This is a genomic window from Duganella alba, from assembly GCF_009674495.1.
Classification (GTDB): domain Bacteria; phylum Pseudomonadota; class Gammaproteobacteria; order Burkholderiales; family Burkholderiaceae_D; genus Rugamonas; species Rugamonas alba.
The window spans coordinates 230,687-343,016 of sequence record NZ_WKJN01000002.1 but is presented as its reverse complement, the minus strand read 5'-3'; the positions used below and the strand labels follow the sequence as shown (position 1 = coordinate 343,016).

The 112,330-nt window shown below is 63.7% G+C and carries 102 protein-coding genes and 1 tRNA gene (1 of these 103 only partly in view); 48 read left to right on the top strand and 55 right to left on the bottom strand.

All coding sequences use genetic code 11. The annotated features are described in order from the left end of the window. The 5 genes from fliO to GJ695_RS03335 all read left to right on the top strand — a co-directional run. The coding region (gene fliO, locus GJ695_RS03355) for a flagellar biosynthetic protein FliO (RefSeq protein ID WP_154362189.1) at positions 1 to 454 on the top strand (454 nt) is incomplete at its 5' end. Then, entirely contained in the window at positions 444 to 1,229 is a 786-nt protein-coding gene (fliP, locus tag GJ695_RS03350) for a flagellar type III secretion system pore protein FliP (protein ID WP_371866475.1), read from the top strand. The genes fliO and fliP, both read left to right, overlap by 11 nt. Positions 1,230 to 1,237: 8 nt before the next feature. Beyond that, entirely contained in the window at positions 1,238 to 1,507 is a 270-nt protein-coding gene (fliQ, locus tag GJ695_RS03345) for a flagellar biosynthesis protein FliQ (RefSeq protein ID WP_154362188.1), read from the top strand. An 89-nt stretch (positions 1,508 to 1,596) separates the two neighbouring features. Beyond that, positions 1,597 to 2,448, top strand: a complete 852-nt coding sequence (gene fliR, locus GJ695_RS03340) for a flagellar biosynthetic protein FliR (protein WP_154362187.1) — start codon at positions 1,597 to 1,599, stop codon at positions 2,446 to 2,448. A gap of 73 nt (positions 2,449 to 2,521) precedes the next feature. Further along, positions 2,522 to 12,073, top strand: coding sequence for an SPM autocatalytic domain-containing protein (locus GJ695_RS03335; RefSeq protein ID WP_229260307.1), 9,552 nt, complete (start codon positions 2,522 to 2,524; stop codon positions 12,071 to 12,073). Between the two features lie 93 nt (positions 12,074 to 12,166). On the opposite strand, the gene flgL is transcribed toward GJ695_RS03335, so the two are convergent. From flgL to flgB, 11 genes are all read right to left on the bottom strand, one after another. Further along, complete coding sequence (gene flgL / locus GJ695_RS03330; RefSeq protein ID WP_154362186.1) at positions 12,167 to 13,429, bottom strand: flagellar hook-associated protein FlgL; 1,263 nt, start codon at positions 13,427 to 13,429, stop codon at positions 12,167 to 12,169. A 15-nt stretch (positions 13,430 to 13,444) separates the two neighbouring features. Then, a complete protein-coding gene (gene flgK, locus GJ695_RS03325) occupies positions 13,445 to 15,403 on the bottom strand; it encodes a flagellar hook-associated protein FlgK (RefSeq protein ID WP_154362185.1) in 1,959 nt (652 codons plus the stop codon). Positions 15,404 to 15,455: 52 nt separating this feature from the next. Further along, positions 15,456 to 16,418, bottom strand: coding sequence for a flagellar assembly peptidoglycan hydrolase FlgJ (gene flgJ / locus GJ695_RS03320; RefSeq protein WP_154362184.1), 963 nt, complete (start codon positions 16,416 to 16,418; stop codon positions 15,456 to 15,458). A 12-nt stretch (positions 16,419 to 16,430) separates the two neighbouring features. Further along, a complete protein-coding gene (locus GJ695_RS03315; protein WP_154362183.1) occupies positions 16,431 to 17,549 on the bottom strand; it encodes a flagellar basal body P-ring protein FlgI in 1,119 nt (372 codons plus the stop codon). A gap of 5 nt (positions 17,550 to 17,554) precedes the next feature. After that, a complete protein-coding gene (locus tag GJ695_RS03310; protein WP_154362182.1) occupies positions 17,555 to 18,211 on the bottom strand; it encodes a flagellar basal body L-ring protein FlgH in 657 nt (218 codons plus the stop codon). Between the two features lie 10 nt (positions 18,212 to 18,221). Further along, positions 18,222 to 19,013, bottom strand: coding sequence for a flagellar basal-body rod protein FlgG (flgG, locus tag GJ695_RS03305; RefSeq protein WP_154362181.1), 792 nt, complete (start codon positions 19,011 to 19,013; stop codon positions 18,222 to 18,224). 70 nt (positions 19,014 to 19,083) lie between these two features. Then, a complete protein-coding gene (gene flgF, locus GJ695_RS03300) occupies positions 19,084 to 19,824 on the bottom strand; it encodes a flagellar basal-body rod protein FlgF (RefSeq protein WP_154362180.1) in 741 nt (246 codons plus the stop codon). 11 nt (positions 19,825 to 19,835) lie between these two features. Further along, positions 19,836 to 21,392, bottom strand: coding sequence for a flagellar hook protein FlgE (locus tag GJ695_RS03295; RefSeq protein ID WP_154362179.1), 1,557 nt, complete (start codon positions 21,390 to 21,392; stop codon positions 19,836 to 19,838). Between the two features lie 25 nt (positions 21,393 to 21,417). Next, positions 21,418 to 22,119, bottom strand: a complete 702-nt coding sequence (locus GJ695_RS03290) for a flagellar hook assembly protein FlgD (RefSeq protein ID WP_154362178.1) — start codon at positions 22,117 to 22,119, stop codon at positions 21,418 to 21,420. Between the two features lie 13 nt (positions 22,120 to 22,132). Then, positions 22,133 to 22,543: a flagellar basal body rod protein FlgC gene (flgC, locus tag GJ695_RS03285; RefSeq protein ID WP_154356314.1), complete on the bottom strand. Its 411-nt coding sequence runs from the start codon at positions 22,541 to 22,543 to the stop codon at positions 22,133 to 22,135. A 2-nt stretch (positions 22,544 to 22,545) separates the two neighbouring features. Next, positions 22,546 to 22,974, bottom strand: a complete 429-nt coding sequence (gene flgB, locus GJ695_RS03280; RefSeq protein WP_154362177.1) for a flagellar basal body rod protein FlgB — start codon at positions 22,972 to 22,974, stop codon at positions 22,546 to 22,548. Positions 22,975 to 23,128: 154 nt separating this feature from the next. Here flgB and flgA point away from each other — a divergent pair, with 154 nt between their 5' ends. From flgA to GJ695_RS03265, 3 genes are all read left to right on the top strand, one after another. Beyond that, the gene (flgA, locus tag GJ695_RS03275; RefSeq protein WP_154362176.1) at positions 23,129 to 23,833 is read left to right on the top strand and encodes a flagellar basal body P-ring formation chaperone FlgA; all 705 of its coding nucleotides are present in this window, start codon (positions 23,129 to 23,131) and stop codon (positions 23,831 to 23,833) included. A gap of 108 nt (positions 23,834 to 23,941) precedes the next feature. After that, entirely contained in the window at positions 23,942 to 24,259 is a 318-nt protein-coding gene (gene flgM / locus GJ695_RS03270; RefSeq protein ID WP_166455034.1) for a flagellar biosynthesis anti-sigma factor FlgM, read from the top strand. A gap of 7 nt (positions 24,260 to 24,266) precedes the next feature. Further along, on the top strand, positions 24,267 to 24,743 hold the full coding sequence (locus tag GJ695_RS03265) for a flagella synthesis protein FlgN (RefSeq protein ID WP_154362175.1): 477 nt from the start codon (positions 24,267 to 24,269) through the stop codon (positions 24,741 to 24,743). A 16-nt stretch (positions 24,744 to 24,759) separates the two neighbouring features. On the opposite strand, the gene motD is transcribed toward GJ695_RS03265, so the two are convergent. The 10 genes from motD to GJ695_RS03215 form a co-directional block, all read right to left on the bottom strand. Continuing rightward, complete coding sequence (gene motD / locus GJ695_RS03260; protein WP_154362174.1) at positions 24,760 to 25,533, bottom strand: flagellar motor protein MotD; 774 nt, start codon at positions 25,531 to 25,533, stop codon at positions 24,760 to 24,762. Position 25,534: 1 nt separating this feature from the next. Next, on the bottom strand, positions 25,535 to 26,281 hold the full coding sequence (locus tag GJ695_RS03255) for a flagellar motor protein (protein ID WP_154362173.1): 747 nt from the start codon (positions 26,279 to 26,281) through the stop codon (positions 25,535 to 25,537). Further along, positions 26,263 to 26,994, bottom strand: coding sequence for an RNA polymerase sigma factor FliA (locus GJ695_RS03250; protein WP_154362172.1), 732 nt, complete (start codon positions 26,992 to 26,994; stop codon positions 26,263 to 26,265). The genes GJ695_RS03255 and GJ695_RS03250 overlap by 19 nt, the downstream gene beginning before the upstream one ends. Positions 26,995 to 27,015: 21 nt before the next feature. Beyond that, positions 27,016 to 27,840, bottom strand: coding sequence for a MinD/ParA family ATP-binding protein (locus tag GJ695_RS03245; RefSeq protein ID WP_154362171.1), 825 nt, complete (start codon positions 27,838 to 27,840; stop codon positions 27,016 to 27,018). Further along, positions 27,833 to 29,293, bottom strand: coding sequence for a flagellar biosynthesis GTPase FlhF (gene flhF, locus GJ695_RS03240; RefSeq protein WP_154362170.1), 1,461 nt, complete (start codon positions 29,291 to 29,293; stop codon positions 27,833 to 27,835). Before flhF ends, GJ695_RS03245 begins: the two co-directional genes overlap by 8 nt. Before the next feature lie 129 nt (positions 29,294 to 29,422). Beyond that, positions 29,423 to 30,352, bottom strand: coding sequence for an RpnC/YadD family protein (locus tag GJ695_RS03235; protein ID WP_154362169.1), 930 nt, complete (start codon positions 30,350 to 30,352; stop codon positions 29,423 to 29,425). Positions 30,353 to 30,401: 49 nt separating this feature from the next. Then, complete coding sequence (gene flhA, locus GJ695_RS03230; protein ID WP_154362168.1) at positions 30,402 to 32,525, bottom strand: flagellar biosynthesis protein FlhA; 2,124 nt, start codon at positions 32,523 to 32,525, stop codon at positions 30,402 to 30,404. Further along, positions 32,522 to 33,712, bottom strand: coding sequence for a flagellar biosynthesis protein FlhB (flhB, locus tag GJ695_RS03225; protein ID WP_154362167.1), 1,191 nt, complete (start codon positions 33,710 to 33,712; stop codon positions 32,522 to 32,524). The genes flhA and flhB overlap by 4 nt, the downstream gene beginning before the upstream one ends. Positions 33,713 to 33,829: 117 nt before the next feature. Next, positions 33,830 to 34,807 carry a fumarylacetoacetate hydrolase family protein gene (locus GJ695_RS03220; protein ID WP_154362166.1) on the bottom strand — a complete coding sequence of 326 codons (978 nt, stop codon included), beginning with the start codon at positions 34,805 to 34,807 and terminating at the stop codon, positions 33,830 to 33,832. Next, positions 34,804 to 35,520 carry a pseudouridine synthase gene (locus tag GJ695_RS03215; protein WP_154362165.1) on the bottom strand — a complete coding sequence of 239 codons (717 nt, stop codon included), beginning with the start codon at positions 35,518 to 35,520 and terminating at the stop codon, positions 34,804 to 34,806. Before GJ695_RS03215 ends, GJ695_RS03220 begins: the two co-directional genes overlap by 4 nt. 123 nt (positions 35,521 to 35,643) lie before the next feature. Between GJ695_RS03215 and GJ695_RS03210 the strand changes: the two genes are divergently transcribed. Further along, positions 35,644 to 35,931, top strand: a complete 288-nt coding sequence (locus GJ695_RS03210) for a hypothetical protein (RefSeq protein ID WP_229260308.1) — start codon at positions 35,644 to 35,646, stop codon at positions 35,929 to 35,931. Positions 35,932 to 36,103: 172 nt separating this feature from the next. Here GJ695_RS03210 and GJ695_RS03205 read toward each other — a convergent pair whose 3' ends face one another. The 4 genes from GJ695_RS03205 to GJ695_RS03190 are packed head-to-tail and all read right to left on the bottom strand — an operon-like array spanning position 36,104 to position 39,167. Next, on the bottom strand, positions 36,104 to 37,126 hold the full coding sequence (locus tag GJ695_RS03205) for a S49 family peptidase (RefSeq protein WP_154362164.1): 1,023 nt from the start codon (positions 37,124 to 37,126) through the stop codon (positions 36,104 to 36,106). Between the two features lie 21 nt (positions 37,127 to 37,147). Beyond that, a complete protein-coding gene (locus GJ695_RS03200; RefSeq protein WP_154356299.1) occupies positions 37,148 to 37,513 on the bottom strand; it encodes a Rieske (2Fe-2S) protein in 366 nt (121 codons plus the stop codon). Between the two features lie 2 nt (positions 37,514 to 37,515). After that, positions 37,516 to 38,175, bottom strand: coding sequence for an HAD-IIIA family hydrolase (locus GJ695_RS03195; protein WP_154362163.1), 660 nt, complete (start codon positions 38,173 to 38,175; stop codon positions 37,516 to 37,518). An 11-nt stretch (positions 38,176 to 38,186) separates the two neighbouring features. Next, complete coding sequence (locus tag GJ695_RS03190; protein WP_154362162.1) at positions 38,187 to 39,167, bottom strand: RluA family pseudouridine synthase; 981 nt, start codon at positions 39,165 to 39,167, stop codon at positions 38,187 to 38,189. A 667-nt stretch (positions 39,168 to 39,834) separates the two neighbouring features. On the opposite strand from GJ695_RS03190, the gene GJ695_RS03185 reads away from it, so the two are divergent. The 5 genes from GJ695_RS03185 to GJ695_RS03165 all read left to right on the top strand — a co-directional run bounded on the left by GJ695_RS03185 (position 39,835) and on the right by GJ695_RS03165 (position 47,482). After that, positions 39,835 to 42,852, top strand: a complete 3,018-nt coding sequence (locus tag GJ695_RS03185; RefSeq protein ID WP_154362161.1) for an Rne/Rng family ribonuclease — start codon at positions 39,835 to 39,837, stop codon at positions 42,850 to 42,852. A 169-nt stretch (positions 42,853 to 43,021) separates the two neighbouring features. Next, positions 43,022 to 44,131: a GTP 3',8-cyclase MoaA gene (gene moaA / locus GJ695_RS03180; RefSeq protein ID WP_154362160.1), complete on the top strand. Its 1,110-nt coding sequence runs from the start codon at positions 43,022 to 43,024 to the stop codon at positions 44,129 to 44,131. Between the two features lie 2 nt (positions 44,132 to 44,133). Next, complete coding sequence (gene moeA, locus GJ695_RS03175) at positions 44,134 to 46,053, top strand: molybdopterin molybdotransferase MoeA (protein WP_154362159.1); 1,920 nt, start codon at positions 44,134 to 44,136, stop codon at positions 46,051 to 46,053. A 5-nt stretch (positions 46,054 to 46,058) separates the two neighbouring features. Next, entirely contained in the window at positions 46,059 to 46,679 is a 621-nt protein-coding gene (locus GJ695_RS03170; protein ID WP_154362158.1) for an ABC transporter ATP-binding protein, read from the top strand. A 5-nt stretch (positions 46,680 to 46,684) separates the two neighbouring features. Continuing rightward, entirely contained in the window at positions 46,685 to 47,482 is a 798-nt protein-coding gene (locus GJ695_RS03165) for an ABC transporter permease (RefSeq protein ID WP_154362201.1), read from the top strand. On the opposite strand, the gene GJ695_RS03160 is transcribed toward GJ695_RS03165, so the two are convergent. From GJ695_RS03160 to cqsA, 6 genes are all read right to left on the bottom strand, one after another. Next, positions 47,433 to 48,587, bottom strand: coding sequence for an MFS transporter (locus GJ695_RS03160; protein ID WP_154362157.1), 1,155 nt, complete (start codon positions 48,585 to 48,587; stop codon positions 47,433 to 47,435). The genes GJ695_RS03165 and GJ695_RS03160 overlap by 50 nt on opposite strands. A 5-nt stretch (positions 48,588 to 48,592) precedes the next feature. Further along, positions 48,593 to 49,372, bottom strand: a complete 780-nt coding sequence (locus tag GJ695_RS03155; protein WP_154362156.1) for a DeoR/GlpR family DNA-binding transcription regulator — start codon at positions 49,370 to 49,372, stop codon at positions 48,593 to 48,595. 66 nt (positions 49,373 to 49,438) lie between these two features. Next, a complete protein-coding gene (locus GJ695_RS03150; RefSeq protein ID WP_154362155.1) occupies positions 49,439 to 51,388 on the bottom strand; it encodes an acyl CoA:acetate/3-ketoacid CoA transferase in 1,950 nt (649 codons plus the stop codon). A 13-nt stretch (positions 51,389 to 51,401) separates the two neighbouring features. Continuing rightward, positions 51,402 to 52,679, bottom strand: a complete 1,278-nt coding sequence (locus GJ695_RS03145) for a DNA recombination protein RmuC (RefSeq protein ID WP_154362154.1) — start codon at positions 52,677 to 52,679, stop codon at positions 51,402 to 51,404. A gap of 4 nt (positions 52,680 to 52,683) precedes the next feature. Next, positions 52,684 to 53,076, bottom strand: coding sequence for a group II truncated hemoglobin (locus GJ695_RS03140; protein ID WP_154356288.1), 393 nt, complete (start codon positions 53,074 to 53,076; stop codon positions 52,684 to 52,686). Between the two features lie 14 nt (positions 53,077 to 53,090). Then, on the bottom strand, positions 53,091 to 54,323 hold the full coding sequence (gene cqsA, locus GJ695_RS03135; protein WP_154362153.1) for an alpha-hydroxyketone-type quorum-sensing autoinducer synthase: 1,233 nt from the start codon (positions 54,321 to 54,323) through the stop codon (positions 53,091 to 53,093). A 172-nt stretch (positions 54,324 to 54,495) separates the two neighbouring features. Here cqsA and GJ695_RS03130 point away from each other — a divergent pair, with 172 nt between their 5' ends. Further along, on the top strand, positions 54,496 to 55,782 hold the full coding sequence (locus GJ695_RS03130; RefSeq protein WP_154362152.1) for a sensor histidine kinase: 1,287 nt from the start codon (positions 54,496 to 54,498) through the stop codon (positions 55,780 to 55,782). A 3-nt stretch (positions 55,783 to 55,785) separates the two neighbouring features. Further along, complete coding sequence (locus tag GJ695_RS03125; protein ID WP_154362151.1) at positions 55,786 to 56,793, top strand: response regulator; 1,008 nt, start codon at positions 55,786 to 55,788, stop codon at positions 56,791 to 56,793. Positions 56,794 to 56,823: 30 nt separating this feature from the next. Here GJ695_RS03125 and GJ695_RS03120 read toward each other — a convergent pair whose 3' ends face one another. Together GJ695_RS03120 and GJ695_RS03115 are read right to left on the bottom strand one after the other, a co-directional pair. Beyond that, a complete protein-coding gene (locus GJ695_RS03120) occupies positions 56,824 to 59,361 on the bottom strand; it encodes an ABC transporter permease (protein WP_154362150.1) in 2,538 nt (845 codons plus the stop codon). A gap of 138 nt (positions 59,362 to 59,499) precedes the next feature. Next, positions 59,500 to 60,507, bottom strand: coding sequence for an adenosine deaminase (locus GJ695_RS03115; protein ID WP_154362149.1), 1,008 nt, complete (start codon positions 60,505 to 60,507; stop codon positions 59,500 to 59,502). Between the two features lie 440 nt (positions 60,508 to 60,947). Here GJ695_RS03115 and GJ695_RS03110 point away from each other — a divergent pair, with 440 nt between their 5' ends. From GJ695_RS03110 to GJ695_RS03040, 15 genes are all read left to right on the top strand, one after another. Then, positions 60,948 to 62,870, top strand: a complete 1,923-nt coding sequence (locus GJ695_RS03110) for a PrkA family serine protein kinase (protein WP_154356283.1) — start codon at positions 60,948 to 60,950, stop codon at positions 62,868 to 62,870. A gap of 66 nt (positions 62,871 to 62,936) precedes the next feature. Beyond that, positions 62,937 to 64,205 carry a YeaH/YhbH family protein gene (locus GJ695_RS03105; RefSeq protein WP_154356282.1) on the top strand — a complete coding sequence of 423 codons (1,269 nt, stop codon included), beginning with the start codon at positions 62,937 to 62,939 and terminating at the stop codon, positions 64,203 to 64,205. Further along, positions 64,202 to 65,743 carry a SpoVR family protein gene (locus GJ695_RS03100; RefSeq protein ID WP_154356281.1) on the top strand — a complete coding sequence of 514 codons (1,542 nt, stop codon included), beginning with the start codon at positions 64,202 to 64,204 and terminating at the stop codon, positions 65,741 to 65,743. Before GJ695_RS03105 ends, GJ695_RS03100 begins: the two co-directional genes overlap by 4 nt. Positions 65,744 to 66,262: 519 nt before the next feature. Next, entirely contained in the window at positions 66,263 to 66,925 is a 663-nt protein-coding gene (locus GJ695_RS03095; protein ID WP_154362148.1) for an energy transducer TonB, read from the top strand. Between the two features lie 84 nt (positions 66,926 to 67,009). Continuing rightward, entirely contained in the window at positions 67,010 to 67,906 is an 897-nt protein-coding gene (locus tag GJ695_RS03090; protein WP_154362147.1) for a MotA/TolQ/ExbB proton channel family protein, read from the top strand. 6 nt (positions 67,907 to 67,912) lie between these two features. After that, a complete protein-coding gene (locus GJ695_RS03085; RefSeq protein ID WP_110844780.1) occupies positions 67,913 to 68,341 on the top strand; it encodes an ExbD/TolR family protein in 429 nt (142 codons plus the stop codon). Positions 68,342 to 68,401: 60 nt separating this feature from the next. Next, positions 68,402 to 68,830, top strand: a complete 429-nt coding sequence (locus GJ695_RS03080; protein WP_208023362.1) for an ExbD/TolR family protein — start codon at positions 68,402 to 68,404, stop codon at positions 68,828 to 68,830. Between the two features lie 71 nt (positions 68,831 to 68,901). Further along, on the top strand, positions 68,902 to 70,125 hold the full coding sequence (locus GJ695_RS03075) for a tetratricopeptide repeat protein (protein WP_229260309.1): 1,224 nt from the start codon (positions 68,902 to 68,904) through the stop codon (positions 70,123 to 70,125). Between the two features lie 221 nt (positions 70,126 to 70,346). Then, positions 70,347 to 71,303: a bifunctional riboflavin kinase/FAD synthetase gene (locus GJ695_RS03070; protein WP_154362145.1), complete on the top strand. Its 957-nt coding sequence runs from the start codon at positions 70,347 to 70,349 to the stop codon at positions 71,301 to 71,303. A 63-nt stretch (positions 71,304 to 71,366) separates the two neighbouring features. Continuing rightward, positions 71,367 to 74,234 carry an isoleucine--tRNA ligase gene (gene ileS / locus GJ695_RS03065; RefSeq protein WP_154362144.1) on the top strand — a complete coding sequence of 956 codons (2,868 nt, stop codon included), beginning with the start codon at positions 71,367 to 71,369 and terminating at the stop codon, positions 74,232 to 74,234. Positions 74,235 to 74,300: 66 nt separating this feature from the next. Then, on the top strand, positions 74,301 to 74,804 hold the full coding sequence (gene lspA / locus GJ695_RS03060) for a signal peptidase II (protein ID WP_154362143.1): 504 nt from the start codon (positions 74,301 to 74,303) through the stop codon (positions 74,802 to 74,804). 20 nt (positions 74,805 to 74,824) lie between these two features. Further along, positions 74,825 to 76,048, top strand: coding sequence for a bifunctional phosphopantothenoylcysteine decarboxylase/phosphopantothenate--cysteine ligase CoaBC (gene coaBC, locus GJ695_RS03055; RefSeq protein WP_208023367.1), 1,224 nt, complete (start codon positions 74,825 to 74,827; stop codon positions 76,046 to 76,048). Then, a complete protein-coding gene (dut, locus tag GJ695_RS03050) occupies positions 76,049 to 76,498 on the top strand; it encodes a dUTP diphosphatase (RefSeq protein ID WP_154356273.1) in 450 nt (149 codons plus the stop codon). A gap of 26 nt (positions 76,499 to 76,524) precedes the next feature. After that, entirely contained in the window at positions 76,525 to 77,616 is a 1,092-nt protein-coding gene (locus GJ695_RS03045; RefSeq protein WP_229260310.1) for a M48 family metallopeptidase, read from the top strand. A 16-nt stretch (positions 77,617 to 77,632) separates the two neighbouring features. Further along, positions 77,633 to 78,028: a surface-adhesin E family protein gene (locus GJ695_RS03040; protein WP_154362140.1), complete on the top strand. Its 396-nt coding sequence runs from the start codon at positions 77,633 to 77,635 to the stop codon at positions 78,026 to 78,028. Here the strand turns inward: GJ695_RS03040 and GJ695_RS30345 are convergent. After that, positions 78,025 to 78,153 (bottom strand): hypothetical protein, encoded by a 129-nt coding sequence (locus tag GJ695_RS30345; protein WP_267874237.1) that lies wholly within the window; start codon positions 78,151 to 78,153, stop codon positions 78,025 to 78,027. The two genes, GJ695_RS03040 and GJ695_RS30345, sit on opposite strands and share 4 nt — an antisense overlap. 44 nt (positions 78,154 to 78,197) lie before the next feature. On the opposite strand from GJ695_RS30345, the gene GJ695_RS03035 reads away from it, so the two are divergent. The 8 genes from GJ695_RS03035 to GJ695_RS03000 all read left to right on the top strand — a co-directional run bounded on the left by GJ695_RS03035 (position 78,198) and on the right by GJ695_RS03000 (position 84,509). Next, positions 78,198 to 79,220 (top strand): XdhC family protein, encoded by a 1,023-nt coding sequence (locus GJ695_RS03035; protein ID WP_154362139.1) that lies wholly within the window; start codon positions 78,198 to 78,200, stop codon positions 79,218 to 79,220. Positions 79,221 to 79,404: 184 nt separating this feature from the next. Beyond that, a complete protein-coding gene (locus GJ695_RS03030) occupies positions 79,405 to 80,289 on the top strand; it encodes a DMT family transporter (RefSeq protein ID WP_154362138.1) in 885 nt (294 codons plus the stop codon). Continuing rightward, the gene (locus GJ695_RS03025) at positions 80,286 to 81,188 is read left to right on the top strand and encodes a DNA-3-methyladenine glycosylase 2 (RefSeq protein ID WP_154362137.1); all 903 of its coding nucleotides are present in this window, start codon (positions 80,286 to 80,288) and stop codon (positions 81,186 to 81,188) included. The genes GJ695_RS03030 and GJ695_RS03025 overlap by 4 nt, the downstream gene beginning before the upstream one ends. Before the next feature lie 66 nt (positions 81,189 to 81,254). Then, entirely contained in the window at positions 81,255 to 82,088 is an 834-nt protein-coding gene (locus GJ695_RS03020) for a class I SAM-dependent methyltransferase (RefSeq protein ID WP_154362136.1), read from the top strand. 10 nt (positions 82,089 to 82,098) lie between these two features. Then, positions 82,099 to 83,133, top strand: coding sequence for a MerR family transcriptional regulator (locus GJ695_RS03015; protein ID WP_154362135.1), 1,035 nt, complete (start codon positions 82,099 to 82,101; stop codon positions 83,131 to 83,133). A gap of 46 nt (positions 83,134 to 83,179) precedes the next feature. Next, entirely contained in the window at positions 83,180 to 83,620 is a 441-nt protein-coding gene (locus GJ695_RS03010; RefSeq protein ID WP_154362134.1) for a DUF29 domain-containing protein, read from the top strand. Then, positions 83,617 to 84,084 carry a DUF29 domain-containing protein gene (locus GJ695_RS03005; RefSeq protein WP_154362133.1) on the top strand — a complete coding sequence of 156 codons (468 nt, stop codon included), beginning with the start codon at positions 83,617 to 83,619 and terminating at the stop codon, positions 84,082 to 84,084. The genes GJ695_RS03010 and GJ695_RS03005 overlap by 4 nt, the downstream gene beginning before the upstream one ends. Beyond that, positions 84,042 to 84,509 carry a DUF29 domain-containing protein gene (locus GJ695_RS03000; RefSeq protein ID WP_154362132.1) on the top strand — a complete coding sequence of 156 codons (468 nt, stop codon included), beginning with the start codon at positions 84,042 to 84,044 and terminating at the stop codon, positions 84,507 to 84,509. The genes GJ695_RS03005 and GJ695_RS03000 overlap by 43 nt, the downstream gene beginning before the upstream one ends. A 22-nt stretch (positions 84,510 to 84,531) precedes the next feature. Here GJ695_RS03000 and GJ695_RS02995 read toward each other — a convergent pair. After that, a tRNA-Met gene (locus tag GJ695_RS02995) sits at positions 84,532 to 84,608 on the bottom strand. A gap of 159 nt (positions 84,609 to 84,767) precedes the next feature. Between GJ695_RS02995 and GJ695_RS02990 the strand changes: the two genes are divergently transcribed. The 6 genes from GJ695_RS02990 (at position 84,768) to GJ695_RS02965 (ending at position 91,650) form a co-directional block, all read left to right on the top strand. Further along, positions 84,768 to 85,349 (top strand): NUDIX hydrolase, encoded by a 582-nt coding sequence (locus GJ695_RS02990; RefSeq protein ID WP_154362131.1) that lies wholly within the window; start codon positions 84,768 to 84,770, stop codon positions 85,347 to 85,349. A 9-nt stretch (positions 85,350 to 85,358) separates the two neighbouring features. Continuing rightward, the gene (gene aat, locus GJ695_RS02985; protein WP_154362130.1) at positions 85,359 to 86,099 is read left to right on the top strand and encodes a leucyl/phenylalanyl-tRNA--protein transferase; all 741 of its coding nucleotides are present in this window, start codon (positions 85,359 to 85,361) and stop codon (positions 86,097 to 86,099) included. A gap of 29 nt (positions 86,100 to 86,128) precedes the next feature. Next, on the top strand, positions 86,129 to 86,857 hold the full coding sequence (locus GJ695_RS02980; RefSeq protein WP_154362129.1) for an arginyltransferase: 729 nt from the start codon (positions 86,129 to 86,131) through the stop codon (positions 86,855 to 86,857). Between the two features lie 33 nt (positions 86,858 to 86,890). After that, entirely contained in the window at positions 86,891 to 87,931 is a 1,041-nt protein-coding gene (locus GJ695_RS02975; RefSeq protein WP_154362128.1) for a quinone-dependent dihydroorotate dehydrogenase, read from the top strand. Positions 87,932 to 87,943: 12 nt separating this feature from the next. After that, entirely contained in the window at positions 87,944 to 88,993 is a 1,050-nt protein-coding gene (locus tag GJ695_RS02970) for an aldo/keto reductase (protein WP_154362127.1), read from the top strand. A gap of 335 nt (positions 88,994 to 89,328) precedes the next feature. Then, the gene (locus tag GJ695_RS02965) at positions 89,329 to 91,650 is read left to right on the top strand and encodes a TonB-dependent receptor plug domain-containing protein (protein ID WP_229260311.1); all 2,322 of its coding nucleotides are present in this window, start codon (positions 89,329 to 89,331) and stop codon (positions 91,648 to 91,650) included. A gap of 74 nt (positions 91,651 to 91,724) precedes the next feature. On the opposite strand, the gene GJ695_RS02960 is transcribed toward GJ695_RS02965, so the two are convergent. The 10 genes from GJ695_RS02960 to GJ695_RS02915 form a co-directional block, all read right to left on the bottom strand. Beyond that, positions 91,725 to 93,329, bottom strand: a complete 1,605-nt coding sequence (locus tag GJ695_RS02960; RefSeq protein ID WP_154362125.1) for a methyl-accepting chemotaxis protein — start codon at positions 93,327 to 93,329, stop codon at positions 91,725 to 91,727. Between the two features lie 115 nt (positions 93,330 to 93,444). Then, complete coding sequence (locus GJ695_RS02955) at positions 93,445 to 94,377, bottom strand: CysB family HTH-type transcriptional regulator (RefSeq protein ID WP_154362124.1); 933 nt, start codon at positions 94,375 to 94,377, stop codon at positions 93,445 to 93,447. Next, a complete protein-coding gene (locus tag GJ695_RS02950) occupies positions 94,374 to 95,444 on the bottom strand; it encodes a sulfate/molybdate ABC transporter ATP-binding protein (protein ID WP_154362123.1) in 1,071 nt (356 codons plus the stop codon). Before GJ695_RS02950 ends, GJ695_RS02955 begins: the two co-directional genes overlap by 4 nt. Before the next feature lie 4 nt (positions 95,445 to 95,448). Then, positions 95,449 to 96,339, bottom strand: a complete 891-nt coding sequence (gene cysW / locus GJ695_RS02945) for a sulfate ABC transporter permease subunit CysW (protein WP_154362122.1) — start codon at positions 96,337 to 96,339, stop codon at positions 95,449 to 95,451. After that, a complete protein-coding gene (gene cysT, locus GJ695_RS02940; RefSeq protein WP_154362121.1) occupies positions 96,336 to 97,214 on the bottom strand; it encodes a sulfate ABC transporter permease subunit CysT in 879 nt (292 codons plus the stop codon). Before cysT ends, cysW begins: the two co-directional genes overlap by 4 nt. 95 nt (positions 97,215 to 97,309) lie before the next feature. Then, positions 97,310 to 98,086 carry a sulfite exporter TauE/SafE family protein gene (locus GJ695_RS02935; RefSeq protein ID WP_154362120.1) on the bottom strand — a complete coding sequence of 259 codons (777 nt, stop codon included), beginning with the start codon at positions 98,084 to 98,086 and terminating at the stop codon, positions 97,310 to 97,312. A 149-nt stretch (positions 98,087 to 98,235) separates the two neighbouring features. Continuing rightward, positions 98,236 to 98,874 (bottom strand): peroxiredoxin, encoded by a 639-nt coding sequence (locus tag GJ695_RS02930; RefSeq protein WP_154362119.1) that lies wholly within the window; start codon positions 98,872 to 98,874, stop codon positions 98,236 to 98,238. Positions 98,875 to 98,901: 27 nt separating this feature from the next. Further along, entirely contained in the window at positions 98,902 to 99,456 is a 555-nt protein-coding gene (locus GJ695_RS02925) for an RBBP9/YdeN family alpha/beta hydrolase (protein WP_154362118.1), read from the bottom strand. Positions 99,457 to 99,458: 2 nt separating this feature from the next. Beyond that, on the bottom strand, positions 99,459 to 100,463 hold the full coding sequence (locus GJ695_RS02920) for a sulfate ABC transporter substrate-binding protein (RefSeq protein WP_154362117.1): 1,005 nt from the start codon (positions 100,461 to 100,463) through the stop codon (positions 99,459 to 99,461). Between the two features lie 88 nt (positions 100,464 to 100,551). Then, the gene (locus GJ695_RS02915; protein WP_154362116.1) at positions 100,552 to 100,935 is read right to left on the bottom strand and encodes a diacylglycerol kinase; all 384 of its coding nucleotides are present in this window, start codon (positions 100,933 to 100,935) and stop codon (positions 100,552 to 100,554) included. 102 nt (positions 100,936 to 101,037) lie between these two features. Here GJ695_RS02915 and GJ695_RS02910 point away from each other — a divergent pair, with 102 nt between their 5' ends. Further along, positions 101,038 to 101,817 (top strand): IclR family transcriptional regulator, encoded by a 780-nt coding sequence (locus tag GJ695_RS02910; protein WP_154362115.1) that lies wholly within the window; start codon positions 101,038 to 101,040, stop codon positions 101,815 to 101,817. On the opposite strand, the gene pbpG is transcribed toward GJ695_RS02910, so the two are convergent. The 3 genes from pbpG to GJ695_RS02895 form a co-directional block, all read right to left on the bottom strand. Then, positions 101,799 to 102,869: a D-alanyl-D-alanine endopeptidase gene (pbpG, locus tag GJ695_RS02905; protein WP_154362114.1), complete on the bottom strand. Its 1,071-nt coding sequence runs from the start codon at positions 102,867 to 102,869 to the stop codon at positions 101,799 to 101,801. The two genes, GJ695_RS02910 and pbpG, sit on opposite strands and share 19 nt — an antisense overlap. A 131-nt stretch (positions 102,870 to 103,000) precedes the next feature. After that, positions 103,001 to 103,693 (bottom strand): nitroreductase, encoded by a 693-nt coding sequence (locus tag GJ695_RS02900; RefSeq protein WP_154362113.1) that lies wholly within the window; start codon positions 103,691 to 103,693, stop codon positions 103,001 to 103,003. 10 nt (positions 103,694 to 103,703) lie between these two features. Further along, positions 103,704 to 104,612 carry a DMT family transporter gene (locus tag GJ695_RS02895; protein ID WP_154362112.1) on the bottom strand — a complete coding sequence of 303 codons (909 nt, stop codon included), beginning with the start codon at positions 104,610 to 104,612 and terminating at the stop codon, positions 103,704 to 103,706. A gap of 339 nt (positions 104,613 to 104,951) precedes the next feature. Between GJ695_RS02895 and phaP the strand changes: the two genes are divergently transcribed. After that, positions 104,952 to 105,509, top strand: a complete 558-nt coding sequence (phaP, locus tag GJ695_RS02890) for a TIGR01841 family phasin (protein WP_154362111.1) — start codon at positions 104,952 to 104,954, stop codon at positions 105,507 to 105,509. Between the two features lie 241 nt (positions 105,510 to 105,750). On the opposite strand, the gene GJ695_RS02885 is transcribed toward phaP, so the two are convergent. The 6 genes from GJ695_RS02885 to GJ695_RS02860 form a co-directional block, all read right to left on the bottom strand. Continuing rightward, positions 105,751 to 106,473: an ABC transporter ATP-binding protein gene (locus GJ695_RS02885; protein WP_154362110.1), complete on the bottom strand. Its 723-nt coding sequence runs from the start codon at positions 106,471 to 106,473 to the stop codon at positions 105,751 to 105,753. Further along, entirely contained in the window at positions 106,473 to 107,243 is a 771-nt protein-coding gene (locus GJ695_RS02880; RefSeq protein ID WP_154362109.1) for an ABC transporter ATP-binding protein, read from the bottom strand. The genes GJ695_RS02885 and GJ695_RS02880 overlap by 1 nt, the downstream gene beginning before the upstream one ends. Positions 107,244 to 107,256: 13 nt before the next feature. After that, the gene (locus GJ695_RS02875; RefSeq protein ID WP_154362108.1) at positions 107,257 to 108,474 is read right to left on the bottom strand and encodes an ABC transporter permease subunit; all 1,218 of its coding nucleotides are present in this window, start codon (positions 108,472 to 108,474) and stop codon (positions 107,257 to 107,259) included. Between the two features lie 9 nt (positions 108,475 to 108,483). After that, positions 108,484 to 109,413, bottom strand: a complete 930-nt coding sequence (locus tag GJ695_RS02870) for a branched-chain amino acid ABC transporter permease (RefSeq protein ID WP_154356238.1) — start codon at positions 109,411 to 109,413, stop codon at positions 108,484 to 108,486. A 245-nt stretch (positions 109,414 to 109,658) separates the two neighbouring features. After that, entirely contained in the window at positions 109,659 to 110,624 is a 966-nt protein-coding gene (ispH, locus tag GJ695_RS02865; protein WP_154362107.1) for a 4-hydroxy-3-methylbut-2-enyl diphosphate reductase, read from the bottom strand. Positions 110,625 to 110,631: 7 nt separating this feature from the next. Further along, positions 110,632 to 111,084, bottom strand: a complete 453-nt coding sequence (locus GJ695_RS02860; protein ID WP_154356236.1) for an FKBP-type peptidyl-prolyl cis-trans isomerase — start codon at positions 111,082 to 111,084, stop codon at positions 110,632 to 110,634. Positions 111,085 to 111,196: 112 nt separating this feature from the next. On the opposite strand from GJ695_RS02860, the gene GJ695_RS02855 reads away from it, so the two are divergent. Then, on the top strand, positions 111,197 to 111,760 hold the full coding sequence (locus GJ695_RS02855; RefSeq protein ID WP_154362106.1) for a UPF0758 domain-containing protein: 564 nt from the start codon (positions 111,197 to 111,199) through the stop codon (positions 111,758 to 111,760). A gap of 307 nt (positions 111,761 to 112,067) precedes the next feature. On the opposite strand, the gene GJ695_RS02850 is transcribed toward GJ695_RS02855, so the two are convergent. Next, positions 112,068 to 112,330, bottom strand: partial view of a ubiquitination-like system serine protease family protein gene (locus GJ695_RS02850; RefSeq protein ID WP_154362105.1) — the 3' portion only. It continues 208 nt past the right edge of the window; only the last 263 of its 471 coding nucleotides appear in the window; its start codon lies off the right edge, out of view; the stop codon is at positions 112,068 to 112,070.

Here is a 112,330-nt window from a genome sequence, read left to right as displayed (position 1 = left end):
GGCGCCGGCCAGCGCCACGCCCGCTGCCGCCGTGACGCCCACCACACCGGCGCCAGCGCCGGTCGGCGCCATGGCCATGACCATTCCCACGCCGCAGCCGACCACGCCATCGACCGGCGGCGGCCTGCTGCAAACCTCGCTGGCCCTGGTGTTTGTCATCGGCCTGATGCTGGGCCTGGCCTGGCTGACCAAGCGTTTCGCGCCGAACAAATTCGGCGGCGGCAACAGCAACGTCAAGCTGGTCGGCTCGCTCAGCGTCGGCACGCGCGAGCGCATCCTGGTGGTGGAAGTGGGCGAGCAATGGATCGTGGTGGGCGCCTCGCCCGGCCGCATGAACGCGCTGGCCACCATGCCGCGCCAGGAAAGCAGCGAACCGTTGCCGACGGCCGCGCTGCCGACCGCCAACTTCGCCGACTGGTTCAAACAGACGATCGACAAACGCAATGGCAAATAAGCTGTCCCCGCGCATGGCGGAAGCGGTCCCGGCGGCCGCAAAAGCCCTGCTGACCCTGGCCGTGCTGGCGCTGCCGCTGGCGGCCGGCGCCGAATCGAGCATCGGCATTCCCGCACTGACCAGCACCCCTGCGGCAGGCGGCGGCACCAATTACACGCTGCCGATCCAGACCATGCTGTTGATGACGGCGCTGACCTTCATCCCGGCCGCGCTGCTGTTGATGACCAGCTTCACCCGCATCATCATCGTGCTGTCGCTGCTGCGCCAGGCGCTGGGCACGCAGTCGGCGCCGCCGAACCAGGTGATGGTCGGCCTGGCGCTGTTCCTGACCCTGTTCGTCATGGGCCCGACCTTCGACAAGATCTACAACGAAGCCTATCTGCCGTTGCAGGAAAACAAGCTGAACATGAGTCAGGCGCTCGACAAGGGCGCCGCGCCATTAAAAACTTTCATGCTCAAGCAGACCCGCGAGGCCGACCTGGCGCTGTTCGTCAAACTGTCGCGCGGCCCCGCCCTGCAGGGGCCGGAAGACGTGCCGCTGCGCATCCTGGTGCCGGCCTTCGTCACCAGCGAGCTGAAAACCGCGTTCCAGATCGGCTTTGCCATCTTCATTCCATTTCTGATCATCGACATGGTGGTCGCCTCTGTACTGATGTCGATGGGCATGATGATGATGTCGCCGGCGGTGATCTCGCTGCCATTCAAGCTGATGCTGTTTGTGCTGGTGGACGGCTGGCAGTTGCTGCTCGGCTCGCTGGCCCAGAGTTTTTACTAGGAGCCGCCATGACGCCCGAAAGCGTAATGACCATGGGCAAACATGCCATGGAAATCACCCTGATGATCGCCGCCCCGCTGCTGCTGGTGGCGCTGGCCATCGGCCTGGTGGTCAGCATCTTCCAGGCCGCCACCCAGATCAACGAGCAGACGCTGTCCTTCATCCCCAAGCTGGTCGGCGTGTTTGTGGCGCTGGTGGTGGCCGGACCGTGGATGCTGTCGGTCATGCTCGACTACATGCGCGAAGTCTTCGGCGGCATCCCCATGATGGTCGGCTAGCATGTTTACCAATTTGTAACAGTTTTCTTTTTACCAAAAAGTTCGTCTACAATATAAAAAGATGCCGGACGGAAATGTAACAGACCCTTATGCTGACCGTCTCTTCTGCCGATATCAATATGTGGATCGCCGGCCTGCTGTGGCCATTGACCCGCATCCTGGCCCTGATCGCCGCCTCGCCGCTGTTTGGCAATAGCGCGGTGCCGGCCAGCGTCAAGATCAGCCTGGGGGTGATGCTGGCCGCCATCGTGGCGCCGGCCGTGCCGGCCTGGCCGGCCACCGATCCGATGTCGTGGGCCGGCCTGCTGATTGTCATGCAGGAAATGTTGATCGGTCTGGCGATGGGTTTCAGCATCCGCGTGATTTTCGCGGCGGTGGAAATGGCGGGGGAAATTTCCAGTTCGACCATGGGCCTGGGCTTCGCGTCCTTTTTCGACCCGAACACCCAGGGCCGCTCGTCGGCCATCAGCCAGTTCCTGTCGCTGCTGGCGACCATGGCCTTCCTGGCGGTGAACGCCCACCTGGTGCTGCTGTCGGCGCTGGTGGAGAGTTTTTCCACCTTGCCGGTGTCGGCGCTGCCGGTGTACGGCGGCGGCTTCAAGCAGCTGGCCGACTGGGGCGGCAAGATTTTCAGCGTCGGGGTGCAGCTGTCGCTGCCCATCGTCGCGGCTTTACTGATTACCAACGTGGCGCTGGGGATACTGACCCGCGCCGCGCCGCAACTGAATTTATTTGGCATCGGGTTCCCGATTACGCTGGGCGTCGGCTTGCTGGTCATCGCCATGACGCTGCCGTACCTGGGAATGCCGATGCAGAACCTGTTTTTGGATGGCATAGAGCGCGTGCGCCTGATGCCTCGGACCTGGTCCCAGCGACCGGAAGTAGCCAAACCGGCAAAGTTGCCGGTTCGGCCTCCCGAGCTTCAACGCCTGACGGAATAACGCCATCCAGTTGATTATTGGTTTCCATGAGGCAATTTAGCGCGTATCATGGAGGCTCTCCGGGAGACCTGCAATGACGATTATCGCCAACCTGAATTCTGACCAAATCGCGGCCATTGGGACCGCGCAGATCGCCGCCTTGGTCAGTGAAGACATGCAGGCCCTGACCTCGGACCAATTAAGCTGGTTCAGCACCGACCAGGTGCGGGCGCTGACCACCCTCAGCATGACCCAGCTCACCGCAAGCAGCCTGGGCGGCATGACCACCGACGGCATCCAGGCGCTGCGCACCAGCCAGCTGGCCGCGATCCCGACCGCCGTGCTGGCGGGCCTGAACGGCGACCAGCTGGTGGCGCTGACCACCCAGGACATGCTGGCGCTGACCACCGGCCAGGTCGGCGCGCTGTCGGCCAGCCAGTTCGCCGCGCTGGAAACCGACGACCTGCGCGTGCTGCGCACCCAGCAGATCGCCGCCGTCAATTCCAACCAGCTGCCCAACCTGACCGTCGAGCAGTTCTCCGCGCTGACCACGGCGCAGCTGCGCGCCTTCAGCACCAGCGCCGTCACCGCGCTGACCGCCGACCAGCTGCTGTCGCTCAGTTCGCAGGCGCTGCAGGCCTTGCGCACCGACCAGATCAACACCCTCAGCGCCGTCCAGTTGAGCGCCTTGAGCACCGACCAGATCGCCCAGTTGAGCACGCTGCAGGTCAGCACCCTGGCCACCGCCTCGCTGGCGGCGCTGTCGGCCGACCAGATCGCCGCCATCGAAACGCGCGACTTGGTCTGGCTGTCCAGCCAGCAGATCCGCACGCTGGCCGACTGGCAGCTGATCGCCCTCAGCACCGACCAGGCGCATGCGCTGCGCAGCAATGAAGTCGCCGCCCTGCTGGCCGAACAGATCAGCGTCCTCAGCACCGACCAGCTCAATGCGCTGGCCTCGCTGGCGCCGCTCAATTCGGCCCAGATCGGCGGCCTGACGCTGGACCAGATCGCCGCGCTGACCACCAAGACCATCGCCGCCCTCAGCAGCAACCAGCTGGCCGCGCTGAGCCCGGACCAGATCGTCACCCTCGGCACCGACCAGATCGTGGCGCTGAGCAGCACCCAGGTGGGCACGCTGAGCACCGCCATGCTGAGCCAGTTGACGGTCGAGCAGCTGGCGGCGCTGGAAACGCGCGACGTGCCGGCCCTGACCAGCAGCCAGCTGCGCACCCTGAGCTACGAGCAGTTGCAGGGCATGAGCACCGACCAGTTCGCGGCGCTGCCAAGCAACATGCTGTCGAGCCTGCGCCCCGACCAGATCAGCGTCCTCAGCAGCGAGCAGATCGCCGCGCTGAAAAACCTGCTGCTGCTGACCACCGCGCAATTCGCCGCCCTTACCACCGATCAGCTGACCACGCTGGAAAGCCGCGACCTGGTGGCGCTCAACAGCGACCAGCTCGGCGCGCTGACGCCGGACCAGATCGCCGCCCTGACCACCGACCAGGTGGTGATGCTGACCTCGACCCAGGTCGGCACCCTGAGCACCGCCGTCATCGGCCAGCTCAGCGCCAGCCAGATCGCCGCCATCGAAACGCGCGACATCCGCGCGCTCAACACGGCGCAGGTCCGCGCGCTCACCAACGACCAGCTGGTGGCGCTGACCACCGACCAGATCTACGCCATGACCACCGACGACGCCCAGGCCCTGCGCCCGGACCAGCTGGCGGCCATGACCACCGAGCAGATCGTCGCCATCAAGACCCTGCTGCCGCTGACCACCGCGCAGATCGCCGCCCTCACCACCGAACAGGTCGCCGCGCTGGAGACCAAGACCATCGCCACCCTCAGCAGCGCCCAGTTGGCCGCGCTGGGCCTGGAACAGGTGCAGGCGCTGACCTCGGACCAGCTGGTGGCGCTGTCGACCACGCAGATGACGACGCTGGGCACCGCCCTGCTGAGCGAACTGACCGGGACCCAGCTGCAGGCGCTGGAAACCCGCGACGTCGCCATGCTCGGCTCGGGCCAGGTGCGCGTGCTGTCGGCCGAGCAGCTGCTGGCGCTCGCCACCGACCAGATCGCCGCGCTCAACAGCGACGCCGAACGGGCCCTGACGCCGGACCAGATCGCCGCGCTGACCACCGAGCAGATCATGGCGCTGAAATCGCTGGTGCCGCTGACCACCACGCAAATCCAGGCGCTCACCACCGACCAGGTGATGTCGCTGGAAAGCCGCGACGTGGTGGCGCTGACCAGCGTCCAGCTGGCCGCGCTGACCGCCGACCAGATCCACGCGCTGACCAGCGACCAGATCATCGAACTGACCGCCGGCCAGTATGCGGACATGAGCACCGCCATGCTCAACCAGCTGACCGTCGACCAGCTGGTGCTGATTGAAACGCGCGACATCGCCGCGCTGCGCACCGGCCAGGTGGCGCGCCTGTCGACCGACCAGTTGTCGGCGCTGACCACCGACCAGTTTACCGCGCTCAGCAGTGCAGCCGTGGGCGCCCTCGGCACCGACCAGATCCAGGTGCTGACCAACGACCAGCTGAACGCCATGAGCACCCTGGCCGGCATGTCGAGCCGCCAGCTGGCGGCCTTCACCACCGATCAGATCAGCGCGCTGTCGACGCGCAACCTGGCCTCGCTGGCCAGCAACCAGCTTGGCGTGCTGACCTCCGACCAGGTGCAGTCGCTGACGCTGGAGCAGATCGTGGCCCTGAGCGGCGGCCAGTTCCGCGGCCTGAGCGCGGCCGGCATCGCCGCCCTCACCACCGACCAGATCCAGGCCATCGAGACGCGCGACATCGCCGTGCTCAACACGCAGCAGATCAACAAGCTGACCACCGCCCAGATCGCCGCGCTGCTGACCGAGCAGATGGCCGCGCTGAGCACCGCCGAAACCGTCGCCCTCACCAGCGACCAGATCGCCGTGCTGAGCAACGAGCAGCTCGACGCCCTGCGCAACCTCAGCGTGCTGACCACGCTGCAGATCCACGCGCTCACCAGCGACCAGCTGGCCGCCCTCAACGACGCCGACCTGGTCACGCTGAACAGCCGTCAGATCGCCAGCCTCGGCAGCGACCAGCTGGCCGCGCTGACGCCGGCCCAGATCACCGCGCTGACCGGCGACCAGATCGCCGCGCTCAACACCGCCGCCATCAGCGTGCTCAGCACCGACGCCATCGTCGCCATCGAAACGCGCGACATCGGCGCCCTGCGCACCGCGCAGATCGTCCGTCTGAGCACCGACCAGATCATGGCCATGACCGCCGACCAGCTGGCCGCCTTCACCACCGCCGACGTGCGGGCGCTGACGACGCAGCAGATCAGCGTGCTCACCAGCGAGCAGCTGACCGCGCTGCAACTGCTGCCGCTGGCCACCAAACAGATCATCGCGCTGACCAGCGACCAGATCGCCCAGATGAGCAGCAGCGACTTCGCCAAATTGCAGACGGTCCAGCTGGCCGCGCTGTCGGCCGTGCAGGCCGGCGCCATCACCAGCGACCAGATGGTGGCGCTCAACACCAGCCAGCTGCGCGCGCTGAGCACCAGCACCCTGGCGGCGCTGGCGGCCGACCGCATCGCCGCCCTCAGCAACGGCGACCTGGCGGCGCTGAGCACGCGCCAGATCGCCGTGCTCACCACCGACCAGCTGCTGGGCATCAGCGGCAAGCTGAACGCCCTGACCACCCAGGAAATCGCCGCCCTGACCACGCTGCAGCTGGGCGCGCTGAACGACGCCCAGCTCGACGCGCTGCAAACCCTGAGCGCGCTGAGCACGCGCCAGCTGCAGGCGCTGCACAGCGACCAGGTGGCGCACCTGAACCTGACCGACCTGCGTTCGCTGAAAACCAGCCAGGTGGCCGCGCTCAGCGCCGACCAGGTGGCCGCGCTCGGCACCAACCAGCTGGTCGGCATGTACAGCGAGCAGCTGCGCGCGCTCAACACCGTGGCCATCCAGGCCATCGGCACCGAACAGCTCAATGCGCTGACGGCCAGCGCCATCATGAGCCTGAGCACGCGCCAGGTGGCCTCGCTGACCACCGACCAGGTGGCGTCGCTGAGCACGCGCCTGATCGCCGCCCTGACCACGCAGGAAGTGGCGGCGCTGACGCCGTTGCAGAAATCCGTGCTGAGCAGCGAACAGATCGCCGCCCTGCCGTCGCTGGCCAGCTTCTCGACGGCGGCCATCGCCGCCCTCACCACCGACCAGATCGTCGCGCTGCCGCTGGCGACGCTGGCCAGCCTGACCACCAAACAGATCGCCGCGCTCACCACCGAGCAGGCCAGCGCGCTGACCAGCGACGAAATCGCCATCCTCAGCACGGCCCAGATCCGCGCGCTGAGCACGCTCCAGCTGGCCGCCTTGAGCACCGACCAGCTGCAGGCGATGGAAATCGTCGACCTGCAGGCGCTGTCGACCAAGCAGATCGCCGGCCTCACCACCGACCAGGTCAGCCACCTGCTGCTGAACCAGATCGCCGGCCTGCGCACGCAGACCATCGCCGCGCTGAGCACGGCGCAAATCCACGCGCTGAGCAGCGCCCAGATGGCGGCGCTGAGCACGCTGGCGGCGCTGACCAGCAAGCAGATCGGCGCCCTGACCACCGAACAGATCGCCAGCCTGAGCAGCATCGCCACGCTCAAGACCAGCCAGATCGCCGGCCTCACCAGCGCCCAGATCGGCGCCCTGACCGACAGCCAGATCGTCGCCCTGACCACCGCCCAGGTGCGCAGCCTGACCGCCGGCGCGCTGGCCGCGCTGTCCACCGAGCAGGTGGCGGCGATTGAAGTGGTCGACATCGGCGCCCTGTCGAGCAGGCAGATCACCGCCTTCAGCAGCGACCAGCTGGGCGCGCTGACCGCGCCGCAGTTCGCGGCGCTGCGCACCGCCATCCTGGCCAGCCTGACCACCCGCCAGGTGGCCGGCCTGTCGCTGGCCCAGCTCGACAGCCTGACCTCGCTGGCGCCGCTGACCACCAACCAGGTGCGCGCGCTGACCACGGCGCAGATCGAAAGCCTGCTGCTGCCGCAGATCGCCACCCTGAGCACGCGCCAGCTGCAAGCCCTCAACAGCGACCAGATGCATACCCTCAGCGCCGACCAGATCGTGGCGCTGACCACCGCCCAGATCCGCGGCCTGGGCGTCACGCTGGCCCTGCTGACGCCGGACCAGATCGCCGCGATCGACCTGGGCGACATCGCCGCGCTGTCCACCGCGCAGGTGGCGGCGCTCGGCACCGACCAGGTGGCGGCGCTGACGCTGGACCAGCTGTCGGCCTTCACCTCGCAGGAAATCGGCGCCATGACGGCGGCCCAGCTGGGCGCGCTGGACACCCTGCAGTTTGCCGCGCTCGGCAGCCTGGGCGGCCTCGGCACCAAGCAGATCGCCGGCATGTCGTCCGACCAGATCATCGCCCTGACGCCGGACCAGGTGGCGCACCTGAGCACCGCCCAGCTGTCCGCCTTCAGCAGCGCCCAGATCCAGTTCCTGACCGCCGACCAGATCCCGGCGCTGACCACGGCCCAGATCCGCGCGCTGTCCAACCTGGCCGTCGCCGCGCTGTCGGCCGACCAGCTGGCCGCGCTGGAGGACGCCGACCTGCGCGCCCTCAGCTCGCGCCAGATCGCCGCCCTCAGCAGCACCCAGCTGGCGGCGCTGTCGCTGGCCCAGTATGGCGTGCTGACCACCCAGGAAATCGCCAGCCTGAGCACGCGCCAGATCAGCGGGCTGGACAGCACGCAGCTGGCCGCGCTCAGCACCCTGACCGCGCTCACCTCCAACCAGGTGCGCGCCCTCGGCGTCGACCAGCTCGACGGCCTGTCGGTCGACGCCGTGGCCTCCCTCAAGACCAGCCAGCTGGCGGCGCTGACCAGCGCCCAGGTGGATGGCCTGAACGAGGCCAAGCTGATCGCCCTGAGCACCGCCCAGGTGCGCTCGCTGTCGACCGGCCTGATCTCGCACCTCAGCGAGGCCCAGCTCAACGCCATCGAGACCGAGGACTTCGCCGCCCTCAGCTCGGCCCAGCTGCGCGCGCTGACGCTGGACCAGATGGCGCTGTTGCTGACCGAACAGCTGCATGCGCTGAGCAGCGCCAGCATCAACGCCTTCACCCAGGCCCAGATCGGCGCCCTCAGCGCCGAGCAGCTGGCCGCGCTGGGCAACCTGGCCGACTACACCACGACCCAGATCGCCGGCCTGTCCACCGACCGCATCCTGACGCTGACGGCCGACGATATCGCCTTGTTGAGTACGCGCCAGATCGGCGCCCTGACCGCGCTCCAGACCGCAGTGCTGGACTCGACCCAGCTGGCCGCCCTGAGTGGCGCCCAAGTGGGCGCGCTGAGCATCAAGGCGCTGGCCGGCCTGACGGCCGATCAATTGCCGGGCATCGACGCCGAGGACTTCGCCTTCTTCAAGTCGGCCCAGATCGCCGCGCTGAACACCGATCAGCTGGGGGCGATCGACGCCGCCCACATGGCCGCGCTGAGCACCCAGGGCCTCACCGGCCTGAAGGCCAACCTGCTGGCGGCGCTCAGCTCCGAGCAGCTCAATGCGCTGACGATCGCCGGCCTGACCACGGCGCAGATCCGCGCGCTGACCAGCGTGCAGATCGGCGAGCTGTCGGTCGACCAGATCGCCGCGCTGAAAGTCACCCAGATCGCCGCCCTGAGCAACGCCCAGGTGGGCGGCCTGACGACCGACCAGATCATTGCGCTGGAAACCGGCGACCTGCTGGCCATGAGCACCCGCACGCTGCAGTCGCTGAGCACCGACCAGATCGCCGCCATCGAAGGCGCCGACCTGGCCGTGCTGAAATCGACCCAGATCGGCGCGCTCACCTCGGCCCAGTTCGGCGCGCTGACCACCGACCAGATGGGCTTCCTGAGCACCGCCGCCATGGCCGGCCTGACCGTGGCCCAGGTCCACAACCTGAGCTCCGACCAGATGGTGGCCCTGACCGGCGGCCAGCTGCGCGCGCTCAGCACCAAGGCCATCGCCGCCCTCAACAGCGACCAGTTCGGCGCCATCGAGGCGGCCGACATCGGCTCGCTGAGCACCGCGCAAATCGTCGCGCTGGGCACGGCCGATATCAAGATCATCCACAACGACCAGCTGCTGGGCCTGAACTCGGTCCAGGTGCGCGCGCTGACCACCAGCCAGGTGGCCGCGCTCAGTTCGGAACAGCTGGCGATACTGCCGGTCGGCTGGCTCAGCACGCGCCAGCTGCCGGCGCTGAGCACCGAAAACCTCAGCCAGTTCGACGATAGCCAGTTGAGCCTGTTGAGCACCGCCCAGATCGCCTCGCTGTCGAGCAAGCAGATCGCCACCCTGACGCTGCACCAGATCCAGGCGCTGTCGGTGCCGCAGTGGCGCGCCATGAACACGGCCGCCATCCGCGCCCTCAGCAGCGAACAGCTGGCCGCGATGGAGCAGGAAGACCTGGCCGGCCTCAAGACCAACCAGTTCGCCGCCCTCACCACGGTGCAGATCGGCCAGCTGAGCGTGGACCAGATGAGTCAACTCAGCACCGCCGAGATCGCCGCCATGACGGCGCCGCAGATCAAGGTGCTGAGCACCGACCAGCTAGCCGCGCTGAGTTCGCTCAATCCGCTGACCACGACGCAGTTCAGCGGCCTGACCAGCGAGCAGCTGCTGTCGCTCGACGCCACCCACATCGCGGCGCTGAAAACCAGCCAGATCGCCTCGCTGACCAAGGCCCAGCTGCAGATCCTCGGCACCGACCAGATCATCGCGCTGACCACCGCGCAGGCGCGCGCGCTGGCGCTGACCTCGCTGGGCGGCCTGACCACCGACCAGATGCTGGCCATGGAGGGCGAAGACCTGGCGGCGCTCAGCAGCGCCCAGCTGGCCGCGCTGAACACCGCGCAAGTGAGCGCGCTGACCGCCGACCAGCTGTCCAACCTGAAATCGGCGCAGCTGGGCGGCCTGACCGCGGCCGACATCAAGGTGCTTGGCACCGACCAGCTCAACGCGCTGGTGACGCTGGGCACGCTGAACGACGGCCAGGTCGGCGCGCTGACCACCGACCAGCTCGGTGCGCTCGACGACGACAGCTTCCTGTCGCTGCGCTCGGCGCAGATGGCGGCGCTGAAGGCGGCCCAGGTGGCGGCGCTGGCGACCGACCAGCTGGTCAACCTGACCACCGCGCAGATCAGCGGCCTGACGCTGACCGCGCTGACCACCGACCAGTTCCCGCTGCTGAGCCTGACGGCGATCGGCGGCCTGACCTCGACCCAGGTCGGCACGCTGAAAACCACGCAGCTCAGCGTGCTGACGGCGGCCCAGCTCAGCGCGCTGTCGACGCGCGCCCTGGCGGCGCTGTCGGCCACCCAGATCAAGGGCCTGACCACCGATCAGCTCAGCGGCATGAGCACGCTGGCCGGCTTCACCACCACCCAGATTCCGGGCCTGACCTCGGACCAGGTGGCGGCGCTGTCCGACACCCTGTTCGACACGCTGACCACGCGCCAGCTGGCGGCCCTGGCCACGGCGCAGATCGCCGGCCTGACCACCGAGCAGATCGCCACCCTCAACACCACCGACATCGGCGCGCTGTCGGCGCTGGCGCTCAACGCCCTCAACTCCGACCAGGTCACGGCGCTGGACGCCACCGACGTGGCGGCGCTGAAGACCTCGCAGCTGGTGGGCCTGAAAGCCACCACGGTGCAGCTGTTCAGCGCCGACCAGTTCAAGGCGCTCACCACCGGCCAGCTGAAGTCGCTGATCGCCACCCAGCTGAAAGCCATCAGCACCGAGCAGCTGGCGGCGCTGAGCATGGCGCAGGCGACGGCGCTGCTGGCCAATCCGCAGAAGGGTTCGCTGTCGACCGAGCAGCTGGCGGCGCTGACCGCCAGCCCGCTGGTGCTCGACCTCGACGGCCTGGGCATCAGCACGCTGAACATCAACGCCGGCGTCACCTTCGACATCCGCGCCGACGGCAGCAAGGTCAACACCGGCTGGGTCGGTTCCGGCGACGGCTTGCTGGCCCTGGACCGCAACGGCGACGGCGTCATCAACGACGGCGGCGAACTGTTCGGCACCGCCACCAGCAGCGCCGGCGGCGGCAAGTCGGCCAACGGCTTTGCCGCGCTGGCCGACATCGACAGCAACCACGACGGCGTGATCGACCGCCAGGACGCGCTGTTCGGCGACCTGCGCGTGTGGGTCGACGCCAATGCGGACGGCGTCAGCCAGGCCGACGAGCTGAAGACGCTGGCCTCGCTGCACATCGCCAGCCTGACCGTGGCGGCGCAGGGCGTGAAGGACTTCGACAACGGCAACTGGATCGGCCTGCAATCGAGCTACACCAGCACCGACGGCAGCACGCACGCGATGTCGGACGTCTGGTTCCAGGCCGGCCACGCCAGCGATGTCGGCGCGCTGACCTCGGCCATCGGCAGCTACGGCCAGCAGGCCGCCGCCCCGGCCGCCGCCACCACCACCAGGCTCGACACCACGCCGGCCAGCGGCTTGAACACCAGTGTGGCCGCGCTGGCCGCGCAGTTGCAGCACTACCAGGCGACAAGCGCCCTCAGCGGCACGGCCACGGCGCAGCACGACGACTGGCTGCGCCGGCAGGCCAGCGCCAGCCACGCCATCCTGGCGGCGAAGTAAGACCGCTGCGCCGCCCCGGCGGCGCGGCAGGTGCACCCATGCAAAACGGCCAGCTGAACAGCTGGCCGTTTTTTTATGCCGCGACGCAGGGAACTAGCTGATGTAATTGAACAGCGACAGGCCGGACATGGTGGTGAACGATTTCTGCGCCGCCGTCAGCGTGGTCTGCTGCTGGGTGAACAGCGAGATGGCGGCGGTGTAGTCGACCTCGGTCAGGTTGGACAGCGTGGTCGCATATTGCAGGCCGGCGTCGTCGCCCGAGCTGTCGAGGTAATCGAGCTCCTTCAGGCGCGAGCCGACCGCCGAGTTGACCGCCGACACATTGGCGGCGGCGTTGTCGATATTCACCTGCAACTGGTTCAGCATATTGTTCAGGCTGGCCTGGCCGGCGGCGCCCGAACCCGGCTGGCGCAGCTGGTCGATGAAGCTCTGCACCGTGGTAAACACCGACTGGTTGGTCGATGGCGCCACGCCGAAGCTGTCGCCGTCGGCCGGCTCGCCCTGGATGTCGAACTGCACGCCGTCGAAGCTGATGTTCTGGCCGCTGACATAGGCTTGCGGCTCGGCCGGAATCGGCGCCGGCGGCACCGGATTGCCGGTGGTCATGTCGGTCACCGTGTAGGTGGTCTGCTTCGGCACGCCCGGCGTGGCCGGCACCACCTGGAAGTTGATCTGGTACTGGTGGCCGGTCAGCTGGGTGGCGTCCTTGACCGAGCCGGCGCTGATGATGCCGCTGCCGCCACGGCCGAGGTTGCCGGAGTCCGGCGTGGTCACGAAGGTGCCGTTGCCGGTGCGGTTGGCTTCGAACACGGAAGCGCCGGAATCGGTGATCGGCACGGTGCGGGTGGTGCCCACCTGCAGCGAACGCTGGCCCTGGTCGCCCTGGTAGTCGGCGCCGGTGGCGGTCTTGGTGAACGGCTGGGTGGTCGACTTGTAGCCGGAAAACACATAGCCGCCGACGCCGTCGGCGGTGTTGGCCACGCCCATCAGGTCGGCCAGGCGCGCCTCCAGCTCGATCGCCACCGATTGGCGGTCGGCGTCGGTGTACGAGCCGTTGCCGGACTTCACCGCCAGATCCTTGATGTCCTGCAGGATCGAGGTGGTGCTGGCCAGCGCCGTGGTCTCGATCGACAGCACGCCCTTGGCGTTGGAGCGGTTGGTCGCCAACTGGGTGTTGAGCGACTGCGACTGCGTCACTTCCAGCGCGCGCGCGGTGGCGATCGGATCGTCGGCCGCGGTCAGGTTCTTGCGGCCGGTCGACAGCTGCTGCTGCGTGCGCGCCATGGCCGTGCTGAGCGACGTGATCTGCATCGAGCCATTGTCGAAAATCGTTCTGGTGCTGATGCGCATAACCATAGAGCTACCCTCTTATTAATTGCCGATACTGAGCAAGGTATCGAATAACTGGCTGGCCACCTGCATGACCTTGCCGCTGGCCTGGTACGCCTGTTGATAGCGCAGCAGGTTGGCCGCCTCCTCGTCGAGGTTGACGCCGGACACGCTTTGCTGGGCGTCGGTGGCCTGCTTGACCGAGGCGTCGGCGGCGGTGCTGCTGATCTGCGCCTCGCGCGCCTTGGTGCCGACGAAATTGACCATCTGCGCGTAGCTGGTCTGGAAGGTGGCGGTGCCGTTGTTCATCACGTTCTTGGTCTGCAGGCCGGCCAGCAAGGCGCCGTTGCGGCTGTCGCCGACGCCGCTGGTGTTGGGGCCGATGGTGAACGTGTCCTGGTCGGCCGGCGTGCCGCTGATGGCGAAGTTGGCGCCGCCGAAGCTGATGTTGGCGCCGTCGGTGTACGGCACCGGCGTACCGGCCGGATACACGGTCGGCGTGCCGTTGACGGTGACCGTCACGTCCTGGCCGGCCGGGAAGCCCGACAGCGTGCCGCTGGCCTTGTCGAAGGTCAGCGTCGAGGCCGAGGTGATCTGGTTGCCCGGCGTCAGGTAGTTGGCGTCGACCGTGCCGGCGCTGATCTTGCCGTTGCCGGCGTTGGTGGTCGGCGCGGCGGTCGAGATCGGCGCCGCCAGCGCGATCTTGGTGGTGTCGGTGATCGCCACCGACAGGCTGCTGGCGGCGTTGTAGGTCGGCCGCACCAGGAAATTGTCCTTGGCGGCCGGCGTGCCGCTGATGCTGTAGGCGACGCCGTCGATCACCTGCGGCGCGGTCTGCGGGAACGGATTGATCTGCGTGACCTTGCCGTCGCTCTTGCGCGTGACGTTGAAGTTGGTGCCGTCGTAGTCGACGCTGTAATCGCTGGCGGTCAGCGCGCTGGCGTCGGTGATGGTGGCCGTCACCTCGGCCGTGCTGGCCGGCGAGTTGCGCGTGTTGGTGCCGACATAGGCGCTGATCGGGTTGAAGAAATTGGTGCCCAGGTCGCCGTTCTGGTCCTGTCCCAGCACGTGCTGCGCATTGAAGGCGGTGGCCAGGCTGGCGGCCACCTGGCCCAGCGCGTTCTGCGCCTTGTCCATGGCGCCGTCGCGGAACTCCACCAGGCCGCCCAACTGGCCGCCGGTGAACACCGAATCGGGCAACTCGCTGAATGCGCCGTTGCCGGCCTGATAACCGATGGTCACGCGGCTGATGTCGGTGGGCGAATTCGAGGTGGCCAGCTGGAACGCGCTGTTGCCGATCACCAGCGGCTGGCCGGTGCCGAAGGCCACGTTCAGCATATTGTTGTCGCCCGGCGTGACGTTCAGTTTGACCAGCTTGTTGAGCTCGGTCAGCATCTGGTCGCGCTTGTCCAGCAGGTCGTTCGGCGCGGCCTGGTCGGTGGTCAGGCCGGCGATGGTGTTGTTGATCGCGGCGATCTGCGTCGCGTAGGAATTGATTTCATTGACGCTGGACGTGATCTGCGAATTGACGCCCGAGGAAATCTCGGTCAGGCGCGCGCTCATGTCCTGGAAGCGCGAGGCCAGCGACTGCGCGTTCGACAGCAGCGACTGGCGTGCGGCGGCCGAGGCCGGATTGGCGGTGGCGTCCTGCACGCCGCTGAAGAAGTCCTGCAGCGCCGGCGACAGGCCGGCGGTCGGATCGGCCAGCAGGTTGTCGATCTGGCTGATCTGGTTGTTATACGTGTCCAGCGAGGCCTGGTTGGACTCGGCGTTGCGCAGCGAGGTGGCCAGGAAATTGTCGTAATAGCGGCGCACGGCCTGGATCTCGGTGCCCGAGCCCACGTAGCCGAAGCCCTGGTACTGGGTGCCGGTATCGCCCTGGATGGCGACCTGGCGGTTGTAGCCGGGCGTGTTGGCGTTGGTGATGTTGTTGCCCGTGGTCGACAAGCCAACCTGAGCTGCCAACAAACCGCTTTTACCGATGCTGAGGAGACTGGACATAATATTTTTACTCTAGATGTAAGTGGTAACGGCAAGCCGTGCCAAAACTTTATTAACCGGCCAGCGAGCGCTTGATGATGCTGGTCAGTTTGGTCGCGTAATTCGGATCGGTGGCGTAGCCGGCCTTCTGCAAGCCCTGGGCAAAGCTGCTGGCGTCGCCCGCGCTGGCCAGCACTTTTTCATAGCGGGGGTTGCTCGCAAGTAATTTTGCGTAATCCTTGAAGCTGTCGGCATAGCTGTCGTAGGCGCGGAAGCGCTCGACCTTGGTCTGCGCCTTGCCGTTGACGTATTCGGTGGTGGTGGCCTCGACCACCTTGCCCTTCCAGTCGGCGCCGGCCTTGATGCCGAACAGGTTGTTGCTGTTGGTGCCGTCGCGGCCCTTGATCTCGCGCTTGCCCCAGCCCGATTCCAGCGCGGCCTGGCCCAGCATGAACTTGGCCGGGATGCCGGTGGCCTTGCTGGCCTCTTCCGCGTGCGCCGCCAGTTTCTCCTGGAAGCTGCGCACGTGCGGCGCCTGCGAGCCCTTGCTGGCGCCGGCCGCGTCGGTGCTGGTCGTGGTGGCGGCCGCATTGCCGCCGGCGGCGGCGATGGCGCGCTGCAGCTTGGCGTCCATCAGGCTGGCGACACCGGCAAAGCTGCCGGCGTTGGCGCCGTTGCTGCTGTCGGCCGCCTCGCCGCTGAGCGCCAGCGCCTGGGCGTCGGTCTGCTTGTTGAGCTGGCGCACCAGCATGTCGGCCAGGCCGATGCCCTTCTTGGCGATGTTCTGGCTGGTCTGCTGGTCCAGCATGGTCTGGAAGGTCTTGGTCTGCTGGCTGTCGGTCAGGCCGTCCTGCGGCGTCGCCTCGCGCATGCTCTTCATCATCATGTTGACGAACATGGCTTCGAACTGGGTGGCGGCGGTCTTCAGCGCGGCCGGGCTGCCGGCGCGGGCGGACTGCTTGAGGCTGCCCATATCCCGCACGTCCAGCGAAAACTTGCTGGTCAGGTCATTGGTGGTGGAGGTTGGGCTGGTCATGAGGGCACCTGCTTAAATGATTTCCAGTTCGGCGCGCAGCGAACCCGCGGCCTTCATCGCCTGCAGGATCGACAGCAGGTCCTGCGGCGTGGCGCCGATGGCGTTGAGCGCCTTGACCACATCGGCCAGCGAGGCGCCGCCCTTGACCAGCATCACCTTGCCGGCATCTTGCTTGATGCCAACCTGCGGGTTCTGCGTGACCACGGTGCGGCCGCCCGACAGCGGGTTGGGCTGGCTCACCTGGGTATCGGCGTTGACCGATACTGACAGATTACCGTGGGAAATGGCGCACGTCTCCAGCGTCACCGCGCGGTTCATCACCACCGAGCCGGTGCGGGCGTTCATGATCACCTTGGCCGGCTGTTCGGCCGGATTGACTTGCATGTCCTGCAGCGTGCCGATGAAGCTCACGCGCTGGTCGCTGCTGCTGGGCGCCTGCACCCGGATCACGCGGCTGTCGAGCGCGTAGGCGATGCCGGCGCCGTACTTGTCGTTGATGGCTTCCACCACGCGGCTGGCGGTGGCGAAGTCGGCGTTGTTGAGCTCCAGCTTGATCATATTGCCTTCGCCGAGGTTGGTGGCGACGGCGCGTTCGACCGTTGCACCACCGGAAATCTTGCCCACGCTCAGGTGGTTGACGGTCAGCGAGCTGCCGCCGCCGCCTGCGCCGGCCTGCACGCCGACGCCGCCGACCAGCACGTTGCCCTGCGCCATGCCGTACACCTGGCCGTCCGCGCCCTTGAGCGGCGTCATCAGCAGCGTGCCGCCGCGCAGGCTCTTGGCGTTGCCCATCGACGACACGGTGATGTCGAGCTGCTGGCCCGGCTGCGCAAACGGCGGCAGCGTCGCCGTCACCATCACGGCCGCGACGTTTTTCAGTTGCAGCTGGGTGCCGCCCTGCGGCAGGTTGACGCCCAGCTGCTGCAGCATCGACACCACGCTTTGCACGGTGAACGGGGTCTGCGTGGTCTGGTCGCCCGAACCGTCGAGGCCGACCACCAGGCCATAGCCCAGCAACTGGTTGTTGCGCACGCCGGCGATGGCCGCCAGGTCCTTGATGCGCTCGGCATGGCTGAACGGCGCCCACAGCGTCAGGCAGATCAGCAATGCGGCTTTGAGGGAAGTTTTCATGATCGTCAGAACGGCAGCAGGCTTTGGAAGAAGCGCGAGGCCATCGAGGAAAGCTCGGCGCTGTCGATATGGTTGGCGGTGCGGTACTCGACGCGGGCGTCGGCCACGGCGGTCGACTGCACGCTGTTGCCGGTGGCGATACTGTCCGGATTGATCATGCCGGAAAAGCGGATGTACTCGGTGCCCTTGTTCATGCCGATCTGCTTTTCGCCGGCCACGATCAGGTTGCCGTTGCCGAGCACTTCGACCACCGTGATGCCCATGGTGCCGGTGAAGGCGTTGCTGGCGGTCTGGTTGTCGCCGTCGGCGTAGGTGTTGGTGGTGGCGGCGGTCAGCGGGCTGCCGAAAGTGCTGCTCAGTTTGCCCGGCAGGGTGGCGCTGACGCTGCCCGACTTGTTGCCGGCGGCGGTGGCGGCCTTGTTGGCCGAGGTGCGCTCGGTGATCACCAGCGTCAGCACGTCGCCCACGTGGCGCGCGCGGCGGTCTTCGAACACCGGGCGGAAGGCGGCGGCCTGGTAGATGGCGCCGTTGTTCGGCACCGCCTGCAGCTGTTCGCTGGTCAGCGGACGGGCGGTCTTCGGCCCGCTGACGATCGAGGTCGGCGTGGCCTGGCAGCCGCACAGCAAGGCGGCGACGGCGGCGAGAGTGATGGCGTGGTTCATGGTGGCGTCCTTACATCTGCGTCAGCTTTTGCAGCATCTGGTCGGAGGTGGTGATGGCCTTGGAATTGATCTCGTAGGCGCGCTGGGTCTGGATCATATTGACCATCTCCTCCACCACGTTGACGTTCGAGGTTTCCACATAGCCTTGCAGAATCGTGCCGGTGCCGTTGCTGCCCGGCGTGTTCTGCTGCGGCGCGCCGGAGGCGGTGGTTTCCACGTACAGGTTCTCGCCCTTCGATTCGAGCCCGGTCGGGTTGATGAAGGTGGCCAGCTGCAAACTGCCCAGCTGCTGGGTGGTGGTGGCGCCGTTGGTGCCGGCGATGTTGACCGAGACGGTGCCGTCGCGCGCCACGGTGATCGACTGCGCGGTGATCGGAATGGTGATGGCCGGCTGCAGCGTGAAGCCCTCCGAGGTCACCATCTGGCCGTTCTGGTCGCGCTGGAACGAGCCGTCGCGGGTGTAGGCGGTGGTGCCGTCCGGCAGCAGCACGGTGAAGAAGCCGCTGCCGTTGACCATGATGTCCTTATCGTTGCCGGTCGACTGCGGATTGCCCTGGGTGTGGATGCGTTCGATGGCGACGGTGCGCACGCCGGTGCCGAGCTGCATGCCGGACGGCAGATTGGTCTGCTGCGACGATTGCGCGCCCGGTTGGCGGATATTCTGGTACAGCAGATCTTCGAAGACCGCGCGCGACTTCTTGAAACCGTTGGTGCTGACGTTGGCCAGATTGTGGGACGTGACGTCCATCTGCGTCTGCTGCGCTTCCATGCCAGTCTTGGCGATCCATAACGAACGTATCATGTTGCTTCTCCCAATGCCGGACGAACATCAAACCTGTTCATCCCATGCCAGCATTATGCGGGAGAGTGCATCAACTCAAAGCGAGGATCTGGGTGGCTTTTGCGGCGTTATTCTCGGCGTTCTTCATCAGGCTCATTTGCATCTCGAACTGCCTGGCCAGACTGATCATGTTGACCATGGAATCGACCGGATTGACATTGCTGCCCTCCACCGCGCCGTCGACCACGCGCACGTTGGCGTCGGCCTGGGCCGGCGTGCCGTCGGCCTGGCGGAACAGGCCGTCGTCGCCGCGCAGCAGCGTCTTGGTGTCCGGATTGACCAGCTTGATACGGCCGAGGACGTTGGCCGGCCCCGGCGCGTAGTTGTCGTCCATCACGCTGATGGTGCCGTCGCTGGCGATGGTGATCTTGGTGTCCGGCGGCACCGCGATCGGCCCGCCGTCGCCGATCACCGTCTGCCCGCTGGTGGTCTGCAGGATGCCGTTCTCGGTGATCTTCAGGCTGCCGTTGCGGGTGTAGGCTTCCGAACCGTCGGCCGACTGCACCGCGATCATGCCCTGGTCGCGGATGGCGATGTCGAGCGGCCGGCCGGTGGTCTCGATCGGCCCGGAGCGGAAGTCGGTGCCGACCGTGGAGTCGACCACGAAGGCGCGCGTCGGCAAGCCCTCGGACACCACCGGCACCGCGCGGAACGTGTCGAGCTGGGCGCGGAAGCCGGTGGTGGTGGCGTTGGCCAGGTTGTTCGACACGGTGGCTTGCTGCTCCATCACGTGCCGGGCGCCGGTCATCGCGGTATAGACGAGGCGGTCCATGATTTACCTCATCAGCGCAGGTTCACCAGCGTCTGCAGGATCGAGTCCTCGGTCTTGATGGTCTGCGAGTTGGCCTGGTAGACGCGCTGCGCGGTGATCATGTTGACCAGTTCGGCCGTCAGGTCGGTGTTCGAGGTTTCCACCGCGCTCGAGCGCAGCTGGCCCATCGAGCCGGCGTTCGGCACGCCCACGACCGGAGGACCCGACGACGAGCTTTCCGCCCAGGCATTGTTGCCCAGTGGCGTCAGGCCATCGACGCTGGCGAAGTTGGCCATGGCGATCTGGCCCATCGGACGCGACTTGCCGTTGCTGTACTGGCCCAGGATCACGCCGTTCTCATCGATCGAGTAACGCTGCCACGAACCGGCCGAATAGCCGTTCTGGGTGGCCGGCTGCGGGTTGGTGACGCTGCCGTACTGGGTGATGTTGTCGAACGAGGTGGCGATCGTCATCGGCTGCTGCGCGCCGGTGTCGGGGAAGATCGGCAGCGAGATCTGGAACGGCAGGGTCTGCGGCACGGGCAGCTGCGCCATCGCCTCCGGGTCCAGCGCGCCGCTCTTGGTGAACAGCAGCGTGCCGCTCTTTACCGCCGGCACATTCAGGGCCGAGGCCAGCTTGGCGTTGATGTCGTCCGGGGTCATGCCGGTGATCGCCTGGCTGCCGGTCGGATCGAGCGCGCCGAAGGCGGCGGTCAGGGCGTCCAGCTGGTCCTGCGAGGCGTTGGCCGGCGGCACGCTGGCGGCGGTCAGCATCGAGTTGTAGGCCGCGCTGGCGTAGTTGTAGGCGGCAGCGGCGATGTCGGACGCCACCGGCGGCGTGGTGCGCACCGCATCGTTGTAGGCGGTGCGGGCATCGGTCACGGTCTGGTCGATGGCGATCGAGGCCACCACGCCGGCCGACACCACTTCCTTGCCATCGGCCGAGCTGTACACGTCCCAGGTGTTGGCGTCGGTCTTGACGTAGTAGGTGGTCATGATGTGCGACGTGCCCAGGCTGTCGTAGACGTTGGTGTCGCTGCGGGTGTTGTAGCTGGTCGGATCGTTGGCGTCGAACGGCACGGTGGCCGGCACTTTTTCAGCCGAGCTCAGATTCATCGCGAAGCTGGCGGTGGTGGTCTCGACCGGTTTCAGGTCCGACTTGTCCAGCGTCAGCGGCACCGGCGCGCCCATCTGGATCACGCCGGCCTTGTTCGACAGGTAGCCGGTCAGCACGGCGCCCTGGGCGTTGACCAGGGTGTGGTTGGCGTCTTCGTGGAACTGGCCGTTGCGCGAGTATTCGACCGCGCCGTTGACCACCAGGCGGAAGAAGCCGCCGCCGTTGATCGCCACGTCGAGCGGATTGCTGCTCGACTCGATATTTCCCTGCGTGAATTGCTGCGCCAGTTTGGACACCGACACACCGATACCGGCGTTGTTGCCCGATACGCCATTCAGCGAGTTGGCGTACAGGTCGGCAAACTGCGCCTGCGAACTCTTGAAGCCCACGGTGCTGGCATTGGCGATGTTGTTGCCAATGACGTCCAGCGATTTGGATGCAGCATTCAAGCCGCTCAGTCCTTGTTGGAACATGGTATTCCCCTATGGTAATGACTGCTTACAGAACTTCTTTGATGTCGCTCATGGCGAAGTGCCCGAGCGAGGTATTCAGTTTGACGCCGCCGCTGCCGGTCGACACGCTGGCCACCGCCGCCAGCTGCAACGGCGTCGCCGTCAGGGCGCTGCCGGCGGTGGTGGCGGTGACGGTGAAGGTGTAGTTGCCGGCCGCCGCCATGCTCTTGTCGTCCTTGGTGCCGTCCCAGGTGATCGGGTAGGTGCCGGCCTCGGCGTTGGTCATGCTCATGGTGCGCACGGTCTTGCCGCTGCTGTCCTGGATCGAGATGCTGACCGCCTCCGAGTCCGACGGCAGGTCGACGCCGAACACGCTGGAGTTGGTCACGGTGCCGTCGTCGGCGGTCGAGCTGTTGAGCTGGATGCCCTTGCCTTCCACCAGCACGCCCTTGCCGATCAGGTTGATCGCGCTGGACGACTGCGAGCTGGCGATGTCGGTGCGCAGCGATTCCAGCGTGGCGTTGACCTTGTTGATGCCGGTCACGGTCGACAGCTGGGCCAGCTGGCTGGTCATGGCGGCATTGTCCATCGGGCTCAGCGGATCCTGGTTCTGCAGCTGCGTCACCAGCAGCTTCATGAACTTGTCCTGATCCGCCTGGGTGGCGTCGGTGGTCGTGCTGGTGCTGCTGGTGTTGGTGGTATTGACTGGCGCTGCAACTGGCGTGTCAAACACTCCGCTAACGGTCATGATGGCCTCTTATTTACGTTTGACCAATGGTCAGGGTTTTCAACAGCAGCGTTTTCGCCGCATTCATGGTTTCTACATTGTTCTGGTACGAGCGCGAGGCCGACAGCATATTGACCATCTCATCGACCACATTGACGTTGGGCATGGTCACATAGCCGTTTTCGTCGGCGCCCGGATGCTTGGGGTCGTACACCATCTTCATCGGCGACTGGTCTTCCACCACCTGCTTGACCCGCACGCCGGTGGAGGCGCCGCCGTTGGTCGGCGTGGTCGCCTCGAACACCACCTGGCGCGCGCGGTAGGCTTCGCCGCTGGCGCTGGTGGCGCTGTCGGCATTGGCCAGGTTGGAGGCCACCACGTTGAGCCGCTGCGACTGCGCGCTCATGGCCGAACCGGAAACATTGAAAATATTAAACAGTGACATGATCAGCTCCCGGACTGGATCGCCGCCAGCATCGATTTGATCTGGCCGTTGATCGCGGTGATCCCGGCCTCATAACGGATGCCGTTGTCGGCAAACTGGTTGCGCTCGACGTCCATGTCGACCGTGTTGCCGTCCACCGCGCCCTGAATCACGCCGCGGTACAGCAGCGGCGTGCCGTCGGCCAGCGTACCGGCGTCTTGCAGGGGGTTGGGGTAATGCCTGGCGGCGGTGGTGGCCAGGGTCTGCTGGGCGTTCGGATTGGCCTTGTCCAGCGCTGCCTGCATGGCGCTGCTGAAGTCGATATCGCGCGCCTTGTAGTTCGGGGTGTCCGCGTTGGCAATATTGGAGGCGAGCACCGACTGGCGCTGCGACCGCAGGCTCAGTGAGGTTTCATTGAAACGAAAATAATCGTCTAACTTGTTGCCGAGCATGATGCGCTCCCTTTCCACATTGATGACAGGATCGATGATACGGAGTTGCCTGCCGCCACCATCGGGCAATAAGCCCCGTTTTTCCCGCCTTATTCAACGCTTCAAGTTCAGGCCGCCAGACTATGATGGCAGCATTGAACGGGAAACCACGACCATGAAACCACGTCTGCTCACTACCGCGCTGTTGGCTGCCGCACTCAGCGCCAGCATCGGCACCGCTGCCGCCCAGGGCGGCCGCCAGGACATCGCCGCCATCAAAAGCACGGTCGCGGAATTCCTGCAGCTGCAGGCCGGCGGCCTGCCGGGCCAGGTGACGGTCACCGTCGGCGCCATCGATCCCCGCATCAATCTGGCCGCCTGCCCCGCGCCGCAAGCGTTCTTCATGCCCGGCGCCCGCGCCTGGGGCAAAACCACGGTCGGCGTGCGCTGTGCGACACCCGCGACGTGGACGGTATATATTCAAGCCAACGTGACGGTGGTGGGCGAATACCTCGCTGCCGCCGCGCCGCTGATCCAGGGCCAGCCGATCGACGCCAACCAGTTGACGGTGCTCAAGGGCGATCTGACAATGTTGCCGCCAGGCATAGCGACCGACGCCAGCCAGGTGATCGGCCGCAGCGCCACGGTGTCGTTGCCGCCAGGAACGCCTTTGCGCCTCGACACCTTGCGCAGCAAGCCGGTGGTGCAGTCCGGCCAACTGGTGCGGCTGGTATCGAGCGGCAACGGTTTCAGCGTCTCGGCCGAGGGCCGCGCGATGAGCACGGCCGGCGACGGCCAGGTGGTCCAGGTAAAAACCGGCAATGGCCAGCAGATCACCGGCATTGCCAAGAATGGCGGCATGGTGGAGGTGGCGTTTTGATCCATAGTTTGAGCGATAGTCGGGCCCATCCGGCTAAAGTTTACGAGCGAATCGCCGTTACCGACTCAGATCCCGGAGTTTCGTACTCCTAGCTGAGAAGGAAATGCTGTGAAAATTAACGATACACTCAAGAGCACGCCAGGCTTGCCGTCAACGCCTGCCGCCACCGGCGCCACCGCGCGTGGCGCCGACAAGGCAGCGGAAGCGGCGCCGGCGAATGTCGCCTCGGATAATGTGCGCCTGTCCTCGCAAGGGCAGGCGATGGCGGCCAGTTCGGCCAGCGGCGCCAACGCGGTGTTCGACACCAAGAAAGTCGAACGCATCAAATTGGCAATCGCCGATGGCCAGTTCCAGGTCAACTCGGAAAAAGTAGCGGATGGCTTGCTGGATACCGTCAAGGATCTGCTGCACTCAAGAAAACGATAGGATAATCATGACCACCGTCACCCCGCTGAACAGCCTGCGCGAAGAAGAACACATCATGGCAACCCTGCTCGATGTGCTGCGCCAGGAGCAGCAACTGCTGGTGGCGGCGGATATGGAAGGCCTGCCGGCCGTTACCACCCGCAAAACCGCGCTGGTCACGCAAATGACCCTGTTATCCGCGCAACGTCACCGCTCGCTGGGCAAATGCGGCTTTCCCGCCGAGGAAGCCGGCATGGACGCATGGATCGCCGCCAGCGGCGAGGCGCGCGACGAATCGGCCACCCTGTGGTCGGCGCTGCTGCAGCACACGCGCGACGCCAAGGAACTGAACCGCGTCAACGGCATGCTGATCAACAAGCAGATGGGACACACCCAGGATGCGCTGCAAGCCTTGCGTCCGGCGGGTTCGACCAACAATAATTTCTACGGCCCGGGCGGCGTCACCACCTCCCTGCCGCGCAGCCGCGGCTTCCTCGCCGGCTAAGACTTCAGACTGATCTTTACTGCGCCGGCAGCACTGTCGGCAGTTCGGTGGCAGGATCAGGTATCCCCGACAGTATCGTCACCGCCACGCGGCGATTGCGTGCGCGGCCTTGCGCCGTGTCGTTGCCGGCCACCGGCTGGTTGGCGCTGAAGCCCACCGCCGTCAGCCGCTCCGGCGCCACGCCGGCGTCGATGAACAGCCGCACCACGCTGCTGGCGCGCACCGCCGACAGTTCCCAGTTGGACGGATAACGGGGATTGGCGATCGGCTGGTTGTCGGTATGCCCTTCCACCTGCACGCTGTGGCTGTCGGCCTTGAGCAGGCTGGCGACGGCGCGCAGCGCCTCCACCGATTCCGGCATCAGGCGCGCCTCGCCCGGATCGAACAGCACCGAGGCGTTGATCTCGACGCTGACGCCGCGGCTGTTCTGCGTGACCCGCACCTTGCCTTCCTTGACCAGCGGCGCCATGGTCGACAACAAGTCCTGCGCCAGCTTGGTCATCTGCTCTTTTTCCTTGCGCAGCAGTTCGGTGCGGCGTTTCAGCGCGGGATTGGGTATCGGCAGGTTCGGCACCTGGGTGTTGATCGGCGTGGCCGCGCCCTTGCCGCCGAAGGCGTCGCCGAGCGCGTCGGAAAAGATCTTGTATTTGCCGATGTTGACCGCCGAAATCGCATACATGACGACAAAGAAGGCGAACAGCAGCGTGATGAAGTCGGCGTAGGAAATCAGCCAGCGCTCATGGTTCTCCGGTTCGTCGTCGAATTTCTTGCGGGCGCGCCGGTACTGCATGTCAGTGCTCCCGCATCAGCGTGGCGATGCGCTCGTCGATGACGCGCGTGTGGTCGCCGGTGGCGATGTCGTAGAACACCGCCGCCGCGATCTCCTGCTGGTGCACGGCCTGCGTGACGATCGCCTTCAATTTATTCGCGACCGGGTAGAAGAACAGGTTGGCCAGGCCGACGCCGTAGATGGTCGAGACGAAGGCCACCGCGATGCCGGCGCCCAGCTTGCTCGGATCGGTCAGGTTTTCCATCACGTGGATCAGGCCCAGCACGGCGCCCAGGATGCCGATGGTGGGCGAATAGCCGGCCGCCGATTCCCAGATGCGCACCGCCTGGCGCTCGGCCGTTTCATAGGCGGTGATTTCGGTGTCGAGCAGCTGGCGCAGCTTTTCCGGCGCGATGCCGTCGACGATCAGGCGCAGGCCCTTGACGTTGAACTGGTCCTTGGACGACAGCATGTAGCGCTCCAGCGACAGCAGGCCGTCGCGCCGCGCCGCCAGGTTCCAGGCGTTGATGTCGCGCGCCAGCGCGGCGCGGCTGTCCTTCGGCGGCGCGAACACCAGCCGCAGCATGCGCAGGCCGCGCACAAAGGTTTTGAAGCGGGTCTGCAGCAGCACGGCGCCAAAGGTGCCGATCACCACAATCGCGAACGCCGCCGGTTGCAGCAAGGAAGTGACCTTGCCGCCCTCCAGCGTCTGGCCGACGATCACGCCGGCCAGCGCCAGGAGGACGCCGGCTACGCTGGCCCAGTCCAAGACCGCTCCCGGAGTGAGGCGCGCAGCCGCGCCACAGCCTGCGTATGCAATTGCGATACGCGCGATTCGGATACTCCCATCACGGCGCCGATTTCTTTCAAGTTGAGCTCCTCTTCGTAGTACAGCCCCATCAGCATCTTCTCGCGCTCGGGCAGCATGTCGATGGCGTCGATCACGGCCTGGCGGAAGTCGCCGTCCAGCAGCGAGCGCAGCGGGTCGGCGTCCTCGTCCGAGGCGTAACGGTCGAGGAAGCTGTCGTTGCCGTCGTCGTCGTGGAAATCCTCGTAGTACACCAATTGGTGGCCGCCGCCGTCGCCCAGCATTTCCTGGTAGTCGGCCAGCGACAGCTTGAGCGACTTGGCCACTTCCGATTCGCTCGGCGGCCGGCCCAGCCGCTGCTGCAGCGTCGACATGGCGGCTTCGACCTTGCGCATGTTCTGGCGCAGCGAGCGCGGCATCCAGTCGCTGTTGCGCAGTTCGTCCAGCATGGCGCCGCGGATGCGCAGCACCGCATAGGTTTCGAATTGCGCACCGTGGGTTTCTTCGTAACGGCTGATGGCGTCGAGCAGGCCGATCATTCCGGCTTGCACCAGATCGTCGACTTCGACGCTGGGCGGCAGTTTCGCCTTCATGTGGTGGGCCAGGCGCTTAACCAACGGCATGTGCTCCGTCAGCAAGGTGTCCTTGTCCGCTTTCCCTTTTACCGTGTACATTCGAATAGTTTTTTTTAATAATTAAGCACTGAAATGGTTGCCGCTCCCCGTCTGGAAAGAAGGCGAGCCTGCCAGCGCGAAGCGCCCCGCCAGTTGACGAAACGCCACCGAAGCGCCGGCCAGCGGGAAGGCATCGACCACCGCGCGCCCCAAGCGCGCCGCACGTTGCAAGTATTCATCCGCCGGCACCGACCCCATGGACACCAGATTGACGGCCAGATAACGGCTTGCTGCCTGTGCCATATTATCGTAAACCACCCGGGCTTCGTCTTCAGAGGCGCCGGTGACCAGAATTCCGAACGGCCGCCGCCCCAGTTCCTGGTTCAGGCGCTTAATCATACTGTACGCAGCCTTGATCGAGGTAGCGCTATTGGAAACTTGTACCACGATTTCCGAGCTGGCCATGATCGGCACCGGGAACGCTTCGCCGTCGAACTCGCCGTCAACCAGCACCATGCCGGTCTGTTTGGCCAGCACGTCGAAGGCCTTGGCCAGGCGGCGCGTCTCGTCCGGGCCGGAGCGCGCGGCGCCGCGGGTCATCGACGCCACCGAAAAGCCCTGCGGCACGGCGTGGATCACCTGGTTCAGCGCGCATTCCTGGCGCGCCACGTTCAGCAGGCTGTGGCCGCCGTCGACGCCGAGCCGCGAGGCCACGCCGTGGGCGCTGGCGCAGGCGTCGACGATCAGCACGTCGTTGCCGGCCCGGGCCAGCGAGGCGCCCAGGTTGACCAGCATGGCGCCCTTGTCGTCCTGCGGATTGGCCGACAGGAAGGTGACGATGCGGGGCTGCGCCCCGGCCAGCATGCGGCGCAGGCCCTCCGCCTGGTCGAAATCGAAATTAGCCAAGGTGCACCTCGCGCATGGCGTTGTCGTTGGCGCCGCTCATCAGCAGCGGCAGTTCGGCGTCCAGGTACTGGGTGTTGACGATATCGCGTTTCAATTTGAACGCGCGGTCGATCAGGTAGGCCGGATCGGCCAGGTGCAGGTCTTCCGGCACGCGCTGGCCGTTCGACACGTAGAACAGGTTGAGCTTGTGGCGGATCACGACGTCGAGCGCGTTGCCGATGGCGGCCGCTTCGTCCAGCTTGGTCATGATGCAGCCGGCCAGGCCGCTGCCCTGGTAGGCGCGCACCACCTCGCTCAGGGTTTCCTGGGTGGCGGTGGCGTTCAGGCACAGCACGCGCTTGACGTGGGCGCCGGCGCCTTGCAGCATCGACACCTGCTCGGTGACCATCTGGTCGCGCTGGCTGACGCCGACGGTGTCGATCAGCACGGTGTGCTTGTTCTTCAGTTCCTTCAGGGCGATGCGCAGGTCGGCCTCGTCCTTGACCGAGTGCACCATCACGCCGAGGATCTTGCCGTAGATGCGCAGCTGTTCGTGGGCGCCGATCCGGTAGGCGTCGGTGGTGATCAGGGCCAGCTTGTCCGGGCCGTGGCGCATCACGCAGCGCGCGGCCAGCTTGGCGGTGCTGGTGGTCTTGCCGACGCCGGTCGGGCCGACCAGCGCGAACACGCCGCCCTGGTCGATCAGCGCGTCTTCGTTGGCCATGGTTTGCAGGTTGCGCGTGAGGACGGTCTTGATCCAGCGCAGGCTGTCGGCGGCGTCGCGGCCGGCCGGCAGTTTTTCGATCAGGTAGCGCGCCAGGCTGGCCGAGAAGCCGGCCGCCAGCATTTCGCGCAGCACGGCGGTCTTCTGCGGTTCGCGCGCTTGCGTCGCGCCCCACGACAGTTCGGCCAGCTGGGTTTCCATCATGCCGCGCATGGCGCGGATTTCGTTCATCATGCCGCTCATTTCAACGGCGGCATTTTCCTTGGCGCTGGCGACGGCGGCGCTGACCATGGCGGCGATCTGGCTGGCGTCGATCGCCGGCGCGGCTTTCGGCTGCGCCGCGACCGGTGCTGGCGCAGGCGTTGGCGCCGGCGCGGCGGCGGCGACCTTGGTGGCCAGCGACGAGTGCGAGGCGACCACGCGGCGTTGCGGCTGCGGCGGCAGGCCGGCCGGCATGGCGGCCATCACCGGCGCACGGTGCGGTTCTTCATCAAAACGTGGTTCCACGCGGCCGCCGGCGGACGGCACCGCGCTCACGGCGCCGAGGTCCAGCGACGGCGCCGGTTCGGCCATCGGCGAATGGGGGGCGGGCATGGCCAGCGAGGCGGCATCGTCGTTAGCCAGCGCGAGGATTTCCACCACGCCGTCGGACTGGCGATTGGACAGGATCACGGCGTCGGGGCCGAGGGATTCGCGGACTTTGCGCAGCGCTTCGCGGGAAGTCGGTGCGGTAAATTTTTTAACGTTCATGACCGTCTCTCAAGGGAACCAGATTGAGCAGTGCGTCTTCCATGCGAGACGCCTTAACTCCAATGGTTCCATTATTGACGATGCACTCTGGAAATGATCTGATGAACAGGGGCAGAAATGGGCCGCATTTCAGTCGCGGAAAACCTCGTCCAGCGAACCCGCATCGACAAAGTTCAGCGCCCACACAGCAAGCTGCTCCGGATCCGCCCGCGCCAGCCGCTGCGCGACCGCCACATCCAGCGGCCCGAAGCGCTTGCGCAGCAACGCCGCCAGCAGTTCGGCCCGCCCTTCTTGCAGACCTTCTTTCCGACCGATTTCCATTCCTATTCGCTCAATGGAAGATATGTAAGGCATGATTCCCCTCCTCTCCAATTGCAGGATGCCTTGCCTGATCCGGCTGTCCAGCGATGCAGGCAAACGCATCATCCAGTCGATCATCCGATACAAATTAATGATACGCTGCCGGTCCCAGTCGCGCTGATACAGTAGCTTGGTCAAGCGCCACTTGGCCATGCGGCGGCGATGCGGCCGGTGCGTGGTTTGCCGTGTCAGCAAATGCGCGGCGGTGACCAGCGCAAAGGGGTTGGCATCCACCAGCAACGCTTCCATCCGGCCTGCGTAATCCATCAATTTAGCCATCGGAAAATCCAGCCGCATCTCGCAGCCCAGCAAGCGATAAGCAAACGACGATGGCCGCCAGCACGTGCTGTCATCCGCCAGCACAGCCATGCTGGCGACCGGCCGTTGATAACGGTCATAGACACGGTAGTGATAAACAAAGATGCGCTCGGCAAAACCGGAATCGCGCCAGCCCTGCACCTCCAGATGCACCAGCACCCACTGCTCGCCGCCGCTATGCAGATGCACACGCACCAGCTTGTCCGCCAGCCGCTTGCCCAGTTCGGCATCGCGCGACAACGCGGCCAGCTCCTGGTCGAGGAAATCATGCGGCCGCGACCAGTCGATCGCCGCGTGCGCAACGGGAAAATAGAAAGCCATGAATTCGGGGAAGTGGTCGGTCACCACGTCCTTCCACGGCGTGTCGTAGTCGTCGTTCATGCAGGCAGTCTAGGCTGCCTGCATCAGCGCGTGACGGCCTGGATCAAACTCAGGTCGGCTGCTGGCCCACCAGCGCGGTGACGCGAATGGTTTTGCTTTCCGGAATCTCGGCATGCGACAGCACTTTCAGCTGCGGCAGCGAGCGGCGCAGGAAGCGCGACAGCAAGGCGCGCAACGGTCCCGGCACCAGCAGCACCGGCGTCAGGCCCAGCGCCTCCTGCTGCTGCGCGGCCGACGCGGCCTGCTGCGCAATGGTATCGGCCAGGCCCGGCTCGATGCCGGCGCCGTCCGGACCGCTGGCCGCCAGCGCCTGCATCAGCAGGCGTTCCAGACGATTGTCCAGCGTCATCACCGACAGCTCGCCGGAACCAGGGAACAGCTGCTGCACGATGGCCCGGCCCAGCGCGATCCGCACCAGCGCCGTCAGGTCGCCCGGATCTTGCGTATGCACCGCATGCTCGGCCAGGGTCTCGATGATGGTGCGCATGTCGCGGATGTGCACGCCTTCCATCAACAGGTTCTGCAGCACCTTCTGCAAGGTCGAGATCGACACCATCTTCGGCACCAGGTCTTCCACCAGCTTCGGCGATTCCTTGCCCAGGTGATCCAGCAGCGACTGCACCTCGGACCGGCCCAGCAGCTCCGAAGCATGCGTGGTGATCAGGTGATTCAAATGCGTCGCCACCACCGTGCCGGCATCGACCACGGTATAGCCCATGCTCTGCGCCTGGTCGCGCAGGCTGGCGTCGATCCACACCGCCGGCAGGCCGAAGGCCGGATCGGTGGTGACCATGCCCTGTAAGGTGCCGGTCGCCATGCCCGGATTGATCGCCAGGAACTGGCCGTTGAAGGCCTCGCCGGTGCCCACTTCCACGCCCTTGAGCGCGATGCGGTAGGCCGACGGTTTCAATTCCAGGTTGTCGCGGATGTGCACCGGCGGCGCCAGGAAGCCCACCTCCTGCGCGAACTTCTTGCGGATGCCCTTGATGCGCTTGAGCAGCTCGCCGCCTTGCGTCTTGTCCACCAGCGGAATCAGACGGTAGCCCACTTCCAGGCCCAGCGTATCGACCGGCATGATGTCCTGCCAGGTCGCCTCCTCCTGCTCCGACGCCGCCGCCGCGGCTGGCGCCGCCGCTTCCGCCGCGGCCGTATCGGCCGCCACTTTTTCCACTTTCTTCTTCGACATCAGGTAAGCCGAACCGCCCAGCGTACCGGCCAGCATGATGAACACCAGGTTCGGCATGCCCGGAATCAGGCCCAGGCCGCCGATGATGCCGGCCGTGATGTACAGCACTTCCGGCTTGGAAAACAGTTCGCCCACCAGCTGCGTGCCGATGTCCTTGTCGCTGGCCACGCGCGACACCACGATACCGGCCGCGATCGAAATGATCAGCGAAGGGATCTGCGCCACCAGGCCGTCACCGATGGCCAGCAGCGTGTAGTTTTTCAGCGCGTCGGCAAACACCATGTCGTGCTGGATCAGGCCGACCAGCAGGCCGCCGACCACGTTAATCACCGTCACCAGGATGCCGGCCACCGCATCGCCGCGCACGTACTTCGACGCACCGTCCATGGCGCCGTAGAACTCGGCTTCCATCGACACTTCGCTGCGGCGCTTCTTGGCGTCGGCTTCACCGATCAGGCCGGCGTTCAGGTCGGCGTCGATCGCCATCTGCTTGCCCGGCATCGCATCCAGGGCGAACCGCGCGCCCACCTCGGCGATACGGCCGGCGCCCTTGGTCACGACCACAAAGTTAATGATGGTCAAAATCACGAACACCACGATACCGACCGTGTAGTTACCGCCGATCAGGAAGTGGCCGAAAGCCTCGATCACCTTGCCGGCCGCGTCGGCGCCGGTGTGGCCCTCGGTCAGCACCACGCGGGTCGAGGCCACGTTCAGCGACAGGCGCAGCATGGTCGACACCAGCAGGATGGTCGGGAAGGACATGAAATCGAGCGGCTTCACCGTGTACAGCGAGGTCAGCAGCACGATCACCGCCAGCGCGATGTTAAAGCTGAAGAACATATCCAGCACAAACGCCGGCAACGGCAGGATCATCATCGCCAGCAGCATGACGATCAGGATAGGCGCCGCGATGCTGCCCTTGTTTTTCGCGTTGGCCATGCCTTGCAGCCATGGCGGCAGCTTCAGGTTGCTGAGGGCGTTCATACAGATGCTCCGTTATTCAAATCGGGTTTCTTGCCGTTCTTGGGAATGAAGGCCGGGTCGAGCGGGTCCATGGTCGGCGGCACATCGAGTTTCTTCGGTTCTTGCGGACGGTTGCCGCCGCCGCGGTTGAACACGCGCAGCTGGAACACATAGGCCAGCACTTCGGCCACCGCCGCGTACAGCTGTTCGGGAATCTCGTCGCCGATCTCGGTATGCTTGTGCAGCGCCCGCGCCAGTGCCGGCGCTTCGAGGATCGCGACCTTGTTTTCCTTGCCGATTTCGCGGATCTTGGCGGCCACCTCGTCGGTGCCCTTGGCCACCACCTTCGGCGCGCCGCGCATGCCGTCGGCGTACTTCAGCGCCACCGCGTAGTGGGTCGGATTGGTGACGATGACGTCGGCGGTCGGCACGTCGGCCATCATGCGGCGCTTGGCCATCTCGCGCTGCAGCTGGCGGATCTTGCCCTTGATCTGCGGGTTACCGTCGGATTCCTTGGATTCCTGGATCAGTTCCTGGCGCGTCATCTTCAGCTTGTTGGCGTAGTGCCACATCTGGTACGGGCCGTCGATGCCCGCGATCAGGCCCAGCGCGCCGACGATGAACAGGAAGCTGCTGCCCAGCATGTTGACCATGTGACCGATGCCCATTTGCAGCGGTTCGACCGACAGGCCGATCACCGCGTCCTTGTACTTCAGCACCACCATCCAGGTGACGAAACCGACCACCACCGTTTTCAGGATCGCCTTGAGCAGCTCGACCAGGGCGTTCTTCGAAATCATGTTGGTCAGGCCGCTGATGGGATTGAGCTTGTTGAAATTCGGCGTGAACACCTTGCTGCTGAACAGCCAGCCGCCGACCAGCAGCGGCGAAGCCAGCGCCACCACCATCACCGCCACGCCCAGCGGCAGGCAGGCCAGCATCACGCGCACCACGTCGACGCCGATGCGGTGGAACAGCACGTCGGCATTGAAAATCTGCTCCTGGTCCATCGCCAGGCCGGACACCAGCGCCGATTCCAGCTGGCGGACCAGACCGTCGCCGGTCATCCACAAGCCGGCGCCAGCCGCCATCAGCACGGTAAACGTCGCCACTTCCCGCGATCGCGGAACGTCGCCTTCTTCACGCGCCTGCTCGAGGCGCTTCGCTGACGCGGGTTCGGTCTTTTCTGCGTCGCTGTCGTCTGCCATGGGGTCTGCCTGCTGCCAGGATTAATCTGATGGTGCCATTATCGATGGCGGCGGCGGCTGGGCATCGGTGGAATACGGCGGGTTTTCACCGCCATATCCACGATTCCATACGGAAACTCAGCGTTGAGTGAGGGTTTGCGCGATGGCGCCGAACACCGACTTGCCATCGTCCAGCATCTCGATGCGGATGGTGTCGCCGAACGCCATGAACGGCGTCAGCGGCGCGCCGCCGGCGATCATCTCCAGGCAGCGCTGCTCGGCGATGCAGGAATAGCCCCGTTTGGCGTCCTTGTTGGACACCGTGCCGGAGCCGATGATGGAGCCGGCCCGCACATTGCGCGACTTGGCCAGGTGGGCGATCAGCTGCGGGAAATTGAACACCATGTCGACGCCGGCATGCGGCTTACCGACCAGCTTGTCGTTCCAGGTCGACAACAAGGGCAGGTGCACCTTGCCGCCCTTCCAGGCGTCGCCCAGCTCGTCCGGCGTGACCGCCACCGGCGAAAAGCTGGTGGCCGGCTTGGACTGGACGAAGCCGAAGCCCTTGGCCAGCTCGTCCGGAATCAGGTTGCGCAGCGATACATCGTTGGCCAGCATCAGCAGGCGGATGCGCTGCAGCGACTGGTCGGCGGTCGCCCCCATGGGCACATCGTCGGTGATCACGGCCACTTCCGCTTCGAAATCGATGCCCCACTCCTCGTGCGCCAGCACGATGTCATCGGTCGGACCGAGGAAATCGTCGCTGCCGCCCTGGTACATCAACGGCTCTTCCCAGAACGACTCCGGCAGCTCGGCGCCGCGCGCCTTGCGCACCAGCTCGACGTGGTTGACGTAGGCCGAACCGTCCGCCCACTGGAACGCGCGCGGCAGCGGCGCCATGCAGTTTTGCGGGTCGAAATCGAAGCGGCGACGGCCGCCGCCCCGGTTCAGTTCCTGGTAGATGTCATCCAGTTGCGGGGAGATGAAGGTCCAGTCGTCGAGCGCGCGTTGCAGCGTGCGGGCCACGCCGTCGGCCAACTGGGCGCTTTTCAGGTCGCGCGACACCACCATCAACTGGCCGTCGCGGCTGCCGTCCTTGAGGGTGGCGAGTTTCATGCGGGAGCAAGCAGCGCGAGTTGTTCAGCGGTGAGGTAGCACCAGTCGCCTTCCTCGATCTCCAGCGAGGCCAGCTCCAAGCCGCCGATGGCCGAGCGGTGCAGCGCCGAGCAGTGATTGCCGGCGGCCGCCAGCATGCGCTTGACCTGGTGGTATTTGCCCTGCTCCAGCACGATTTCCAGCTGGTGCTCGCCGCGCTTGATGCAGGTCTGCGCCGCCAGCGGTGCCGGTTCGTCGTGCAACTGCACGCCGGCCAGCAGTTGGGCGATCAGTTCGTCGGTGACCGGCTCCGCCGTGGTGGCCTGGTAAATCTTCGGCACATGGCGCTTCGGCGACGATTGCGCGTGGATAAAGGCGCCATCGTCGGACATCAGCAGCATGCCGGTGGTGTCGTGGTCGAGCCGGCCGACCGGCTGCACGTCGCGCCAGGTCAGTTCTTCCGGCAGCAGCGTCAGCACGCCGGGATGGTGGCTGGGCTTGCGCGAACACTCATAGTTCTGCGGCTTGAACAGCGCGATGTAGACGTGTTCGCGGTACACCACGTCCTCGTCGAACAGATTGAACACCAGGCCATCGGTCTCGATCAGCTCTTTGTAGTTGTCGTGTACCACGCCGTTGATGGTGACTTCACCATCTTCAATCAGCGCGCGGCAGTATTTGCGGGTGCCGTAGCCCTGCGATTGCAGGATGCGGTCAAAGGATAATTTACTCATGGCCGCGATTTTACAGGAGTCTGCAACCTTGATGCATATCAAGCCGCGCCGGAATTCCATTGATAGACTGAAACTGCATTAGGAATTTCCCTACTGCGCATCGGAATCTCAGCAGGACATGCTATGACTTATATCGCCAACCCAGCGGCGCAAGCCCAGGCCGCCACCCACCGCACCGCCCTGCTGCTGCAACGCTGCAGCCACGGTCCCGCCACCTTCGCCAGCGCCCAGGCGCTGTGGCACGGCTACCAGCAGACGCTGTTCCTGGCCTGGCTGGACGCCGGCGGCTTCGCGCAAGCCGAAGGCGCAATAGAAAACAGCGGCACGGAGCCGCTGTTTTCAGTCCCACACGGGGACTTGAACGAGGAATCGAAATTCTCTCTGAGCCGCATCGATGATGCGGTGGAGTAGTTCCATCAATCAGACTGAGTCAAGAACGTGCTGACAACAAGCTAAACTGTTTATATCGGCCCCCCTTGGAAAGAACTACACCACCACTATAGTTCACCACCCTGGATATGCAAGTGAAAAGAAGGCTGTATTGATAATGTTAATCGCCCAGCCAGTCCTGCAGCAACGCAGGCTAATGCAGGCTCGGCCGTACAGTGTCCACCGCCGACTTCATCGCGCCGGCGCCCATGGCCGCGCCGAATTTCTTCAGCACGCGTTCCGGCAGGCCTTCATGCTGGGTGTAGTCGACGATGTCCTCGGCCTTGACCACGTCGCGCGCCACCGTGTCGACGGTGCCGTAGGCGTCGGCCAGGCCCATGTCGATTGACTTGGCGCCGGTCCAGAACAGGCCGGAGAACATGTCCGGCGTTTCCTTCAGGCGCTTGCCGCGGCCGTTGCGCACCACCTGGATGAACTGCTCGTGGATTTCGCCGAGCATCGCCTGCGCGTGCTGCTTGTGTTTTTCGGTCAGCGGGCTGAACGGGTCCATGAAGCCCTTGTTCTCGCCGGCCGTCAGCAGGCGGCGCTCGACGCCGAGTTTTTCCATCGCGCCGGTAAAGCCGAAGCCGTCCATTAGCACGCCGATCGAGCCGATGATGCTGGCTTTGTTGACGTAGATGCGATCGGCGCCGGCCGCGATGTAGTAGCAGCCGGAGGCGCAGATCTCGTCCACCACCACGTACAGCGGCTTGCCCGGATAACCTTTGCGCAGGCGCACCATCTCGTCGACGATCATGCCGGCCTGCACCGGACTGCCGCCCGGGCTGTTAATGTGCAGCACCACCGCCACCGAGCCGCTGTCGGAGAACGCCTTGTTCAGCGCCGGTATCACCACCGCCGCCGAGCCGCTGCCTTCGGATTCGATGGCGCCCTCCACTTCGATCAACGCGGTGTGGCGGCCCAGCGTTTCGCTGTCCGAGCCGGTCCAGCTGAAATCGAAATACGCGCTCAGCGCGAACACGATCACCAGCAAGGTCAGCGCCTTGAAGAAAATGCCCCAGCGGCGCGCCGCCTTCTGCTCTTTCAGCGTGGCGAACACCAGTTTTTCCAGCACCTCGCGCTCCCAGTTGGAGGCGTTGACGGCCGGCTTGGGCGGCTGCGGCTGCGGGTTAGGCGCTGGTGCTGGAGTGCTGCTCGGATCGATGTTGTCGCTCATGGATTGCTTTGGTGGTGTTAATCAAGCGCGCGCCGGGCGCACATAGTCATCCGGCTGCCAGAAAATCTGCTGGTCATGCTCGACCACGCTGATCGGACGCAGCCGGCCGCCGCGGCACGGTCCGCCAGCGCACTGGCCGGTTTCCGGCACATAGACGGCGCCGTGCGTCGAACACATGATGTACAGCTTGCTGGACTCGAAGAACTCGCCCTCGGCCCAGTCCAGCTCGATCGGCACGTGGGCGCAGCGGTTCAGGTAGGCATACGCCTTGCCGCCGTGGCGCACCACGAAACCGGTGGCGTCATCGCCGCCCGCCGTCAGCGGGAAGCGGATGCCCTTGCCGCCGTCCTCGATGGCGTCCGAGGCGCAGATCAGGATATCGTCCATGGTTATGCGTGCTCACTCAGCCATTGGTGCAGCTCGGCCACCGTCCTGGCCGAGAACATCGGCTTGCAGGCGGTCAGCTGGTCGACCGGATGGGCGCCGTATTCGACCGCGATGCCGGCCGCGCCAGCGTTGTTGGCCATCAGCAAATCGTGCGTGGTATCGCCGATCATCACGGTACGGCGCATATCCTGCCCCAATTCGCGCGTTAATTCCTGCAACATGGCCGGATGCGGCTTGGAGAAGGTTTCGTCGGCGCAGCGCGTGGCGTCGAACAGCGACAATACTTTGACATCATTCATGGCGCGGTTCAAGCCGACCCGGCTCTTGCCCGTGGCCACAGCCAGGAAATAGCCGTTCTGCGATAAATCCTCCAGCATGTCGTGCACGCCGGGGAACAGGCTGATTTCGTGGTCGCGCGACAGGAAATGGTAGCGGTAGCGCTCCACCATGCGCGGATAAAACGCCGGATCGATGTCCGGCAACACCGCCTGCATGGCTTCGTGCAGGCCCAGGCCGATGACATGGGCCGCCATCTCGTCGCGCGGCACCGGCAGCGCCAGGTCGCGCGCCGCCGCCTGGATGCATTTCACGATGGTGGAGGTGGAATCCATCAAGGTGCCATCCCAATCGAAGACGATCAGATCAAATTGCTTTCTTGCCATTGTGTTTGCGATTAATTAAGAGGTTTGCCCAAGCTTACCAAGAATCGCTCACATTCGGCGGCCAATGGCGCATTGAGCGTCATGTTTTTGCCCGATTCGGGATGCATAAACGTAATTTGATGCGCGTGCAGGAACATGCGCTTCAGCGCGCCGCGCGTGTCGGTGGCTTTTTGCAGCGCCTTGTTCAACGGGAAATCGCCGTATTTGTCGTCACCGAGGATGGGAAAGCCGGACGATGACAGATGAACGCGGATCTGGTGCGTCCGTCCGGTCTTCAGCTCGGCTTCCAGCAGGGCAAACCCGTCAAATTTCTTCAGCAGCGAGAAAATCGTGTGCGAGGCCATGCCGTCTTCGGACACCGAGACGCGCCGTTCGCCGTCGGCGGTGGTGTACTTGTGCAACGCCAGCTTGATGTGCTGGCGCGCGTTCTTCCAGTCGCCGGCCACCATGGTCAGGTAGCGCTTGTCGGTCAGGCCGTCGCGCATCTGCTCGTGCAGGCTGGTCAGGGCCGTGCGTTTCTTTGCCAACAACAACAGGCCGGAGGTTTCGCGGTCCAGCCGGTGCACCAGTTCGAGGAACTTGGCGTCCGGACGCGAGGCGCGCAACTGCTCGATGACGCCGAACGACACGCCGGAACCGCCGTGCACGGCCGTGCCGGCCGGCTTGTCGATCACCAGCAGGTGGGTATCCTCGAAAATGATCTTGAATTCGGCGGCCGGCACGTGATTGTCGGGTTTTTCCGCCAGGCGAATGGGCGGAATCCGCACCACATCACCTTGTACCAAACGGTACAGTTGATCGATACGACCTTTATTAACTCTCACTTCTCCCGAGCGCAGGATGCGATAAACGTGGCTTTTCGGCACGCCTTTGCAAACGCGCAACAGGTAGTTATCGATCCGTTGACCGGCTTCTTCTTCAGTGATGGTGACGAATTGGGCTTGCAGCGGGGCGGACGTTGAAGCGGGAACAACATCTTTTTGCATCTTCATTTAGTCTGTCTTCCCAGAAATCTCTCTAAGTCCTTCATTTTGAATATATAATTGTTTCGCTGCGGTTCGTACTGCGGCAAGTGTAAGAATAAAAGCACATTTTACACAGGGGCGTCTCCACTGGCCTCGCCAAATTGCAAATTCAGAGGAAAAAATGTATACGCACCACCCCTGCCTGACTCAGGGTTGCACCGTCGTTGTAATCGGATGGCGACAGGGGTGCTGAAGAAGATTGATTGGATATAAGGATAAAGTCCGGTCAGCCAGCTCACGCGGGCTGGCCGGTTGATGAGTAGTTGATAACGCTTGCCGTTTTCGCCAGACCCTATGCTTTACTGCGAGCTCGACGGAAGGCTGAAACCAGCCTGGTTACCGAAGTTGCAACACTTGTAGTATGAAGCATGGTCGAGATCTGGTCATTTAGACGCTGCTCTCCGTCTGTTCTTTTCTGCCGTCCGTTGGGGCCGCATGGAGAAGGACTGATGAAGCGAGCACTCGGCATGTCGATCAACCTCATGCGCCCAGTTGTGGCCGCTCCGTGCGGCCGCACAGGATGGGCATACCCACCGCAATCACTCCGATTCTCGCGTATATCCCTGTAGCTTGCTGGACCGGACCTAAGAAACCGGACAGCATAGATGGCCCAAGGGTCGCGGAGTTAATAAAAATGAAACGCATGTTATTTAACGCTACGCAGCAAGAAGAGCTGCGCGTAGCGATTGTCGACGGTCAGAAACTGATCGATATCGACATCGAGACCGCCGGACGCGAACAGCGCAAGTCCAATATCTACAAAGGCGTGATCACCCGCATTGAACCGTCGCTCGAAGCCTGCTTCGTCAGCTATGGCGAAGATCGCCACGGTTTCCTCCCTTTCAAGGAAGTAGCCCGCACTTACTTCAAAGAAGGTGTGGATGTCCGTAACGCCTCCGTCAAGGAAGCGCTGCGCGAGGGCCAGGAAATCATGGTCCAGGTGGAAAAGGAAGAGCGCGGCAACAAAGGCGCCGCCCTGACCTCCTTCGTCTCGCTGGCCGGCCGTTACCTGGTGCTGATGCCGAACAACCCGCGCGGTGGTGGTGTATCCCGCCGTGTCGAAGGTGAAGAGCGCCAGGAACTGCGCGAAACCATGGACAAGCTGGACCTGCCGCCAGGCATGTCGGTGATTGCCCGCACCGCCGGCATCGGCCGCAACGTCGATGAACTGCAGTGGGACTTGAACTACCTGATGCAACTGTGGCGCGCGATCGAAGGCGCCGGCAAGTCGGCCTCCGGCGCATTCCTGATCTACCAGGAATCGTCGCTGGTGATCCGCGCGATTCGCGACTACTTCCAGCCGGATATCGGCGAGATCCTGATCGATACCGACGAGATCTACGAGCAGGCGCACCAGTTCATGAGCCACGTGATGCCCGACATGGTGCACCGTGTCAAGCGTTACAGCGACGACGTGCCGCTGTTCTCGCGCTTCCAGATCGAACACCAGATCGAAACCGCCTACAGCCGCACCGTGCCGCTGCCATCGGGCGGCGCCATCGTCATCGACCACACCGAAGCCCTGGTCTCGGTCGACGTCAACTCGGCCCGCGCCACCCGCGGTTCCGACATCGAAACCACCGCCTTCCACACCAACTGCGAAGCCGCTGAAGAAGTGGCCCGCCAGCTGCGCCTGCGCGACCTGGGCGGCCTGATCGTGATCGACTTCATCGACATGGAAGTGGCCAAGAACCAGCGCGAAGTGGAACAGCGCCTGAAAGACGCGCTGCACCACGACCGCGCCCGCGTCCAGATGGGCAAGATTTCCCGCTTCGGCCTGATGGAACTGTCGCGCCAGCGCCTGCGTCCGTCGCTGTCGGAAGGTTCGCACGTCGCCTGCCCGCGCTGCTCCGGCACCGGCCACATCCGCGACACCGAATCGTCGGCCCTGCAAGTCCTGCGCATCATCCAGGAAGAGGCGATGAAGGAAAACTCGGCCACCATCCACGTGCAAGTGCCGGTGGACGTCGCCGCTTTCCTGCTGAACGAAAAACGCAGCGAAGTGCTGAAGATCGAAACGCGTCACCGCATCAACGTGATCCTGGTGCCGAACAAGCACCTGGAAACCCCGCACTACAAGCTGGAGCGCATCAAGCACGACGATCCGCGCCTGGAAGACAGCGCCGCCAGCTACTCGCTGGCCGAGCAGGCCGAAACCGACATGGCCTACAGCAAGCGCCAGAAGGAAGAAGCCAAGCCGCGCCAGGAAGCCATGGTCAAGACCATCACCCCTGATCAACCGGCGCCGCTGGTCGAGCGCAAGCCGACCGAAACCGTCATCAAGCCGGCACCGGCCCCGGCGCCAACGCCAGCCCCGCAAGGCTTCTTCGCCAAGCTGGTGAGCTTCTTCACCGGCGCGCCAGCCGCTCCGGCCCTGCCGCAGCAGCCGACCATCGTGGTCAAGGCGCCAGCCGGCGCTGACCGCGGCGACCGCAACGCCCGTGGCCCGCGCGGCCGCAACCGCAACGGCAAAGGTGGCCGTGGCGAACGTGAAGAGAAAGAACCCGGCGCAGCCCGCGCTGGCGCCGGCCAGGAAGAGGGCAAGGCAGCCGACGCCAACGGCCGTCCGCCACGCCAGCCGCGTCCACCACGTGAAGCACGCGAGCCGCGTGAACCGCGTGAGGGCCGTGAACAGGCCGCCGAAGGCCAGGGCCGCGAGCGTGCTGAACGTCCTGAGCGTGCCGAGCGTCCGGAACGCGCCGAGCGTCCGCCACGTCCACCACGCGAGCCACGCGGTGAAAAAGCGCCAGTCGAAGCCAAGGTGGAAGAACTGGCACTGAACGCCGGCATTCCAGCCACCGGTCCGGTGACCGACGCTGCCGCCAGCATCCTGAAAACCGCGCCGAACGCCGGTCCTGAAGGTGAAGAAAACGACGTGGCAGGCGAAGGCGACGAGCCACGCCGCCGTCGCCGTCGCGGTGGCCGCAACCGCAACCGCCGTGAACGCGAAGAAGGCCAGGAAGCAACGGCTGAAGAAGCTGGCGAACAGGCGGAACTGAGCTTCACGCCAGTGGCCGACGTCGCCGTGGCAGCCGCAGCCGCCGAACCTGCACCAGCTCCGGCACCAGCGTCAGTTGCCGCCGCAGCCGCACCAGTGGTCGAAGCAGCACCAGCCGCGTCGGCAGTCGAAGCCGCTCCTGTAGCAGAAGCCGCTCCAGCAACTGCACCAGTGGTCGCCGCTCCGGTGGAAGTCGTCGCCGAAGCACCAGCGCCTGCGCCGGAAGCTGCGCCAGTGGAAGTGGCCGCTCCGGTCGTGGAAGCCGCCCCAGCGCCAGCGCCGGTTGTGGAAGCCGCCCCGGTAGCCGTCGCCCCAGTGGAAACGCCCGTCGTGGTTGAAGCGCCTGTCGTGGCTGAAGAGCCAGTGGTTGCCGAACCAGTTCCGGTTGCCGCTGCTCCTGCACCGGCTCCTGCGCCAGCCCCTGCTCCTGCGCCAGTCGTGGCCGCACCAGCGCCAGCGCCGGCGCCATCGGTCGACCTGCAAGCCGTCCTCGGCTCCGCCGGTCTGACGCTGGCCGCCACCGACCCGGCCAAACTGCGCGCCGCGCAGGAAGCCGCTGCCCAGGTCGCGCCGCCGGTCCGCGTGCCACGCGAACGCAAGCCGCTGCCACCGCAAAATGACGAACCGTTGGTTCAAGTCGATACTCGCCGATAAGCAACTGCGGTGAATAAAAAAGGGAAGCTTCGGCTTCCCTTTTTACTTTGGACAGCGCCTACCAGTTATCACTTCGGGGCAGTACGAGGAAGCGCCGCTCGTGGTATCGTAGCCGGTCGAGCGCACGAGGGTGCGCGTCGCTTTCAAAAACAGCAAGATTGCACCACCCATGGCAGAAAAAATCATCATGATGACCGCGCAGCGTGGCGACACGCCGGTCGTCCCGTCCATCCTTGAAACGCCGACCGGCCTGTTGAGCGACCGCCTGGCGCGGCCGCTGCATGACCTGCGCATTTCGGTCACCGACCGCTGCAACTTCCGCTGCGTCTACTGCATGCCGAAGGCGGTGTTCAACAACGAGTACCAGTACCTGCCACATACCTCGCTGCTGTCGTTTGAAGAGATCACCCGCATTGCCAAACTGTTCATCGCCCACGGCGTCGAGAAAATCCGCCTGACCGGCGGCGAGCCGCTGCTGCGCAAGAATATCGAAAAGCTCATCGGCATGCTGGCCGAACTGAAAACCGTCAGCGGCAAACCGCTGGACCTGACGCTGACCACCAACGCCTCCCTGCTGGCGCGCAAGGCGCAATCGCTGAAGGACGCCGGCCTGCAGCGCGTCACCGTGTCGCTCGACGCGCTCGACAACGCCACCTTCCAGCGCATGAACGACGTCGATTTCGCGGTGGAGGATGTGCTCAAGGGGATCGACGTCGCGCACCAGGTGGGCCTGGGGCCGATCAAGGTCAACATGGTGGTCAAGGGCGGCATGAACGATCACGAGATCGTGCCGATGGCGCGCTATTTCCGTGGCACGCCTTACATCCTGCGCTTCATCGAATACATGGACGTGGGCGCGTCCAACGGCTGGAAAATGGATGAGGTGATTCCTTCGGCCGAGGTGGCGCGCCGCATCAGCGCCGAGATGCCGCTGGAGCCGGTGGCCGCCAACTACACCGGCGAGACCGCCTCGCGCTGGCGTTACGTGGACGGCAGCGGCGAAATCGGCCTGATTTCAAGTGTATCCCAGGCGTTTTGCTCGGACTGTACTCGCGCGCGGCTGTCAACTGAGGGTAAACTGTATACCTGTCTGTTTGCCACCAGTGGCCACGACCTGCGCGCGCTGCTGCGCGAGGGCCGTGACGATGCCGAAATCAGCACCGCGCTGGCTCACCTGTGGCGCCAGCGCGAGGACCGCTATTCGGAACTGCGCACCAGCCAGACCGCGGAGCTGCGACGCAGCGCCAATAAAGTGGAAATGTCTTACATCGGGGGATAGTTTTGTCTTTGAAGAGCAAGGTCACCGGACTGATACTGGCGGGCGGCCGCGGCACGCGCATGGGCCGCGTCGACAAGGGCTTGCAGCCGTTTCGCGGCGCGACGCTGGTGGCGCATGTGATGGAACGCCTGTCGCCGCAGGTGGCCAGCGTGGCGATCAACGCCAACCGCAACCTGCCGCAGTACCAGGCGGTGGCGGGCGAGTCGCCGGTGCTGCCGGACTTTATCGACGGTTTCGCCGGGCCGCTGGCGGGCTTGCAGATCGGCTTGCAGTTCTGCCCGACCGAGCTGCTGCTGACGGCGCCGTGCGATTCGCCGTTCTTCCCGCTGGATCTGGCTGAGCGGCTGTACGCCGCGATGGCGGCGCAGGGCGCCGACATGGCCATGGCCGTGACCATGGAGCACGATCCGGAACAGCCGGACGCCGCGCCGTTCCGCCAGCCGCATCCGGTCTTCAGTCTGATGAAGGCCAGCGTGCTGCCGCAGCTGGACGCCTACCTCGACACCGGCGCGCGCCGCATGGAAGGCTTCTTCAAGACGCTGAAGGTGGCGGAGGTGATGTTCGATGACGCCGCCGCCTTTGGCAACATCAACACGCTGGAAGATCTCCACCGCCACGAGCGCACCGCGCCGACCGTCGTTGCGCCGCACGCTACGGCCACTGCGGCCGCCGGCCCGCGCGACGCCGATCCGGCGGCGCTGCCGGTCGACGAGGCGCGGCGCCTGATCTGCGAGCGCATCGCACCGGTGGAAGCGACGGAGACCTTGCCACTGCTGGCCGCGCTGGACCGCGCGCTGGCCGCCGACATCATCTCGCCCATCAACGTCCCCGCCTACGACAACTCGGCCATGGATGGCTATGCCCTGCGCGGCGCAGACCTGCCTGCGCAAGGCACAGCCACGTTCAAGGTGATCGGCATCGCCTACGCCGGCCACCCATGCACGCAAGCGCCGCAGCAAAACGAATGCGTCCGCATCATGACCGGCGCCGCCATCCCGCCCGGTTGCGACAGCGTGCTGCCGCAGGAACTGGCTGCGGCAATTGACGGCGACAGCGTGACCATCGCCGCCAACGCCCTCCGCCCCGGCGCCAACCTGCGCCGCGCCGGCGAAGACCTGAAGGCCGGCGGCATCGCCATCGCCGCCGGCAAGCTGCTGCGCCCTGCGGACCTCGGCCTGATCGCTTCGCTGGGCATCCCGAGCGTGAGCGTGCGCCGCAAGCTGCGCGTGGCCTTCTTCTCCACCGGCGACGAACTGCGCTCGCTGGGCGACGAACTCGATACCGGCTGCGTCTACGACAGCAACCGCTACACCCTGTTCGGCATGCTGACCCGCCTGGGCTGCGAAGTGATCGACCTTGGCGTGGTGCGCGACGACCCGCAAGCGCTGGAAGCCGCGCTGCGCGAAGCAGCGGATAAAGCCGACGCCATCATCACCTCCGGCGGCGTCTCCGAAGGCGCCGCCGACTACACGCGCGACATCATGGCCCTGCTGGGCGACGTCGCCTTCTGGAAGCTGGCCATGCGCCCCGGTCGCCCGCTGGCCTTCGGCAAGGTCCAGACGGAGCAAGGCAGCGCATGGTTGTTCGGCCTGCCCGGCAACCCGGTCGCCGTGATGGTCTCGTTCTACATGTTCGCCCGCCCCGCCCTGCTGCGCATGATGGGCGCCGAAGCGAAACTGCAAACGCTGCAGGCGCGCGCCACGGAAGCCATCCGCAAGCGCCCCGGCCGCACCGAATACCAGCGCGGCATTGTCAGCACCGGCGCCGACGGCGTCGCGCAAGTGCGCCTGACCGGCGCGCAAGGCTCGGGCATCCTCAGTTCCATGACCGAGGCAAACTGCATCGTCGTCCTGCACCACGCGCAGGCCAACGTGGACGCCGGCCAGATGGTCGACGTGATGCTGTTCGACGGCCTGACCTGAGATCTATGCATCCTACTGCGCCGCGCCTACAAGTCCGCAACCTGCAATCGCCGCTCGCCGGCCCGTACACCTTCGACCTGGCGGCCGGCGAATGCATCAGCATCGCCGGCCCTTCCGGCGCCGGCAAAAGCCTGCTGCTGCGCATGCTGTGCGACCTCGATCCCAACACCGGCGAGATCCTGCTGGACGGCGCGCCGCGCTCCGGCATGAGCGCGCCCGTGTGGCGCTCGCAGGTGGTCTACCAGCCGGCCGAACCGGCATGGTGGCTGCCCACCGCCGGCGCGCATTTCAAGCCGGGCCAGATCCCGCGCATGCAGGAACTGCTGCCGCAACTGAACCTGTCGCCGGCCTTGCTGGAACACGAGGTAAGCCGCCTCTCCACCGGCGAACGCCAGCGCATGGCGCTGGTACGCTCGCTGGCCTGCAATCCCAAGGTGCTGCTGCTCGACGAACCCACCGCCGCGCTGGACCCGGAAGCCGTCGCCGCCACCGAAGCGCTGCTGCGCAAGGAAGTGGCCAACGGCCTGTCCGTCATCCTGGTCACCCACTCGGCGCAGCAGGCGCAAACGCTGGGCCACCGCCACATGACCATGCGCGAGCGCCAGCTGCACGAGGACACGCCATGAGCGGCATGACGCCGATACAGCCCGGCGCCATCGACCTCGCCATCGCCTCCTCGCTGGTGGTGCTGAACGCCGGCATCTCGGCCTATCTGGGCTTGCGCATGCAGCGCATGATGCTGTGGTCCGCCGTGCGCATGGTGGTGCAGCTGCTGCTGGTCGGCCTGGTGCTGCGCTGGGTGTTCGCGCTGGCCTCGCCCGCCGCCACCCTGGCGGTAGCCCTGCTGATGATTATCGCCGCCGCGCGCGAAGTGGCGACGCGGCCTTCCCACGGCTTGATGGGCTGGCCCGGCGTGTGGCTGGCCACCGTCAGCGTCGGCCTGTCCAGCATCGCCACCGTGGTGCTGGCGCTGCTGACGGTGCTGCATCCAACGCCGTGGTACGAGCCGCAATACGCGGTGCCGCTGATCGGCATCGTACTGGGGAATGTGCTGAACTCCGCCAGCCTGGGACTGGACACCTTCTACGGCGGCGTGGTCAACTCCCGCGCCGCCATCGAAGCGCAACTGGTGCTGGGCGCCACCCGCAACGAGGCGCTGGCGCCGCTGATCCGCGAATCGGTGCGCAAGGGCCTGATCCCGATCATCAACCAGATGTCGGCGGCCGGCATCATCACCCTGCCCGGCATCATGACCGGCCAGATCCTCGCCGGCATGGACCCGATGGACGCGGTGCGCTACCAGATCCTGCTGATGTTCCTGCTGGCCGGCGGCAGCGGCATCTCGGTCACGCTGGCCGTCTACCTGGCCGCGCGCAGCGTCACGGACGAGCGTCACCGCCTGCGGCTGGAGCGCTTGACGAGCCGCTGAAGGCCACCACCAGCATGCCGCACGCCAGTGCCGCAAAGGCCCCCTGCAAACCGACAGCGTGCGCCACGAAGCCGATCAGTCCCGGTCCCGCCAGAATGCCCGCATAACCGATGGTCGAGATGGCGCTGACCGCCAGCCCGGCCGGCATGTCCTTCTGGCTGCCGGCCGCCGTGAACAGCACCGGCACGATGTTGGACGCGCCGCAGCCGATCAGCACAAAGCCCGGCAGCGCCAGCCACGCCGATGGCGCCAGCACCACGATGAAGAACCCAGCCGCCGAAGCCAGCCCGCCCAGCATCAGGATGCGTTTTCCGCCCCAGCGCTGCACGATTTTGTCGCCGTTCAACCGGCCGATGGTCATCGCCACCGCGAACGCCGCGTAACCAAGGCCGCCCTGCGCGCCGCTCATGCCGCCGTGGGTCAGCAGCACCGCGCTCCAGTCGAGCACCGCGCCTTCGGCCAGAAATACAAACATGCACAGCACGCCGATCAGCACCACGGCGCCGCGCGGCACCACCAGCAACGGCGCGTCACGCTCCGCCGCCGGCGCTTCGCGCAGCAGGTTCGGGCCGGCGACCAGCAGCACCAGCCCCACCGCAACCGTCATCGCCACCGAGGCGCTGACAATGTCCATGCCCAGCCACAGCATGGCGCTCATCGATCCCGCACCGGCGATGCCGCCCACGCTGAACATGCCGTGGAAGCCGGACATCAGCGCGCCGCCGTAATCCTTCTCGACGATCACCGCCTGCACATTCATCGACACATCCAGCGTGCCGATGGTGGCGCCGAACAGGAACAGCGTCAATGCCAGCAAGGGCGCGCTCGGCGCGATGGCGAGAAACGGAAACACCAGGCAGCAGCCCAGGCCGGAACACAGGATCACGCGCCGGCAGCCGAAGCGCGCGGCCAGCACGCCGGTCACCGGCATCGCCAGCAGCGAGCCGATGCCAAGGCACAGCAGCAGCAAGCCCAGTTGCGCCGCCTCCACGCCGGTGCGCGCCTGCGCATACGGCACCAGCGGCGCCCAGGAAGACATGGCCATGCCGGCCGCGAGGAATGCCAAGCGCGTCGAGACGCGGTGTTTCAAATCAGTGGTTTTCATGGGACTCATGCGCCAGCGCGCAGCAGGTTGACGCCGGCGGCGGCGTAGTCGGCGGCCAGCGCCTCGGCTGCATCCGCTTCGACGATCAGGTGGGTCAGTTGGGACAGCGGCAGCACGCGGTAGGACGCCACGGCGCCCAGCTTGGCGCCGGTGGCGACAACGGCGGTGGCCTTGCTTTGCGCGGCCAGTCGGCGTTTGAATTCGGCTTCTTCGTAATCGACGGCGGTGACGCCGGCGTCGAGGTCGACGCCGCAGGCGCCGATAAAGTACAGGTCCGGGTGAATCAGCTCCACCTCGCGCAGCGCGGTCGCGCTCACGCTGCCGCCCAGGCTTTGCTTGATGCGGCCGCCGATCATGATCAGGTCGATATTCGGCTTGTCCAGCAGGCGCGCGGCGATCGATGGCGCGTTGGTCAGCACCGTCAGCGTCACGAGCGGCAGCGCTTCGGCGATGGCCAGGTTGCTGGAACCGGCGTCGAGGAAGATGACGGCGCCGGGCTGGATCAGCGTGGCGGCGGCAGCGGCCAGGCGCGATTTATCGGACTGCTGGCGCTCCATGCGCTGGGTCAGCGTGCCGCCTTCCGGCGCGGCCGGCATGCGCACCGCGCCGCCATAGACCTTCTGGCACAAGCCGGCGGCGGCCAGGTCGCGCAGGTCGCGGCGGATGGTGTCCTCCGTCACGTCCAGTTCGCGCGCCAGCACGGCGGCCAGCACCCGGCCCTCGGTGTTCAGTTGTTGCAATATCAATGCGTGCCGCTCGGGCAGCAGGAGAGGTTCTTTTTTCATGCACGAAAGTGTACACGGCTAACGCCAAAGTGTAAACAAACACGCATAAATACGCATAAATATGGATCAAGGCTCCCGCAGGCGCAGCAGTGCTTCGGCCGAGTTGGCGAAAACGGCGGCATCCTTCTCGATGCGGCGGAACGCCCTTCCGAGGCTGGCGCGCATGAAGGTGCTGTGGGCGTAGCGCGTCACCTTGCTGTAGTAGCGCTCCGCCAGATCGTTCACCGCCGCCACGTAGTCGTCCATCAGATCCGGCGCGATGGAGAAATTGTCATAGTTGATCACCGCCGGCACCCTGCGGCCCAGCGGCCCAAGCAGCTCCGCCACCATGGCGCAGATGGCCGCGATAGTGGCCGCGTCACCCACCTCGAAACCTTCGAAATTGACGAAGAACAGTTCCTGCTGCGCGTCGTAAACCAGCCGCTGCGCCAGCGGCAGCGCCAGGAAATCGGCGCGCCAGTTCATCGCCAGCGGCGCGAACAGGCGCGCGTCCATGAGCTTCAGTTGCGGGCTGACCAGTGGCCGGAAATCCATGTGGGCGAAGATGTCGCGCTCGGCGTCGACGCCCGGCGCGATTTCCACCAGTTCCAGGCCGGACATACCGCCGTCCAGCACCAGCCGGAACACGCAGCGTTCGGTGACGAACAGCGCCTCCTGCCCGCGCCGCGCCGCGTATTCGCCGCTGTAGGTGCGGTGCTCGACTTCGTTGACGAACTTGCGCGTCGCGCCCTTGTCGGCCATGAAGGTGCCGACAAACACCACCTTGCGCGCGTTCTGGCTGATGTTGATGAAGCCGCCCGCGCCGGCCAGCTTGCTGCCGAATTTGCTGACGTTCAGATTGCCGTGCCGGTCCGCCTGCGCCAGCCCGAGAATCGCCACATCCAGTCCGCCGCCGTCGTAGAAATCGAACTGGTAGGGCTGGTCGATGATCGCGTCCGCATTGGTGGCGGCGCCGAAGTTCAGGCCCGCCGCCGGCATGCCGCCGATGACGCCCGGCTCCGCCGTCAGCGTGACGAGATCGAGCAGCTTTTCCTCCGCCGCCACGGCCGCCACACCTTCCGGCATGCCGATGCCAAGATTGACCACATTGTTCGGCCGCAGCTCCATCAGCGCGCGGCGCGCGATCACCTTGCGCTCCGACAGCGGCATCGGCGCCACCGCCGACAACGGCATGCGCAGCTCGCCGGCAAACGCCGCGCTGTAGGGCTCGGCGAAGGTCTGCATGTGGTACTCGGGCTTTTCCGCCACCACCACGCAGTCGACCAGGATGCCGGGAATCTTGACCTGGCGCGGATTGAGCGTGCCGCGTTCGGCGATGCGCTCCACCTGCACGATGACGATGCCGCCGGAATTGTGCGCGGCCATGGCGATCGCCAGCGCTTCCAGCGTCAGCGCCTCGCGCTCCATGGTGATGTTGCCGTTGGCGTCGGCCGTGGTGCCGCGGATGATCCCGACGTGCACCGGCTGCGCCTTGTAGAACAGATGCTCCTTGCCGGCCAGCGTGATCACTTCCACCAGCTCCTCGGTGGTGCGCGCGTTGATCTTGCCGCCGCCATGGCGCGGATCGACAAAGGTGCCGAGGCCGACGTGCGTCAGCAGGCCGGGCTTGCCGGCGGCGGTGTCGCGGAACAGCTGGCTGATGACGCCCTGCGGCAGGTTGTAGGCTTCCACCTTGCCGTGCATCGCCAGTTGCTGCAGCTTGGGCACCAGGCTCCAGTGGCCGCCGATGATGCGCTTCAGCAGACCTTCATGGCCGAAGTGATTCAGGCCGCGCTCCTTGCCGTCGCCCTGACCGGCGGCATACAGCAAGGTGAGGTCGCGCGGCGCGGCATCGGCAAGGAAGCGCTTTTCCAGCGCCACCGCAATATTCTCCGCGAAGCCGACGCCGACGAAACCGCCGGTGGCGATGGTGTCGCCGTCACGTATCAGGCTGACCGCGTCCGCCGCGCTCACCACCTTGTTACGCTGCACGGCCGGCAGGCCGAGCGAGGAAAAATCAAGCGTGCGAGCTGGCATGGCGGCTCCTTCTTTAGTCCGGATCGTTCTTGTCCAAGTCCGCGCCCATCAGCAATTGCGCCTGCTCGCTGGGCAAGGCTTCCACGGTCTTGAGCTTGCGCGCCATGACGCGGCTGCGCGTTTCAGCCGATTCGATGTTCTTGGCGGCGCGTTCCAATGTTAGCTTGGTCGCGGCCAGCACGTCGCCGAATTTGGAGAACTCGGTCTTCACCGCGCCCAGCACCTGCCACACTTCCGACGAACGCTTTTCCAGTGCCAGCGTGCGGAAGCCCATTTGCAGGCTGTTGAGCAGCGCCGTCAGCGTCGACGGCCCGGCGATGCTGATGCGGTGCACGCGTTGCAGTTCGTCGGCCAGGCCGGGACGGCGCATCACTTCGGCGTACAGGCCTTCGGTCGGCAGGAACAGGATGGCGAAGTCGGTGGTGTGCGGCGGCGAGACGTATTTCTCGGAGATGGTCCTGGCTTCGAGACGCACCGCGCGTTCCAGCTCGCGGCCGGCCAGCGCCACGCCTTCGGCATCGGCGTTGTCGGCCGCTTCCAGCAGGCGCTCGTACTGCTCTTTCGGGAACTTGGCGTCGATCGGCATCCAGACCGGCACGCCGTTGTCGCCCTGCCCCGGCAACTTGAGGGCGAACTCCACGCGCGCGCCGCTGCCGGCGATGGTCTCGACGTTCTTCGCATACTGGTCCGGCGTCAGCACCTGTTCCAGCAGCATTTCCAGCTGCACCTCGCCCCAGGTGCCGCGCGTTTTCACGTTGGTCAGCACGCGCTTCAAGTCGCCGACGCCCAGCGCCAGCTGCTGCATTTCGCCCAGGCCCTGGTGCACGCGCTCCAGCCGTTCGGACACCTGCTGGAACGATGCCGTCAAACGCGTCTCCAGCGTGGCGTGCAGTTTTTCGTCGACCGTCTTGCGCATCTCTTCCAGGCGCGCGCCGTTGTCGGCTTGCAGATCCTTGATCTTCAGTTCCAGCGTGCCGCGGATTTCTTCCATGCGCTGGTTCATGCTGTCGGCGAACAGCTTCAGGCTGCGCGCCTGCTCGTTGCGGCCGACCAGACCCTGCGCTTCCAGCTGGCGGCGCATCGCTTCAAACTGCTGCACGGTGGCGGCATTGCTGGTCTGCGCGGTGGTTTGCAGCTGCATGCGCACTTCGCGCTCGACGCGTTCGATGCGTTCCGCAAGATCGGCGGACGGCGCCTCGGCGCCGACACGGCCGCGCAACAGCGCCATCACTTGCAGGGCGATGACGACGGCCAGCGCCGCCAGCAGGATGAAGAACTCGGTCTGGGTCATGAGGTTAATCCGGCTTGTTACGCATCCAGTCGGCGGTCTGGAAGAAGGAGTTCATCAGGCGCACGCGCAGTTCGGTGTCGATGCCGGTGTCCTCCATCGCCCACGCCATGCAGCGCAGCCACTGGTCGCGCTCCTGCGTGCCGATGGCGAACGGCATGTGCCGCATGCGCAGGCGCGGATGGCCGTGCGCCTCCTGGTACAGGTCCGGCCCGCCCATCCAGCCGCTGAGGAACATGAACAGGCGCTGACGCGCGTTCTCCAGCGAGGGGCCGTGCACGGAGCGCAGCAGCTGGAACTCGGGTTCGAGTTCCATCAGATCATAAAAGCGGTCGACCATGTCGCGCACGGTCGGCTCGCCACCAATTACTTCATACAGGGTGCGGGATTCTTCAGTCATCCCGCCATGATAACTTATACCAGCGCCAGCTTGCGCAGGCGGCGCGTGGACGACCAGTTCTCGAGGTCGACCTGGCCGCGCACCGCATCGCAGGCGGAGACGATGCGCGCCAGCTGTGACCTATCCAGCCCGGAATTGAGCGTCAGCCGCACCAGCGAACGGTTCTTCGGCGTGGCCGGTGCGCAGAACATGGCGCCGTACACGCCGTGGCTTTCCAGCAGCTTGCGCAGCGCCAGCGTCTTGGGCTCCGGCCCCGGCTCCAGCGCGATGATCTGCTCGCTGCCGTCGCTGACGTTGTAGCCCAGCGCGCTCAAGTCCTCGCGCAGTGCGCGCGCGTGGGCGTGCAGCGCGGCGCGGCGGTCGTCAGCGGCGGCGATGAAGTCGATGGCGGCGTCGAACCATGCCAGTTCATGGCCCAGCAGGCAGGAACTGAAAATCGCCGGCCGCGACTCCGACAGGAAGTAGCCCTTGAAATAGCTGGAACAACTGATGAAACCCGCCCGTCCGGCAAACGCCTTGGCCAGCGACGCCGTTCGGAAATGCACCCGCTCGCTCAAGCCCAATGCCGCCACCAGCCCGGCGCCGCGCGGGCCGTGCGTACCCAGCGAATGCGATTCGTCGACGATCAGCATGCAGCCGCTGCGCTCGGCAATGTCCACCAGTTCGGTCAGCGGCGCCAGGCTGCCGTTGGTGCTGTACAGCGCATCGACCACGATCAGGCCGCGCCCGTGGCGCTGCAACTGCTTTTCCAGATGCTCCATGTCGTTGTGCAGGAAGGACACCGGCAGCGCGCCGGCCGACTGCACGCCTTCCCACAGCGAGGCATGCGCCTGCATGTCCAGGTACACCGGGATGCCCGGCCCGGCCAGCGTCTGCACCAGCCCGACGTTGGCGGCCCAGCCGGATTGCGCCAGCACGCCATCCTCGGCGCCCATGAACTGCGCCAGCTTGCGTTCCAGCCGGTGCTGCGCGCTGCCCTCCTGCAGATACACGGCCGACATCAGCAGCTCGCCGTGGCTGTTCTGCAGGGCCGCCACCTGCGCCCCCACCAGCGCCGGCTCGCCGGCCAGGCGCAGGTAGTCGTTCCCCGCCAAAAACACCGCTCCGGCCGGTGTCGGTTGCCAGGCGTGCGGGTGTTCACCGCCCAGCAATTGCGCAATGCGCGTAATGTAATGCTGGTCCATGCGCCGCGTGACGAAGTCCGGCAGAGGAGCGAGAGGTTGATTTTGGGCAAATGCGTAGGTCATGGCGAATCTCCTTGGGTTTGAGCAAAAAAGATTGTTTTTTTATGAACCGCAGTCCCACCATGCGGCGAAAAAAACTCAAAGAGATTGATACGGATCAATTACCGTTTTGATACCCCAAAACCCGTTGTAAATTAAGGCGATGATGGCAGCTTGATAAAAGTCAAACGTCATCATGAGGCCGACCCTGCACGAACGGTGGAAGCGCTGGCAGCACGGACTGGTGCAGTCCCTGCTGCTGTATCACGGCCGCGAGGACCATGCGACCGTGCGCGTGCTGCTGCTCGCCTGCATCGGCACGGTGGGCATGCCGCTGTACTACGTGATCTGGCAGCACTTCTTCCCGCAGGAGTACGAGTCGCTGTCGCTGCGCCTGCTCGGCATCCTGCTCTGTGCGCTGGGCCTGTTCGCGCGCCAGTTCAGCCGGCAGATGCTGAACCTGTACCTGCTGGTGGCGCTCGGCTACATCTTCCCGTTCTTCTTCACCTTCATGTTTTTGATGAACCACGCGTCCGGCGTGTGGGGCGAGTCGCTGCTGATCGGGCTGGTGGTGCTGTTCCACTTCGACACCGGCCTGGCGCTGCGCGCCTACGTGGCCGGCACCGCGCTGGCCTGCATCGCGGCGTCGGCGCTGGGCGCGGGCGACATGCTGACCAGCCGGCAGGTGCTGCAACAGGTGCCGATCCACTGGTTCACCATCGCCGTGCTGTCGGTGGCCAAGATCAGCCGCCATGTGCTGGCGCAGGAAAAGCTGGCCGGCATGGGCGCCGGCCTGGCCACCGTGGCGCACGAGCTGCGCACCCCGCTCACCAGCGTCGACGCCAACGTGCGCGGGCTGCTGCGCATGATGGCCGACGCCCAGGGCCACGCCCACAGCCCGGAAGACCGGCTGACCATCATTGACGCGCTGGCGCGCATCCAGTTCGAGGTGCGCCACATGAACCACATGATCGACCTGTTCCTGTTAAGCGCCACGGCGGTGCGGCAAAAGCTGCATCCGGTGGAGACGGTGTCGATGGAAACGGTGGTGGAAGCGGTGCTGCGGCGCTATCCCTTCTCCAGCACCAAGCAGCAGAAAATGGTCCGGCTGGAGGTGCGCCGCAACTTCCAGTTCGCCGGCCAGACGGAATTGGCGGTGGTGGTGCTGCTCAACCTGCTGCGCAATGCGCTGCGCGCGGTGCAGCGCGCCGGCAAGGGCCGCGTGCGCATCATTGTCGACGGCGCGCACCAGCCGCCGCGCCTGCTGTTCATCGACACCGGCTGCGGCATCCCGGCGCAGCAGATGCCGCTGATCTTCCGCCGCTTTTATTCCCACCCGCCGCACAACGGCGCCGGCATCGGGCTGGCGCTGTGCCAGGAAATCATGGATGCCTGGGCGGCGAAAATCCGTTGCGTCTCGCGCGAGAGCGCCTACGCCGTATTTGTCCTGGAATTCCCCCAATCGCCAGCCATCGCGAGGTGAAACATGCATCTGCCCGTTTATGCCCATCCCACCCTGACCATCCTGATCGACGACAGCGACTCGTTCCTGCGCAGTCTGTCGTTCCAGCTCGATCCCATGCTGGCCAACAAAACCTTCCACGACACCAGCGAGGTGCTGCAATGGCTGCGCGCCAGCGCGCCGGACAGCGCGGTGCCGTTGCACGTCAACTTCGACATGCAGAACCTGCCGGCCGACCAGTGCAATGTGGCGCTGGACCTGGAGCGCATCTACCGCATCGCCGAACAGGGCGAGCGCTTTGCCGTGCCGTCGGTGCTGGTGGTGGATTACTCGATGCCGCAGATGAACGGGCTGGAATTCTGCGAGCAGGTGGCGCACCTGCCGTGCAAGAAGATCCTGTTCACCGGCGCGGCCGATGAAAAGGTCGCCGTCAGCGCCTTCAACCGCGGCCTGATCGACCGCTACATCAAGAAGAGCGACGACCATGCGCTGGACATCCTGGAAATGGAAATCGCCACGCTGCAGGAGAACTACTTCGACCACCGCTCCGACACGCTGCGCGAGATGGTGGCGCTGCACGATTACCGCTTCCTGACCGATCCGGCGTTCACCGAGGTGGTGCGGGAGCTGAAGCGCACGCTGGGCTTCGTCGAGCATTACATTTTCCCGAATCCGACCGGCATCCTGTTCCTCGACCAGCACGGCAAGGCGACGCTGATGATGGTGGAGACCGAACAAGGCATGTACGCCCAGTACGAGGTGGCGCGCGACAGCGACGCCCCACGCTCGCTGCTGCATGCGCTGCTGGAGCGACGCGTGCTGACCTTCTTCAGCGATCCGTTCGGCGACGGCATGTACACCAGCCGCATGAGCGAGAACTGGCACCGCTACAGCGCCGCGCCGCGCATCTGCCAGGGCAAGGAGAACTACTACTGGGCGCTGTTCGACCTGCCCGGCCACTACTTCGACCAGCGGCCGCAAACTTACGCCCAGTTTTTACAGATGCTGCAACCGCAAACCATCGCCGCATGACCGACGTCCCCGCGCGGGAGTGACGGCGGGTCAGGCTTCGCGCAAGGTTTGCAGCGGCGGCTGGCGCAGCACGTTGCGCAGGCCCAGCCAGCCGCCGGCGATGGCGCACAGCGCGCCCGCCACCAGGCCAACCAGCCACACCACGGGACTGAAGCTCCATGCGAACTTGAACTGGTAGGTGGCCAGCGCCCAGCCCATGGTGGCCGCGCCGGTCGCCGCCAGCACGCCGGACAAGGCGCCCACCAGCGTGAACTCGATCATCTGCGCCTGCGACAGCTGCTTGCGGGTCGCGCCCAGCGCGCGCAGCAGGCCCGCCTCGCGCGTGCGCTCATCCTGGGAACCCATCAGCGCCGCGTACAGCACCAGCACGCCCGAAGCCAGCGTGAAGATGAACAGGAACTCCACGGCGGTCACCACCTGGTCCAGCACCGCCTGCACCTGGCGCAGGATGCCGCCGACATCGACGATGGTCAGGTTGGGGAAGTCACGCGTCAACGCATTCATCACCGCGCCCTGGCCTTGCGGCAGGTGGAAGGCGGTGATCCAGCTTTGCGAAATCTCGGTCATCGCCGCCGGATTGATGATGACGAAGAAGTTGACGCGCATCGAGCCCCAGTCCAGCTTGCGCAGGCTGGTGATGGTCACCTCCACCGGCGCACCGGCGATGTCGAAGCGCAGCTTGTCGCCCAGCTTCCAGCGCAGCGTTTTGGCGATGCCCTCTTCCACCGAGGCTTCGGCCTGGCCCGGCTTGTCCTCGAACCATTTGCCGGCGCTGATCTCGTTCTCGGCCTGCATGTGCGCCATGGTGGAGACGTTGAATTCGCGGTCGGCCAGCCCCTTGGCGCGGTCTTCGGTGTAGGTGTCGGCGGTGACCGGCTTGCCGTTCACGGCGCTCAGGCGGCCGCGTATCATCGGATATTGCGGCGCGTAATTCACGCCCGCCGCCTGCAGGCGCCTGGCGATTTCCTGCTGCTGCTCGGGCTGGATGTTGATGATGAAGCGGTTCGGCGCATCCGGCGGCGTGGCGTTGCGCCAGGCGGTCATCAGGTCGCCGCGCACCACGGTCAGCACCAGCAGCGCCATCATGCCCAGCGCCAGCGACACCACCTGCACGATGGTGGCGCCGGGCCGGCGCTGCAGCGAGGTGACGGCGAAGCGCCAGCTTTGATGGTCGACCGCGCCGCGCAGCGAACGCAGGGAGCGCAATCCCAGCCAGGCGACCAGCGCAAACACCGCGAACGCGCCGAGGAAGCCCAGCGCCGTGTACAAGGCCATGGTCGCATCGCCCGCCTGCCACAGCAGCAGCGCGACAAAGCCCAGCATGCCGAAGCCGTAGGTGGCCAGCGCGCCGACTTGCGGCGCATCCTGTTCGCGGCGGATCACGCGGTTATGCGGCACTTTGCGCAGTTGCAGGATAGGCGGCAGCGCGAAGGCGGCCAGCAGCAGGATGCCGATCGCCATGCCTTGCAGCGCCGGGTAGATGGTCGGCGCCGGCAGTTCGGCCGACACCAGCGAGCCAAGCACCTCCAGCAGCACGTAGTGGCCGCCGAAACCGACCGCCACGCCCATGGCGCTGCCCAGCAGGCCGACCAGCAGGAATTCGATCAGGTACATCAGCGTGACCTGGTTCTGCGTCAGGCCGAGGCAGCGCAGCATGGCGCAGGCGTCGAGGTGGCGCTGCATGAAGCGGCGCGCCGCCATCGCCACGGCCACCGCCGCCAGCATCGCCGACAGCAGGCCGACCAGCGACAGGAAGCGGTCCGCGCGGTCCAGCGTGGTTTGCATTTCAGGACGTCCGTTTTCCAGCGACTCGACGCGCACGCCCTTGATGTTGCCAGTCTTGATTTGTGCCTGCACCCACTCCTGGTAGGCCGTGGCGACGGCGGCGCCGTTCTTCAGCGCCGGCGGCGCGCCGATCAGCAGGCGGTAATTGACGCGCGAGCCGGGCTGGATCAGGTTGGTCGCTTCCAGATCCTGCAAGGCGAACATCACGCGCGGCGCGAAGGCCAGGAAGTTGGCGCCGCGGTCGGGTTCGGCGGCGATCAGCTGGGTGACGGTGAAGGTTTTGTCGCCCAGCTTGAGCTGCTGGCCGATGCTGGTTTTCAGGCTGCCCAGCAGGCCGGGCTCAATCCACACGGTGCCAGGGGATGGAACGGTCGTTGCGGGCGTGCCGATGCTTTGTTCGGCCTGGGCGGCGTTGGTGGTGATCTTGACTTTGCCGCGCAGCGGGTAGCCGGGGCCGACGGCTTTCAGGGCCGACAGCATGGCGTTGGAATCGTCGCCCTCGCCGGCTTGGGCCATGCTGGGGAAGGTGACGGTGTCGGTGACGGTCAGGCCGCGTTTGAGGGCTTCGGCGCGCCATGCGGCGCGGATCGGGAGATCGGCGCTGATGACGGCGTCGGCGCCGAGGAGCTGGTGGGCGTCGCGGTCCAACCCGCTGCGCAGGCGGTCGATGAAGAAGCCGGTGGCGGACAAGGCGGCCACGGCGACGGTGAGCGCGATCAGCAGGAAGCGGAGCTGGCCGGCGCGCCAGTCGCGGGCGGTCATTTTCAGGGCAAGTTTAAGCATAATAATCTTGGGTTGGAAACCCGCACCCCAAAGGCGCAGATGGATACGGCTCTTCAACGCACGCGGAAACCGTTTAGCCCCGCACATCAAGGACTAGGGGTCTGACCCCGCATGGGGTCAGACCCCAGCCTCTGGGTTTCACTGCGCGGCAAAGAACGCGTCTACTTCGTCGAGGAACTTTTGCTTTTGGTCCGCCGGCAGGAATGCCGCCGAGAACCCATTCCGCGCCAGCCGGTGCGCATGCGACAAGCCCAACGGCAACGCCTCAAACGTCGCGATGAAGTTGTCGTTCATGTAGCCGCCAAAGTACGCCGGGTCATCCGAGTTGACCGTCGCCACAATCCCCGCATCCAGCAACTCCAGAATATTGTGCTGCTCCATCTTGTCGAACACGCACAGCTTGATGTTGGACAACGGGCACACCGTCAGCGCCATCTGCTCTTTCGCCAACCGCTCGGTCAGCGCCTTGTCCTCCAGGCAGCGCACGCCGTGGTCGATACGCTCCACCTTCAGCGTATCCAGCGCGGTGTAGATGTACGCCGGCGGACCTTCCTCGCCCGCATGCGCCACCAGGTGCAAACCGAGCTCGCGGCTGCGCGCAAACACCCGCGCAAACTTCTCCGGCGGATTGCCCACCTCGGACGAATCCAGGCCCACGCCAATAAATTTATCGCGATACGGCAACGCCGCTTCCAGCGTGGCAATCGCATCCTCTTCCGACAGATGGCGCAGGAAGCACAGTATCAGCGTGGCGCTGACCGGGCTGTCCTGGCAGGCCCGGTAGATGCCGTCAATCACCACCTTGATGTCGACGCCGCGCGCGGTGTGCGTCTGCGGATCAAAGAAGATTTCGGTGTGGCGCACATTGTCTTCTTCAGCACGCTTGAGATACGCCGCCGTCATGTCGTAGAAATCCTGTTCCTGCAACAGCACGCTGGCGCCAGCGTAGTAGATGTCGAGGAAGGATTGCAGATCGGTGAAGGCATACGCCGCGCGCAATTCCTCCACCGACGCATACGCCAGCTTGACGCCGTTGCGTTCGGCCAGCGCGAAGATCAGCTCCGGCTCCAGCGAGCCTTCGATGTGGATGTGCAGCTCCGCTTTCGGCATCTGCTGCAAAACACGGCGCAATTGTTCGTTCAACATTTGATTTATTCCTGTTACCTGGTTGCTTAATCGGGTCATCTTATCGCATGCGGCCACACTACGTCAGCACATCTTTCAAAGGCGTGATACTGTGACGTTAAAGGACGAAAAAACACCATCAAAAGTGCGTGATTAATTCGATATTTCTTTTTTAAATCATGAGGTTACAAAAGGGTATTAACGATATTACGACATACCTTTTGACTTCCTGCACCAATAGCGCAATAATCAATTTCATAGACGTAAGAAGCGTTACGACCAACACATAAAAGCCGCCATCCGGCCATAAAGCCAGCTCAAAGGCGCGGGCAATCCGCGCCGCCAAAGGAAGCTGACCACAAGAAAAATAAGACTAAGGGGAATTATACAAATCAGGGCCAGGGCAGGCGAACTGCCGGTGACTCGTGACATGCAGGTTTTCATCATCAAAGGACATCCAAATGACCATTTTTGACAACTACGCCGCACGATACGAACGGACCAAAGAAGAAGAGATGTCCATGAAGGAATATCTCGAACTTTGCAAGAAAGACCGGCTTACCTACGCCAGCGCCGCCGAGCGCATGCTGGCCGCCATCGGCGAACCGACCCTGATCGACACACGCAACGACACGCGGCTGTCGCGCATCTTCGGCAACAAGGTAATCAAGATCTATCCGGCCTTCCGCGAGTTCTACGGCACCGAGGAAGTGATCGAGCAAGTGGTGTCCTACTTCCGTCACGCCGCGCAGGGCCTGGAGGAACGCAAGCAGATCCTGTATCTGCTCGGTCCGGTGGGCGGCGGCAAATCGTCGATCGCCGAGAAGCTCAAGTCGCTGATGGAGCACGTGCCCTTCTACTGCCTGAAGGGTTCGCCGGTGAATGAATCGCCGCTGGGCCTGTTCAACGAGGACGAGGACGGCGTCATCCTGGAAGAAGACTACGGCATTCCGCGCCGCTACCTGCGCAACATCCCGAGTCCATGGGCGGTCAAGCGCCTGCACGAATTCAATGGCGACATCAACCAGTTCCGCGTGGTGCGCCGCTACCCTTCCGTGCTGAAGCAGGTCGCCATTTCCAAGACCGAACCGGGCGACGAAAACAACCAGGATATTTCCTCGCTGGTCGGCAAGGTCGATATCCGCAAGCTGGAAGACTATTCGCAGGACGATCCGGACGCCTACAGCTACTCGGGCGGCCTGTGCCTGGCCAACCAGGGCCTGATGGAATTCGTCGAGATGTTCAAGGCGCCGATCAAGGTGCTGCATCCGCTGCTGACCGCCACCCAGGAAGGCAACTACAAAGGGACGGAAGGCTTCGGTGCGATTCCGTTCGACGGCGTGATCCTGGCGCACTCGAATGAGTCCGAGTGGAAATCATTCAAGAACAACCGCAACAACGAGGCTTTCCTCGACCGGATCTACATCGTCAAAGTGCCGTACTGCCTGCGCGTGACCGACGAGATCAAGATCTACGACAAGCTGCTGGCCAATTCCTCGCTGGCGGCGGCGCCGTGCGCGCCGGGCACCTTGCGCATGATGTCGCAGTTCGCCATTTTGTCGCGGCTGAAGGATCCGGAGAACTCCAGCATCTTCAGCAAGATGCTGGTGTACGACGGCGAGAACCTGAAGGACACCGATCCGAAAGCCAAGTCGCTGCACGAGTACGTCGACTACGCCGGCGTGGACGAAGGCATGAACGGACTGTCGACGCGCTTCGCGTTCAAGATCCTGTCCAAGGTGTTTAACTTCGACAATACCGAAGTGGCGGCCAATCCGGTGCACCTGCTGTACGTGCTGGAGCAGCAGGTCGAGCGCGAGCAGTTCCCGCCTGAACTGGAACAGAAATACTTCTCCTACATCAAGGAGCACCTGGCGCAGCGCTACGTCGAATTCATCGGCAAGGAAATCCAGACCGCTTACCTGGAATCGTATTCCGAGTACGGCCAGAATATCTTCGACCGCTACGTGACCTTTGCCGACTTCTGGATACAGGACCAGGAATACCGCGATCCGGACACCGGCGAGAGCTTCGACCGCGAGTCGCTGAACAACGAGCTGGAAAAAATCGAGAAGCCGGCCGGCATTTCGAATCCCAAGGATTTCCGCAACGAGATTGTCAACTTCGGACTGCGGGCGCGCGCTAATAATGGCGGGAAGAATCCGGCCTGGACCAGCTACGAGAAATTCCGCACCGTGATCGAGAAGAAGATGTTCTCGAATACGGAAGAACTGCTGCCGGTGATTTCGTTCAACGCCAAGGCCAGCGCGGAAGACGCCAACAAGCACGCCGACTTCGTCGCGCGCATGGTGGAAAAAGGCTACACGGCCAAGCAAGTGCGCTTGCTGTGCGAATGGTATCTGCGCGTGAGGAAGTCGTCCTAAGCAGTACTTGCGCGCCACCTGTGCACGGGTGGCGCGGCGCCGACCAATAGCAGCAGGAGGCATCTTTTGACTTACCTCATCGACCGACGTTTGCAGGGCAAGAACAAGTCCGCAGTCAACCGCGAGCGCTTCTTGCGGCGCTATAAATCGCAGATCAAGGACGCGGTGGGCCGCGCCATCAAGGGCCGTTCCATCACCGACGTCGAGAACGGCGAAAAAGTCTCCATCCCGGTCAAGGATGTGAGCGAGCCGTCGTTCGGCCACGCCCACGGCGGCGTGTGGGAGGTGGTCAATCCCGGCAACCAGGAATACCAGAAAGGCGACCAGATCAACCGCCCCAAAGGCGGCGCCGGCTCCGGCCGCGGCAAGGCCGGCAACAGCGACCAGATGACCGAGGACGATTTCATCTTCGAGCTGTCGCGCGAAGAGTTCATGAACTACTTCTTCGAAGACCTGGAACTGCCGCACATGGTCAAGACGCAGCTGACCGCCAGCACCGACTTCAAGAACCAGCGCGCCGGCTACAACATGTCCGGCACGCCGTCCAACATCCACGTGCTGCGCTCGCTGCGCGGCGCGCTGGGCCGGCGCATCGCGGTCGGCGGGCCGTCGCGCAAGCGCGTGGCCGAGGCCGAGCGCGAACTGGAAACGCTGCTGCTTGAAGGCGTGCCGCTGCAGGACCCGCGCGTGGTCGAACTGAAGAAACTGATCCACCACCTGCACACGCGCATCCTGGCGATTCCCTACATCGATCCGTTCGACCTGCGCTACACCAACCGCGTCAAGGTGCCGAAGCCGATGACGCAGGCGGTGATGTTCTGCATCATGGACGTCTCCGGTTCGATGGACGAAACGCGCAAGGACACCGCCAAGCGCTTCTTCATTTTGCTGTACCTGTTCCTCAAACGCGTGTACGACAAGATCGAGGTGGTGTTCATCCGCCACCACACGGCGGCGGCCGAGGTGGACGAGGAGGAATTCTTCCATTCGCGCGAATCGGGCGGCACGGTGGTGTCGTCGGCGCTGCACCTGCTCGACAAGGTCATCGACGAACGCTACGGCGCCGGCAGCTACAACGCCTACGTGGCCCAGGCCTCGGACGGCGACAACTGGGACAACGACTCGGTGCTGTGCCGCCAGCTGCTGGTCAACACCATCATGCCCAAGGTGCAATACTACACCTACGTCGAGATCACCGACGGCCCGCCGCAAAACCTGTGGGAGCAGTATTCGCAGGTGCCGGATCACCATCCGCATTTCGCCATGCAGAAAATCGTCACGCCGGCCGACATCTATCCGGTGTTCCGTGAACTGTTCAAGAAGCAGCCAAAATGAACGACATGACCCCACCGAAGCCGAAGCACCCGAACGCCCTGCCGGAGCAATCCGAATGGACCTTCGAGCTGATCGAGCAGATCCACCAGGAAATCCGCCGCGTCGCCGAGAACTTCGGGCTGGATACGTATCCGAACCAGCTGGAGATCATCACCGCCGAGCAGATGATGGACGCCTACACCTCGGTCGGCATGCCGGTGTCGTACAACCACTGGTCGTTCGGCAAGCACTTCCTCAGCACCGAGAAGGGCTACAAGCGCGGACAGATGGGGCTGGCCTACGAGATCGTCATCAACTCCAATCCCTGCATCGCCTACCTGATGGAAGAGAACAGCCTGACCATGCAGTCGCTGGTGATCGCGCATGCGGCGTATGGCCACAACTCCTTCTTCAAGGGGAACTACCTGTTCCGCACCTGGACCGACGCCGAAGCCATCGTCGACTACATGGTGTTTGCCAAGAACTACATCGCCGAGTGCGAACAGCGCCACGGCATCGACGCGGTCGAGCTGCTGCTCGACTCCTGCCACGCGATCCAGAACTACGGCGTCGACCGCTACAAGCGGCCGGCCAAGCTGTCGCTGATGGAAGAGCGCGCGCGGCAGAAGGAACGCGAGGCCTACGTGCAGTCGCAGATCAACGACCTGTGGCGCACGCTGCCGCGCCGCGAGGAGGAAGAGACCACCAAGGCGGTCAAGCGCTTCCCGCCCGAGCCGGAGGAAAACCTGCTGTACTTCATCGAGAAGTACGCGCCGCTGCTGGAGCCATGGCAGCGCGAGATGGTGCGCATCGTGCGCAAGATCTCGCAGTACTTCTACCCGCAGCGCCAGACCCAGGTGATGAACGAGGGCTGGGCCACCTTCTGGCACTACACCATCCTCAACCAGTTATACGACGAGGGCGTGATCGGCGACGGCTTCATGATGGAGTTCCTGAAGAGCCATACCAACGTGGTCTACCAGCCGCCCGTCAACAGCCAGTACTACAGCGGCATCAATCCGTATGCGCTGGGCTTCGCCATGATGACCGACATCCGCCGCATCTGCGAACACCCGACCGACGAGGACCGCGAATGGTTCCCCGACATCGCCGGCAGCGACTGGCGCAAGACGCTCGATTTCGCCATGCGCAACTTCAAGGACGAGAGCTTTATCGCCCAGTACCTGTCGCCCAAGCTGATCCGCGAATTCCACTTCTTTGCCGTGCTGGACGACGACAACAACGAGAAGCTCAACGTCTCGGCCATCCACGACAACCTCGGCTACCGATACGTGCGCCAGCAACTGGCGGAACAATATAATCTCGGTAACCGTGAACCCAACATCCAGGTATGGTCGGTCAACACCCAGGACGACCGCGCGCTGACCTTGCGCCATACCCAGTTCCAGCGCCGTCCGCTGAACCAGCAGGCCGGCGAGGTGCTGAAGCATGTTGCACGCTTGTGGGGCTTCGACGTCCATCTGGAAACAGTGGCGCCAAACGGCGAAGTCATCAGTACCCTGGAGGTCAAACGCGAGAAACGGGGGCGCGTTTTCTAGACCAACATATATATAGTGCTTTCGTGGAAGACGTGAGAAGTAGGCACGGCTTTTGCAAGAGACGATACCGGGGGCAGCGACGGCGCGCTGACCCCGGTTTTTTTTCGCGGATGCATGACGGGCTGCTGAAGTCAATATTTTTCTGCGGCTACTTGTATAGTAGTGCCCGCAAGAATTTCATGAAAGAAACATTTACGGCCAAATTATCAATTGTGTGTAATAAAGCTACCTGCATAAAATTCCGTTTTTGGCCTTAAGGGAAAACTAAGTAACGTCGTGGTGCATCCCCGCCCAAAAATGCGACGCAGAGTCTTGCTCGTTGAGCCAGAACGGTGCAAAGGGAGCGCTACCACATAGGAAAACCCTATGAAATTTAACCGGTTTTAGGGATGAAAATTCTATGTAAAATCAAGAATTCGTATGTATAATTCGCCGACGTCCCGGATGCGGCTGTTGTTTTGTGTCGCCATTTTGGGGTTTAAGTAGCACCAAAGAGAGTTGGTATTGGAGAAAGCAGGCATGAATTTCACGCACAACGAGAAAAGCACCGGGAAGAACTTTACAGGCATTACGATTGTCGTTTTGTTGCACATCCTGGTCGCTTATGGGATCGTGACGGGCTTGGGAAAACGTCTGGTGGCCAAAATGGTCGCACCAGTGGAGACCAAGATCATTGAGGAGGTCAAACCTCCTCCACCGAAAGAGCTCCCACCACCGCCACCTCCGCCAGAGATGAAGGCACCACCACCGCCATTCATCCCGCCAGTTGAGGTGAACGTGCAGCAGCCGCCACCGCCGAACAACACGATCGCTAACGCGACCAACGTGAAGCCGGCGACCACTGAGATCCAGAAAGCCCCGCCAGCTCCGCCGGCAGCGCCACCTGGTCCAGCTAAAACCGGTGTGCGTACCGCAGCAGTGGTTGACTTCAACACTTGCGCCAAGCCGGAATGGCCAAAGTCGTCGCTGCGTAATGAGGAAACCGGCACTGTGCAGCTGTCGTTCCTGATTGCGGCCGACGGTCGTGTAGCTGACTCGAAAGTTGTGAAGTCGAGCGGTTTCAGGGATCTGGACAAAGCCGCCGTCGCAGGTATCACCAAATGCCGTTTCAAACCGGCTACGGAAGACGGCGTACCGAAAGAAGGCTGGCAGCAGATGCAATACGTCTGGACGCTGGAGTAAAAACCGAGACAGAACACCGTCTCACACGTAGTTTTCGTTGTCATTACGCCAGCGATCTGATTATTTTATCAATTTGGAGGAAGCATGTTTAAGAATACCCGTTTGTCCGCTGTACTGGCCGCTGTGCTGTTCTCGGTGACCGCAGCCACCGCCCTGGTTAGCTCGGCTCAAGAGCAAGCCTCGGCCGCCGCTTCGGCCCCAGCAGCAGATGCAGCAGCGCCGGCAGCAGCTCCAGCAGCGGATGCGGCAGCAGCACCAGCAGCAGAAGCGCCAGCAGCCAAAGGCGGTAAAGAAGAAGTGGAAAATCCATACGGCTTCGCTGCTGTGTGGGAAGCCGGCTTCGTGTCGCGCGGCACCCTGATCATTCTGTCGCTGATGTCGATGGGTTCGTGGTACATCATCATCACCAAACTGATCGACCAGACCAAGATCTTCAAACAGTCGAAAGAAACTTCGGCCAAGTTCTGGAAAGCTTCGTCGATCGCTGCAGGTTCGGCTTCGCTGACCGACGGTTCGCCATTCCGCTTCATCGCTGAAACCGGCACCAAGGCTACCCAGCACCACGACGGCGCCCTGCTGGAACAAATCGACCTGTCGACCTGGGTGACCATGTCGATCCAGCGCGCTGTGGACAAAGTCCAGTCGCGTCTGCAAGACGGCCTGTCGTTCCTGGCAACCGTGGGTTCGACCGCACCGTTCATCGGTCTGTTCGGTACCGTGTGGGGTATTTACAATGCACTGATCGCCATCGGCATGTCGGGTAACGCCTCGATCGACAAGGTTGCAGGTCCAGTGGGTGAAGCGCTGATCATGACCGCCTTCGGTCTGTTCGTGGCGGTTCCAGCCGTTCTGGGTTACAACTGGCTGGTGCGTCGTAACAAGTCGGCAATGGAAGACGTGCGCGCCTTCTCGGCTGACGTCCACTCGGTGCTGATCTCGGGCGCCATGTCGACCGCTACCGGCAACAAAAAAGTTGGGTAATTAACCATGTCCATGTCCGTAGGCTCCGATAGCGGAGACGAAGATCAAGTCATGTCAGAAATCAACACGACGCCCCTCGTGGACATCATGTTGGTGCTGCTGATTATCTTCCTGATCACGAGCCCGGTTGTTCTGAAGCTGATCAAGATCAAGCTGCCAGAGGAAACCAACCAGGTTATCCAGACCAAGCCGGAAGACGTCAACATCGTCGTTAGCAAAGATGGCGACATCTATTGGAACCAGCGCAAAATGCGCGACGCCAATGAGTTGTTCGACAATCTGAAGGTGGAAGCTGTGAAATTGCCTCAGCCGGAAGTTCATGTACGTGGCGACCAAGAAACCAAGTACGAAGCCATCGGCAAGGTTATTTTCACTACCCAGCGTGCTGGTATTCAGAAGGTCGGCTTCATCACCGAACCGCCTGATAAGGGTTAATACCCGACAGTGCATCGCAGGCCTGGAGCTTCAGGCCTGCCCTTCTAAAAAGGAAACATCATGAGTATGAATGTCGGCTCCCCATCCGCAGGCGCGGATCCGGAACCAATGATGGAAATGAATATGACGCCCCTCATCGACGTGATGCTGGTGCTGATTATCATGATGATCATTACGATTCCTAAAGCCAACCACTCGGTCAACCTGAACATGCCGGTCGGCACCCCGCCGCCGCCAACCAAGGAACCAGTGGTCATCACGATTGACGTCGACTTCGACGGTACGATTCTGTGGGATAACGTGGTCGTTCCTGACCGCACCACCCTGGAATCGAAACTGACCGATGTCGCAGCGCAAGCTGATCAGCCGGAAGTGCATCTGCGTCCGAACAAGCTGGTGTCGTACAAAGTCGTGGCAGGCGTGATGGCTTCGGCCCAGCGTCTGGGCGTGACCAAGATTGGTCTGGTCGGTAACGAACAGTTCCAGTAATACGTCCCATGTACAATAATAGGCAGGACATTCCTGCCTATTTTCGTTTTTTGATGAAAGAAAACTCACCCATGACCAAGTTTCGTCTCGCTCATCTCGGCCTGGTAATGGCCGCTATTGGTTTCACCGCAGCAGCCCCCATCGCAGGTTTCTCGTCGGTCGCCTACGCCGCTGAAACGGTGCGCGCCGAAATCGGCAAACCATTGCAGGAAGCACAGAAACTGGCCGCGGCCGGCAAGAACAAGGAAGCGCTTGCCAAACTGAAAGAAACTGACGCTGTCGGCGGCAAATCCGCCAACGAAAGCTATCTGATCGAGCGCACCCGCGCCTCGGTGGCCGTCGCCGCCGGCGACAACGACGCCGCCGCCCGCGCCTTTGAGTTCGTGATCAACTCCGGCAAGCTGTCGCCTGCCGAATCCGCCAAATTCTCCGAAGCCCTGGCCGGCATTTACTACCGCGCCAAGGACTATCCAAAAGCCGTGACCTGGTTCCAGCGCGTGCTGAAAGACAATCCGAGCAACACCTCGGCCCACGAATACATCGTGCAGATCCTGTACACCTCCGGCAAATACGCCGAGGCGGCCAAGGAACTGCAAGCGTCGAAAAACCTGAGCGAGAACCAGCTCGGCATGCTGGCCAACATCCAGCTGAAGCAGAACGACAAGGCCGGCTACGTGCAGACCCTGGAAAAGCTGGCTGGTTCGTATCCGAAAACCTCGTACTGGGCCGACCTGCTGAACCGCGTGTCGGGCAAGCCGGGCTTCTCGTCGACGCTGTCGCTGGACGTGCTGCGTCTGCGCCTGGTCAACGGCCTGCTGACCAAGCCGTCGGAATACATGGAAATGGCCCAGCTGTCGCTGCAAGCCGGCAACCCTGCTGAAGCCATCAAGATCATCGATCAGGGCTACAAAAAAGGCATCCTGGGCACCGGTTCCGACGCCGCGCGTCACCAGCGTCTGAAAGATCTGGCCGCCAAGACCCAGACCGAGTTCGACGCCAAAGCCGCCGCCAACGAAGCCGAAGCCGTCAAGGCCAAGGATGCCGACGCGCTGGCCAATCTGGGCTACGGCCTGGTGTCCGCCGGCAAGGCCGACAAGGGCCTGCCGCTGATGGATCAGGCGGTAAAACTGAGCACCGGCCGCAATCCGGAAGCCATCAAGCTGCACTACGGCATCGCGCAAAACATCGCCGGCAAGAAACCTGCCGCGCTGAACACGCTGAAAACCGTCAAAGGCACCGATGGCACCGCCGACCTGGCGCGCTACTGGACCCTGAACATTAATCACCCGATGTAATTCGGGCGGTTGATGCGCAAAGCGCTGTTCCGGCCCGGCCGGACAGCGCTTTTTTTATTCCGGGGTCAGGTCCCCCATTTCTACACGGCCTCTGCCGTACGCAGGCGTACGGCAGAGGCCGTGTAGAAATGGGGGACCTGACCCCGGAACTGGGTTTTTTTTCGCTTTGAGGGATTCCCCGTATAATCCCTGATTCGCGACAGTTTTTTTACCAGATTCCCATGAAGGTATTTCGAGGTCTTCCCAATGCAGCGGCGCGCGCGCCCTGCGCGCTCACGATCGGCAACTTCGACGGCGTCCACCTCGGCCACCAGGCCTTGCTGGCCCGCGTGCGCGCCGCCGCCACCGGTCTGGGACTGGAAGCGGCCGTGATGACCTTCGAGCCGCATCCGCGCGAATTCTTCGCCCACAAGGCCGGCGACCTGTCGCGCGCCCCGGCGCGCATCGCCAACCTGCGCGACAAGCTGCAATCGCTGTCCGACAACGGCATCGACCGCGTCATCGTCGAACATTTCTCGGCGCCGTTCGCGGCGCTGACGCCGCAGGAATTCACCGAGAAAGTGCTGGTCGAAGGCCTGCACGTCAAATGGCTGATGGTCGGCGACGACTTCTGCTACGGCGCCCGCCGCGCCGGCAACGTGCAGATGCTGCTGGAAGCGGGCAAGCAGTACGGCTTCCACGTCGAGACCCTGCCGACCGTGATGAACGGCAGCACCCGCATCTCTTCCTCCGCCGTGCGCGCCGCGCTCAACGAGGGCGATTTCCCGCACGCCGAGGCGTTGCTCGGCCATCCCTACGCCATCTCCGGCCACGTGATCCATGGCCAGAAGCTGGGCCGCACGCTGGGCTTCCCGACGCTGAACCTGCGCGTGCCGCACCGCCCCGCCCTGTCGGGCATCTTCATCGTGCAGGTGCACGGCCTGGCAGAGCAGCCGCTGCCGGCCGTCGCCAGCCTGGGCGTGCGCCCGACCGTCGACGACAGCGGCCGCGTGCTGCTGGAAGTGCACGTGTTCGAATTCGACCAGGGCTGCTACGGCAAGCAGGTGCGCGTGGAATTCCTTGAGAAGATCCGCGACGAGGAAAAATACGTCGATCTGCCGACGCTGACGGCCGCCATCCACCGCGACGCCGACATCGCCCGCGCCTTCTTCGCCAAGCGTGCCACCGACCGAATTTGACCGCGCGATTTAGCTACGCGCGCCGGCTACCCCGTATTCCCGAATAAATCACTGAAGACCACTATGTCCGATAACAAATCCGCAAAAAAGCCTGAAAGCAAATACCCGGTCAACATGACCGAAACCCCGTTCCCGATGCGCGGCGACCTGGCCAAGCGCGAGCCGAACTGGGTCCAGCAATGGCAGACCAAAAAGATCTACGAACGCGTGCGCAAGGCCGCCGCCGGCCGTCCGAAATTCATCCTGCACGACGGTCCGCCATACGCCAACGGCGACATTCACCTGGGCCACGCGGTCAACAAGATCCTCAAGGACATGGTGATCAAATCGCGCTCGCTGGCCGGTTTCGACGCGCCTTACGTGCCGGGCTGGGATTGCCACGGCATGCCGATCGAGATCCAGATCGAAAAACTGTACGGCAAAAACCTGCCGACCGCTGAAGTGCTGACCAAGGCCCGCGCCTACGCGCTGGAGCAGGTCGACCGCCAGCGCAAGGACTTCATCCGCCTGGGCGTGCTGGGCGAATGGCAGAACCCTTACCTGACCATGAACTACTCGAACGAGGCCGACGAACTGCGCGCGCTCGGCACCATGCTGGAAAAAGGCTACGTCTACCGCGGCCTGAAACCGGTCAACTGGTGCTTCGACTGCCAGTCGGCGCTGGCCGAGGCGGAAGTGGAATACCAGGACAAGCGCGATCCGGCCATCGACGTCGGCTTCAAGTTCGCCGAATTCGACAAGCTGGCCAGCGCCTTCGACCTGACGCAACTGCCGACGCACGAAGGCTACATCGTCATCTGGACCACCACCCCGTGGACCATCCCGGCCAACCAGGCGCTCAACGTCAATCCGGAAGTGACCTACGCGCTGGTGCAGACCGAGCGTGACGGCCAGCCACTGCTGCTGATCCTGGCGCAGGACCTGGTGGAATCGTCGCTGGCGCGCTTCAAGCTGGAAGGCGTGACCATCGCCACCTGCAAGGGCGAAGACCTGTCGGGCATCAGCTTCCTGCATCCGCTGCACGCCGCCGACACCTTCTACAACCGCCTGTCGCCGATGTACCTGGCCGACTACGTGACCACCGAGAGCGGCACCGGCGTGGTGCACTCGGCGCCAGCCTATGGCCTGGACGACTTCATCTCCTGCAAGGCCCACGGCATGCAGGACGACCATATCCTGACGCCGGTGATGGGCGACGGCAAATACGTCTCGACCCTGCCGCTGTTCGGCGGCATGACCATCTGGGAAGCGTCTAAGCCGATCTGCAACGCGCTGCGCGAAGCCGGCGCGCTGTTCGAAGTCAAGATGTTCGACCACAGCTACATGCACTGCTGGCGCCACAAAACCCCGATCATCTACCGCGCCACTTCGCAGTGGTTCGCCGGCATGGACATCAAGCCGAAAGACGGCGGCGCCAGCCTGCGCGAGACCGCGCTGAAAGGCATCGCCGAGACCAAGTTCTTCCCGGACTGGGGCCAGGCGCGCCTGCACGGCATGATCGCCAACCGTCCTGACTGGACCCTGTCGCGTCAGCGCCAGTGGGGCGTGCCGATGGCCTTCGTGGTCCACAAGGAGACCGGCGCGCTGCATCCGCGCACGCCGGAACTGCTGGAGCAGGTCGCCCAGTTGATCGAGAAGAGCGGCATCGACGCCTGGCTGGCGCTGGACCTGAAAGACCTGATCGGCGACGAAGCGTCCGACTACGTCAAGAACAAGGACACGCTGGACGTCTGGTTCGACTCCGGCACCACCCACCAGACCGTGCTGCGCGGCTCGCACAAGCAGCAGCTGGCCTTCCCGGCCGACCTGTATCTGGAAGGTTCGGACCAGCACCGCGGCTGGTTCCACTCGTCGCTGCTGACGTCCTCGATGCTGAACGGCGCGCCGCCATACAAGGCGCTGCTGACGCACGGCTTCACCGTCGACGGCGAAGGCAAGAAGATGTCCAAATCGCTGGGCAACACGCTGGCGCCGCAGAAAATCTCCGACACCCTGGGCGCCGACATCCTGCGCCTGTGGATCGCCTCGACCGACTACACCGGCGAGCTGTCGATCTCGGACGAGATCCTCAAGCGCGTGACGGAAGCCTATCGCCGCATCCGCAACACGCTGCGCTTCCTGCTGGCCAACATCTCCGACTTCAACCACGCACAGGACGCCGTGCCGGTCGCCGAGCTGCTGGAAATCGACCGCTACGCGATCGCCAACATGGCCGCGCTGCAGAAGGAAATCGAAGCGCACTACGAACAGTACGAATTCCAGCCGGTGTACTCCAAGCTGCAGAACTACTGCTCGGAAGACCTGGGCGGCTTCTACCTGGACATCCTGAAGGACCGCCTGTACACCACCGGCGTGACCTCGCATGCGCGCCGCTCGGCGCAGACCGCGCTGTGGCACATCACGCAAAGCCTGCTGCGCGTGATGGCGCCGGCGCTGTCGTTCACGGCGGAAGAGGCATGGGCCATCTTCGCCGGCGAGGAAGCCTTCAAGGCCAGCGACGAAACCATCTTCACCCAGACCTGGTGGCAGCTGCCGGAACTGGCCGACGGCGAGGCGCTGCTGGCCAAGTACGCGGCGCTGCGCGCGGTGCGCACCGACGTCACCAAGCAGCTGGAAGACCTGCGCACCTCGGGCGCGATCGGTTCGTCGCTGCAGGCGGAGCTGAGCATCAAGGCCGCCGGCGACAAGTACCAGCTGCTGGCCAGCCTGGAAGATGACCTCAAGTTCATCTTCATCACCTCCCTGGCGACGGTGACCCAGGTGGCGGCGGAAGCGGAAGAAGCGGTCAATGTGGCCGCGTCGAGCGCCGAAAAGTGCGAGCGCTGCTGGCACTACCGCGCCGACGTCGGCGCCCACGCGGACCACCCTACCCTGTGCGGCCGCTGCTACAGCAACCTGTTTGGTGCGGGCGAAAAACGCAAGTTCGCTTAATATGACGGCCGCCGCGCTCCAGAAGAACGCGGCGGCGACGCCACTACGACCCACATCCGACATCTTATGGCCACCAAAAAAATCTTCCCGACCAAATCTTCGGCAAGCCTCACCCCTTGGCTGTGCATCGCCGCACTCGTCATCCTGATCGACCAGCTGACCAAGATCACCATCACCAAGACCTTCCAGCTGGGCGAAGAAAAGGTCATCACCTCGTTCTTTAACCTGGTGCTGGCGTATAACAAGGGCGCCGCCTTCAGCTTCCTGAGCAATAGCGGCGGCTGGCAGCGCTACTTCTTCACCGCCATCGGCATCTGCGCCGCCATCTTCATCGTCTACCTGTTGAAAAAACACAGCGGCCAACGCATGTTCTCGTGGGCGCTGGCCCTGATCCTGGGCGGCGCGGTCGGCAACGTGGTCGACCGCCTGCTGTACGGCCACGTGGTCGACTTCCTCGACTTCCACTGGGCCGGCCTGGGCCACTTCCCGGCGTTTAACGTGGCCGATTCGGCCATCTGCATCGGCGCCGGCCTGTTCATCCTGGACGAACTGCGCCGGGTGAACAAGTAATCTAGCGGAGCTGCATCATGATGGAACTGACTGGTAAAAAAATCGTCCTCGGCCTGTCCGGCGGCGTGGCCTGCTACAAGGCGGCGGAACTGTGCCGCGCCTTCACCAAGGCCGGCGCCACGGTGCAGGTGGTGATGACCGAAGCGGCCACCCACTTCATCACGGCCGTCACCATGCAGGCGCTGTCCGGCCGCCCGGTGTACACCGACCAGTGGGACGCCCGCGTCAACAACAACATGGCCCACATCGACGTCACCCGCGACGCCGACGCCATCATCATCGCCCCCTGCTCGACGGACTTCATCCGCAAGCTGGCGCACGGCGCCTGCGACGACCTGCTGTCGACCATGTGCGTGGCCCGTCCGCGCCATGTGCCGCTGCTGATCGCGCCGGCCATGAACGTCGAGATGTGGCAGAACCCGGCCACCCAGCGCAACGTGCAGACGCTGCGCGACGACGGCATCGCCATCTTCGGTCCCGCGGCCGGCGACCAGGCCTGCGGCGAAGTTGGCTTCGGCCGCATGCTGGAGCCGGAACAGTTGCTGGAAGAAGTGATCGCCGCGTTCCAGCCGAAAGTCCTGGCCGGCAAGCGCATCCTGATCACCGCCGGGCCAACCTTCGAACCGATCGACCCGGTGCGCGGCATCACCAATCTGTCCTCGGGCAAGATGGGCTACGCCGTGGCGCGCGCCGCGCGCGAAGCCGGCGCCGAAGTGGTGCTGGTCTCCGGCCCGGTGGCGCTGGCGACGCCGTTCGGCGTCCAGCGCATCAACGTGCAGAGCGCGCAGCAGATGTACGACGCGGTGATGGCCAACGTCGACCACCAGAACATCTTCATCGCGGTGGCGGCGGTGGCCGACTGGCGCATCGCCAACGCCAGCGAGCAGAAACTGAAGAAAAATCCGGACGGCGCCGCGCCCGACCTGAAGTTCGAGCAGAACCCGGACATCCTGGCCTCGGTCGCCGCGCTGACCAACCTGGCCGGCCATCCATACTGCGTCGGCTTTGCCGCCGAATCGGAAAACCTGGTGCAGTTCGGCGCCGACAAGCGCGAGAAAAAAGGTATCCCCCTGCTAGTAGGGAATATCGGCCACCACACCTTCGGCCAGGACGACAACACCATCATCCTGTTCGACGAGAACGGCCACACGATTTTGCCGCGCGCCGACAAGCTGACCTTGGCGCGCCAACTGATTTCCGAGATCTCCAAGCGGATCTCCCAACATTCCTTGTTTGCTAAATAAATGAAAACTGTAGACGTTAAAATCCTTGACCCGCGCATGAAAGACCAGCTGCCGGCCTACGCCACGCCTGGTTCGGCCGGCCTGGACCTGCGTGCCTGCATCGACGCGCCGATGGTGATCGAGGCCGGCCAGACCGTGCTGATCCCGACCGGCCTGGCGATCCACGTCGCCGATCCTGGCTACGCCGCCATGATCCTGCCGCGCAGCGGCATGGGCCACAAAAACGGCATCGTACTGGGGAATCTGGTAGGCTTGATCGACTCCGACTATCAGGGCCAGTTGATGATTTCGACCTGGAACCGCGGCCACAGCGCCTTCACGCTGAACCCGATGGAACGCCTGGCGCAGCTGATCATCGTGCCGGTGCTGCAGGTCGGCTTTAACGTGGTGGAAGAATTCGAATCGAGCGAGCGTGGTGTCGGCGGTTTCGGCAGCACCGGCAAACAATAAAATGGAGACGGAGCGCAGGGATGAACATGACGAATAAATTTGGCACATTCTCCCTGGCGTTGGCCGCCGCTGCGGCGGCTGCGCTCACCGGCTGTTCCACCTTCCAATCGCAACCGGCCGCGCCCGAGCCGGCGCCGGCGGTGGTCAGCAGCGTGACCGAAGCGCCGCCGGTGGTCACCGCCAGGATGGCCGCCGCACGCCAGCAACTGAGCCAGATGGTGGCGCTGCAGGACCGCCTGTACCGCGTCGCCGGCCCGCTGTTGATCAACAACGCGGACCTGTGCCGCAACCAGGCGCGCAACCTGCTCGGCTTCACCGCCAAGAACAAATACTCCTACTCCGGCGAATTCGTCGACGCCGCGCAAGCGGTGCTGAACTACGGCGACCGCCTGGAAGTGGCCAGCGTGCTGGCCGGCAGCGGCGCCGCCCGCGTCGGCCTGCGCAAGGGCGACGTGCTGGTGGCGGCCGACGGCAAGCTGCTGCCGGTGGGCGCCAACGCCGAAACCGAAGCGGCCGCCGTACTGGGCCCGCTGGTCGCCGCCAACAGGGTGCTGAACCTGACCGTCTCGCGCGGCGGCAGCAACCAGCAGCTGCGGGTGCCGGTCACGCGCGCCTGCGCCTTCAAAATCGACATCGGCAACGCCGACAACATCAACGCCTATTCCGACGGCCAGCGCGTGATGATCACGCGCGGCATGGTCAACTTCGCGCAGAGCGACGACGCCATCGCCTACGTGCTGGCCAAGGACATCGCCCACAATGTGCTGGGCCACGCCGCCACCACCAAGCAGGCCTACACGGTGGGCAGCATCATCGACAACCTGGTGGCGGTGCGCCCCGACCTGTCGATGTTGATCGGCACCGCCGGCGTCAAGCCGATGCCGCAGGAACTGGATGGCGCGGCCGACAACCTGTCGCTGTACATGGTGGCGCGCGCCGGCTACAGCGTCGAAGGCGCGCGCGCCTTCTGGCAGCGCCTGGCCACGCAGTATCCGGCCTCGGTGCTGAACGGCTATACCGCCAACCATCCCGCCGTGGCCTACCGCCTGGGCGTGATCGACAAGACCGTGTCAGCGATCCGCAGCAAGCAGTCGTCCAAACAGCCGCTGGTTCCGTAACTACCGGGAGAACGCCATGAACAAGTCCGGCCTGATCGCAATCGCCCTGATGCTGGCAGCCGGCTGGGCGCAGGCGGCGCAGTGGGTGCGCGTGGGCGGCAGCAAGACCGCCACCTACTACATCGACAAGGCCAGCGTGATCCCGGTCGACAAGACGCGCAAGGCGTGGTCGATGCAGACCTACACGCGCATGCAGAAGACGCCCGAGGGCAAGCTGTATAAGTCGGTGAAGATGCTGCACGTGTATGGCTGCGACGACCATACGACGACGCTGCTGGCACAGGTTTACTACCCGGAGGCGATGGGCAAGGGCGAGCCGGTGGAGAACTACAAGTTCGAGAAGTTCAATCCCGAGGACATCGTCCCCGACAGCCCGTTCGACGCCACGCTGGCGGCGGCCTGCAAGGGCTAGTTGGGGAAGTTCGGGAACACCGTCGCCATCAGCCAGGTCAGGCCGGCGCACAGCAGCACGGCGAAGATCAGCACGATCAACAATCGGCCGAATTTTGGGCTACCGTCGTCTTCCTTTTGAGGCATGTCCGTTCCCTGCAAGCTTTGATGAGCCGTAGTATATTCCATTCATGGACTCTATCGACCTCGAAGTATTGAAAACCAGCGCCGCGTGGATCGCGGCCGGGCGCCGTTGCGAACTGATCACCGTCATCAAGACCTGGGGCTCCAGCCCGCGTCCGGTTGGCGCCACCCTGGCCATCTGCGAAGACGGCACCGTGGTTGGCTCGGTGTCGGGCGGCTGCATTGAAGATGACCTGATCGCGCGCGTGCGCGACGAAGGCATCAGCCGCACCATTCCGGAAATCGTCAGCTATGGCATCACCGCCGACGAAGCGCACCGTTTCGGCCTGCCCTGCGGCGGCACCATTGAATTGTCGATCGAACCGCTGTCGGCCCATAGCCGCATCGACGAGCTGCTGGCGCGGCTGGAGCAGCATGAGCTGGTACAGCGCCGGCTGGATCTACGCAGCGGCGAAGTGGAACTGTCCAAGGCCGCGCCGGGCGCGCAGATGCAGGTCAGCGAGCAGGCCATGGTGACGCTGCACGGCCCGCGCTGGCGGTTGCTGATCATCGGCGCCGGGCAGCTGTCGCGCTTCCTGGCGCAGATTGCGCTGGCGATGGACTACAGCGTCACCGTCTGCGATCCGCGCGAGGAGTATCGCGCCGGCTGGCATGTCGACGGCGTGCAGCTGGTGCACGAGATGCCGGACGACGTGGTGCTGGAGATGAACCTGGACCACCGCAGCGCCGTGGTGGCGCTGACGCACGATCCCAAGCTGGACGACCTGGCGCTGATGGAAGCGTTGAAGTCGGACGCGTTCTACGTCGGCGCGATTGGTTCGCGCGTGAACAACAGCAAGCGCCGCGAGCGACTGCTGGAGTTCGACCTGACGCCGGAACAGCTGACGCGTTTGCACGGACCGATTGGGCTGTACATCGGCAGCAAGACGCCATCCGAAATCGCCATCTCCATTCTGGCTGAAATGACGGCGATCAAAAACGGTGTGCCGACCAACATGATCGTGCCCCACGCCGCCGCCCCCACCCAACCCGGCGATGCCGTCTGCGTGGTGGAAAGCGGCGCCGTTTAAACCCCGCACTGCGCTCCACAGGGGTCTGACCCCTTGGGGTCAGACCCCGCCTTATCCGGGTTCATGCGCGGCTTACTCGACGTTTGAATTCAAAAGCAAGAATCGGCTGGTTTGCTGCCCGGCGTTGAGCGACAATAGCGCGGCTGGGGCACGCCGCCCCGCACAACCCACCGGACCAACCCGCATGAGCACCACCAACCTCCTCCGCCTGATCCTGCTGGCCGCCATCTGGGGCGGCTCCTTCCTGTTCATGCGCATCGCCGCGCCGGTGCTTGGCGCCGCCGTGCTGATCGAATACCGCGTGCTGTTCGCCGCCATCTTCCTCGCCATCATCGGCATCTTCCTCAAGAAGAAACTGGACCTGGCCGCCAACTGGAAGCACTACCTCATCCTCGGCCTGTTCAACTCCGCCATCCCTTTCCTGATGTTCGCCTTCGCCGCCCGCACGCTGTCCGCCTCGCTGCTGGCGGTGCTCAACGCCACCACGCCGCTGTGGGGCACGCTGATCGCCGCCGTCTGGTCGCGCCACATGGTCAGCGCCAAGGTGCTGCTCGGCCTCGCGCTCGGCACCTGCGGCGTCGCGCTGCTGGTGGGCTTCGACCACGTCAGCTCCAAACCCGGCGCCGGCATCGCGATTGCGGCCGTGCTGTTCGCCTCCTTCAACTACGGCATCGCCAGCAACTACGCCAAGCAGGCCAAGGCGGTCGAACCGTTCGCCAACGCGCACGGCTCGATGTGGGCCTCGGCGCTGCTGGTGCTGCCGGCGGTGCCGTTCTTCCCGGCGCCGGGCGAGCCGACCATCGGCATCATGAGCGCGGTGCTCGCGCTGGCCGTGTTGTGCAGCGGCGTGGCCTACCTGATCTACTTCCGACTGATCCAGGACGTCGGCCCGTCGTCGGCACTGACAGTGACTTTCCTCAGCCCCCTGTTCGGCATTCTGTGGGGCGTGCTGTTCCTCGGCGAGACCGTCGGCTGGTACACCTTTGCCGGCGCCGCCATTGTCATCACCGGCACCGCGCTGGTGACCGGCTTCCGTCCGAGCTTCAGCCTGAAGCCGCGCTCCGCATGAAGCCCTTTCCCCTGCCGCTGCCGGCCGACTACCGGCTGCAAGACGTACTGGCCTTCCACCGCCGCGATACCGAAAGCATCGCCGAAGAAGTCAGCGCCGAACGCCTGCGCAAGGGCGTGCTGCTCGATGGCGTGCCGGTGGTGCTGGACATCGCCCTGCCGGCTGCCGGCGGCAAGGACGCCATCTGCACCGTGCACGCCGACGGCACACTGACCAAATCCGCGCAGCAGCAAGCGCGCGAAGCGGCGCTGAGCATCCTCGGCCTGCGCATCGATCCAGCGCCCTTCTCCGCCTTCACGAAAAAGGACAAACTGCTGGGCGCCCTCATACGCCGCCAGCCCGGCCTGCGCATCGTGCAATCGGCCACCGTGTTCGAGGCGCTGACGTGGGCCATCATCGGCCAGCAGATCAACCTGACGTTTGCCATCGCGCTGCGCCGCACCTTCATCCTGCAGGCGGGCCGCCAGCACAGCAGCGGCTTGTGGTGCTATCCCGATGCACACAGCGCCGCCGCGTTGTCGCTGGAAGACCTCACTACCCGCAAATTCTCGCGCGCGAAGGCCGAGACCCTGCTGCGCCTCGCGCAACTGGTGACGAACGGCGAACTGCAACTGGACGTCACGCCCGCCAACACCATCGAACAGATCTCGGCCGCGCTGCTGGCCGTCAAAGGCATCGGCCCGTGGACCGTCAACTACGGCCTGTTGCGCGGCTATGGCTATGCCGACTGCTCGCTGCACGGCGATGTCGCCATCCGCGCCGCACTGCAAACGCTGTTGGGCGAAGAGGCCAAGCCGGACATCAAACGCACCGAGCAAATCCTCGCGCAATACAGCCCGCACCGCACCATGGCTGCCGCCCACCTGTGGGCCAGCCTGCATCCGCGCGACGACCAGTAAAATCCGCTTGAACCTGACGCTACGTCAGGCTTTACGCTCTCTCCATCATCACCAAGGAGAGAGCCCATGCCACATCCCGCACCGCCCAAGCCCAGCGCCTGGATCACCGCCACCCTGCGCGCCGCGCACCAGCTGTACGACCAGCCGCTGATCCTGCGCGATCCGCTGGCGCTGCGCCTGCTCGGCGCCGAACGCGAAGCCGAACTGCGCGCCGACGCCCAGCGCCAGCAGCATCCGCTGGCCGCCGCCATGCGCGCCACCATGGCGGTCCGCGCCCGGCTGGCGGAAGACAGCTGGCACGAAGCGCATGCCAACGGCGTGCGGCAATACGTGATTCTCGGCGCGGGCCTGGACAGCTACGCCTACCGCGCCGGTTCCGCATCGGATGCCCACATCTACGAAGCCGACCTGCCGGCCATGCAGCAATGGAAGCGCGACTGCCTGCGCGCCGCCGACATCAAGGAGCCGGCCAACGTGCGCTACGCAGCCACCGACTTCACCGCGTCTGCGCTGCTGGAAGACCTGCAACAGCAAGGCTTCGACGCCGCGCGGCCGGCCTGCTGCTCCTGGCTCGGCGTCAGCATGTATCTGAAGCCCGATGAAGTGATGCGCACCCTGCGCGAGATCGCCGACTGCGCGCCCGGCAGCAGCATCGTGTTCGACTACTGCGTGCACCGCAAGCAGCTGAGCGACAACGAGCGTACCGGTCTCGATTTCGTCGCCGCCTCGCTGGCCGGGCAAGGCGAACATCTGCACAGCAGTTTCGAGCCGCAGCTGCTGGAACACATGCTGCGCCATCACGGCTTTCGCCAGATCGAGCATATCGGTCCGGAGGAATTGAGCGCGCGCTATGGCGCCAAGCTGAGTGGCATTTTCCGCATGATACGCGCGACGGTTTAAACTATGGGACATGGAAAAAAACGTACTGAAAATAGGTGAACTGGCGGCGCGCTCCGGCCTCACGGTGCGCGCGCTGCACCACTACGACAGCATCGGCCTGCTGACGCCATCGGCGCGCGCCGATTCCGGCTACCGTTTATACAACCGCGCCGACGTCGCGCGACTGCACCAGATCCAGGCGCTGCGCAAGTTCGGCATGTCGCTGGCCGACATCGGCACCTTCCTCGCCAGCGACGATGCGCAGTTTGCCGACATCGTCACCCAGCAGATCGCAGCGCTGGACCAGCAGATCAAGCAGGCCACCACGCTGCGCGAGCAGTTGAGCCGCCTGCAGCAGCAAATGCCGAGCGACGATGCGCCCGCGCTGGAGGACTGGCTCGGCGCGCTGGAACACATGAAACTGTACGAACAGTACTTCACGCCGGAAGAACTGCGCCGCCTGCCGTTCTGGCAGCAGAGCGCGCGCCGCAACGCCACCTGGCGCGCGATGGTGGCGGAGCTGCATTCGCTGATGGCGCGCGGCGTCTCCACCGACAGCGAGGAAGCCAGCGCGCTGTCGCAGCGCTGGATGGAAACGCTGGAGCGCGACACCGCCACCAATCCCGCCTTCGCGCACCGCATGACGCTGATGCTGCAACAGGAACACACCGAAGGCCGGCGCTCGCCGGTCACCGAGGAAATGAAGCAGTACATCGGCGCCGCCTTCAACGCGCGCAAGATGGCGCTGTATGCGAAATACCTCGACGAAGACGAGATGCGCTACCTGCGCGCCAACAGCCGCAAGCACACGCAGGAATGGATACTGCTGTTCATCAAGGTGCATCAGCAGATGGAGCAAGGCGTGCCGCCGGAGGACGCCTCGTCGCAGGCGCTGGCGCAGGAATGGATGACCTTGTTCCACGCGCGCGCCGGCAGCAATCCACAAACGCAAGCCAAAATCCGCCACGCCCACGAAAGCGAGCCGGAGCTGCTGAAAGGCACCTGGGTCAACCAATCCACCATCGCCTACATCCGCCAGGCCCTGTCTGCTTGCGGCTCCGTTTGATCCAGCATAAAGTGAAAGTCCAGTCACCGTTTTACGATGGTGCCCCATGGACGATCATCTGAACAACCTGTACCAGGCCGACTTCTACCGATGGCTGCACCATCAGGCGGCCTTGTTGCAGGCGCGTGATTTCGAGCGACTTGATCTGCCCAACCTCATCGAGGAAGTCGAATCCATGGGCAATAACAAGAAGCACCAGCTGGAGCATCGGCTGGAGGTGCTTCTGATGCACCTGCTGAAATGTCAGATGCAGCCGCAACGCATCACGCGTGGCTGGATTGGGACTATCGTCGAACAGCGCAAGCGCATCCGCAAGGCGCTGAAAAAGATGCCCAGCCTGCGCGCATCGTTGGACGCATCCATTGCCGAGGCCTATGAAGACGCAGTCGACTTTGCGGCGTTCGAAACCGGATTGCCCAAATCGTCGTTTCCAGCCGCGCCTCCCTACTCGACGACACAGATTCTGGATGAGGACTTCTTCCCATGAATGGCTTGTATCAGTCCGATTACTACGTCTGGGCACATCGTCAGGCCGGGCTGTTGCGTTCCGGAGACTTTGCACAACTGGATCTGGAGCATCTGGCGGCCGAAGTGCTCGACCTGGCGCAGCAACAGTGCAACGAGCTCAGTTGGCACGTCAACAAACTGCTGCATTACTTTTTGAAAAGCGCACTGTACCCGGAACGCGTGTCCGGCCGATGGCTAAGCAAGCTGTACCGGCATCGTCGCTGGATCAGAAAACTCGTGCACGAAATGCCAACGATGGCACCGCTGCTCGACGGCTACATCAACACCGCCTACGCCAAGACCGCCGAGCGCCTGACCGCCAAAGCCCGCCTCCCGCGCTCGGCCTTCCCCGAACAACTGGCTTACACCAAGGAGCAACTGCTCGAACAGGACTTCATGCCATGGACGACCATCTCGCCAACCTCTACGACACCGACGCGCTGATCTGGACCGAAACCCAGATCGCATTGCTACGCGCAGGAAAATTCGATCAGCTGGATGTGGAGAACATCATCTCGGAGCTGGGGTATCAAGTGCGAAAAGACAAACGCGAGGTGGCAAGCCGCTTGCACCGGCTGATAATGCACCTGTTGAAATATCAATTTCAGCCCGCGCGTATCTGCAATAGCTGGCGCCAGACGATCAAGACACAGCGCAATCAGATCGCCATTGTGCTGAACGAAATGCCCAGCTTGCGCGCGATGCTCGACGAATATGTCGTACATGCCTATCCGAGGGCGCTCAAGGATGCCGCAGCGGAAACGCACCTGCCCATTTCAGCGTTTCCAACAGAAATTCCCTACACCCTGAATCAACTGCTGGATGAGAATTTTCTGCCAGGCGAAAATGAAAAAGCCGTTGAACCTTAACGGTATCAACGGCTTTTGAATTTGGTTGCGGGGACAGGATTTGAACCTGTGACCTTCGGGTTATGAGCCCGACGAGCTGCCAGACTGCTCCACCCCGCGTCTGTGCCGTTATTATAGGACAGATCGGGCGATTAGGCAATATCAATCCCGGAAAGAAACGCGATAGATCGAATAAATGCTGAGTCCAGCCGGGCGCGGGCACGCCGTGCGGGCGGCAATCGGTGTAAAGTAAGAACAAACCGACTTGACCGATTGTTTATGAAATTCTGTTCCGAATGCGCCTCCCCTGTCAGCCTGAGCATTCCGGCTGGCGATAACCGTCCCCGCTACGTGTGCGGCAGCTGCGCCACCATCCATTACGAGAACCCGAAAATGGTGCTCGGCTCGATTCCTGTCTGGGAGCAGGACGGCGAACTGAAAGTGCTGCTGTGCAAACGCGCCATCGAGCCGCGCTACGGCTACTGGACGCTGCCGGCCGGCTTCATGGAAAACAACGAGACCACCAGCGAAGCGGCCATCCGCGAAACCCAGGAAGAAGCTGGCGCGAATATCAAGCTTGGCAAGCTGTTCACCTTGCTCAACGTCGCGCGCGTCCACCAGGTGCATATGTTCTATCTGGCCGAACTGCTCGACCTCGATTTCGCGCCCGGCGAGGAAAGCCTGGACGTGCGGATGTTCAGCGAAGCCGAGATCCCGTGGGACGACCTGGCCTTCCCCACCATCCGCACCACGCTGGAACTGTTCTTCGCCGACCGCGTCAATATCCGCGAAGGCGGCAGCTACGGTTTCCACACGCAGGACATCATCCGCAACATGCGCTCCGACATCGAACCAACGTGACGCAGTACGATGATTCCATGGCTTGACATCCACACACCGTTTCCCGACGTCGCCGAAGCGCTGACGGCGGAGGCGCCCGGCCTGCTGGCCGCCGGCGCCGACCTGTCGCCGCAACGCCTGCTGATGGCCTACCGCCACGGCATCTTCCCGTGGTTCTCGGAAGGCCAGCCCATCCTGTGGTGGAGCACCGATCCGCGCATGGTGCTACGGACCGACCACTTCCGCATCACGGACAGCCTGAAGAAGACCCTGCGCAAGGTGGAACGCAGCCGGCAGGAAGGCGGCCGCTGGCAGGTGCGCTTCGACAGCGCCTTCGAACAGGTGATGCGCAACTGCGCCGCGCCGCGACGCGACGGCCCCGGCACCTGGATCTCGGACGACATCATCGCCGGCTACACCGGCCTGCACCGCATGGGCTACGCGCACTCGGCCGAAGTCTGGCTCGACGGCGAACTGGTCGGCGGCGCCTACGGCGTCTGCATCGGCCGCATGTTCTATGGCGAATCGATGTTCGCGCGCGTCACCGACGCCTCCAAGATCGCCTTGTCCTACCTGGTGCGCTTCCTGCATGCCAATGGTGTAAGCATGATCGATTGCCAACAGGAGACCGGCCATCTGGCCTCGCTGGGCGCCGCGCCGATCCCGCGCGCGCAGTTCCTGGCGCATCTGCGCAACAATATTGACTTGCCCCAGATCACCGTATGGGAACCGGTTGCACCATTCGCCCCAGACAGTGTTAAGCTAACATAGAGACTCAACCACCGCCCGATAGGACGTGCATGACGCACCTGAACGACCTGCCTTTCGCGACGCTGCAGTTTTACACGACGGCGCCCTACCCTTGCAGCTATCTCGACGCGCGCCAGGCGCGTTCGCAGGTGGCCACGCCGTCGCACCTGATCAACGCGGACGTCTACTCGGAACTGGTGAAGAACGGCTTCCGCCGCAGCGGCATCTTTACTTATCGGCCATATTGCGACGGCTGCCAGGCCTGCATCCCGGTGCGCGTGGTGACCGATGAATTCAAGCCCAACCGCACCCAGCGCCGCGCCTGGAGCAAACACGGCAACCTGACCGCCGGCGTCGCCACGCTGTCGTTCTCCGACGAACACTACGACCTCTACCTGCGCTACCAGAGCCGGCGCCACGCCGGCGGCGGCATGGATCAGGACAGCCGCGACCAGTACGCGCAGTTCCTGCTGCAAAGCCGCGTCAACACCCGGCTGGTGGAGTTCCGCGAGCCGGACGGCACGCTGCGCATGGTCAGCATCATCGACGTGCTGTCGGACGGCCTGTCCTCCGTCTACACCTTCTTCGACCCGGACATGGAAGGCGCCTCGTTCGGCACCTACAACGTGCTGTGGCAGATCGAGCAGGCGCGCGAGCTGAAGCTGCCCTACGTGTATCTGGGCTACTGGATCAAGGAAAGTCCCAAAATGTCCTACAAGACCAACTTCCGGCCGCTGGAAGCGCGCATCAAAGGCGTATGGAGCGTGCTGGACGTTTGATAAAATACGGGCGACCACCAACCTGAGCGCCCCATGTCCGAAAAATTCCTGTATTCCCTGGCCCGTCCGCTGCTGTTCTCGATGGACGCCGAAGCCGCCCACCACTTCACCCTGCCTGCACTGAAACGCGCCGCCGCGCTGGGCCTGACCAAGCTGGTCAAGCAACCCCAGGCCGATCCGCGCACGGTGATGGGCATCACTTTTAAAAATCCGGTCGGCCTGGCTGCCGGCCTGGACAAGGACGGCGCCTACATCGACGCGCTGGCCGACCTCGGCTTCGGTTCGATCGAAGTGGGCACCGTGACGCCGCGCGCGCAGCCGGGCAATCCGAAGCCGCGCATGTTCCGCCTGCCGGAAGCGCACGCCATCATCAACCGCATGGGCTTCAACAACGGCGGCGTCGATGCCTTTGTCGCCAATGTGCAGGCTTCGCGCTTCTACCAGGACAAGGCCGGCGTGCTGGGCCTGAACATCGGCAAGAACGCCGACACGCCGATCGAACGCGCCACCGACGATTACCTGCACTGCCTGGAAAAAGTCTATCCGTATGCCAGCTACGTCACCGTCAACATCTCGTCGCCGAACACCAAGAACCTGCGCCAGCTGCAAGGCGGCTCGGAACTGGACGGCCTGTTGAGCACGCTGAAGGACGCCCAGCTGCGCCTGGCCGACCAGCACAAGCGCTACGTGCCACTGGCGCTGAAGATTGCGCCGGACATGGACGGCGACCAGGTCAAGAACATCGCCGACGCGCTGATCCGCCACAAGATCGACGGCGTCATCGCCACCAACACCACGCTAAATCGCGACGCCGTCACCGGCATGCTGCACGGCGCCGAAGCGGGCGGCCTGTCGGGCGCGCCGGTGTTCCAGTTCTCCAACACCGTGATCCGCCTGCTGAAGGCCGAGCTGGGCGACGCCCTGCCGATCATCGGCGTCGGCGGCATCATGCAAGGCCTGGACGCGCGCATGAAGATGGAATGCGGCGCGCAACTGGTGCAGCTGTATAGTGGCCTGATCTACGCCGGCCCGGCGCTGATCCGCGATTGCGCGGATGCGGTACGCGGCCACTAACCGGAGCAAGGCATGCAGAAGGTACAACTGGGCAACAGCGATCTCCACGTCACCAAGGTCTGCCTCGGCACCATGACCTGGGGCGAGCAGAACACCGAAGCGCAAGCGCACAGCCAGCTCGACTACGCCTACGAGCGCGGCATCAACTTCATCGACACGGCGGAAATGTACCCGGTGATGGCGCGCGCCGAAACCCAGGGCTCGACCGAACGCTACATTGGCACCTGGCTGAAGAAGACCGGCTTGCGCGACAAGGTGGTGATCGCCACCAAGGCGGCCGGTCCGAACGCCAGCGTGACCTGGATACGCGGCGGCCGCGCGCGCAACTTCGACGCCGCCAACCTGAAGGCGGCGGTGGACACCAGCCTGCAGCGCCTGCAAATCGAGCATATCGATTTATACCAATTGCACTGGCCAAGCCGTAACGTGCCCATCTTCGGCAACAACGTCTTCCATCCGAAGCAGGAGCGCGACTGCGTGGCGATCGAGGAAACGCTGGCGGCGCTGGGGGACCTGGTCAAGGCCGGCAAGATCGGCGCCATCGGCGTCTCCAACGAATCGTGCTGGGGCGTGAACGAGTTCATCAAGCAGTCCGAGATGAAGGATCTGCCGCGCATCGCCACCATCCAGAACCTGTACAACCTGACCGCGCGCCACTACGAAACCAGCCTGCTGGACGAGACCTGCTACCGCGAGAACGTCAGCCTGCTGGCCTACAGCCCGCTGGCGTTCGGCCAGCTGACCGGCAAGTACCACGATGATCCGAAGGCGCACGGCCGCCTGACCGTCTTCCCGCCGACCTGGAGCCCGCGCTACCTGCGGCCGGCGACGGTGGCCGCCACCGCGCGCTACGTGCAGCTGGCGCGCGACAATGGCCTGACGCCGACGCAACTGGCGCTGGCATGGTGCTATTCGCGCTGGTTCGTGGCCTCGACCATCATCGGCGCCACCAGCCTGGAACAGCTGAAGCACAACATCGACGCCTACGACATCGTGCTGCCGCTGGACGTCATCAAGCAGGTGGACCAGATCCACGCCGAGATCACCAATCCCGGCCAGTAACTCCGCGTATTTTCGGGCTGGCGCCAGCGTCGCCGGCGCGCGCGGCACTCCCCCTTTTCCTCCTCCGGACGCCAGTTCGTGGCGCTCCCGCAACGCGCACGGCACGTCCCGCCTGGCCATATGCCACTTTCGCGCACGATTGGCTGTACTGTAACAACATTATTCAAAATTCATATATCTTAATTGCTAACGATTCGTGGGCATTATCCTTGCCGCCCTATAAGATTTCAGCATTAAACATCCCTTGAAGAAAGATAGTCACCATGTTTACACGCCGTACAGCTCCCCGTTTCGCCCTTGCTCCTTTACCCCAAGCCCTGCTGTTGGGCGGCCTGATGGCGGCGACTATGCACGCCGGCGCGCAGGAAAGCGCGACGGACGGTGAACTGCAATCGGTGGTGGTGACCGGCACCTATGCCAAAAACCGCCGCACCGTCGATTCGGAATCGCCGATCGACATCATCGGCGCCAAGGAACTGCAAGCCAGCGGCTCGACCGAGCTGGCCACCGTGCTGGGCCGCGTGCTGCCATCGCTGAACTTCCCGCGCCCGTCCGGCGCCGATGCATCCGACGCGGTGCGTCCGGCGCAGCTGCGTGGCCTCTCGCCCGATCAGGTGCTGGTGCTGGTCAATGGCAAGCGCCGCCATACCTCGTCGGTGGTCAACGTCAACGGCACCCAGGGCCGCGGTTCGGCGCCGGTCGACCTGAATGCGATTCCGCTGTCGGCCATCGACCACATCGAGGTGCTGCGTGACGGCGCCGCCGCCCAGTACGGTTCCGATGCGATCGCCGGCGTCATCAACATCATCCTGAAAAAAGGCGCCAGCGGCGGCGAGGCCGAAATCGGCTGGGGCGAATACCAGAAACGCGATGGCCGCCAGCGCTCCGTGCGCGCCTCGGGCGGCCTGCCGCTCGGCGAAAACGGCTGGGTGCGCATCGCTGTCGATGCGGCCGACCGCGATCCGACCAACCGCGCCGGCGCCGATTTCCGCAATCCGGCCGAGCCGCTGTACGGCACCGTCACGCAGCGCTTCGGCGATCCGGAAACCAAGCCGGCCTCGCTGTTCCTCAACAGCGAATACCGCGTCACCGACGATATCGACTGGTACGCCTTCGTCAACTACGGCCAGCGCGACACCTCGGCGGCCGCCACCTGGCGTACCGCCTTCAACGGCACCGCACTGCGCTCGCCGCTGTTCCCGCAAGGCTTCCTGCCGCTGGAAAACAGCCGCTCGACCGACAGCTCGCTGGTCACCGGCCTGCGCGGCGAAGCCAGCGGCTGGCGCTGGGACTTGAGCCTGAACTACGGCGAGAACGAATTCAAGCTGAACCTGGATAACACCGTCAACCAGGACCTGGGCGCCGCCAGCCCGACCCACTTCTACGCCGGCCGCCTGAAAAACTCGGAAACGCTGGTCAACTTCGACGTCGCCAAGGACTTCGCGGTCGAGGCCTTCAGCGGCCCGGTCACGCTGGCGCTGGGCGCCGAGTACCGCACGGAGACCTACGAAATCGGCGCCGGCGATGTGGCGTCGTACAGCGGCACCGGCGCGCAGGGCTTCTCCGGCTTCCGTCCGGTCAACGCCGGCAGCAACAGCCGCGACAACAAATCGATCTACGCCAACGTCGAAGCGGAAATCACCAAGCAGTTCTCGGCCTCGGGCGCGCTGCGTCACGAACGCTACAGCGATTTCGGCAACACCACCTCGGCCAAGGGTTCGGCCCGCTACGCCTTCAACGAGGCGGTATCGCTGCGCGCGACGGCCTCGTCCGGCTTCCGCGCACCATCGCTGGCGCAGCAGTTCTACACCATCACCACCACCAATTTCTCGGTGGTCAACGGCGTGAACACGCCGATTGAAACCGGCACCTTCGCGGTGGGCAGCGCCGCCGCCACCGCGCTTGGCGCCACGCCGCTCAAGGCAGAGAAGGCCCGCAACTACAGCCTCGGCCTGGTGGTACAGCCCAGCCGCAACTGGACCACCACGGTGGACGCCTACCGCATCAACATCGACGACCGCATCGCGCTGTCGGCGAATATGACGCTGAATCAGACGTTGAAAAACGCGCTCGCTTCGCAAGGCATCCTGGTGGGCGCCGGCCGCTACTTCACCAACGCCATCGACACCCGCACCACCGGCGTCGACGTGCTGAGCACCTACCGCTGGGACACCCGCGACTACGGCCGCTTCGACTTCACCGGCGCCTACAACCACAACAAGACCGACGTCGAAGGCGTGAAGGCCAATCCGGCCATCCTGACCGCCAACGGCCTGACGCTGATCGACCGCCAGACCGTCAATCGCCTGACCGTCGGTTCGCCGAAGGACAAGTTGAGCCTGACGACCGACTGGACTATCAGCAACTGGGGCCTGCGCGCCGTGGTCACGCGCTACGGCAGCTTCACCGTACCGCAGAACAATGCGACGCTGGACCAGACCTACGATCCGCAATGGACGCTCGACCTGTCGGGCAACGTCAAGCTGGGCAAGAACTGGCGCCTGACGGCCGGTGTGGACAACGCCACCAACCGCTACCCGGACCAGGTGACGTCGGCGGGCAATTTGAATACCAACGGCATCTACCCGTACAGCGGCTGGGCGCCGAACGGCTTCAACGGCCGCTACTACTACGCCAAAGCCAGCTACACCTGGTAACCCGCACGGCGGCGAGCTGGGGTCTGACCCCGTACGGGGTCAGACCCCGGTGTGCCCGGGTTTAGCGCAGCAGCTCAAGCCACCGCCAGCCGCCGCAGCATCGGTTTTGCTGGCGGCGGGGTCCCCGCCAGCTTAAACACACTCACCGCCTGCGCCAGCAAATCCGCCTGATCGCGCATACTCTGCGCCGCCGCAGCGGCCTGTTCCACCAGCGCCGCATTCTGCTGCGTCACATCATCAATCGACACAATCGCCTGATTCACCTGCTCGATGCCCGTGCTCTGCTCGCTGCTGGCCGCGCTAATCTGATGCATGATCTCCGCCACCTGCTGCACCGACTGCACAATACCCTGCATCGTCGCCCCCGCCTGGCTCACCAGCGCCGCCCCCGCATCCACGGTCTCCACCGACCGCCCGATCAACTCCTTGATCTCCCTGGCCGCCGATGCCGACCGCTGCGCCAGGTTGCGCACCTCGGACGCCACCACCGCAAAGCCCCGGCCCTGCTCACCCGCACGCGCCGCCTCGACCGCCGCATTCAGCGCCAGAATATTGGTCTGGAACGCAATGCCATCAATCACGCTGATGATGTCGACAATCTTGCTGGAACTTTCCTTGATCGCGCCCATGGTGGTCACCACCTCGCCAACCACCTGGCCGCCCTTGGTGGCGTAATCGCTGGCCGCCACCACCAGCTTGGTGGCCTGCCGCGCGTTCTCGGCATTCTGCGTAACGGTTGAAGTCAGCTCCTCCATCGACGACGCCGTCTCCTCAAGGCTGGACGCCTGCTGCTCGGTGCGCGACGACAGATCCAGATTGCCGCTGGCGATTTCATTCGACGCCGTGGCAATCGTATCCGTGCCCGAGCGCACCTGCCCCACCGTGCGCGCCAGCGCATCGTTCATGTCGATCAGCGCGCGCAGCAGCTGGCCGGTCTCATCGGTGGTATTGCACTCCATGCGCATGGTCAGATCGCCGCCGGCCACCGCCTGCGCCATGCCCACCGCGCGGTTCAGCGGCTGTGTGATGCTGCGCGTGATCACATATAGCACCCAAGCCGCCAGCGCGGCTGCCACTATCGTCAGCACGATCATCGTGGTGCGCGAACTGGAGTACGACCGTTCCGCCACCGCACTGGTCTCCTCGACAGCGGCGATCTGATACTTGACCATCTCGGTCAAGGCGTTCAGGTAAGCGGTCTGCTCCTTGCGCACCGTGGTCAGCAGATACTTGACCGACTCGTCGCGCTTGCTGTCGTCGGTGGACATCTTCAGGAAAGCGCTCTGCACCACCACGTATTTTTCCCGCGCATCGAGCACGGCTTGCAGCTTGGCCTTGCTTTGCGGGTCTTCATCGTCGGCAATCAACTTGCCCAGCTTGTCGAGCCGCTCGCCGTTTTCCACGCGCCGTTTCTCCACACGCTCCAGCTCGGCCTTGACCACCGCCGGATCGGTCGACAACATGGCGTTGCGCATAGCGCGGGCCACGTCGTTCAGACCGCCTATCGTTTCGTAAGCCAGTATGACCTTGGGAACTTTATCGACAGCGAGATCCTTGGTATTGCTATTGAGCTTGCCAAGATTGCCGATGCCTTCGACGGCGATGCCGATCATGAAGATGATGGCCATGCCCAGACCGGCTGCCAGACGGTAGCCGATTTTCCAATTACCGATACCCATGTGCGCTCCCAGTGTTGGTTGCAGGGATTCAGTATATGGTCATTTCGATATTAAAATAGGAAAAATTAAACGACTGTTTTGCTGCCGCCACAACTGATGCGGCGGCAGCAACAGATCAGGAGAGATCCCCGCCGTTGAGGGCGGCGTCGATGTCGGCGCGGGTCAGGTCCGGCGCGAATTGCTGGATGAAGTGGTAGGCATACGAACGCAGGTAGGCGCCCTTGCGCACCGCAAGGCGCGTGGTGTTCTGCGCGAACAGGTGCGATGCTTCCACCGCGCGCATGCCCTTGTCGCGGCCGTGGTCGAACGCCATCGAGGCGACAATGCCCACGCCCAGGCCCAGCGACACGTACTGCTTGATCACGTCCGAATCCATGGCGGTCAGCACGATGTCCGGCTTGACGCCGGCCTGCGCGAAGGCCGCGTCGATGTGGCCGCGGCCGGTAAAGCCGACGTCATAGGTAATCAGCGGGAACTCGGCCAGGTCTTCCAGCCTGATCGGCGAGCGCGACAGCAGCGGATGGCCGTCCGGCACCACGATCAGATGGCTCCAGCGGTAGCACGGGAACGACACCAGGTCCGGGAACTGCGACAGGCCCTCGGTGGCGATGCCGATATCGGTCTTGCCGGACAAGATCCATTCGGCGATGTGCTCCGGCGCGCTCTGCTGCAAGGCGATGCGCACGTCCGGATACGCGGTGCGGAAGCTCTGTACCACTTTCGGCAGCGCATAGCGCGCCTGCGTGTGGGTGGCGGCCACGCTCAAGGTGCCGCTTTGCTGGCCGGTGTATTCCAGGCTGGCCTGTTGCAAGTTCTCGGCCTCGATCAGCAGGCGGTCGATGATCTTCAGGATGCCTTTGCCCGGCTCGGTCATGCCGGTCAGGCGCTTGCCGTTGCGTTCGAAAATCACGACGCCCAGTTCGTCTTCCAGTTCGCGGATCTGGCGCGACACGCCAGGCTGCGAGGTGAACAGGGCATTCGCCACTTCGGTCAGGTTGTAGCCACGACGGGCTGCTTCGCGGATGGACCGCAGCTGTTGAAAATTCATATGGATGCTCCTTCGTCCACGAACACCCGCAGGCGTTTCGGACGCACGACTAAAGTTTCGCCTTCTTTCAGGCCCAGGGAGCTGAAGCGCTCGTTCGGAATCACGGCTTCAATCAATTCGTTGGTATCGTCGCGTTCCAGGTCCAGCTGGGCCAGCGGGCCGATCGCATGTGCGCGGCGCAGCTTGACCACGATGCCTTCGGCGCCCGGCGTGTAGCGGTCCACCTCCAGCTCGTGCGGACGCACATAGGCGGTGCCCTTGCCGGCGGCACTGGATTCGCCCGGCACGGTGAAGCTGGCATCGCCGCTGGCCAGCACGCCATCCTGCACACGGCCGTGGAACACGTTCACATTGCCCAGGAAGCCGTAGACGAATGGCGAGGCCGGATGGTTGTACACCTCGTCCGGTGCGCCGATCTGTTCGACGTTACCTTTGTTCATCAGCACCACCTGGTCGGCCACTTCCAGCGCTTCTTCCTGGTCGTGGGTAACGAAGATGGAGGTGACGTGCAGCTCGTCGTGCAGGCGGCGCAGCCAGCGGCGCAGCTCCTTGCGCACCTTGGCGTCCAGCGCGCCGAACGGTTCGTCCAGCAGCAGCACGCGCGGCTCGACCGCCAGCGCGCGCGCCAGGGCGATACGCTGACGCTGGCCGCCCGACAGTTGTGGCGGATAGCGGTCCGCCAGCCAGTCCAGCTGCACCAGTTCCAGCAGGTCTTTCACCTTGCGGCGGATCTGGTCTTCCGACGGCCGCTCGCTGCGCGATTTGACGCGCAGGCCGAAAGCGACATTTTCAAACACGGTCATGTGCTTGAACAGCGCATAGTGCTGGAACACGAAGCCGACCTGGCGCTCGCGCACATGGCGTTCGGAAGCGTCGTGGCCGTCCAGCAGCACCTGGCCCGAGTCCGGATGCTCCAGGCCGGCGATACAGCGCAGCAACGTGGTCTTGCCGCAGCCGGACGGTCCCAGCAGCGCGGTCAGCTCACCCTGCGGGAAGGACAGCGACACATTGTTGAGGGCGACGAAATCGCCGAAACGCTTGTTGATGTTTTTAACTTCGATCGTCATGGTATTACTCCGTAGTGCGCACGTCGTCGGCGATGGATTCGTTCAGGCGCCAGGCGATAAAGGTTTTCACGACCAGCGTCACCAGGGCCAGCAGCGCCAGCAGGGACGCCACGGCAAAGGCGGCGGCAAAGTTGTATTCGTTGTAGAGAATCTCCACTTGCAGCGGCATGGTGTTGGTCTCGCCACGGATATGGCCGGACACCACCGACACCGCGCCGAATTCGCCCATGGCGCGGGCGTTACACAGGATCACGCCGTACAGCAGACCCCACTTGATGTTCGGCAGCGTCACGCGGCGGAAGGTGTCCCAGCCGGACGCGCCCAGTACAATGGCGGCCTCTTCTTCTTCGCTGCCCTGCGCCTGCATCAGCGGGATCAGCTCGCGCGCCACGAACGGGAAGGTGACGAAGATGGTGGCCAGCACAATGCCCGGCACCGCGAACAGGATCTTAATGTCGTGGTCCATCAGCCAGGGGCCGAAGTAACCTTGCGCGCCGAACAGTAGCACGTAGATCAGGCCGGAGATCACCGGCGACACCGAAAACGGCAGGTCGATCAACGTCAGCAGGATGCTCTTGCCGCGGAACTCGAACTTGGCGATGCACCACGAGGCGGCCACGCCGAACACCAGGTTCAGCGGCACGGCGATGGCGGCGGTGATCAGCGTCAGCTTGATGGCCGAGATCGCGTCTTCATCGACGATGGCGGACAGATAGGCATCCCAGCCCTTCTTCAGGCCTTCGTAGAACACCGAGACCAGCGGCACGAACAGGAACAGCGTCAGGAACAGCAGCGCGATGGCGATCAGGACCACGCGCACCCAGCGCGGCTCCAGCACATCGGCGCGCGACGGCAGTTCGCCGCGACGTGGGGTGGTGGCAGGCGTAGCGCTCATGATTTCACCGGCTTTCCGCGAGCCCAGGCTTGCAACAGGTTGATGGTCAACAGCAGCAGGAAGGACACCACCAGCATCACGGTTGCAATCGCGGTGGCGCCGGCGTAGTCATACTGCTCCAGCTTGGTAATGATGAACAGCGGCGTGATTTCCGACACCATCGGCATATTGCCGGCGATGAAGATCACCGAACCGTATTCGCCGGTGGCGCGGGCGAAGGCCAATGCAAAGCCGGTCATCAGCGACGGCAGGATGGTCGGGAACACCACGCGGGAAAAGGTTTGCCAGGCGTTGGCGCCCAGGCTGGCGGCGGCTTCCTCCAGTTCGCGCTCGACGTCTTCCAGCACCGGTTGCACGGTGCGCACAACGAACGGCAGGCCGATGAAGGTCAGCGCGATCACCACGCCGATCGGCGTGAACGCCACCTTGATGCCCAGCTCGCCTTCGATGAAGCGGCCCAGCCAGCCGTTGGCCGAATACAGCGCGGTCAGCGTGATGCCGGCCACGGCGGTCGGCAAGGCGAACGGCAGGTCGACCAGCGCATCGACGATGCGTTTGCCGGGAAATTCATAGCGCACCAGCACCCAGGCCACGATGCCGCCGAAGATGACGTTGATGAAGGCGCCCAGCAGCGAGGCGCCAAACGTCAGCTTGTACGAGGCGATCACGCGCGCCGAGGTCACCGTGGTCCAGAACGAATCCCAGGTCAAGGTGAACGTTTTCAGGAAGATGGCAGACAGCGGGATCAGTACGATCAGCGTCAGGTAGAAAATGGTGAATCCCAGCGACAGCCGGAAGCCCGGCATCACGCGGAACGGTGCGCTCCGCTTGGCCACGGGCGGCGTCGCGGTGGGCGCTGCAAGAACAGCAGACATGAATGCTCCCTTATTACAAAACCTTCTATAAGGGCTGCATGTTCTCACCTAATCTTCATAATACAAACGAAGCATTAGTCATTTGATTAGATGATTCAGCTATATACGAGCTTTGCTGCCACGGCAACAAGTGTTACCGCCAGCAGACCGCGCAACAGACGCTCAGGCACGGCGCGGGCGGCATAGGCGCCGAGGGTAATGCCGGGCAGCGAGCCGACCAGCAGGGTCAGCAGCAGGGTCCAGTTGATCGACCCGAGCCACCAGTGGCCGACGGCGGCGATGGCGGTCAGCGGCACGGCATAGGCGATGTCGGTGCCGGCCACTTCGGCGGCGGTCAGGCGCGGGTAGAGCATCACCAGCAGGGTGGCGCCGATGGCGCCGGCGCCAATCGAGGAAATCGTCACCAGCGTACCGAGCACGGCGCCGGAGACGATGGTGGCGGCGCTCAGCGCCCTGCCCTGCAGCTGGCGCTCGGGGTGGGCAGTGATCCAGGCCAGCATCTTGCGCTTGAACAGCAGGGCGATGACGGTCAGCAGCACCGAGCTGGCGATCATGTAGCGGATGATCTGGCCCATTTCCTTGTTCAGGGTGCCGAAGTGTTTGAGCGCCAGGCTGGCGAAGAAGGCGGCCGGCAGCGCGCCGATGCAGAGGCGGCGCACGATGTCCCAGTGGACCGTGCCGCGCATTTTGTGGGTGAAAGTGCCGACGCCCTTGGTCAGCGAGGCGAACGCCAGATCGGTGCCGACGGCCACGGCGGGCGTGACGCCGAACAGCAAGGTCAGCAGCGGCGTCATCAGCGAACCACCACCGACGCCGGTCATGCCGACCAGCAAGCCGACTGCGAATCCTGAAACGACAAACTGCACATCCATGCGATTTCCCCAAAGTAGGCCCGAAGGTTACCTACTCTGGGGAAATATCCAAACAACGGAAAACTAATAAGCTTATCCGCTTTACCCCGCACTGCCACGAGGGGTCTGACCCCGTACGGGGTCAGACCCCTAGAGTGGCGCGGCGTGCGTCACTTATTCGGCTGTGGGGTAACACGCAGATATGGACGCTCGGCGGTAAAGCCTTTCGGGTACTTTTGTTTCAGCACTTCGGGGTCCTGCACGGTCAGCGGGATGATGACGTCATCGCCATCTTTCCAGTTGCCCGGCGTGGCCACGGTGTAGCCATCGGTCAGTTGCAGCGCATCGATCACGCGCAGCACTTCATCGAAGTTGCGGCCGGTGCTCATCGGATAGGTAATCGTCAAACGCACCTTCTTGTTCGGATCAATCACGAACAGCGAACGCACGGTCGCCGTTGCCGACGCTTCCGGGTGAATCATGTCATACAGGCCCGATACCTTGCGGTCCGCATCGGCGATGATCGGGAAACCGACCACGGTCTTCTGCGTTTCCTCGATATCCTTGATCCACGCCTTGTGCGACTCGGCAGGGTCCACCGACAGCGCGATCGCTTTCACGTTGCGCTTGTCGAATTCCGGTTTCAGCTTGGCGGTCAGGCCCAGCTCGGTGGTGCACACCGGCGTGAAGTCGGCTGGGTGCGAAAACAGCACCACCCACGAATTGCCAGCCCACTCGTGGAACTTCAGTTTGCCGATGGAAGAATCTTGTTCGAAATCAGGCGCGGTATCGCCCAGGCGGATAGTCATAGTTGGTCTCCAGAGTAGAAAAATGCATCACGTTGACAACACGTCATTGTGCACCTGACCGGCCAGGAAATACAAGCTTTCCAGACCCTCCGGCCAGTCGCCCAGACTGGATTCGGCGTTGATGTGCCCCAGCGGACCGCCGTTGATGAAACGGCTGTGCCAGCGCCGTGCCCACAACTCGGCGCGCGGCGCGGCCATCCACGGATCGTTGGTACTGCCAACCATGATGGAAGGCACCGGCAAAGCGTGTTGCGGCAGCAGCGCGGCGACGTTGAATTTGTCGGGATCGGCCGGCGCCACCAGCAGCACCGCAGCCACACTCTCGGGATCGCGCGCCACGCTGTGCACCGTGGCCAGCGCACCGAAGCTGTGGGCGACGATCAGCGTCGGCCGCTTATCCTTGCTGCGCAACTCGTCCACCCGCGCCGACCAGCGCGGCAGATCCGGCACTTCCCAGTCGTCCTGCTGCACCCGCTCGAAGGCGGGGAACAGGCGTTGCCAGCGGCTCTGCCAGTGGTCCGGTCCGCTGTTATGCAGGCCGGGCGCAATCAACACGCGAAACTGGTCCAAGCTGCCGGTCATGATTACTTGTTAGGCTGATAGATCTGGTCGAACAGGCCGCCGTCGGCGAAGTGGGTCTTCTGCGCCTTGGTCCAGTCGCCAGCGACGTCAGCCAGCGTGAACAGCTTCACTTTCGGGAACTGGCCAGCGTATTTCTTGGCCGCTTTCTCGGTGGCTGGACGGTAGTAGTTCTTGGCGATGATGTCCTGCGCTTCATCGGTGTACAGGAAGTTCAGGTAAGCCTCCGCCACCTTGCGGGTCCCACGCTTGTCGACCACTTTGTCGACCACGGCGACCGGCGGTTCAGCCAGGATCGAGACCGACGGCGCGATGATGTCGAACTTGGTCGGCCCCAGTTCCTTGACCGCCAGCAGCGCTTCGTTTTCCCAGGCGATCAGCACGTCGCCGATGCCGCGTTCAACAAAGGTGGTGGTGGCGCCGCGCGCGCCGGAATCCAGCACCGGCACGTTCTTGTATAGCTTGGTCAGGTATTCCTTGGCACTGGCTTCGCTGCCGCCTGGCTGGCGCAGCGCATAGCCGTAGGCGGCCAGGTGGTTCCAGCGGGCGCCGCCGGAAGTCTTGGGATTCGGGGTGATCACCGATACGCCTGGCTTGACCAAGTCGGCCCAGTCCTTGATGCCCTTAGGATTGCCCTTGCGGACCAGGAACACGATGGTCGAGGTGTACGGGGTACTGTTGTGCGGCAGCTTTTTCTGCCAGTCCGGCGACAGCAGCTTGTGTTCGGCGATGGCGTCGATGTCGTAGGCCAGCGCCAGCGACACCACGTCCGCTTCCAGGCCGTCGATCACGGCGCGGCCCTGCTTGCCCGAACCGCCGTGCGATTGCTTGATCTTGACCGTATCGCCGGTCTTGGTTTTCCACTCTTTGGCAAATGCGGTGTTGACGTCCTGGTACAGCTCGCGCGTCGGGTCATACGACACGTTCAGCAGCGAGATGTCCGCCGCCAGCACTGGAGCGACGGCGGAGATGGCGAGCACGGCAGCGGCAATAATTTTCTTGGACAGCATTTGATTCCCCTAGTAGTGAAGGTCTCCAGATTACTGCCGCGCCTTATAAATGAGAACTAAGCTTTTATCAGTTCTATATACAGGAAAATCATATGAAGCGGTTGTACAGCACCACCGCCCAGGTGGCGATCGCCAGCAGACAGGTCAGCGCCACGGCCGCGCTGCCGAAATCCTTGGCGTTCTTGGACAGCGGATGGCGCTCCAGCGACACGCGGTCCACCACGGCCTCGATCGAGGAATTGATCAGCTCAACGATCAGGATCAGCAGCAGCACGCCGATCAGCACCAGCTTTTCGAACGCCGAGATGTGCAACCCCAGCGCGATGATGGCGCCGACCACGAACACGCTGACTTCCTGGCGGAAGGCATGCTCATGCTTCCAGGCGGAGCGGAAGCCGTCCATCGAATATAAAAAGGCCTGGTAGATACGTTTGAGGCCGCTCTTGCTCTTGAATTCGCTGACTGGTTCCATGTGGGTGTCGTAACTTTGTAAATGCTTATTATGCATCACCCCGGACTTTTCCACATTATGGTATAAAAGAGGTATTGAATACTGCATTGCACCAACCACATCATGAAAATCGAATCCGTTCCCGAGCAAAAGACCACCATCCAGGTGATCGAACGCATGGTGGCGCTGCTCGATGCGCTGGCCAAGTATCCCGATCCCGTGAGCCTGAAGGAATTATCGCGCGTCTCCGGGCTACACCCGTCGACCGCCCACCGGATTTTGAACGATATGGTGGTTACCCGTTTTGTCGACCGGGTCGAGCCGGGCACCTACCGCCTCGGCATGCGTCTGCTGGAACTGGGCAATGTGGTCAAGAGCCGGCTGTCGGTGCGCGAAGCGGCGCTGGATTTCATGCGTGCACTGCACAAAAAAACCCAGCAGACCATCAACCTGTCGGTGCGCCAGGGCGACGAGATCGTCTACATCGACCGCGCCTTCTCGGAACGCTCGGGCATGCAGGTGGTGCGCGCCATCGGCGGCCGCGGCCCGCTGCACCTGACCTCGACCGGCAAGCTGTTCCTGTCGGCGGACGAGCCGAAAGCCATCCGCGCCTACGCCACGCGCACCGGCCTGGCCGGGCACAACAAGAATTCGATTACCGATCTGGGCAAGCTGGAACGCGAGCTGGGGCTGGTGAAGTCACGCGGCTACTCGCGCGACAATGAGGAACTGGAGCTGGGGGTACGCTGCATGGCCGCCGGCATCTACGACGACAGCGGCAAGCTGATTGCCGGGCTGTCGATCTCGGCGCCGGCCGACCGTCTGCAGGAAGACTGGCTGGAAGATCTGGTGCTGACCGCGCGCCAGATCTCCGTCACGCTGGGTTACATCCCGGTCGAATAAGCGCCGGTGCTGCTGCCGCCGCCAACCAGGTTGGCCGGGCGCAGCGCTTCCAGCCATTTGCGCATGCGGCCGGCGTCGGCCGTCCGCGACTGCTTGCCCTTGGAATCCAGGAACACCATGATGACCGAGCGGCCTTCGATGACGGCCTGCATCATCAGGCAACGCCCTGCTTCGTTGATGAAGCCGGTTTTCTGCAAGCCGATCGCCCAGTCCGGGCTGGCCACCAGGTGGTTGGTGGTGCCGAACTGCATCGGACGGCCGTTGCTCAGTTCCACCGTGGCTTTCGGATCGGTCGAGAACTGGCGCAGCATCGGCTGTTGATACGCTGCCATCGCCAGTTTGGCCAGGTCGCGCGCACTGGCCACATTCATTTTCGACAGGCCGTTGGAATCGACGTAATGGGTGTCGCTCATGCCCAGTTCACGCGCCTTGGCGTTCATCGCTTCGACGAAGGCCGGACGGCCGCCCGGATAGTTGCGGCCCAGCGCCGAGGCGGCGCGGTTTTCCGAACTCATCAGCGCGATGTGCAGCATATTGGCGCGGGTCATCTGCGTGCCGACTTTCAGGCGCGAGCTGCTGAATTTTTCGCGGTCCACGTCCTCGTCGGTGACGGTGAGGACTTCATCCATGTCCTGCTTGGCTTCCACCACGATCAGGCCGGTCATCATCTTGGTGATGGAGGCGATCGGCAGGGCAACGTTGGAATTCTTTTCAAACAGCACTTCCGAATTGGCCTGGTCCAGCACCAGCGCCACGTTGGACGCCAGCGCCAGCGGATCATGCGTCGCGTTCAGGCCGGCGAGGTCGCCCATGGTCGGCACCGCCGGCGCGGCGGCCAGCACGCGCTGGTACACCACCTTGCGCTTGCCATTGACCTTGATCACGCGCTTGACCACGCGGTCGCCCGTATCGGCGGCCGCCACGCGCACGGCGTGACGCTTCTTCAGCACGACCTTTTTATTGGGCGCGCTGCCGGCATCGGCTGCCTGGACGGTGACGGCTGCCGAAGCAAACATCAGCGAAATAAGAGCGCTTAATGCGAGTTTGATCATTCGTATCCCCAAAAAAAGATTCAGCAAAGCTCGTTGCAGTGTAGCAAAACGCTGCGCCAGCGCAAGCAGATTTAACGTTTATCGCACCAGTAGTTGTGTCGGCGCAATATGGGAAAAACAAGCTAGTCGTATCAGACAAATTTAACAAATTCTTCAAGCGCCATGCGCTCGGTGACCAAAGAGTTTTCGACTTTGCTCAAATCGGCAACACCCAGCGCCATGCCACAGACCACGGTTTCGTTGTCCGGCAGCTGAAGTTGCTCGGCGATGATGCGGTGGTACTGCGTGAAAGCGGCTTGCGGGCACGTATCCAGCCCGCGTGCGCGCGCCGCCACCATGATGCTCTGCAGGAACATGCCATAGTCCAGCCAGGAGCCCTGCTCCATGATGCGGTCGATGGTGAAGATCAGGCCCACCGGCGCGCCGAAAAACTCGTAATTCTTGCCGTGTTGGGCGGCCATGCCGGCCTTGTCCTCGCGGGTCAGTCCCAGCAGCGCATACAGATCCCAGCCGACCTTGCGGCGGCGGTCGATATACGGCGAGGCCCATTCGCGTGGATAGTAGGCATATTCTTCCTTGTGCTGCCGGGCCTGCTCCGGATCGTTATGTGCGGCCAATATCGCCGACGACAACTGTTGCTTGCGCTCGTCTTCCAGCACGTAGACTTTCCACGGCTGCGTATTGGTGCCGGACGGCGCCCGCCCCGCCACCTTCAAAATCTGCGCGATATCCTCGCGCGCCACCGGCGTCGGCAAAAAGGCGCGCAGGGAACGGCGCGAGGTGATCGCGGCATCGACGGCTTGCTGTTCAGGTGTAGAAATCATGCATCCTCGCTTACTTGGGTTTCTTGACCACAAATATAACGCCTGTCACCGCCAGCAACATACCGGCAATGCCGAGGGCGTTGAAAGCTTCGCCGAACATCAGCCACGCCATGATGGCGGTGGTGGGCGGCGTCAAATACATCAAGCTGGTGACCTGGGTGGCGTCGCTGCGGCGTATCAGGGCGAACAGCAGGAAAATCGCACCGATGGACAAGCCCAGCACCGACCACAGCAAGGCGCCAATAAAGCGCGGCGTCCACTGCACGGCAGCAAAATCCGGGCCAAGGCCTTCGATCCATATCGCCAGCGGCAGCACCAGCACGGTGGAGGCGGCAAACTGGATCACCGTCCCCACGCGCAGGTCGAATTGCGGACAATGGTGTTTCTGATACAAGGTGCCGGCGGTGATACTTAATAGTGCAAGCACGCACAACAAGATGGCGCCGGTCGACAAGCCGACCAGCTGGATCTTGGCCGCCACCACGAGCCCGACGCCGCCGATGCCGAACAGCAGCCCCAGCCACTGGCGCGGGCGGACCTTCTCGCCGATCAAGGGCGCCGCGAACGCGGTCAGGATCGGCTGCATGCCGACGATCAGCGCCGACAAGCCGGCCGGCATGCCCTGCTTGATGGCGCACCAGACGCCGATCAGGTAACCGGCCTGCACCAGCAGCCCGGCAAATGCAATATGTGCAATCTTGCCATGCGGCCAAGGCGCTTTCAACACCAGCACAGCCGGCACCAGGAACACCAGCACGCCGAGAAAACGCAGCAGCAGGAACGTCAGCGGCGGCGCATACGGCAGGCCGAACTTGGCAACGATGAAGCCGCTGCTCCACAACAGCACGAAAAACAGCGGCAACGGCGACAAAAAGCTGGCGTGCGGCGCGACCGGCGCGGCGTTCGTGGGTGTTGGCATCAGGTTGGCTTGTGAACTGAAAGGCAAAGAGGGCCGTCATGCGGACGCCAACTCAGGTGGCCCGAGTCTAACACGGCGCGCGATTTGCCACCGGAAGGCGGCGATTTGCCTCGTACTTTGGGAATAGTTCCGTAGGTAAATACTTCTCTGGAACTAAGTGCACATTCCTTGATGCAACGCACAAAAAATCGCTTGACTTAATTTTCGAAGGCCGTAAAATCGTCTTTGTTGCGTTGCACAATTTGTTGTTCGGTCTGAAACGTAGTTGGCCTGTTTCTCACCGACGGTAGAAACACCAGCAGTAATATTTCAATCAACGACTATTTTCTGGAGAAATAAATGTTTTCGATTCCTGAGCAATTTTCCAATGCGACCAAAGCTAATTTCGAAGCCCAATTCGCTATCTTCTCGACCCTGACCAATAAAGCCTTCGAAGGCGTGGAGAAGTTTGTCGACCTGAATCTGACCGCTGCCAAGGCTTCGCTGGAAGAATCGTCGGCCACCACCAAGCAATTGCTGGCTGCTAAAGATCCACAAGAATTCTTCTCGCTGGCCGCTGCCCAGGCTCAGCCAAACGCAGAAAAAACCATCGCTTACGGCCGTCATCTGGCAACCATCGCCACCAGCACCGGCGCTGAATTCAGCAAAGCTGCTGAAACCCAGATCGCAGAAACCAACCGTAAAGTTATTTCGCTGGTTGAAGAAGTCAGCAAAAATGCGCCAGCCGGTTCGGAAAATGCAGTGGCCCTGTTTAAATCGGCCATCGGCAATGCAAATGCTGGTTACGAGCAATTCACCAAAACCGCTAAACAAGCTGCTGAATCGCTGGAAACCAATCTGAGCGCTGCTGTGAATCAGTTCACCGCTGCTGCTGCGAAAGCCGCGCCGAAGAAATAAATCAAGTTTCAGCTTCTCCCAAAAAAAGCCTCGGTTAATCCGAGGCTTTTTTTATTACCCCTAACGAAGGGGTCTGACCCAGGGTCCGGAATAGGGGCTACGCCCCGCCGGCCCATGGGCCGGCCCCTGGCCGCAGCGGTGTGCGGGTTGCAACGGTGCCGCATATACCAAAACATGGCGCGTATGCGCCAAAATTTAGCATAATGCGGGCAAAAAAAACCCGCCAGAAGCGGGTTAGGGGCTACTCGCCCAAGTAGGCAGCCTTGACGCGCGGATCGTCCAGCATATCCTTTGCCGCACCATTCATGGTGATGTTGCCCGAATCCATGACATAACCACGATGCGCCGCTTGCAGCGCCAGCTTGGCGTTCTGCTCCACCAGCAATATCGTAATCCCCTCTTTCGAGACATTACGAATAACCTCGAAAATCTTCTCCACCATAATCGGCGATAAACCCATCGATGGCTCATCCAATAACAGCAACTGAGGATGCGACATTAAGGCGCGCGCCATCGCCAGCATTTGCTGTTCACCACCGGACAAAGTGCCCGCCAATTGCTGCGCGCGTTCTTTTAAACGCGGGAATACATCAAACCACTTGGCAATATCCGATTCAATACCCGCTTTATCTTTTCGGGTATAAGCACCCATCATCAAATTCTCGTGAATCGACATGCGGGTAAATACGCCACGACCTTCCGGCACCATCGCCAATTTCTTTTCCACCAAATGGAAAGATTTACTACCCTTCAGCGATTCACCTTGATAAGTAATCGTTCCTTCGACTTTACACGGCGGCAAAGTACCGGTAATTGCTTTCAGCGTGGTGGTTTTACCGGCGCCATTGGCGCCGATCAGCGCGATTAACTCGCCTTTATTTACTTCCAGATCGATACCTTTGACGGCTTTAATGCCGCCGTATGCGACTTTCAGTCCCGATACTTTAAGAACATTGTCGCTCATTAGTGCGATCCTCCCAGGTAGGCTTCAATCACCGCCTTATTGCTTTGTATTTCTGCCGGCAGACCTTCCGCAATCGGTTTGCCGTATTCCAGCACCATCATGCGGTCGCACAAACTCATCATCATCTTGACGTCGTGTTCAATCAACAACACGGTCTTGCCTTGCGCCTTGATTTTGACCAGCAGCTCGCGCAGCGCCAGCTTCTCGGTGGCATTCATGCCGGCCGCCGGTTCATCCAGCGCCAGCAGTTGCGGATCGGTCGCCAGCGCGCGGGCGATCTCCAGCCGGCGCTGGTCGCCGTAGGACAGGAATTTCGAGGTGCGGCTGGCAAACTGGCCGATGCCGACGAAATCCAGCAGTTCCTGCGCGCGCTTGCGGATCGCCGCTTCTTCCTCGCGCGCCGCCTTGTGGCGGAAAATCGCGCCGAACACGCCCTGCTTCGAGCGCACGTGACGCCCCACCATGACGTTTTCCAGCGCCGTCATCTCGCCGAACAGGCGGATGTTCTGGAAGGTACGGGCGATGCCCGCCTTGGCCACCTCGTGCGGCGCGGACGGCGAGTACGGCTTGCCGGCCAGCTCGAAGGTGCCCGTGTCCGGCTGGTACAGGCCGGTAATCACGTTGAAGAAAGTGGTTTTACCGGCGCCGTTCGGGCCGATCAGGCCGTAAATCTGGCCTTGCATGATCTTGATGCCAACATCGGTCAGCGCCTGCAAGCCGCCGAAACGCTTGTTGACGCCGGCGATCTGGAGAATTACCTGTTCAGTCATTGTTATCTCTTCCTCACGCCGCCATCACGCCGGACGATTGATTCTTGGTGTCGGAGTCGCCATCCGGGCGGTCTTCATGCTTGGGCGCAGGCCACAAGCCGGCCGGACGCAGCAGCATGGTCAGCACCAGGGCCAGGCCGTACAGCAGCTGGCGCAGCACCTCCGCCTCGATCAGCACGTGGCCGAACAGCTGCTCCTGCAGCGGCTCCACCACGTGGCGCAGGATCTCCGGCAGGGCCGCCAGCAGCACGCCGCCCAGGATCACGCCAGGAATATTGCCGATACCGCCCAGCACCACCATCGCCAGCACCAGGATCGACTCGGTCAGCGAGAACGACTCCGGCGACACAAAGCCCTGGAACGACGCGAACATCGCGCCGGCCACGCCGCCGAACGATGCGCCCATCGAGAACGCCAGCAGCTTGACGTTACGGGTGTTGATGCCCATCGCCTTGGCGGCGATTTCGTCTTCGCGGATCGCCACCCAGGCGCGGCCCAGGCGCGAGTGCTGCAGGCGCGAGGTGACGAACACCACCGCCACGCACAGCAGCAGGAACAGGAAGTAATAGGCGTTCACCGACGGAATGCCGACACCGCCGATAAACACGGTGGCGCGCGAACCGGCCTCGCCGCCCAGGTTGACGCCGAACACGCGGATCGGGTCGATCATATTGATGCCCTGCGGACCGTTGGTGAAGTTGATCGGCTCGTTCAGGTTGTTCATGAAGATACGGATGATCTCGCCGAAGCCCAGCGTGACGATGGCCAGGTAGTCGCCGCGCAGCTTCAGCGTCGGCGCGCCCAGCAGCGCACCGAAGAAGGCCGCCAGCAGCGCCGCCAGCGGCACGATCAGCCACACCGACAAGTGGATGCCGTTCTGCTGGATTTCCGGGCCGAGGACGGTAATCAGCGTATTGCCCAGCGTCGGATACTCATTGATGACCGATTCCAGCAGGGTCGCAAACTGCGGCGAGGCCAGCAGGCCGGCCAGGTAGGCGCCCACCGCGTAGAACGCGATGTAGCCAAGATCCAGCAGGCCGGCAAAGCCGACCACGATGTTCAGGCCCAGCGCCAGCATGATGTACAGCAGCGCCATGTCGGCGATGCGCACCCACGAGTTGCCGAACTGCTGGGCAAAGAACGGAAACGCCAGCAGCAGCACGACCAGCACCGCCAGGTTGACGGACGCCTTGCGCGGATTGCGGGAGAAGTCGAAATTCACAATAGCCATGTCGTCTCCTTACGCCCGGTCCGCCACGCGCTCGCCCATGATGCCGGACGGACGCACCGTCAGCACCAGGATCAGCACCACAAACGCAAAGATGTCCTGATAGTGGCTGCCGAGGAAGCCGCCGGTCAGGTCGCCGATGTAGCCGGCGCCCAGGCTTTCAATAATGCCCAGCACGATGCCGCCGACCATCGCGCCGTAGATGTTGCCGATACCGCCCAGCACCGCGGCGCAGAATGCCTTCAGGCCAGGCAGGAAGCCCATGGTGAACTGCACCGACGCATAGTTGGCGCCCCACATCACGCCGGCCACCGCCGCCAGCGCCGCGCCCAGCGCGAAGGTGGCGACGATGACCAGGTTCGAATCGACGCCCATTAGGCCGGCGACGCGCGGGTTTTCCGCCGTCGCGCGCATGGCGCGGCCCATGCGGGTTTTTTCCACCAGCAGCACCAGGCCGGCCATCGACACCAGCGCCAATGCCAGCAGCAGGATCTGCGTCGGCGTGATCACGGCGCCGCCGATCAGCACCGGATCGGAAGGCAGCAGTTGCGGGAACGGCAGCGGGTTGCGGTCCCAGATCATCATGGCGAACACGTTCAGCAGGGTCGAGATGCCGATCGCGGTGATCAGCGGCGCCAGCCGTGGCGCGTTGCGCAGGCGGCGGTAGGCAATGCGCTCGATCAGTACGTTGACCACCATGCACACCGGAATGGCGCCGCCCATGGCGATCATCAGCTTGACGTAGCCCGGCAGGTCCGGCGCGTACTGGTTCAGGAGTTTGAGAATGGTGAGGCCGGTCATCGCACCGATCATCAGCACGTCGCCGTGGGCGAAGTTGATCAGATTGAGCACGCCGTACACCATGGTGTAGCCCAGCGCGACCAGTGCATACATGCTGCCCAGCACTAGTCCGTTAATAATTTGTTGGATAAAAGTATCCATTTTTGCCTTTACCTTTGATTGCGTGACATGTAACAAAAACGGCACCCGGGTGTCCCCGTAGTGCCGCCGTTGACTACACGTTCACGATGCAAGTTTCATGCCAGAACGGTGCCTCGATCGCTTCGCATTAGTAAGCCGAAACGACAATATTTTAGAGCGAGGCAAATAATAGCCAGAATTCCGGAAAACTAATCGCGGAATAAGGCTGATGAAGCTGAATTATATTCCGCTCCGGCCAGGTAAAGTTAGATCGCGCCCTCGATTGGTGCAACTTTCGGCACGCCGTCCAGGCCCTTGGGCATCGGGAAGGTGACCGATTCCAGCACGCCGTCGAGTGGACGCACGCTGCGCACGCCGAGTTCCTTCAGGCGGTCGATGACCGACTGCACCAGCACCTCGGGCGCCGAGGCGCCGGCGGTGACGCCGACGCGCAGTTTGCCGTCCAGCCAGGCCGGGACGATCTGCTCGGCGTGGTCCACCATGTAGGCGGGCGTGCCCATTTTTTCCGCCACTTCGCGCAGGCGGTTGGAGTTGGAGCTGTTCGGGCTGCCGACCACGATCACCACTTCCACCTGCGGCGCCATGAACTTGACGGCTTCCTGGCGGTTGGTGGTGGCGTAGCAGATATCGCCCTTCTTCGGCTCGATGATGGCGGGATATTTGGCTTTCAGCGCGGCGATGATGTCGGCGGTGTCGTCCACCGACAGCGTGGTCTGCGACACGTAGGCCAGTTGGTCCGGCTTGGCCACTTCCAGCGTGGCGACGTCTTCCACGGTTTCCACCAGATACATGCCCTCTTCGGTCTGGCCCATCGTGCCTTCGACTTCCGGGTGGCCGTCGTGGCCGATCATGACGATCTCGCAGCCCTGCTTGCGCATCTTGGCCACCTCCACGTGCACCTTGGTGACCAGCGGGCAAGTGGCGTCGAAGATGCTGAAGCCGCGCGCATCGGCTTCCGCGCGCACCGCCTTGGACACGCCGTGGGCCGAGAACACCAGCGTATTGCCGGCCGGGACTTCGCTCAAGTCCTCGATAAAGATCGCGCCCTTGGCGCGCAGGTCGTTCACCACGTAAGCGTTGTGGACGATCTCGTGGCGCACGTAGATCGGCGCGCCAAACTGCTGCAGCGCGCGCTCGACGATTTCGATGGCGCGGTCGACGCCGGCGCAGAAGCCGCGCGGCTGGGCCAACAGAAGTTCTTTATCGCTCATGCAGTCCTCACAGTACGGAAATCAGATGCACTTCAAACTTCAGCGGCTGGCCGGCCAGCGGGTGGTTGAAGTCGAACAGACAGGTTTCATCGCCCAGCTCGCGCAGGATGCCGGCGAAACGGCCGCCGCCCGGCGCGGCGAAGTCGACCAGGTCGCCGATCTTGTAGTCGGCGTCCGGCGCCGAGTTCTGGTCCAGCGTGGCGCGGCTGACTTCGCGGATCAATTCAGGATTGCGCGGACCGAAGCCGACGCCCGGCTCCAGCTCGAAGGTCTTGTGCGTGCCTTCAGGCAGGCCGATCAGCAATTCTTCCAGCACCGGCGCCAGCTGGCCCTGCCCCATCAGCAACGTGGCCGGCGTGGTGCCGAAGGTGGTAACGATATCCTTGCCTTCCAGGGAAGCCAGACGGTAATTCAGGGTGAGATACGACGACGCGGTGACAACAGGTTGCTCGTTAGACATGACTTAAGCTTCGTTGGACTGGGAAAGGCCATATTGTAAGCCACCTTTGATCCGCGTCGCTTTCTCCGCTTGCGGCTGATGCAAAGTAAATGCTGATTTAAGGAGAATCCTCATGCCGATACTGGACTGGCCGCAGGAAAAACGCCCGCGCGAGCGGCTGATACGCGAAGGCGCGCAGGCGCTGTCGGAGGCCGAGCTGCTGGCGATCTTCCTGCGCACCGGCGTCAGCGGCAAGGACGCCGTCGAGCTGGGGCGCGACATCATGCACCACTTTGGCTCGCTGCAGCGGCTGTTCGGCGCCACGCTGCCGGAGTTCGCCGCCCTGCACGGGCTGGGACCGGCCAAGTTCGCGCAATTGCAGGCGGTGATGGAGCTGGCGCGGCGCGCCATTCTGGAAGAAATCCAGGCCGGCGCCATGCTGGGCTCGCCGCTGGCGGTCAAAGCCTACCTGCGCACGGCGTTTGCCGGCAAGCCGTTCGAATCCTTTCACGTGCTGTTCCTGGATGTGAAGAACCGCCTGATCGACGCCAAGGAATTGTTTCGGGGCACGCTGACGCACACCGAGGCGCAATATCTGCGAAACAACTTTTCTAAAAAAAGAGTGTCTAAAACCACGCCGATTTTGCCAAGGGTCTCTGTATTTGTGTGCGTGACATGGTCACTGCGCAATATCTGAGAAACAGGTATTGCGTTGTCCTTACTTGGACGCATTTCCAACGATGAAGCTTCGGCTCCCGTGGAGGCGTGGTTTGCCGGTATAAGCCAGACGCGTGCGGCGATTGCGTACTCGGCTAGCGGGTCTCAACGACGCCAACGATTTGGCGGTCGAGACCATGGCCAACGCCCTGTAACCGCTGGAGTTGGTTCAGCGGGTCGTAACGGTAAGTGTCGAAACCCAACGGGTGGTGAAGGGGCGGCCTAAGTTTGACTGGTAGGCAGGCAATAGCGTCGTCATTGGGGCAAGCTCATCGAGCAGCCCCAGGTCAGCCGGTTAGCCACGCTTTGAAACGCGACCAGATGTTAGACGAGGGCCGCGCTCCTGCCTGGTTGCCCGGATTGGTAGCGAAGCCCTCAGCTGTGGAATCGCCACTGGAGAGGGAATTCGTTACCTGGGCGTAGTGCGCTAATTTTGCTCTCTTATCTCGACGACCTTCTGCTTCAATCTGATTTTTCGACCAGGGACCGGCTTCCAGCACACGATTCCGTTGGATAACGTAATGGGACCGGCATTTCTGGTTCCAGTTAC

Bases quoted from the DNA above. Each gene is read 5' to 3' on its own strand.
- GJ695_RS03315 (WP_154362183.1), bottom strand. From the start codon at position 17,549: ATGAAAACTTCCCTCAAAGCCGCATTGCTGATCTGCCTGACGCTGTGG.
- GJ695_RS30345 (WP_267874237.1), bottom strand. From the start codon at position 78,153: ATGCCTCAAAAGGAAGACGACGGTAGCCCAAAATTCGGCCGATTGTTG.
- GJ695_RS03130 (WP_154362152.1), top strand. From the start codon at position 54,496: ATGAGGCCGACCCTGCACGAACGGTGGAAGCGCTGGCAGCACGGACTG.
- flgC (WP_154356314.1), bottom strand. From the start codon at position 22,543: ATGTCACTGTTTAATATTTTCAATGTTTCCGGTTCGGCCATGAGCGCG.
- aat (WP_154362130.1), top strand. From the start codon at position 85,359: ATGATTCCATGGCTTGACATCCACACACCGTTTCCCGACGTCGCCGAA.
- flgK (WP_154362185.1), bottom strand. From the start codon at position 15,403: ATGTCCAGTCTCCTCAGCATCGGTAAAAGCGGTTTGTTGGCAGCTCAG.
- GJ695_RS02925 (WP_154362118.1), bottom strand. From the start codon at position 99,456: ATGACCGGCAGCTTGGACCAGTTTCGCGTGTTGATTGCGCCCGGCCTG.
- flgA (WP_154362176.1), top strand. From the start codon at position 23,129: ATGAAACCACGTCTGCTCACTACCGCGCTGTTGGCTGCCGCACTCAGC.
- fliP (WP_371866475.1), top strand. From the start codon at position 444: ATGGCAAATAAGCTGTCCCCGCGCATGGCGGAAGCGGTCCCGGCGGCC.
- GJ695_RS02935 (WP_154362120.1), bottom strand. From the start codon at position 98,086: ATGGATGTGCAGTTTGTCGTTTCAGGATTCGCAGTCGGCTTGCTGGTC.
- GJ695_RS03045 (WP_229260310.1), top strand. From the start codon at position 76,525: ATGACGAATAAATTTGGCACATTCTCCCTGGCGTTGGCCGCCGCTGCG.
- GJ695_RS03190 (WP_154362162.1), bottom strand. From the start codon at position 39,167: ATGAAGATGCAAAAAGATGTTGTTCCCGCTTCAACGTCCGCCCCGCTG.
- GJ695_RS03195 (WP_154362163.1), bottom strand. From the start codon at position 38,175: ATGGCAAGAAAGCAATTTGATCTGATCGTCTTCGATTGGGATGGCACC.
- GJ695_RS02875 (WP_154362108.1), bottom strand. From the start codon at position 108,474: ATGGCTATTGTGAATTTCGACTTCTCCCGCAATCCGCGCAAGGCGTCC.
- GJ695_RS02860 (WP_154356236.1), bottom strand. From the start codon at position 111,084: ATGTCTAACGAGCAACCTGTTGTCACCGCGTCGTCGTATCTCACCCTG.
- motD (WP_154362174.1), bottom strand. From the start codon at position 25,533: ATGCAGTACCGGCGCGCCCGCAAGAAATTCGACGACGAACCGGAGAAC.
- dut (WP_154356273.1), top strand. From the start codon at position 76,049: ATGAAAACTGTAGACGTTAAAATCCTTGACCCGCGCATGAAAGACCAG.
- GJ695_RS03040 (WP_154362140.1), top strand. From the start codon at position 77,633: ATGAACAAGTCCGGCCTGATCGCAATCGCCCTGATGCTGGCAGCCGGC.
- GJ695_RS02920 (WP_154362117.1), bottom strand. From the start codon at position 100,463: ATGCTGTCCAAGAAAATTATTGCCGCTGCCGTGCTCGCCATCTCCGCC.
- flhF (WP_154362170.1), bottom strand. From the start codon at position 29,293: ATGAACGTTAAAAAATTTACCGCACCGACTTCCCGCGAAGCGCTGCGC.
- GJ695_RS03235 (WP_154362169.1), bottom strand. From the start codon at position 30,352: ATGAACGACGACTACGACACGCCGTGGAAGGACGTGGTGACCGACCAC.
- GJ695_RS03335 (WP_229260307.1), top strand. From the start codon at position 2,522: ATGACGATTATCGCCAACCTGAATTCTGACCAAATCGCGGCCATTGGG.
- GJ695_RS03085 (WP_110844780.1), top strand. From the start codon at position 67,913: ATGTCCATGTCCGTAGGCTCCGATAGCGGAGACGAAGATCAAGTCATG.
- GJ695_RS03075 (WP_229260309.1), top strand. From the start codon at position 68,902: ATGACCAAGTTTCGTCTCGCTCATCTCGGCCTGGTAATGGCCGCTATT.
- GJ695_RS03070 (WP_154362145.1), top strand. From the start codon at position 70,347: ATGAAGGTATTTCGAGGTCTTCCCAATGCAGCGGCGCGCGCGCCCTGC.
- flgF (WP_154362180.1), bottom strand. From the start codon at position 19,824: ATGGACCGCCTCGTCTATACCGCGATGACCGGCGCCCGGCACGTGATG.
- cysW (WP_154362122.1), bottom strand. From the start codon at position 96,339: ATGAGCGCTACGCCTGCCACCACCCCACGTCGCGGCGAACTGCCGTCG.
- GJ695_RS03005 (WP_154362133.1), top strand. From the start codon at position 83,617: ATGAATGGCTTGTATCAGTCCGATTACTACGTCTGGGCACATCGTCAG.
- GJ695_RS03205 (WP_154362164.1), bottom strand. From the start codon at position 37,126: ATGAGCGACAACATCGATCCGAGCAGCACTCCAGCACCAGCGCCTAAC.
- flgG (WP_154362181.1), bottom strand. From the start codon at position 19,013: ATGATACGTTCGTTATGGATCGCCAAGACTGGCATGGAAGCGCAGCAG.
- GJ695_RS02910 (WP_154362115.1), top strand. From the start codon at position 101,038: ATGAAAATCGAATCCGTTCCCGAGCAAAAGACCACCATCCAGGTGATC.
- GJ695_RS02870 (WP_154356238.1), bottom strand. From the start codon at position 109,413: ATGGATACTTTTATCCAACAAATTATTAACGGACTAGTGCTGGGCAGC.
- GJ695_RS03035 (WP_154362139.1), top strand. From the start codon at position 78,198: ATGGACTCTATCGACCTCGAAGTATTGAAAACCAGCGCCGCGTGGATC.
- GJ695_RS03125 (WP_154362151.1), top strand. From the start codon at position 55,786: ATGCATCTGCCCGTTTATGCCCATCCCACCCTGACCATCCTGATCGAC.
- moaA (WP_154362160.1), top strand. From the start codon at position 43,022: ATGGCAGAAAAAATCATCATGATGACCGCGCAGCGTGGCGACACGCCG.
- GJ695_RS02885 (WP_154362110.1), bottom strand. From the start codon at position 106,473: ATGAGCGACAATGTTCTTAAAGTATCGGGACTGAAAGTCGCATACGGC.
- GJ695_RS03155 (WP_154362156.1), bottom strand. From the start codon at position 49,372: ATGAAAAAAGAACCTCTCCTGCTGCCCGAGCGGCACGCATTGATATTG.
- GJ695_RS02895 (WP_154362112.1), bottom strand. From the start codon at position 104,612: ATGCCAACACCCACGAACGCCGCGCCGGTCGCGCCGCACGCCAGCTTT.
- GJ695_RS03140 (WP_154356288.1), bottom strand. From the start codon at position 53,076: ATGACTGAAGAATCCCGCACCCTGTATGAAGTAATTGGTGGCGAGCCG.
- flgL (WP_154362186.1), bottom strand. From the start codon at position 13,429: ATGGTTATGCGCATCAGCACCAGAACGATTTTCGACAATGGCTCGATG.
- GJ695_RS03185 (WP_154362161.1), top strand. From the start codon at position 39,835: ATGAAACGCATGTTATTTAACGCTACGCAGCAAGAAGAGCTGCGCGTA.
- GJ695_RS03110 (WP_154356283.1), top strand. From the start codon at position 60,948: ATGACCATTTTTGACAACTACGCCGCACGATACGAACGGACCAAAGAA.
- GJ695_RS02975 (WP_154362128.1), top strand. From the start codon at position 86,891: ATGTCCGAAAAATTCCTGTATTCCCTGGCCCGTCCGCTGCTGTTCTCG.
- flgB (WP_154362177.1), bottom strand. From the start codon at position 22,974: ATGCTCGGCAACAAGTTAGACGATTATTTTCGTTTCAATGAAACCTCA.
- GJ695_RS03150 (WP_154362155.1), bottom strand. From the start codon at position 51,388: ATGCCAGCTCGCACGCTTGATTTTTCCTCGCTCGGCCTGCCGGCCGTG.
- cysT (WP_154362121.1), bottom strand. From the start codon at position 97,214: ATGTCTGCTGTTCTTGCAGCGCCCACCGCGACGCCGCCCGTGGCCAAG.
- GJ695_RS03295 (WP_154362179.1), bottom strand. From the start codon at position 21,392: ATGTTCCAACAAGGACTGAGCGGCTTGAATGCTGCATCCAAATCGCTG.
- flhB (WP_154362167.1), bottom strand. From the start codon at position 33,712: ATGGCAGACGACAGCGACGCAGAAAAGACCGAACCCGCGTCAGCGAAG.
- GJ695_RS03165 (WP_154362201.1), top strand. From the start codon at position 46,685: ATGACGCCGATACAGCCCGGCGCCATCGACCTCGCCATCGCCTCCTCG.
- fliQ (WP_154362188.1), top strand. From the start codon at position 1,238: ATGACGCCCGAAAGCGTAATGACCATGGGCAAACATGCCATGGAAATC.
- GJ695_RS03160 (WP_154362157.1), bottom strand. From the start codon at position 48,587: ATGAAAACCACTGATTTGAAACACCGCGTCTCGACGCGCTTGGCATTC.
- ileS (WP_154362144.1), top strand. From the start codon at position 71,367: ATGTCCGATAACAAATCCGCAAAAAAGCCTGAAAGCAAATACCCGGTC.
- GJ695_RS02970 (WP_154362127.1), top strand. From the start codon at position 87,944: ATGCAGAAGGTACAACTGGGCAACAGCGATCTCCACGTCACCAAGGTC.
- GJ695_RS03220 (WP_154362166.1), bottom strand. From the start codon at position 34,807: ATGAAACTCGCCACCCTCAAGGACGGCAGCCGCGACGGCCAGTTGATG.
- GJ695_RS02990 (WP_154362131.1), top strand. From the start codon at position 84,768: ATGAAATTCTGTTCCGAATGCGCCTCCCCTGTCAGCCTGAGCATTCCG.
- GJ695_RS02980 (WP_154362129.1), top strand. From the start codon at position 86,129: ATGACGCACCTGAACGACCTGCCTTTCGCGACGCTGCAGTTTTACACG.
- GJ695_RS03010 (WP_154362134.1), top strand. From the start codon at position 83,180: ATGGACGATCATCTGAACAACCTGTACCAGGCCGACTTCTACCGATGG.
- GJ695_RS02955 (WP_154362124.1), bottom strand. From the start codon at position 94,377: ATGAATTTTCAACAGCTGCGGTCCATCCGCGAAGCAGCCCGTCGTGGC.
- GJ695_RS03145 (WP_154362154.1), bottom strand. From the start codon at position 52,679: ATGACCCAGACCGAGTTCTTCATCCTGCTGGCGGCGCTGGCCGTCGTC.
- fliR (WP_154362187.1), top strand. From the start codon at position 1,597: ATGCTGACCGTCTCTTCTGCCGATATCAATATGTGGATCGCCGGCCTG.
- GJ695_RS02965 (WP_229260311.1), top strand. From the start codon at position 89,329: ATGGCGGCGACTATGCACGCCGGCGCGCAGGAAAGCGCGACGGACGGT.
- GJ695_RS03120 (WP_154362150.1), bottom strand. From the start codon at position 59,361: ATGCTTAAACTTGCCCTGAAAATGACCGCCCGCGACTGGCGCGCCGGC.
- flgJ (WP_154362184.1), bottom strand. From the start codon at position 16,418: ATGACCAGCCCAACCTCCACCACCAATGACCTGACCAGCAAGTTTTCG.
- GJ695_RS03250 (WP_154362172.1), bottom strand. From the start codon at position 26,994: ATGTACACGGTAAAAGGGAAAGCGGACAAGGACACCTTGCTGACGGAG.
- phaP (WP_154362111.1), top strand. From the start codon at position 104,952: ATGTTTTCGATTCCTGAGCAATTTTCCAATGCGACCAAAGCTAATTTC.
- coaBC (WP_208023367.1), top strand. From the start codon at position 74,825: ATGGAACTGACTGGTAAAAAAATCGTCCTCGGCCTGTCCGGCGGCGTG.
- GJ695_RS03200 (WP_154356299.1), bottom strand. From the start codon at position 37,513: ATGGACGATATCCTGATCTGCGCCTCGGACGCCATCGAGGACGGCGGC.
- GJ695_RS02855 (WP_154362106.1), top strand. From the start codon at position 111,197: ATGCCGATACTGGACTGGCCGCAGGAAAAACGCCCGCGCGAGCGGCTG.
- GJ695_RS02880 (WP_154362109.1), bottom strand. From the start codon at position 107,243: ATGACTGAACAGGTAATTCTCCAGATCGCCGGCGTCAACAAGCGTTTC.
- GJ695_RS03290 (WP_154362178.1), bottom strand. From the start codon at position 22,119: ATGACCGTTAGCGGAGTGTTTGACACGCCAGTTGCAGCGCCAGTCAAT.
- GJ695_RS03310 (WP_154362182.1), bottom strand. From the start codon at position 18,211: ATGAACCACGCCATCACTCTCGCCGCCGTCGCCGCCTTGCTGTGCGGC.
- GJ695_RS02930 (WP_154362119.1), bottom strand. From the start codon at position 98,874: ATGACTATCCGCCTGGGCGATACCGCGCCTGATTTCGAACAAGATTCT.
- lspA (WP_154362143.1), top strand. From the start codon at position 74,301: ATGGCCACCAAAAAAATCTTCCCGACCAAATCTTCGGCAAGCCTCACC.
- GJ695_RS03115 (WP_154362149.1), bottom strand. From the start codon at position 60,507: ATGTTGAACGAACAATTGCGCCGTGTTTTGCAGCAGATGCCGAAAGCG.
- GJ695_RS03000 (WP_154362132.1), top strand. From the start codon at position 84,042: ATGGACGACCATCTCGCCAACCTCTACGACACCGACGCGCTGATCTGG.
- GJ695_RS03025 (WP_154362137.1), top strand. From the start codon at position 80,286: ATGAAGCCCTTTCCCCTGCCGCTGCCGGCCGACTACCGGCTGCAAGAC.
- GJ695_RS02960 (WP_154362125.1), bottom strand. From the start codon at position 93,329: ATGGGTATCGGTAATTGGAAAATCGGCTACCGTCTGGCAGCCGGTCTG.
- GJ695_RS03030 (WP_154362138.1), top strand. From the start codon at position 79,405: ATGAGCACCACCAACCTCCTCCGCCTGATCCTGCTGGCCGCCATCTGG.
- GJ695_RS02915 (WP_154362116.1), bottom strand. From the start codon at position 100,935: ATGGAACCAGTCAGCGAATTCAAGAGCAAGAGCGGCCTCAAACGTATC.
- GJ695_RS03210 (WP_229260308.1), top strand. From the start codon at position 35,644: ATGACTTATATCGCCAACCCAGCGGCGCAAGCCCAGGCCGCCACCCAC.
- flhA (WP_154362168.1), bottom strand. From the start codon at position 32,525: ATGAACGCCCTCAGCAACCTGAAGCTGCCGCCATGGCTGCAAGGCATG.
- GJ695_RS02950 (WP_154362123.1), bottom strand. From the start codon at position 95,444: ATGACGATCGAAGTTAAAAACATCAACAAGCGTTTCGGCGATTTCGTC.
- GJ695_RS03170 (WP_154362158.1), top strand. From the start codon at position 46,059: ATGCATCCTACTGCGCCGCGCCTACAAGTCCGCAACCTGCAATCGCCG.
- GJ695_RS03020 (WP_154362136.1), top strand. From the start codon at position 81,255: ATGCCACATCCCGCACCGCCCAAGCCCAGCGCCTGGATCACCGCCACC.
- cqsA (WP_154362153.1), bottom strand. From the start codon at position 54,323: ATGACCTACGCATTTGCCCAAAATCAACCTCTCGCTCCTCTGCCGGAC.
- GJ695_RS02900 (WP_154362113.1), bottom strand. From the start codon at position 103,693: ATGATTTCTACACCTGAACAGCAAGCCGTCGATGCCGCGATCACCTCG.
- GJ695_RS03095 (WP_154362148.1), top strand. From the start codon at position 66,263: ATGAATTTCACGCACAACGAGAAAAGCACCGGGAAGAACTTTACAGGC.
- GJ695_RS03215 (WP_154362165.1), bottom strand. From the start codon at position 35,520: ATGAGTAAATTATCCTTTGACCGCATCCTGCAATCGCAGGGCTACGGC.
- GJ695_RS03090 (WP_154362147.1), top strand. From the start codon at position 67,010: ATGTTTAAGAATACCCGTTTGTCCGCTGTACTGGCCGCTGTGCTGTTC.
- pbpG (WP_154362114.1), bottom strand. From the start codon at position 102,869: ATGATCAAACTCGCATTAAGCGCTCTTATTTCGCTGATGTTTGCTTCG.
- GJ695_RS03100 (WP_154356281.1), top strand. From the start codon at position 64,202: ATGAACGACATGACCCCACCGAAGCCGAAGCACCCGAACGCCCTGCCG.
- GJ695_RS03265 (WP_154362175.1), top strand. From the start codon at position 24,267: ATGACCACCGTCACCCCGCTGAACAGCCTGCGCGAAGAAGAACACATC.
- GJ695_RS03080 (WP_208023362.1), top strand. From the start codon at position 68,402: ATGAGTATGAATGTCGGCTCCCCATCCGCAGGCGCGGATCCGGAACCA.
- GJ695_RS03015 (WP_154362135.1), top strand. From the start codon at position 82,099: ATGGAAAAAAACGTACTGAAAATAGGTGAACTGGCGGCGCGCTCCGGC.
- ispH (WP_154362107.1), bottom strand. From the start codon at position 110,624: ATGAGCGATAAAGAACTTCTGTTGGCCCAGCCGCGCGGCTTCTGCGCC.